The sequence below is a fragment of the Acidovorax sp. BL-A-41-H1 genome, from assembly GCF_051942715.1.
Genome location: NZ_JBPVJQ010000006.1, coordinates 1,347,186 through 1,461,052, shown reverse-complemented (window position 1 = coordinate 1,461,052; position 113,867 = coordinate 1,347,186). Strand labels below are relative to the sequence as shown.

102 protein-coding genes and 3 tRNA genes (1 of these 105 only partly in view) are annotated in these 113,867 nt (G+C 65.0%); 41 read left to right on the top strand and 64 right to left on the bottom strand.

The features are described from left to right. Positions 1-104: 104 nt before the first annotated feature. From lpdA to aceE, 3 genes are read right to left on the bottom strand one after another with little or no spacing between them, the layout of a single operon-like run. Positions 105-1,967, bottom strand: a complete 1,863-nt coding sequence (gene lpdA / locus ACTPOI_RS20005) for a dihydrolipoyl dehydrogenase (RefSeq protein ID WP_440111972.1) — start codon at positions 1,965-1,967, stop codon at positions 105-107. A 16-nt stretch (positions 1,968-1,983) separates the two neighbouring features. Then, positions 1,984-3,666: a dihydrolipoyllysine-residue acetyltransferase gene (gene aceF, locus ACTPOI_RS20000; RefSeq protein ID WP_440111970.1), complete on the bottom strand. Its 1,683-nt coding sequence runs from the start codon at positions 3,664-3,666 to the stop codon at positions 1,984-1,986. 18 nt (positions 3,667-3,684) lie between these two features. Continuing rightward, positions 3,685-6,393, bottom strand: coding sequence for a pyruvate dehydrogenase (acetyl-transferring), homodimeric type (gene aceE, locus ACTPOI_RS19995; RefSeq protein WP_440111968.1), 2,709 nt, complete (start codon positions 6,391-6,393; stop codon positions 3,685-3,687). A gap of 164 nt (positions 6,394-6,557) precedes the next feature. Between aceE and ACTPOI_RS19990 the strand changes: the two genes are divergently transcribed. The 5 genes from ACTPOI_RS19990 (at position 6,558) to ACTPOI_RS19970 (ending at position 13,538) form a co-directional block, all read left to right on the top strand. Further along, positions 6,558-9,119: a PAS domain S-box protein gene (locus ACTPOI_RS19990; RefSeq protein ID WP_440111966.1), complete on the top strand. Its 2,562-nt coding sequence runs from the start codon at positions 6,558-6,560 to the stop codon at positions 9,117-9,119. Beyond that, the gene (locus ACTPOI_RS19985) at positions 9,116-9,742 is read left to right on the top strand and encodes a response regulator transcription factor (protein ID WP_069105922.1); all 627 of its coding nucleotides are present in this window, start codon (positions 9,116-9,118) and stop codon (positions 9,740-9,742) included. Before ACTPOI_RS19990 ends, ACTPOI_RS19985 begins: the two co-directional genes overlap by 4 nt. A gap of 77 nt (positions 9,743-9,819) precedes the next feature. Next, complete coding sequence (gene folD, locus ACTPOI_RS19980) at positions 9,820-10,674, top strand: bifunctional methylenetetrahydrofolate dehydrogenase/methenyltetrahydrofolate cyclohydrolase FolD (protein ID WP_440111963.1); 855 nt, start codon at positions 9,820-9,822, stop codon at positions 10,672-10,674. Between the two features lie 85 nt (positions 10,675-10,759). Beyond that, positions 10,760-12,808 (top strand): M3 family metallopeptidase, encoded by a 2,049-nt coding sequence (locus ACTPOI_RS19975; protein WP_440111961.1) that lies wholly within the window; start codon positions 10,760-10,762, stop codon positions 12,806-12,808. Between the two features lie 61 nt (positions 12,809-12,869). Further along, on the top strand, positions 12,870-13,538 hold the full coding sequence (locus ACTPOI_RS19970) for a glutaredoxin family protein (RefSeq protein ID WP_440111959.1): 669 nt from the start codon (positions 12,870-12,872) through the stop codon (positions 13,536-13,538). A 178-nt stretch (positions 13,539-13,716) separates the two neighbouring features. Here ACTPOI_RS19970 and rpiA read toward each other — a convergent pair whose 3' ends face one another. Beyond that, entirely contained in the window at positions 13,717-14,406 is a 690-nt protein-coding gene (gene rpiA / locus ACTPOI_RS19965; RefSeq protein ID WP_440111957.1) for a ribose-5-phosphate isomerase RpiA, read from the bottom strand. 36 nt (positions 14,407-14,442) lie between these two features. Between rpiA and ACTPOI_RS19960 the strand changes: the two genes are divergently transcribed. Further along, entirely contained in the window at positions 14,443-15,492 is a 1,050-nt protein-coding gene (locus ACTPOI_RS19960; protein WP_440111955.1) for a quinone-dependent dihydroorotate dehydrogenase, read from the top strand. 475 nt (positions 15,493-15,967) lie between these two features. Here the strand turns inward: ACTPOI_RS19960 and ACTPOI_RS19955 are convergent, their stop codons facing one another. The 15 genes from ACTPOI_RS19955 to uvrB all read right to left on the bottom strand — a co-directional run bounded on the left by ACTPOI_RS19955 (position 15,968) and on the right by uvrB (position 28,200). Beyond that, on the bottom strand, positions 15,968-16,363 hold the full coding sequence (locus ACTPOI_RS19955) for a phage holin family protein (RefSeq protein ID WP_440111952.1): 396 nt from the start codon (positions 16,361-16,363) through the stop codon (positions 15,968-15,970). 38 nt (positions 16,364-16,401) lie between these two features. Continuing rightward, positions 16,402-16,707, bottom strand: a complete 306-nt coding sequence (locus ACTPOI_RS19950) for a DUF883 family protein (protein WP_069105929.1) — start codon at positions 16,705-16,707, stop codon at positions 16,402-16,404. A gap of 199 nt (positions 16,708-16,906) precedes the next feature. Beyond that, positions 16,907-18,001 (bottom strand): NAD(P)/FAD-dependent oxidoreductase, encoded by a 1,095-nt coding sequence (locus ACTPOI_RS19945; protein WP_440112705.1) that lies wholly within the window; start codon positions 17,999-18,001, stop codon positions 16,907-16,909. Between the two features lie 61 nt (positions 18,002-18,062). After that, positions 18,063-19,100 carry a histone deacetylase family protein gene (locus ACTPOI_RS19940; protein ID WP_440111949.1) on the bottom strand — a complete coding sequence of 346 codons (1,038 nt, stop codon included), beginning with the start codon at positions 19,098-19,100 and terminating at the stop codon, positions 18,063-18,065. 141 nt (positions 19,101-19,241) lie between these two features. Beyond that, a tRNA-Val gene (locus ACTPOI_RS19935) sits at positions 19,242-19,316 on the bottom strand. A 43-nt stretch (positions 19,317-19,359) separates the two neighbouring features. Continuing rightward, positions 19,360-19,434 (bottom strand) — tRNA-Val (locus ACTPOI_RS19930). 37 nt (positions 19,435-19,471) lie between these two features. Further along, positions 19,472-20,185, bottom strand: coding sequence for a DNA polymerase III subunit epsilon (dnaQ, locus tag ACTPOI_RS19925; protein WP_440111947.1), 714 nt, complete (start codon positions 20,183-20,185; stop codon positions 19,472-19,474). An 85-nt stretch (positions 20,186-20,270) separates the two neighbouring features. Then, complete coding sequence (gene fdx, locus ACTPOI_RS19920; protein WP_440111945.1) at positions 20,271-20,609, bottom strand: ISC system 2Fe-2S type ferredoxin; 339 nt, start codon at positions 20,607-20,609, stop codon at positions 20,271-20,273. 65 nt (positions 20,610-20,674) lie between these two features. After that, complete coding sequence (gene hscA / locus ACTPOI_RS19915; RefSeq protein WP_440112703.1) at positions 20,675-22,576, bottom strand: Fe-S protein assembly chaperone HscA; 1,902 nt, start codon at positions 22,574-22,576, stop codon at positions 20,675-20,677. A gap of 66 nt (positions 22,577-22,642) precedes the next feature. Next, on the bottom strand, positions 22,643-23,161 hold the full coding sequence (gene hscB / locus ACTPOI_RS19910) for a Fe-S protein assembly co-chaperone HscB (protein WP_440111943.1): 519 nt from the start codon (positions 23,159-23,161) through the stop codon (positions 22,643-22,645). Between the two features lie 92 nt (positions 23,162-23,253). After that, a complete protein-coding gene (gene iscA, locus ACTPOI_RS19905; RefSeq protein WP_440111941.1) occupies positions 23,254-23,577 on the bottom strand; it encodes an iron-sulfur cluster assembly protein IscA in 324 nt (107 codons plus the stop codon). 5 nt (positions 23,578-23,582) lie between these two features. Continuing rightward, positions 23,583-23,978 (bottom strand): Fe-S cluster assembly scaffold IscU, encoded by a 396-nt coding sequence (gene iscU / locus ACTPOI_RS19900; RefSeq protein ID WP_440111939.1) that lies wholly within the window; start codon positions 23,976-23,978, stop codon positions 23,583-23,585. Between the two features lie 38 nt (positions 23,979-24,016). Next, positions 24,017-25,237 carry an IscS subfamily cysteine desulfurase gene (locus tag ACTPOI_RS19895; protein WP_440111937.1) on the bottom strand — a complete coding sequence of 407 codons (1,221 nt, stop codon included), beginning with the start codon at positions 25,235-25,237 and terminating at the stop codon, positions 24,017-24,019. 106 nt (positions 25,238-25,343) lie between these two features. Beyond that, positions 25,344-25,880 carry a Fe-S cluster assembly transcriptional regulator IscR gene (gene iscR, locus ACTPOI_RS19890; RefSeq protein ID WP_440111935.1) on the bottom strand — a complete coding sequence of 179 codons (537 nt, stop codon included), beginning with the start codon at positions 25,878-25,880 and terminating at the stop codon, positions 25,344-25,346. Between the two features lie 229 nt (positions 25,881-26,109). Further along, positions 26,110-28,200: an excinuclease ABC subunit UvrB gene (gene uvrB / locus ACTPOI_RS19885; RefSeq protein ID WP_440111933.1), complete on the bottom strand. Its 2,091-nt coding sequence runs from the start codon at positions 28,198-28,200 to the stop codon at positions 26,110-26,112. A 105-nt stretch (positions 28,201-28,305) separates the two neighbouring features. On the opposite strand from uvrB, the gene ACTPOI_RS19880 reads away from it, so the two are divergent. From ACTPOI_RS19880 to ACTPOI_RS19860, 5 genes are all read left to right on the top strand, one after another. Further along, a complete protein-coding gene (locus tag ACTPOI_RS19880; RefSeq protein WP_440111930.1) occupies positions 28,306-29,514 on the top strand; it encodes an amino acid aminotransferase in 1,209 nt (402 codons plus the stop codon). Position 29,515: 1 nt separating this feature from the next. Next, positions 29,516-30,118 (top strand): nucleotidyltransferase family protein, encoded by a 603-nt coding sequence (locus tag ACTPOI_RS19875; protein WP_440111928.1) that lies wholly within the window; start codon positions 29,516-29,518, stop codon positions 30,116-30,118. A gap of 330 nt (positions 30,119-30,448) precedes the next feature. Next, positions 30,449-31,339: a CoA transferase gene (locus tag ACTPOI_RS19870; RefSeq protein WP_440111926.1), complete on the top strand. Its 891-nt coding sequence runs from the start codon at positions 30,449-30,451 to the stop codon at positions 31,337-31,339. Positions 31,340-31,357: 18 nt separating this feature from the next. Continuing rightward, on the top strand, positions 31,358-32,128 hold the full coding sequence (locus tag ACTPOI_RS19865) for a DUF1294 domain-containing protein (protein WP_440111924.1): 771 nt from the start codon (positions 31,358-31,360) through the stop codon (positions 32,126-32,128). A 250-nt stretch (positions 32,129-32,378) separates the two neighbouring features. After that, the gene (locus tag ACTPOI_RS19860; protein WP_440111922.1) at positions 32,379-32,855 is read left to right on the top strand and encodes a hypothetical protein; all 477 of its coding nucleotides are present in this window, start codon (positions 32,379-32,381) and stop codon (positions 32,853-32,855) included. Between the two features lie 177 nt (positions 32,856-33,032). Here ACTPOI_RS19860 and ACTPOI_RS19855 read toward each other — a convergent pair whose 3' ends face one another. Together ACTPOI_RS19855 and ACTPOI_RS19850 are read right to left on the bottom strand one after the other, a co-directional pair. Continuing rightward, on the bottom strand, positions 33,033-34,025 hold the full coding sequence (locus ACTPOI_RS19855) for a Bug family tripartite tricarboxylate transporter substrate binding protein (RefSeq protein ID WP_440111920.1): 993 nt from the start codon (positions 34,023-34,025) through the stop codon (positions 33,033-33,035). Positions 34,026-34,098: 73 nt separating this feature from the next. Beyond that, complete coding sequence (locus ACTPOI_RS19850) at positions 34,099-35,400, bottom strand: sulfatase-like hydrolase/transferase (protein WP_440111918.1); 1,302 nt, start codon at positions 35,398-35,400, stop codon at positions 34,099-34,101. A gap of 129 nt (positions 35,401-35,529) precedes the next feature. On the opposite strand from ACTPOI_RS19850, the gene ACTPOI_RS19845 reads away from it, so the two are divergent. Together ACTPOI_RS19845 and ACTPOI_RS19840 are read left to right on the top strand one after the other, a co-directional pair. Then, complete coding sequence (locus ACTPOI_RS19845; RefSeq protein ID WP_440111916.1) at positions 35,530-36,441, top strand: LysR family transcriptional regulator; 912 nt, start codon at positions 35,530-35,532, stop codon at positions 36,439-36,441. A 141-nt stretch (positions 36,442-36,582) separates the two neighbouring features. Next, positions 36,583-37,065 (top strand): GreA/GreB family elongation factor, encoded by a 483-nt coding sequence (locus ACTPOI_RS19840; RefSeq protein ID WP_440111913.1) that lies wholly within the window; start codon positions 36,583-36,585, stop codon positions 37,063-37,065. Positions 37,066-37,247: 182 nt separating this feature from the next. On the opposite strand, the gene ACTPOI_RS19835 is transcribed toward ACTPOI_RS19840, so the two are convergent. Next, entirely contained in the window at positions 37,248-39,680 is a 2,433-nt protein-coding gene (locus tag ACTPOI_RS19835) for a YgiQ family radical SAM protein (protein ID WP_440111910.1), read from the bottom strand. A 259-nt stretch (positions 39,681-39,939) separates the two neighbouring features. On the opposite strand from ACTPOI_RS19835, the gene ACTPOI_RS19830 reads away from it, so the two are divergent. Beyond that, positions 39,940-40,476 carry a GNAT family N-acetyltransferase gene (locus tag ACTPOI_RS19830; RefSeq protein WP_440111908.1) on the top strand — a complete coding sequence of 179 codons (537 nt, stop codon included), beginning with the start codon at positions 39,940-39,942 and terminating at the stop codon, positions 40,474-40,476. 84 nt (positions 40,477-40,560) lie between these two features. On the opposite strand, the gene ACTPOI_RS19825 is transcribed toward ACTPOI_RS19830, so the two are convergent. After that, positions 40,561-40,770: a hypothetical protein gene (locus ACTPOI_RS19825; RefSeq protein ID WP_440111905.1), complete on the bottom strand. Its 210-nt coding sequence runs from the start codon at positions 40,768-40,770 to the stop codon at positions 40,561-40,563. A gap of 217 nt (positions 40,771-40,987) precedes the next feature. Between ACTPOI_RS19825 and ACTPOI_RS19820 the strand changes: the two genes are divergently transcribed. From ACTPOI_RS19820 to ACTPOI_RS19800, 5 genes are all read left to right on the top strand, one after another. Next, the gene (locus ACTPOI_RS19820; protein ID WP_440111903.1) at positions 40,988-41,575 is read left to right on the top strand and encodes an IMPACT family protein; all 588 of its coding nucleotides are present in this window, start codon (positions 40,988-40,990) and stop codon (positions 41,573-41,575) included. A gap of 278 nt (positions 41,576-41,853) precedes the next feature. Beyond that, complete coding sequence (locus tag ACTPOI_RS19815; RefSeq protein ID WP_440111901.1) at positions 41,854-43,272, top strand: dihydrolipoyl dehydrogenase; 1,419 nt, start codon at positions 41,854-41,856, stop codon at positions 43,270-43,272. A 78-nt stretch (positions 43,273-43,350) separates the two neighbouring features. After that, complete coding sequence (locus tag ACTPOI_RS19810) at positions 43,351-43,566, top strand: YjfB family protein (RefSeq protein WP_440111900.1); 216 nt, start codon at positions 43,351-43,353, stop codon at positions 43,564-43,566. A gap of 236 nt (positions 43,567-43,802) precedes the next feature. Next, a complete protein-coding gene (locus ACTPOI_RS19805) occupies positions 43,803-43,976 on the top strand; it encodes a hypothetical protein (protein ID WP_440111898.1) in 174 nt (57 codons plus the stop codon). Positions 43,977-44,236: 260 nt separating this feature from the next. Beyond that, positions 44,237-45,121 (top strand): NERD domain-containing protein, encoded by an 885-nt coding sequence (locus ACTPOI_RS19800; RefSeq protein WP_440111896.1) that lies wholly within the window; start codon positions 44,237-44,239, stop codon positions 45,119-45,121. Positions 45,122-45,219: 98 nt separating this feature from the next. Here the strand turns inward: ACTPOI_RS19800 and ACTPOI_RS19795 are convergent, their stop codons facing one another. Then, complete coding sequence (locus tag ACTPOI_RS19795) at positions 45,220-46,656, bottom strand: cation:proton antiporter (RefSeq protein WP_440111894.1); 1,437 nt, start codon at positions 46,654-46,656, stop codon at positions 45,220-45,222. Positions 46,657-47,003: 347 nt separating this feature from the next. Between ACTPOI_RS19795 and ACTPOI_RS19790 the strand changes: the two genes are divergently transcribed. Further along, positions 47,004-47,630 (top strand): hypothetical protein, encoded by a 627-nt coding sequence (locus tag ACTPOI_RS19790; RefSeq protein WP_440111891.1) that lies wholly within the window; start codon positions 47,004-47,006, stop codon positions 47,628-47,630. A gap of 132 nt (positions 47,631-47,762) precedes the next feature. On the opposite strand, the gene ACTPOI_RS19785 is transcribed toward ACTPOI_RS19790, so the two are convergent. Continuing rightward, entirely contained in the window at positions 47,763-48,608 is an 846-nt protein-coding gene (locus ACTPOI_RS19785; protein WP_440111889.1) for a fumarylacetoacetate hydrolase family protein, read from the bottom strand. 84 nt (positions 48,609-48,692) lie between these two features. Next, complete coding sequence (locus ACTPOI_RS19780) at positions 48,693-49,721, bottom strand: sodium-dependent bicarbonate transport family permease (RefSeq protein WP_440111887.1); 1,029 nt, start codon at positions 49,719-49,721, stop codon at positions 48,693-48,695. 99 nt (positions 49,722-49,820) lie between these two features. Between ACTPOI_RS19780 and ACTPOI_RS19775 the strand changes: the two genes are divergently transcribed. The 3 genes from ACTPOI_RS19775 to ACTPOI_RS19765 all read left to right on the top strand — a co-directional run bounded on the left by ACTPOI_RS19775 (position 49,821) and on the right by ACTPOI_RS19765 (position 52,195). After that, entirely contained in the window at positions 49,821-50,735 is a 915-nt protein-coding gene (locus ACTPOI_RS19775; RefSeq protein ID WP_440111885.1) for a LysR family transcriptional regulator, read from the top strand. Between the two features lie 216 nt (positions 50,736-50,951). After that, positions 50,952-51,560, top strand: a complete 609-nt coding sequence (locus ACTPOI_RS19770; RefSeq protein ID WP_440111883.1) for a chromate transporter — start codon at positions 50,952-50,954, stop codon at positions 51,558-51,560. Next, a complete protein-coding gene (locus tag ACTPOI_RS19765) occupies positions 51,557-52,195 on the top strand; it encodes a chromate transporter (RefSeq protein ID WP_440111880.1) in 639 nt (212 codons plus the stop codon). Before ACTPOI_RS19770 ends, ACTPOI_RS19765 begins: the two co-directional genes overlap by 4 nt. A gap of 58 nt (positions 52,196-52,253) precedes the next feature. On the opposite strand, the gene ACTPOI_RS19760 is transcribed toward ACTPOI_RS19765, so the two are convergent. The 3 genes from ACTPOI_RS19760 to ACTPOI_RS19750 all read right to left on the bottom strand — a co-directional run bounded on the left by ACTPOI_RS19760 (position 52,254) and on the right by ACTPOI_RS19750 (position 55,310). Beyond that, positions 52,254-53,420 (bottom strand): ABC transporter substrate-binding protein, encoded by a 1,167-nt coding sequence (locus tag ACTPOI_RS19760; protein WP_440111878.1) that lies wholly within the window; start codon positions 53,418-53,420, stop codon positions 52,254-52,256. 271 nt (positions 53,421-53,691) lie between these two features. Next, entirely contained in the window at positions 53,692-54,438 is a 747-nt protein-coding gene (gene rlmB, locus ACTPOI_RS19755; RefSeq protein WP_440111876.1) for a 23S rRNA (guanosine(2251)-2'-O)-methyltransferase RlmB, read from the bottom strand. Positions 54,439-54,596: 158 nt separating this feature from the next. Further along, positions 54,597-55,310, bottom strand: coding sequence for an ABC transporter ATP-binding protein (locus ACTPOI_RS19750; protein ID WP_440111873.1), 714 nt, complete (start codon positions 55,308-55,310; stop codon positions 54,597-54,599). Between the two features lie 15 nt (positions 55,311-55,325). Between ACTPOI_RS19750 and ACTPOI_RS19745 the strand changes: the two genes are divergently transcribed. Continuing rightward, complete coding sequence (locus tag ACTPOI_RS19745; protein ID WP_440111871.1) at positions 55,326-56,009, top strand: arylesterase; 684 nt, start codon at positions 55,326-55,328, stop codon at positions 56,007-56,009. A gap of 97 nt (positions 56,010-56,106) precedes the next feature. Here ACTPOI_RS19745 and ACTPOI_RS19740 read toward each other — a convergent pair whose 3' ends face one another. The 3 genes from ACTPOI_RS19740 to ACTPOI_RS19730 all read right to left on the bottom strand — a co-directional run bounded on the left by ACTPOI_RS19740 (position 56,107) and on the right by ACTPOI_RS19730 (position 58,686). Beyond that, a complete protein-coding gene (locus ACTPOI_RS19740; protein ID WP_440111869.1) occupies positions 56,107-56,334 on the bottom strand; it encodes a hypothetical protein in 228 nt (75 codons plus the stop codon). A 49-nt stretch (positions 56,335-56,383) separates the two neighbouring features. Then, on the bottom strand, positions 56,384-57,319 hold the full coding sequence (locus ACTPOI_RS19735) for a DUF2189 domain-containing protein (RefSeq protein WP_440111867.1): 936 nt from the start codon (positions 57,317-57,319) through the stop codon (positions 56,384-56,386). Positions 57,320-57,441: 122 nt separating this feature from the next. Beyond that, complete coding sequence (locus ACTPOI_RS19730; RefSeq protein WP_440111864.1) at positions 57,442-58,686, bottom strand: PLP-dependent transferase; 1,245 nt, start codon at positions 58,684-58,686, stop codon at positions 57,442-57,444. Positions 58,687-58,777: 91 nt separating this feature from the next. Between ACTPOI_RS19730 and ACTPOI_RS19725 the strand changes: the two genes are divergently transcribed. The 4 genes from ACTPOI_RS19725 (at position 58,778) to ACTPOI_RS19710 (ending at position 63,104) form a co-directional block, all read left to right on the top strand. Further along, the gene (locus ACTPOI_RS19725; RefSeq protein ID WP_440111862.1) at positions 58,778-60,484 is read left to right on the top strand and encodes a SulP family inorganic anion transporter; all 1,707 of its coding nucleotides are present in this window, start codon (positions 58,778-58,780) and stop codon (positions 60,482-60,484) included. A gap of 62 nt (positions 60,485-60,546) precedes the next feature. Beyond that, the gene (locus ACTPOI_RS19720; RefSeq protein WP_440111860.1) at positions 60,547-61,317 is read left to right on the top strand and encodes a GGDEF domain-containing protein; all 771 of its coding nucleotides are present in this window, start codon (positions 60,547-60,549) and stop codon (positions 61,315-61,317) included. Positions 61,318-61,327: 10 nt separating this feature from the next. Then, a complete protein-coding gene (locus tag ACTPOI_RS19715) occupies positions 61,328-62,152 on the top strand; it encodes a MinD/ParA family protein (RefSeq protein WP_440111857.1) in 825 nt (274 codons plus the stop codon). A 208-nt stretch (positions 62,153-62,360) separates the two neighbouring features. Then, positions 62,361-63,104: a sulfurtransferase gene (locus ACTPOI_RS19710; RefSeq protein WP_440112701.1), complete on the top strand. Its 744-nt coding sequence runs from the start codon at positions 62,361-62,363 to the stop codon at positions 63,102-63,104. Positions 63,105-63,161: 57 nt separating this feature from the next. Here the strand turns inward: ACTPOI_RS19710 and ACTPOI_RS19705 are convergent, their stop codons facing one another. Beyond that, the gene (locus ACTPOI_RS19705) at positions 63,162-63,950 is read right to left on the bottom strand and encodes a substrate-binding periplasmic protein (protein ID WP_440111855.1); all 789 of its coding nucleotides are present in this window, start codon (positions 63,948-63,950) and stop codon (positions 63,162-63,164) included. 282 nt (positions 63,951-64,232) lie between these two features. Between ACTPOI_RS19705 and ACTPOI_RS19700 the strand changes: the two genes are divergently transcribed. After that, a complete protein-coding gene (locus ACTPOI_RS19700) occupies positions 64,233-66,530 on the top strand; it encodes a putative bifunctional diguanylate cyclase/phosphodiesterase (protein WP_440111853.1) in 2,298 nt (765 codons plus the stop codon). Positions 66,531-66,731: 201 nt separating this feature from the next. Here the strand turns inward: ACTPOI_RS19700 and ACTPOI_RS19695 are convergent, their stop codons facing one another. Further along, complete coding sequence (locus tag ACTPOI_RS19695; protein ID WP_440111851.1) at positions 66,732-67,286, bottom strand: flavodoxin family protein; 555 nt, start codon at positions 67,284-67,286, stop codon at positions 66,732-66,734. A 187-nt stretch (positions 67,287-67,473) separates the two neighbouring features. After that, positions 67,474-68,175, bottom strand: coding sequence for a pirin family protein (locus ACTPOI_RS19690; RefSeq protein ID WP_440111849.1), 702 nt, complete (start codon positions 68,173-68,175; stop codon positions 67,474-67,476). 104 nt (positions 68,176-68,279) lie between these two features. Between ACTPOI_RS19690 and ACTPOI_RS19685 the strand changes: the two genes are divergently transcribed. The 5 genes from ACTPOI_RS19685 (at position 68,280) to ACTPOI_RS19665 (ending at position 73,388) form a co-directional block, all read left to right on the top strand. After that, positions 68,280-69,218, top strand: a complete 939-nt coding sequence (locus ACTPOI_RS19685) for a LysR family transcriptional regulator (RefSeq protein WP_440111846.1) — start codon at positions 68,280-68,282, stop codon at positions 69,216-69,218. A 98-nt stretch (positions 69,219-69,316) separates the two neighbouring features. Continuing rightward, on the top strand, positions 69,317-70,471 hold the full coding sequence (locus tag ACTPOI_RS19680; protein ID WP_440111844.1) for an NAD(P)/FAD-dependent oxidoreductase: 1,155 nt from the start codon (positions 69,317-69,319) through the stop codon (positions 70,469-70,471). Then, the gene (gene gluQRS / locus ACTPOI_RS19675; RefSeq protein WP_440111842.1) at positions 70,468-71,544 is read left to right on the top strand and encodes a tRNA glutamyl-Q(34) synthetase GluQRS; all 1,077 of its coding nucleotides are present in this window, start codon (positions 70,468-70,470) and stop codon (positions 71,542-71,544) included. The genes ACTPOI_RS19680 and gluQRS overlap by 4 nt, the downstream gene beginning before the upstream one ends. Continuing rightward, positions 71,541-72,299, top strand: coding sequence for a tRNA (guanosine(46)-N7)-methyltransferase TrmB (gene trmB, locus ACTPOI_RS19670; RefSeq protein ID WP_440111840.1), 759 nt, complete (start codon positions 71,541-71,543; stop codon positions 72,297-72,299). The genes gluQRS and trmB overlap by 4 nt, the downstream gene beginning before the upstream one ends. Before the next feature lie 36 nt (positions 72,300-72,335). Beyond that, positions 72,336-73,388, top strand: coding sequence for a GGDEF domain-containing protein (locus ACTPOI_RS19665; protein ID WP_440111838.1), 1,053 nt, complete (start codon positions 72,336-72,338; stop codon positions 73,386-73,388). Between the two features lie 163 nt (positions 73,389-73,551). Here the strand turns inward: ACTPOI_RS19665 and alaS are convergent, their stop codons facing one another. Continuing rightward, positions 73,552-76,176, bottom strand: a complete 2,625-nt coding sequence (gene alaS / locus ACTPOI_RS19660) for an alanine--tRNA ligase (RefSeq protein WP_440111836.1) — start codon at positions 76,174-76,176, stop codon at positions 73,552-73,554. 223 nt (positions 76,177-76,399) lie between these two features. Between alaS and ACTPOI_RS19655 the strand changes: the two genes are divergently transcribed. Further along, complete coding sequence (locus ACTPOI_RS19655; protein WP_440111834.1) at positions 76,400-77,884, top strand: NAD-dependent succinate-semialdehyde dehydrogenase; 1,485 nt, start codon at positions 76,400-76,402, stop codon at positions 77,882-77,884. A 166-nt stretch (positions 77,885-78,050) separates the two neighbouring features. On the opposite strand, the gene ACTPOI_RS19650 is transcribed toward ACTPOI_RS19655, so the two are convergent. Next, a tRNA-Gly gene (locus ACTPOI_RS19650) sits at positions 78,051-78,124 on the bottom strand. A gap of 171 nt (positions 78,125-78,295) precedes the next feature. Between ACTPOI_RS19650 and ACTPOI_RS19645 the strand changes: the two genes are divergently transcribed. Continuing rightward, positions 78,296-79,582, top strand: a complete 1,287-nt coding sequence (locus tag ACTPOI_RS19645; protein ID WP_440111832.1) for a tyrosine-type recombinase/integrase — start codon at positions 78,296-78,298, stop codon at positions 79,580-79,582. 45 nt (positions 79,583-79,627) lie between these two features. Here ACTPOI_RS19645 and ACTPOI_RS19640 read toward each other — a convergent pair whose 3' ends face one another. The 24 genes from ACTPOI_RS19640 to ACTPOI_RS19525 all read right to left on the bottom strand — a co-directional run bounded on the left by ACTPOI_RS19640 (position 79,628) and on the right by ACTPOI_RS19525 (position 108,087). After that, complete coding sequence (locus ACTPOI_RS19640; protein WP_440111830.1) at positions 79,628-79,909, bottom strand: hypothetical protein; 282 nt, start codon at positions 79,907-79,909, stop codon at positions 79,628-79,630. 58 nt (positions 79,910-79,967) lie between these two features. Beyond that, positions 79,968-80,177 carry a hypothetical protein gene (locus ACTPOI_RS19635; RefSeq protein WP_440111828.1) on the bottom strand — a complete coding sequence of 70 codons (210 nt, stop codon included), beginning with the start codon at positions 80,175-80,177 and terminating at the stop codon, positions 79,968-79,970. Further along, the gene (locus tag ACTPOI_RS19630; protein WP_440111826.1) at positions 80,174-80,668 is read right to left on the bottom strand and encodes a Gp49 family protein; all 495 of its coding nucleotides are present in this window, start codon (positions 80,666-80,668) and stop codon (positions 80,174-80,176) included. The genes ACTPOI_RS19635 and ACTPOI_RS19630 overlap by 4 nt, the downstream gene beginning before the upstream one ends. Before the next feature lie 22 nt (positions 80,669-80,690). Next, complete coding sequence (locus ACTPOI_RS19625; RefSeq protein ID WP_440111824.1) at positions 80,691-81,128, bottom strand: crAss001_48 related protein; 438 nt, start codon at positions 81,126-81,128, stop codon at positions 80,691-80,693. 168 nt (positions 81,129-81,296) lie between these two features. Beyond that, positions 81,297-81,779, bottom strand: coding sequence for a hypothetical protein (locus ACTPOI_RS19620; protein WP_440111822.1), 483 nt, complete (start codon positions 81,777-81,779; stop codon positions 81,297-81,299). Continuing rightward, on the bottom strand, positions 81,776-82,351 hold the full coding sequence (locus ACTPOI_RS19615) for a lysozyme (RefSeq protein ID WP_440111820.1): 576 nt from the start codon (positions 82,349-82,351) through the stop codon (positions 81,776-81,778). Before ACTPOI_RS19615 ends, ACTPOI_RS19620 begins: the two co-directional genes overlap by 4 nt. Then, positions 82,348-82,629, bottom strand: a complete 282-nt coding sequence (locus ACTPOI_RS19610; RefSeq protein WP_440111818.1) for a holin — start codon at positions 82,627-82,629, stop codon at positions 82,348-82,350. The genes ACTPOI_RS19615 and ACTPOI_RS19610 overlap by 4 nt, the downstream gene beginning before the upstream one ends. 53 nt (positions 82,630-82,682) lie before the next feature. Next, complete coding sequence (locus tag ACTPOI_RS19605) at positions 82,683-83,918, bottom strand: beta strand repeat-containing protein (protein ID WP_440111816.1); 1,236 nt, start codon at positions 83,916-83,918, stop codon at positions 82,683-82,685. 6 nt (positions 83,919-83,924) lie between these two features. Next, a complete protein-coding gene (locus ACTPOI_RS19600) occupies positions 83,925-85,424 on the bottom strand; it encodes a hypothetical protein (protein ID WP_440111813.1) in 1,500 nt (499 codons plus the stop codon). A 12-nt stretch (positions 85,425-85,436) separates the two neighbouring features. Beyond that, on the bottom strand, positions 85,437-86,411 hold the full coding sequence (locus ACTPOI_RS19595; protein ID WP_440111811.1) for a LamG domain-containing protein: 975 nt from the start codon (positions 86,409-86,411) through the stop codon (positions 85,437-85,439). Between the two features lie 9 nt (positions 86,412-86,420). Beyond that, complete coding sequence (locus ACTPOI_RS19590) at positions 86,421-86,825, bottom strand: hypothetical protein (protein WP_440111809.1); 405 nt, start codon at positions 86,823-86,825, stop codon at positions 86,421-86,423. Between the two features lie 11 nt (positions 86,826-86,836). Further along, positions 86,837-87,475 (bottom strand): hypothetical protein, encoded by a 639-nt coding sequence (locus tag ACTPOI_RS19585; RefSeq protein ID WP_440111806.1) that lies wholly within the window; start codon positions 87,473-87,475, stop codon positions 86,837-86,839. A 36-nt stretch (positions 87,476-87,511) separates the two neighbouring features. After that, positions 87,512-88,948, bottom strand: coding sequence for a hypothetical protein (locus ACTPOI_RS19580; RefSeq protein ID WP_440111803.1), 1,437 nt, complete (start codon positions 88,946-88,948; stop codon positions 87,512-87,514). 2 nt (positions 88,949-88,950) lie between these two features. Then, positions 88,951-90,993, bottom strand: coding sequence for a hypothetical protein (locus tag ACTPOI_RS19575; RefSeq protein WP_440111801.1), 2,043 nt, complete (start codon positions 90,991-90,993; stop codon positions 88,951-88,953). Beyond that, positions 90,990-92,813, bottom strand: a complete 1,824-nt coding sequence (locus ACTPOI_RS19570) for a hypothetical protein (protein WP_440111799.1) — start codon at positions 92,811-92,813, stop codon at positions 90,990-90,992. Before ACTPOI_RS19570 ends, ACTPOI_RS19575 begins: the two co-directional genes overlap by 4 nt. 3 nt (positions 92,814-92,816) lie before the next feature. Further along, positions 92,817-93,248 carry a hypothetical protein gene (locus ACTPOI_RS19565; protein ID WP_440111797.1) on the bottom strand — a complete coding sequence of 144 codons (432 nt, stop codon included), beginning with the start codon at positions 93,246-93,248 and terminating at the stop codon, positions 92,817-92,819. A gap of 14 nt (positions 93,249-93,262) precedes the next feature. After that, on the bottom strand, positions 93,263-93,766 hold the full coding sequence (locus tag ACTPOI_RS19560) for a hypothetical protein (protein ID WP_440111795.1): 504 nt from the start codon (positions 93,764-93,766) through the stop codon (positions 93,263-93,265). Beyond that, positions 93,763-95,010, bottom strand: coding sequence for a hypothetical protein (locus tag ACTPOI_RS19555; RefSeq protein WP_440111793.1), 1,248 nt, complete (start codon positions 95,008-95,010; stop codon positions 93,763-93,765). Before ACTPOI_RS19555 ends, ACTPOI_RS19560 begins: the two co-directional genes overlap by 4 nt. Next, positions 95,007-95,474 carry a hypothetical protein gene (locus tag ACTPOI_RS19550; RefSeq protein ID WP_440111791.1) on the bottom strand — a complete coding sequence of 156 codons (468 nt, stop codon included), beginning with the start codon at positions 95,472-95,474 and terminating at the stop codon, positions 95,007-95,009. The genes ACTPOI_RS19555 and ACTPOI_RS19550 overlap by 4 nt, the downstream gene beginning before the upstream one ends. Then, a complete protein-coding gene (locus ACTPOI_RS19545; protein ID WP_440111789.1) occupies positions 95,471-96,070 on the bottom strand; it encodes a hypothetical protein in 600 nt (199 codons plus the stop codon). Before ACTPOI_RS19545 ends, ACTPOI_RS19550 begins: the two co-directional genes overlap by 4 nt. 50 nt (positions 96,071-96,120) lie before the next feature. Continuing rightward, positions 96,121-106,557 (bottom strand): PLxRFG domain-containing protein, encoded by a 10,437-nt coding sequence (locus ACTPOI_RS19540; protein WP_440111786.1) that lies wholly within the window; start codon positions 106,555-106,557, stop codon positions 96,121-96,123. Between the two features lie 204 nt (positions 106,558-106,761). Continuing rightward, positions 106,762-107,148: a hypothetical protein gene (locus ACTPOI_RS19535; protein ID WP_440111784.1), complete on the bottom strand. Its 387-nt coding sequence runs from the start codon at positions 107,146-107,148 to the stop codon at positions 106,762-106,764. Between the two features lie 16 nt (positions 107,149-107,164). Continuing rightward, positions 107,165-107,449, bottom strand: a complete 285-nt coding sequence (locus ACTPOI_RS19530) for an ADP-ribosyl-(dinitrogen reductase) hydrolase (protein WP_440111782.1) — start codon at positions 107,447-107,449, stop codon at positions 107,165-107,167. A 122-nt stretch (positions 107,450-107,571) separates the two neighbouring features. Further along, complete coding sequence (locus ACTPOI_RS19525) at positions 107,572-108,087, bottom strand: Arc family DNA-binding protein (RefSeq protein WP_440111781.1); 516 nt, start codon at positions 108,085-108,087, stop codon at positions 107,572-107,574. Positions 108,088-108,195: 108 nt separating this feature from the next. On the opposite strand from ACTPOI_RS19525, the gene ACTPOI_RS19520 reads away from it, so the two are divergent. The 5 genes from ACTPOI_RS19520 to ACTPOI_RS19500 all read left to right on the top strand — a co-directional run bounded on the left by ACTPOI_RS19520 (position 108,196) and on the right by ACTPOI_RS19500 (position 110,757). Next, entirely contained in the window at positions 108,196-108,372 is a 177-nt protein-coding gene (locus ACTPOI_RS19520; protein WP_440111779.1) for an Arc family DNA-binding protein, read from the top strand. Further along, positions 108,369-109,196, top strand: coding sequence for an ORF6N domain-containing protein (locus tag ACTPOI_RS19515; protein WP_440111777.1), 828 nt, complete (start codon positions 108,369-108,371; stop codon positions 109,194-109,196). Before ACTPOI_RS19520 ends, ACTPOI_RS19515 begins: the two co-directional genes overlap by 4 nt. A 120-nt stretch (positions 109,197-109,316) precedes the next feature. Then, entirely contained in the window at positions 109,317-109,730 is a 414-nt protein-coding gene (locus ACTPOI_RS19510; protein WP_440111775.1) for a hypothetical protein, read from the top strand. 107 nt (positions 109,731-109,837) lie between these two features. Next, on the top strand, positions 109,838-110,068 hold the full coding sequence (locus ACTPOI_RS19505; RefSeq protein WP_440111773.1) for a hypothetical protein: 231 nt from the start codon (positions 109,838-109,840) through the stop codon (positions 110,066-110,068). Between the two features lie 86 nt (positions 110,069-110,154). Further along, positions 110,155-110,757 (top strand): hypothetical protein, encoded by a 603-nt coding sequence (locus ACTPOI_RS19500; RefSeq protein WP_440111771.1) that lies wholly within the window; start codon positions 110,155-110,157, stop codon positions 110,755-110,757. Between the two features lie 3 nt (positions 110,758-110,760). Here the strand turns inward: ACTPOI_RS19500 and ACTPOI_RS19495 are convergent, their stop codons facing one another. The 3 genes in view from ACTPOI_RS19495 to ACTPOI_RS19485 are tightly spaced (at most 23 nt apart) and all read right to left on the bottom strand, a layout consistent with a single transcriptional unit that may run on beyond the window. After that, a complete protein-coding gene (locus ACTPOI_RS19495; RefSeq protein ID WP_440111769.1) occupies positions 110,761-113,001 on the bottom strand; it encodes a hypothetical protein in 2,241 nt (746 codons plus the stop codon). 23 nt (positions 113,002-113,024) lie between these two features. Further along, on the bottom strand, positions 113,025-113,693 hold the full coding sequence (locus ACTPOI_RS19490) for a phage adaptor protein (RefSeq protein ID WP_440111767.1): 669 nt from the start codon (positions 113,691-113,693) through the stop codon (positions 113,025-113,027). 1 nt (position 113,694) lies between these two features. After that, a protein-coding gene (locus tag ACTPOI_RS19485) for a hypothetical protein (protein WP_440111765.1) crosses the window boundary here: on the bottom strand, positions 113,695-113,867 show its 3' portion. Its footprint extends 256 nt past the window's final position; 173 of the gene's 429 nt are visible here — the last part of the coding sequence; the start codon falls outside the window, past its right edge — the gene reads right to left on this strand; it ends in the stop codon at positions 113,695-113,697.

Here is a 113,867-nt window from a genome sequence, read left to right as displayed (position 1 = left end):
TGAGGCCTCATCGAATGTGCAGCACTCGAAAAAAAAGCCGCGCAGCCCTCTCGGGGCATGCGCGGCATGCTGATGAACCAATAGCGTTTCAGCAGCTCGTTGGCTTACTTCTTCTGCGGCGGTACGTCCGTGCAACTGCCGTGCGCAATCTCCGCCGCCATGCCGATGCTTTCGCCCAGCGTCGGGTGCGGGTGGATGGTCTTTCCGATGTCCACGGCGTCAGCGCCCATTTCAATGGCCAGGGCGATCTCGCCGATCATGTCGCCCGCATGCGTGCCGACCATGCCACCGCCCAGGATCTTGCCGTGGCCATGGGCCTCGGGGGAATCGTCGAACAGCAGCTTGGTCACGCCCTCGTCGCGGCCGTTGGCAATGGCGCGGCCAGAGGCGGTCCAGGGGAACAGGCCCTTCTTGACCTTGATGCCTTGCGCCTTGGCCTGGTCTTCGGTCAGGCCCACCCATGCCACTTCGGGGTCGGTGTAGGCTACCGACGGGATCACGCGGGCATTGAAGGCGGCTGCTGCCAGCTCCTTGTTACCCTGCAATTCACCGGCGATGACTTCTGCCGCCACATGCGCCTCATGCACAGCCTTGTGCGCCAGCATGGGCTGGCCCACGATGTCGCCGATGGCGAAGATGTGCGGCACGTTGGTGCGCATCTGGATGTCGACGTTGATGAAGCCACGGTCAGTCACGGCCACGCCGGCCTTGTCGGCGGCGATCTTCTTGCCGTTGGGCGTGCGGCCCACAGCCTGCAGCACCAGGTCGTACACCTGCGGCTCGGGGGCGGTGCCGCCCTCTTCCGCTGGCGCAAACGTGACCTTGATGCCTTCGGGCGTGGCTTCTGCGCCCACCGTCTTCGTCTTCAACATGATGTTGTCGAAGCGCTTGGCGTTCATCTTTTGCCAGATCTTGACGAGGTCGCGGTCAGCGCCCTGCATCAGGCCGTCCATCATCTCGACCACATCCAGGCGCGCGCCCAGCGTGCTGTACACGGTGCCCATTTCCAGGCCGATGATGCCGCCGCCCAGGATGAGCATGCGCTTGGGCACTTCCTTGAGCGCCAGGGCGCCGGTGGAGTCGACCACGCGCGGGTCGTTGGGCATGAAGGGCAGGCGCACGGCCTGGCTGCCGGCGGCGATGATGGCCTTCTTGAAGGCGATGACCTTTTTGCTCCCCGTCTTTTCCTGGCCGGTGCCGGTGGTTTCTTCCACTTCAAGGTGGTTGGCGCCGACGAACGCACCGTAGCCGCGCACGGTGGTCACCTTGCGCATCTTGGCCATGGCAGCCAAGCCGCCGGTGAGCTTGCCGATGACCTTTTCTTTATGGCCGCGCAGCTTGTCGATGTTGACCACAGGGGCGCCAAAATCCACGCCCAGGTCGGCCATGTGGCTGACTTCGTCCATGACGGCTGCCACGTGCAGCAGCGCCTTGGAGGGGATGCAGCCCACGTTCAGGCACACGCCGCCCAGGGCTGCGTAGCGCTCAACGATGACGACCTTGAGCCCGAGATCTGCCGCACGGAAGGCGGCGCTGTAGCCACCAGGGCCACCGCCCAGCACCAGCACGTCGCAGTCGAGGTCTGCGGTGCCAGCATATGCAGATGCTACTGAATTAATAGCAACAGGTGCAATGGATGCTTGCGCCACAGCCGCTTTTTGCTCAGAAACCGCCGAAACAGCTGCCGCAGCGGGGGCCGGGGCCGCTGCTGGCGCGGCGGCGCCGGCGCCCTCCACTTCCAGCGTCAGCACCACAGCGCCTTCGGCGATCTTGTCGCCCAGCTTTACCTTGAGTTCCTTGACCACGCCAGCGTGGCTGGACGGGATTTCCATCGAGGCCTTGTCGGACTCCACGGTGATCAGGCTTTGCTCGGCCTTGATGGTGTCGCCGGGTTTGACCAGCACTTCGATGATCGCCACTTCGGCGAAGTCGCCGATGTCGGGCACCTTGATGTCGATGATTGCCATGTGCAATGCCCTTTCGTTACATCACGATGCGGCGGAAGTCCGCCAGCAGCGAGGCAAAGTACACGTTGAAGCGTGCAGCGGCGGCACCGTCGATCACGCGGTGGTCCCAGCTGAGCGACAGCGGCAGCACCAGGCGCGGCGCGAACTGTTTGCCATCCCATTTTGGTTCGATGCTGCTCTTGCACACGCCCATGATGGCGACTTCGGGCGCGTTGATGATGGGCGTGAAGTAACGGCCACCAATACCACCCAGCGAGCTGATGGAGAAGCAGCCACCGGTCATGTCGGCCGGGCCGAGCTTGCCGTCGCGCGCCTTTTTGGCCAGGTCGCCCATTTCTTGCGAGATCTGCACGATGCCCTTCTTGTCGGCATCGCGGATGACGGGCACGACCAGGCCGTTCGGCGTGTCGGCGGCAAAGCCGATGTGGAAGTAGTTCTTGAGCACCAGTTGGTCGCCGTCGAGCGAGCTGTTGAACTCGGGGAACTTCTTCAATGCGGCCACGGCCGCCTTGATCATGAAGGCGAGCATGGTGACCTTGACGCCACTCTTCTCGTTTTCCTTGTTGAACTGCACACGGAAGGCTTCCAGGTCGGTGATGTCCGCGTCGTCGTGGTTGGTGACGTGCGGGATGACGACCCAGTTGCGGTGCAGGTTGGCGCCGCTGATCTTCTTGATGCGCGAGAGGTCCTTGCGTTCGACGGGGCCAAACTTGGCAAAGTCGACCTTGGGCCAAGGCAGCAGGTCCAGGCCAATGCCGGAGCCGCCCGCAGTGGCCGCAGGCGCCTTGGCGGCGATGGCGCGGGTTTGCGCGGCGCCGCTCATCACCTGCTTGGTAAAGGCCTGGATGTCGTCCTGCGTGATGCGGCCCTTGGGGCCGGAGCCCTTGACCTCGTCCAGCGGCACGCCCAGCTCGCGGGCGAACTTGCGCACCGACGGGCTGGCGTGGGGCAGGCCCAGGGTGGGCGAACCGGGCTGGTGGGCGGGTGCTGCCGGCACGGCAGCCACAGCGGCTGCAGCGGCAACCGGTGCTGCCGTGGCCGCAGCGGCGGCAGGCGCAGCCGCGACCGGAGCGGTCACGGGTGCTGCGGCTGCCGGTGCAGGTGCGGCAGCGCCCACAGCGCCTTCCAGCATCGCCACCAGGTCACCGATATTCACGGTGTCACCGATCTTGACCTTGAGCTCCTTGAGCACCCCAGCGGCAGGCGAAGGGATCTCCATCGATGCCTTGTCGGATTCGACCGTGAAGAGCGATTGCTCCAGCTTGATGGTGTCGCCCACCTTGACCAGCATTTCAATGACGGCCACGTCCTTGAAATCGCCAATGTCGGGCACACGCACTTCCACCGGGCCTCCAGCGGCTGCGGCTACAGGCGCAGCAGGTGCTGGCGCAGCCGCCGGGGCGGGTGCTGGAGCCAAGACGGGTGCCGGTGCTGCAGTCGCAGGGGCGGCAGCTGCCACACCAGCGGCTTCGACGACCGCAATCACCGAGCCCTGCTTGACTTTGTCGCCCAAGGCGACCTTGATTTCCTTGACGACGCCTGCGTGGCTCGATGGAATTTCCATCGACGCCTTGTCCGACTCGACCGTGATGAGCGATTGCTCGGCCTTTACGGTGTCGCCTACCTTGACGAGCAGCTCGATCACACCCACTTCGTCGAAATCCCCGATGTCCGGGACCTGAATGTCTACCAATGCCATTGTTGTCTCCGGTTGCGCTTATGCGTACAGCGGGTTGATCTTGTCGGCATTGATGCCGTATTTGGCAATCGCCTCGGCCACCTTGGCCACCGGCAGCACGCCGTCGTCGGCCAGCGACTTGAGGGCTGCGACCACGATGTAGTGGCGGTTCACCTCGAAGTGCTCACGCAGCTTGCTGCGGAAGTCGCTGCGGCCAAAGCCGTCGGTACCCAGCACGCGGTAGGTGCGGCCCTTGGGGATGAAGGGGCGGATCTGCTCCGCGTAGGCCTTCATGTAGTCGGTCGATGCCACCACAGGGCCGCTGCGGGTAGACAGCTGCTGCGTGACGAACGGGACGCGTGGCGACTCCAGCGGGTGCAGCAGGTTCCAGCGGTCGGCGTCCTGGCCTTCGCGGGTCAGCTCGTTGAAGCTTGGGCAGCTCCACACGTCGGCCTGCACACCCCAGTCGGCGGCCAGCAGCGTCTGCGCTTCCAGCGATTCGCGCAGGATGGTGCCGGAGCCCAGCAGCTGCACGCGGCGGTCGCCGTCAGCGCCCGGCTTGCACAGGTACATGCCCTTGATGATCTGCTCTTCCGTGCCAGCCTGCAGGCCGGGCATGGGGTAGTTTTCGTTGAGCAGCGTGATGTAGTAGAAGACGTTTTCCTGGCGCTCGACCATGCGCTTCATGCCGTCGTGCATGATCACGCCGACTTCGTGCGCGAAGGTCGGGTCGTAGCTCACGCAGTTGGGGATAGTGCCCGCCAGGATGTGGCTGTGGCCATCTTCGTGCTGAAGGCCTTCGCCGTTGAGCGTGGTGCGGCCCGAGGTGCCGCCCAAGAGGAAGCCGCGAGCCTGCATGTCACCCGCGGCCCAGGCCAGGTCGCCAATGCGCTGGAAGCCGAACATCGAGTAGTACACGTAGAACGGGATCATGATCCGGTTGTTCGTGCTGTAGCTGGTGGCCGCCGCAATCCAGCTGGCCATGCCGCCAGCTTCATTGATGCCTTCCTGCAGGATCTGGCCGGCCTTGTCTTCCTTGTAGTACATCACCTGGTCACGGTCGACCGGGGTGTACAGCTGCCCCTTGGGGTTGTAGATGCCGATCTGGCGGAACAGGCCTTCCATGCCGAAGGTACGGGCTTCGTCCACCAGGATGGGCACCACGCGCGGGCCCAGGGCCTGGTCGCGCAGCAGCTGCGTGAGAAAGCGCACATAGGCCTGCGTGGTGCTGATCTCGCGGCCTTCGGCAGTGGGCTCCAGTACGGCCTTGAAGGTGTCGAGCGAGGGCACGGTGAAGTGCTCTTCGGCCTTGGGCAGGCGCTTGGGCAGGTAGCCGCCCAGGGCCTTGCGGCGCTCTTGCAGGTAACGCATTTCCGGCGTGTCGTCGGCCGGCTTGTAGTACGGGATGTCGGCCAGCTGGCTGTCCGGGATCGGGATGTTGAAGCGGTCGCGGATGTACTTGATGTCCTCGTCCGACAGCTTCTTGGTCTGGTGCACGGTGTTCTTGCCTTCACCGGCCTTGCCCATGCCATAGCCCTTGACGGTCTTGACGAGCAGCACGGTCGGCTGGTTCTTGTGCGAATTGGCAGCGTGGAACGCGGCGTATACCTTGGCGGGCTCATGGCCGCCACGGCGCAGCTCGAACACCTCTTCGTCGGTCATGTGCTCGACGAGCTTCAGGGTCTCGGGGTACTTGCCAAAGAAGTTCTTGCGGACAAACGCGCCGTCGTTGGCCTTCATGGCCTGGTAGTCGCCGTCCAGCGTTTCCATCATCAGCTGTTTGAGCTTGCCGGTCTTGTCACGGGCCAGCAGGGTGTCCCAGCCATTGCCCCACAGCAGCTTGATCACGTTCCAGCCGCTGCCGCGGAATTCGCTTTCCAGCTCCTGCACGATCTTGCCGTTGCCCCGCACCGGGCCGTCCAGGCGCTGCAGGTTGCAGTTGACCACGAACACCAGGTTGTCGAGGTTTTCGCGCGCGGCCAGGCCGATGGCGCCCAGCGATTCGGGTTCGTCCATCTCGCCGTCACCGCAGAACACCCAGACCTTGCGGTTTTCGGTGTTGGCAATGCCGCGGGCATGCAGGTACTTGAGGAAACGGGCCTGGTAGATAGCCATCAAAGGGCCCAGGCCCATCGACACCGTGGGGAACTGCCAGAACTCGGGCATCAGCTTGGGATGCGGGTAGCTGGACAGGCCCTTGCCGTCCACTTCCTGGCGGAAGCTGTCGAGCTGCTCTTCGGTCAGGCGGCCTTCCAGGTAGGCGCGGGCGTAGATACCGGGCGAGCTGTGGCCCTGGATGTACAGCAGGTCGCCACCGTGGTCTTCGCTGGCCGCGTGCCAGAAGTGGTTGAAACCGGCACCGAACATGCTGGCCACCGAGGCAAATGAGCCGATGTGGCCGCCCAGGTCGCCGCCGTCCGCCGGGTTCAGGCGGTTGGCGCGTACCACCATCGCCATCGCGTTCCAGCGCATGTAGGCGCGCAGGCGCTTTTCAATCTGGATGTTGCCGGGGCAGTGGGCCTCTTGCGAAGGCTCGATGGTGTTCACGTAGCCCGTGTTGGCCGAGAACGGCATGTCGATGCTGCTTTGGCGCGCGTGTTCCAGCAGCTGCTCCAGAAGCGAGTGGGCGCGCTCAGGGCCCTCTTTATCGATAACGGCGGACAGGGCATCCAGCCATTCGCGGGTTTCCTGTTGATCTGCGTCGGTACCGATACCGAGGCCGGCCTGTGGGTCGGGCTGAGCTGACATGCTTTGTCTCCTGTAGGTGTGGCAGCAATTTAGAAAGCTGGCTCTAGTTTCTCACAAAATATCCATTTTTCAAATGGTGCCCATTCGTTTCATATTGCGATAATTTGCTGCGCGTGCACAAGATGGTCGTCGCTGGTCGATACGCCCTCCCCTACACTTGGGACATGACATCCCGCCTGCACCAACCCACTGCCGCTACCCTGACGGTTGCGGCACCGGTACGCTGGTGGCGCAAGTGGTGGCGCGGGCTTTCGCCCACCCGGCAAGACCGTTTTGCGGCGCTGGCGCCGCTTGCAGCGGTGCTGATGTTCATGGCGGCCATCGTGGCGGCCTTCTGGTATCTGCGCACGGAAGAGGCCGAACGCGAACAGGAAGCCCTGCGCCGAGATGTGGAATACGCACAGCAGCGGGTGCGCCTACGGCTGCTGGAGCGGCAAGAACAGCTGATGCGCATCGCACGCGACCTGTCCAACCAGGATCTGGAGCGCGCAGGGTTTGCCAACCGTGCAGAAACGCTGATCAGCCAGTACCCCGAACTGCAGGCCATCACCTGGATTGACGACCGCCGGCGCATCCGCGCCAGCCACGCAGCGCCCACCCTGGCCAGCAGCGAACTGCGCATTGCAGGCGAAGTGCTCAAGCCCGGCGACACTGCCGACACTTTTGGCCTGGCCCGCGACCTCCAGCAGCCTGTGTACGCCCAGCCCGCCGCCACATCAGGCGATACAGCTCCGCTGCTGCAGCTGCAGGTGCCGCTGAACAACCAGGGCAAGTTTGGCGGCGTGGTGCTGGGGGAATACTCCATCGACAGCCTGCTGCGCTACGGTACCCCCACCGAGGTGCTCGCGCGCTACGCCGTGACGCTGCTCGACGGCAAGAACCAGGTGCTGGCTGGCACGCCACTGGCGCCGCGCAACACTGCCACGCAGCTGCTTCCGTGGACACAGCACGCCAATGAATACGAGGTGCCCGTATCGCCGGTGGGTAACGGTCTGGTGCTCAAGGCCCAGGCGTATCGCACATCGCTCGGCGTGGTGGGCAGCGGTCTCTTCTGGCTGGTGGGCACCCTGAGCGCCATGACGGCCTGGATGCTGATCGCCACATGGCGACACACCCGCCGGCGCATGCAGGCGCAGCAAGCGCTGGTGGCCGAGACGAATTTCCGCCGGGCGATGGAAAACTCCATCCTCACCGGCATGCGCGCGCTGGATATGGAAGGCCGCATCACCTATGTGAATGCGGCGTTCTGCCAGATGACAGGCTGGACCGAAGCGGAGCTGGTGGGCCTGCGCGCGCCGTTCCCCTACTGGCCCGAGGCGGACCACGAGGCCCTGCACGCCAAGCTGCGCGACGAACTCAGCGGCAAATCGATGGTGGGCGGGTTCCAGGTGCGCGTGCGGCGCAAGAGCGGCACGCTGTTTGACGCGCGCCTGTATGTGTCGCCGCTGATTGACGCGCACGGCCAGCAGACCGGCTGGATGACGTCGATGACCGACATCACCGAGCCCAACCGCATCCGTGAGCAGCTGTCGGCCTCGCACGAGCGCTTCACCATCGTGCTCGAATCGCTCGACGCATCGGTGTCAGTGGCGCCTCTGGGCAGCGAGGAACTGCTGTTCGCCAACAAGCTGTACCGCCAGTGGTTTGGCTCGCAGACCGCCGGGCACCTCCAACTGGTGGCGCAGGCTGGCGTGGTGCCGGTGGCAGGCAGCAGCCCCACGGGCATGGACGACGAAGACGGCCTGATGGGCCTGCCTACCGACCCGCTGACCAGCGCCCGCACGGAAAACGCCGAAATCTTCCTGCCCGACCTGGGCAAGTGGCTGGAGGTGCGCTCGCGTTACCTCAATTGGGTCGACGGCCGCCTGGCCCAGATGGTGATTGCCACCGACATCACGCCCCGACGCCAGGCCGAAGAGCAGGCAGCCCGCCAGGCCGAGCGTGCCCAGTCGGTAAGCCGCCTCATCACCATGGGCGAAATGGCCTCCAGCGTCGCGCACGAGCTGAACCAGCCACTCACCGCCATCAGTAACTACTGCAGCGGCATGGTCTCGCGCATCCAGAGCGGCCAACTCACCGAAGACGCCCTGCTTACCGCACTTCAAAAGACGCAGCACCAGGCGCAGCGAGCCGGCCAGATCATCCAGCGCATCCGTGCGTTCGTGAAAAAAAGCGAGCCCAACCGCACCTTGTCCGACGTCCACTCGATGGTGAATGAGGCCGTGGAGCTGGCCGACATCGAACTGCGCCGCCACAACGTGCGCCTGACGCACTATGTGGCCGCGCGCCTGCCGCCTGTGATGGCCGACACCATCCTGATCGAGCAGGTGCTGGTCAACCTGATGAAGAACGGCGCTGAAGCCATCGAGCACGCCGGCCGCCCGCCTTCAGGCCGCAGCGTGGAGCTGCGCGTGGTTCCCAAGGTCATCGAAGACCGCCATGTGGTGGAGTTCTCGGTGCAGGACACCGGCAAGGGCCTCGCTCCTGAAGTGCTGGAGCGGCTGTTTGAAGCCTTCTTCTCCACCAAGCAGGAAGGCATGGGCATGGGCCTGAACCTGTGCCGCAGCATCGTCGAGTCGCACCAGGGAAGGATGCAGGCGGAGAACATCTACAATGGTTCGGAGGTCACCGGGTGCCGCTTCTTCTTCTGGCTGCCGCTCGCCAAACCTGTCGATAGCACTACAAATACTGTAGCAAACGAACAAACTCCAAGGACAATTGCATGAGCTTGATTCCGAAAAAAGGCACTGTTTACGTCGTAGATGACGACGAAGCAGTTCGCGATTCCCTGCAGTGGTTGCTGGAAGGCAAGGACTACCGGGTGCGTTGCTTTGATTCGGCCGAGACGTTCCTGTCGCGCTACGACCCGCGCGAAGTCGCCTGCCTGATCGTGGACATTCGCATGGGCGGGATGACCGGGCTGGAGCTGCAGGATCGCCTGATCGAGCGCAAGTCGCCGCTGCCCATCGTGTTCATCACCGGCCACGGCGATGTGCCCATGGCTGTGAATACCATGAAGAAGGGCGCCCTGGATTTCATCCAGAAGCCTTTCAACGAAGAAGAGCTGGTGGGCCTGGTCGAACGCATGCTGGACCACGCCCGCGAGGCCTTTGCCGGATTCCAGCAAGCCGCCAGCCGCGACGCCCTGCTCTCCAAGCTCACCAGCCGCGAGGCCCAGGTGCTCGAGCGCATCGTCGCAGGCCGCCTGAACAAGCAGATCGCGGATGATCTCGGCATCAGCATCAAGACGGTGGAGGCGCACCGCGCCAACATCATGGAAAAGCTCAACGCCAACACGGTGGCCGATCTGCTCAAGATCGCCCTGGGCCAGAACGCCCCCAAGGGCTGAAACGAATCGCTACTGATTTGATAGCGCGCAGTGCAAATGAATCAAGCGCTAGCGGCCTTTTTGACCATATTTTCGACATGACAGCACAGCTCATCGACGGCAACGCCCTTTCTCGCCAACTCCGCGCCGAAGTCGCCCAACGCGCCGCAGCGCTTACCGCCCGTGGCCACCAGCCGGGCCTGGCCGTCATCCTGGTGGGCGAAGACCCCGCATCGGCCGTATATGTGCGCAACAAGATCAAGGCCTGCGAAGACAGCGGCGTACGCTCCATCTTCGAGAAGTACGAAGCCACGCTGAGCGAAGCCGCCCTGCTCGAGCGCATCGCCGCGCTGAATGCCGATCCTGCAGTGCACGGCATCCTGGTGCAGATGCCCTTGCCCAAGCACATCGATCCGCACAAGGTGATCGAGGCCATCTCCACATCGAAAGACGTGGACGGCTATTCCGTGCTGTCGGCCGGGGAGCTGATGGCAGGGCTGGAAGGCTTTCGCCCCTGCACACCTTACGGCAGCATGAAGCTGATCGAATCAACGGGCCAGTCGATCAAGGGCAAGCATGCCGTGGTCATCGGCCGCAGCAATACCGTCGGCAAGCCCATGGCCCTTTTGCTGCTGCAGGCCAATGCCACCGTCACCGTCACGCACAGCGGCACGCCCGATCTGGGTTACCACACCCGTCAGGCCGACATCGTGGTGGCAGCGGTGGGGCGCGCCAACACGCTCACGGCCGACATGGTCAAGCCGGGCGCCATCGTGATCGACGTGGGCATCAACCGCAAGGCCGATGGCAAGCTGTGTGGCGATGTGGACTTTGAAAGCGTCAAGGAAGTGGCCGGCTGGATCACCCCCGTCCCCGGCGGGGTCGGCCCCATGACCATTACCATGCTGCTGGTGAACACCATCGAAGCAGCCGAGCGTACGGCCAAGGCCTGACCCAGGCCCCACCGGAACCCGAGCCGGCAGAGAAGCCGACTGCTTTGCAACTTGAACCTGCGCCGCATGGCGCCATCTGAAACGCATGAGCAATCCCCTCCTCGAATACTCCGGCCTTCCACCGTTTGACCGCATTCACCCGCAGGACGTCGCTCCAGCCGTGGATCTTTTGCTGGAGCGCGCCAGCGCTGCGCTGGAAACCGTCACCGCGCCGGACTTCCCTGCGCGCTGGGACGCGATCGCCAAGGTGCTGGACGTGGCCACCGAGAAGCTGGGCATGGCTTGGGGTGCCATCAGCCACCTGAACAGCGTGGCAGACACGCCTGAACTGCGCGCTGCGTACAACGCAGCCTTGCCGAAGGTCACCGAGTTCTGGACGCGCCTCGGTGCCGACGAGCGCCTGTACGCCAAATACAAGGGCATCGACGCTTCCACGCTGACACCCGAGCAACGCCAGGCGCATCGTAATGCTGTGCGAAATTTTGTTCTCAGTGGCGCTGAATTGACAGGCACGGCCAAGGAGCGGTTTGCACAGATCCAGGAACGCCAGGCCGAGTTGAGCCAGAAGTTCAGCGAAAACGCCCTGGACGCCACTGACGCATTTGCCTACTACGCCACCGCCGACGAACTGGCCGGTGTGCCATCGGACGTGCAGCAGGCCGCGCTGGAGGCCGCCCAGGCCGAAGGCAAGCCCGGCTACAAGCTCACGCTCAAGATGCCATGCTACCTGCCGGTCATGCAATTTGCAGAGCGCAGCGAACTGCGCGAAAAGCTCTACCGCGCCTATGTCACGCGCGCATCCGACCAGGCCGAGGGGGATGCACGCAAGTTCGACAACTCCGCGCTCATCGGCGAGATCCTGGCACTGCGCAAGGAAGAGGCACAGCTTCTGGGTTACGCCAATTTTGGTGAAGTCTCGGTGGTACCCAAGATGGCCCAGTCACCCGACGAGGTGGTGGGCTTTCTGCGCGATCTGGCACAACGCGCCCGGCCCTACGCTGAAAAGGACGTGGCCGACCTGCGCCAGTTTGCAGCCGAGCATCTGGCCCTGACCAGCCCCCAGGCCTGGGACTGGCCCTTCATCTCCGAAAAGCTCAAGGAAGCGCGCTACGCATTCAGCGAGCAGGAGGTCAAGGAATACTTCACGGCGCCCAAGGTGCTGGGCGGGCTGTTCAAGATCATCGAGACACTGTTTGAAGTGTCGATCCGTCGCGACGAGGCCCCGGTGTGGCACCCCGCGGTCGAGTTCTATCGCATCGAACGTGCGGGCCAGCTGGTCGGCCAGTTCTACCTGGATCAGCCGGCCCGCACCGGCAAGCGCGGCGGGGCGTGGATGGACGATGTACGTACCCGCTGGCTGCGGCCTGATACCGGGGCTTTGCAGACGCCGGTCGCGCACCTGGTGTGCAACTTTGCCAGTGGCGTGGACGGCAAGCCGCCACTGCTCACGCACGACGACGTCATCACGCTGTTCCATGAGTTCGGCCACGGCCTGCACCACATGCTGACGCAGGTGAACGAACGCGATGTGTCGGGCATTGGCGGCGTCGAGTGGGACGCCGTCGAGCTGCCGAGCCAGTTCATGGAGAACTTCTGCTGGGAGTGGGACGTGCTCAAGCACATGACAGCCCATGTTGACACCGGCGAACCGCTGCCCCGTGAACTGTTCGACAAGATGATCGCCGCGAAGAACTTCCAGAGCGGGATGCAGACCCTGCGCCAGATCGAGTTCGCACTGTTCGACATGCTGCTGCACACCGAGCACAACCCGGCAGAAGACTTCATGCCGCTGCTCAACGAGGTCCGCAGCGAGGTGTCGGTCCTGCAGCCACCCTCGTTCAGCCGCACGGCGCACACTTTCAGCCACATCTTTGCCGGTGGCTACGCTGCTGGCTACTACAGCTACAAGTGGGCTGAAGTATTGAGCGCGGATGCGTACGCTGCCTTCGAGGAAACAGCCGGTGCAGATGGCCTGCCGAGTATCGAAACCGGCCGCCGCTACCGCACAGCCATACTGGAGGCAGGCGGTAGCCGCCCTGCCATGGAGTCATTCAAGGCGTTCCGCGGCCGCGAACCGAGCCTGGACGCACTGTTGCGCCATCAGGGAATGGCGCAGGAGACGGCGGCGGCCTGACATGCCGGTTCCGGGTGGTTCGGCCACGCATTCCAACGCAGCCCACTAGCGAGGAGAAAAAATGATCACCAAGCCCTCATCCAGAACCCTGTGGACGCTCCTGCTGCTGACGGCAGTTTCGGCAAGCGCGCTGGCACAAAACGTCTACCGGATCGTCGGGCCGGATGGCAAAGTCAGCTTTTCGGACCGCCCCCCCGCGGAAGCCAATTCAGCAGCACAGCCTGCGCGCGCAGGCGCCATGGCTGCACCTGCCGGTAACAGCCTGGCCAGCCTGCCCTTCGAACTGCGCCAGGTCGTCACGCGCTATCCGGTCACGCTCTACACCGGTGCCGATTGCGCGCCATGTGCCAGTGCCCGCAGCCTGCTGACTTCCCGCGGCGTGCCGTTTACGGAGCGCACTGTGTCTACCAATGAAGACCTTGCAGCGTTGCAACGACTCAGTGGCAGCAGCAGCCTGCCATTTGGCACGATAGGCGGCCAGCAGCTGGTGGGATTCTCGGACATGGAGTGGACGCAGTACCTGAATGCGGCCGGCTATCCCCAGCAGTCTCAGCTGCCCGCCAACTACAGGGCGCCTGCACCGACACCACTGGTCGCCGTGGCACCTGCTGCTCCAGCAGCAGCCCGACCGGCTCCTGCACAAGCCAATGACGCAGCGCGGCGCGAGGCTCCACCGGCCCCGGTGAACAGTGGCCCGACCCCCAGCAATCCAGCGGGTATCAGGTTCTGACGGAGTAGCGCTGCGCCGACGGATTTACCGGCAGGCTTTTGCTGAAACACGAAAAAGGGGCTTCAAGCCCCTTTTTCATCACCTCTCCACTCCGATCGCTCGTCTCGAAGCACGAGGGTTGATTGACCACCGTTGCGCGATACCGGCAGATACCGCTCCCGAAAAGCCAGCGAGGCTTTCAGTAGGTAATCGTCTTCACGCCAGTAGCCGTGCCCAGCAGGCACACCGACGCTTTCTGGTGGGCAAATACACCCACAGTCACCACGCCCGGCCACTGATTGAGCGTGGACTCGAAAGCCAGTGGGTCGGTCACCTGGAGTCCGCGCACGTCCAGGATGTGTTGACCGTTATCCGTGACCAGCGGCTGGCCGTCTTTCAGACGGAGCGTCGCCTCGCCACCCATCGCCTTGAACCGGCGCGCAATGTGGCGCGCTGCCATAGGGATCACTTCTACCGGCAAAGGAAAAGCACCAAGGGCGGACACCAGCTTGGACTCATCCGCGATGCAGACAAAGCGCTGCGCCAGCGCCGCCACGATCTTTTCGCGCGTCAGCGCCGCGCCGCCGCCCTTGACCATGTAGCCGCTTGCGTCAATCTCGTCCGCACCGTCGATATAGACCGAGAGAGACTCCACTTCGTTGGCATCGAACACCGGAATGCCCAGCGCCTTCAGGCGCTCGGTGCTGGCCACCGAGCTGGAGACTGCGCCCTTGATCTCGGTTTTCATGCCAGCCAGCGCATCGATGAACTTGTTGACCGTGGAGCCGGTACCCACCCCCACGATTTCGCCGGGGACCACGTACTGGAGGGCGGCCTGACCCACCAGGGTCTTGAGTTCGTCTTGCGTGAGAGGTGTAGATGCTGTCATGGGAGAAAATCAGGGTAATCCTTCAATTATCTCTCCATGTCACTGATCCCCTACGCCCTCACCCGCCCGTTTCTTTTTGGCATGGACGCCGAAGCGGCCCACGACTTCACCATGGACATGCTGGCGCGCGGCCAGCGGACGCCGCTGCAATGGGCATGGTGCAACGAAACTGTGGATGACCCCGTACAACTGGCTGGCCTGACCTTTCCCAACCGGGTCGGCATGGCTGCGGGCCTCGACAAGAACGCCCGCTGCATTGATGCACTGGGCGCCATGGGTTTCGGCTTCGTGGAGGTGGGGACCGTCACGCCCAAGGCACAGCCCGGCAACCCCAAGCCCCGAATGTTCCGCCTGCCACAGGCCCGCGCGCTGATCAACCGCCTTGGCTTCAACAACGACGGGCTCGACGCATTCCTGCACAACGTGCAGCAGGCCCGTTGCCGCAAGGAGGGGCAGCGCAGCCGCATGCTGCTCGGCCTGAACATTGGCAAGAATGCCGCCACGCCCATTGAAAATGCGACCAGCGACTACCTGACCTGCCTGGACGGCGTATACAGCCACGCGGACTACGTCACAGTGAACATCAGTTCGCCCAACACCCAGAACCTGCGCGCCTTGCAAAGCGATGCGGCACTGGATGGTTTGCTTGGTGCGATCGCAGAGCGCCGCGAAACGCTGGCCACCCGCTACACCCGGCGCGTGCCCGTGTTCGTGAAAATCGCTCCCGATCTGGACGAAGCCCAGGTCGGGGTGATCGCCGCCACGCTGACCCGCCACGGCATGGACGGCGTGATTGCCACCAACACCACGATCAGCCGGACCGCCGTGCAAGGAATGCAGCACGCACAAGAGACAGGCGGGCTCAGCGGGGCGCCTGTGCTGGAGGCCAGCAACCAGGTCATCCGGCAACTGCGTGCTGCCTTGGGCAGCCGCTATCCCATCATTGGTGTGGGTGGAGTGATGAGCGCCGAAGACGCTGTCAGCAAGATCCGCGCGGGCGCCGATGCAGTGCAGATCTACACCGGTCTCATTTATGAAGGTCCCGAACTGGTGGTCAAGGCAGCACGCGCCATCAAGGCATCTTGAGCAGACCACGAAGAACGCCCGTCAAGAAAACGGGCGTGCATGAGGTGACCCCTACTCCGCACACGGCATTTGGGAGTCTCGCCCCATGCGGACAACCGGCGACTGTCGTGTCGTCCGGAATAGAAAGCTGACTACCGGGATGTGTACCGCATCACGATCGGCAGCAGCACTGTTGCCCATTTGATGAGACGCCCGGGGCCCGCCATCAACGCGATACCGGCTGCGGCAGCCACGGCCACAGGATGCTCGCGCGCAAACACCATGGCCCGCGCAGCAAACGAATCACTGCTTTCCGCGCCTCCTTGGGCTTGCGCGGCCGCAGCCGCCTGGGCCCGAGCTGCACGCCGAGCGCTGAGGCGCTCGCGCTGCACGGCAATGCGATCAAGAATATGCTGCTTGTCAGGACCCGGAACGCGGTGCCCATCCGTCGTGGATCGGGCGCTTCCTGCGCCAGGGTTGCGGTCGTTGCTCGCCATCACAGTCGCTCCTTGATATCGCGCCAGTCGCGCGCCAGTTCACGGCGCGTCAAGGCAAAGCCAGAGCCCGCCTGGCGGGCCAGGGCCAACAGCGACACGAGGGTGCCGCCCCAGCCGAGCATCCACACGCCTGCGATCAGCCATGCCACCAGAGTGCGTTGGGGAGAGTCCCAGAAATGCACCAGCAGGGCCAGTGACAGCATGATCAATGCCACCACGGTCAGCCCTGCCAGTGCCACGACGAGCAGCAGCATCTGCTGCAGGCGCTTTTTCTGGTCCGCCCACTCCAGGCTTGCCAGATCCAGGCGGTCCTCTGCAGCAATCGCTGCTTCGATCAGGTTGGCGCGCCAGCGCGCGACAAACGCCTCAAGCCCGAAAATGGAAAGCCAGTTCATGTGCCGTCTCCCGATTTGCACTCAGATGGCAGCGCCAATCAACGACGGGCCAGTAGAAACCCCACCAGGGCACCCACTGCCAGGGCTGCGCCAGCTACACGCCATGGTTCATCGTGTGCATACCGGTCGGCGGCAAGAGCGGCCTCCTTGGCCTGCCGTGCGGCGTCCTGCGCGGCACGCACGGCGGAGTCGCGGGCCGTCTGCATGCCGTCATCCAGGCGCTGTCGCAAAAGCTTGATTTCAGGGACTGCGTCCAGATTCTTGTTGGCAAGCAGACCCTTGAGGTCGGTCACCAGCTTTTCGAGTTCGCCCTGCGAAGTGGTGGTGGTGTCGGAGCCGTTCATACAAGCCTTTCAATGAGCAAAAAACACGGCCGTCATGCGGCCAGCAAGCCCGGCACGCACATTACGTTGACGTGTCGGATAACCGGGCTGAGAAACATCTTAGCGGGCCCGCAGATATCCATTTCGTAGGACGGGGACTCAACAGGTTACCGATTGCGATCGCCTTAACCCAGCACAACAAAACCCGCGTTGGTGTGGGTCAAACGAGCCGCGCAACATGCGCTCCGATGGCCAGACAACTGGTCAGCCCCGGCGATTCGATTCCGAACAGATTCACAAGGCCGCGTACGCCATGGTCCTCTGGGCCCTGGATCATGAAGTCGGGCTGCGGCGTGTCCGGCCCGTGGATTTTCGGCCTGATGCCTGCATAGCCCGGCACCAGCGCGCCATCGCGCAAACCTGGCCAGTACTTGCGCACCTCGGCGTAGAACGCGTCACCGCGGGACGCATTCACCAGCAGATCGTCGGGCCCGTTGACCCATTCGACATCCGGGCCGAACCGCGCCTGACCGCCCAGGTCCAGCGTGAGGTGCACGCCCAGGCCCGCGGCTTCAGGCGCGGGGTAGATCAACCGGCTGAACGGTGCCTTGCCCGCCAGCGTGAAATAGTTGCCCTTGGCGTAGTACGCCTGCGGCACATGCATGGCCGCAAGCCCGGCAAAAAGGGACGCCACCGCCGGGGCGTTCAGCCCTGCCGCATTGACGACCACATCGGCACGCAGCCGCGTACCCGCAGCGTCCACAACAACCCCGTCGGCACCTGAGAAGTCCGCCCGCGTCACTGGCGAATTCAGGGCGACCAGTCCGCCCGCGTTTTCCAGATCGCCCTGCAAAGCCAGCATCAGCCCATGGCTGTCGATGATCCCCGTGCTGGGGGAGTGCAGTGCTGCCTGGCACCGCAGTTCTGGCTCCATCGCCCGCGCCTCATCGGCGGACAGCCAAACGAGGTCATCCACGCCGTTGGCCAATGCCCTCGCCCGGATGGCTTCCAGCGCAGGGAACTGGTCGGGCGACGTTGCCACCAGCAGCTTGCCGCAGCGCCTGTGCGGCACCCCGCGCTCTGCACAGTAGGCATACAGCATCTGTTTGCCCTGCACGCACAACCCGGCCTTGAGGGAGCCGGTGGGGTAGTAAAGCCCTGCATGGATGACCTCGCTATTGCGGGAACTGGTGCCGGTGCCGATGGCGTCTGCGGCTTCGAGCACCATGACCTCCCGCCCCTCCAGCGCCAGCGCGCGCGCCACGGCCAGCCCCACCACGCCCGCACCAATCACCACACACTCGACCTTATCCATCGTCGCCCTGCTTTCGTCCATGTCTGCCTCCGCGCTCCACCGTGGATCGCGGCCCCGTTCTTCAGTGCTGCTCAAAGCCCTCAAGCACATTGACGGCATTGGTGCCGAGTTCTGCGGCCGCGTAGCCGCCTTCCAGCACGAATACGGTCGGCACTGCCAGGGCGCCCAGACGCTCGCCAAGACGCGAGAAGTCGTCAGAGGTCAGCGCGAACGTGGAAATCGGATCGCCTTCAAACGAATCCAGCCCCAGGGAGACCACCAAGGCATCTGCTCCGAATTGCGCAATGCGCTGGCAGGCCACGTCGAGCGCAGCGAACCATGCGGCAACGCCGGAGCCCGCCGCGAGGGGCAGATTGAGGTTGAAGCCTGCTCCGGGGCCTTCACCCGTTTCATCCGCATGGCCGAGGTAGAACGGGTACTCGGTGCGCGGATCGCCGTGGATGCTGACAAACAGCACGTCCGCGCGGTCATAGAAGATGCTCTGCGTGCCGTTGCCGTGGTGGTAGTCCACATCCAGCACCGCCACGCGCCTCGCCCCCTGGTTGCGGAGGGTCTGGGCTGCCACCGCGGCGTTGTTCAGAAAGCAGTAGCCGCCCATGAAATCGGCACCCGCGTGGTGTCCGGGCGGGCGGGTGCAGCAAAAGGCTGCACGGCTACCCGCGCCCACACTGTGGGCAGCGCTGGCTGCGGCATCGGCACCTGCTTTCGCGGCCGCCCAGGTGCCGGCAGCGAGCGGGCTGCCGTTGTCCATGGAGTACAGGCCCAGTCTGGCAATGAAGTTTTGAGGCTCCACATCGCTGCGCAAGGTGCGCACTGGCCATACGGAAGGAAACGGCTGGTGCTGCGCGTTCTCGGGTGAAACCGCCAGCCACTGCGCCCACGCCGTCTGCAGAAAGGCGAGGTAGCGAGGCGTGTGCACCTGGGCGAGAACGGCGCTGGAATCGGTATCGGGCACAGCCCACGCGTGCCCTCGTTCGCGCAGCGCCTGCTCTACATAGACCACGCGTTCGGGCTTTTCAAAACAGGGCACCCGTTCGCCGCGGAAGAACTCGTGGACAGGTGCGTGTCGGGCATGAAGCGGGTTGTGAAAGGTCAGCATCGCAGTGGTTTGAAGTGTCTGTGGTGGCGTAGGACTCACGGAGCATCTACTGAATGACACTGTAGCGGCACTGCCAGGCCCGGGTCATGCGGTCGGGCCAAGAAAAAACCCCTGCAGACAGATGTCTGCAGGGGTTTGAATTGGTGGGTGATACATGGATCGAACATGTGACCCCTGCCGTGTGAAGGCAGTGCTCTACCGCTGAGCTAATCACCCGTCGCCGCAGACGCGAAGGCCTGTTGACTTGGTGTCGCAACGCTGGTGGGTGATACATGGATCGAACATGTGACCCCTGCCGTGTGAAGGCAGTGCTCTACCGCTGAGCTAATCACCCGTGTCGTTGTGACAGCCTTCGATTATGGCACAGCTTTTTACGCTGCCTGCGCAGAACGCCAAATTGTCTTGCCACCGCTGGCCTTGTCGATCTGCGCCAGCACGTCGGCATGCGCAGTCAGTTCAGCCTCGCTGGCGCGCAGCACGGGCAGGTTCAGCAGGCGCAGATCCATGGCGGCCACCACCGGCCCGCCATTGCTCTGGGCGGAGTCATCGGCGATCAGCAGCGCATCCTGCCCGCGCGTGAGGTTGATGTAGACATCGGCCAGAAGCTCAGCGTCCAGCAGCGCGCCGTGCAGGGTGCGGCTGGAGTTGTCGACCCCCAGGCGGTCGCACAGTGCATCGAGCGAATTGCGCTTGCCCGGGTACATCTCCTTGGCCATCGCCAGGGTGTCCGTGACGCTGGCCACGTAGGTGCGAAACGCTGATCGCCCCGTCAGTTCGAGCTCCTTGTTCAGGAAGCTCACGTCAAACGCCGCGTTGTGGATGATGACTTCGGCGCCCTGCACGTAGTCCAGGATTTCGTCCACCACGTCGCGGAACTTGGGCTTGTCCTTGAGGAACTCGTTGCTGATGCCGTGGACCTTGAGCGCGTCCTCGTGGCTGTCGCGGCCCGGGTTGAAGTACATGTGCAGGTTGTTGCCGGTGAGCTTGCGGTTGAGCAGCTCGACGCAACCCAGCTCGATGATGCGGTCGCCACTGTCGGCCGACAGGCCGGTGGTTTCCGTGTCCAGAACAATCTGACGGGTCATATGCGCCACCACGCTTGGTGGGTAATGTCCTCGCTCCCCCGCAAGGGGACGCGAGCTGGCTGGGTGCGGCCCGGCGTTGCGCTCATCAGTGGTTTTCCTTGGCGTGGTTGATGGTGTAGCGGGGAATCTCGACCACCAGGTCCTGCTGCGCCAGGATGGCCTGGCAAGACAGGCGCGACTGCGGCTCCAGGCCCCAGGCACGGTCCAGCAGGTCTTCTTCCTCTTCCTCGGCTGCATTGAGCGACGCCAGTCCCTCGCGCACGATCACATGGCAGGTGGTGCAGGCGCAGCTCATGTCGCAGGCGTGCTCGATGTTGATGTGGTTGTCCAGCAAGGCCTCGCAGACTGAAGTGCCTGCGGGGGCGGTGATCTCGGTGCCGGTGGGGCAGTACTCGGGGTGGGGAAGGATCTTGATGACGGGCATGGTCTTGTTCGGGAGGACTGCAAAGTGTCGGGGTGCGGGGTCAGGTGTTGCTGCCTGCGTTGGCGTCAGAGCGACTGCACGTTCTTGCCGGCAAGGGCCTGCTGGATGCCACGGTTCATGCGCTGGGCAGCAAAGGCTTCGGTGCCCTTGGCCAGCGCCTCGGTGGCATCTTCGATCGCTGCCGCATCGGGAGCGTCGGGCGCATCCGGTGCATTGCCGGCCTCGATCAGTGACCGCAAGGCCTGCATGAGGACGCCGATGTCGCGCCGTTCGTCATCCGACAGCACATCGCCATCGGCATCCAGCGCGCTTTGTGTGGCAATCAGCATGCGGTCCGCGTCCACCCTTGCCTCCACCACCGCGCGCGTGCGCATGTCCTGCGCTGCCGTGGCAAAGCCATCCTGCAGCATGCGCGCAATCTGGTCGTCCGATAGCCCGTACGATGGTTTCACGTCGATGCGTGCCTCAACGCCGCTGCCCTGCTCCTTCGCGTTCACGCTCAGCAGGCCATCGGCATCGACCGTGAAGGTCACCCGGATGCGCGCCGCACCGGCCGCCATGGGCGGAATACCGCGCAATTCAAAGCGCGCGAGGCTGCGGCAGTCGGCCACCAGGTCGCGCTCGCCCTGCACCACGTGGATGGCCAGCGCGGTCTGACCGTCCTTGTAGGTGGTGAAGTCCTGTGCCTTGGCGGTGGGAATGGTCTCGTTGCGCGCAACGATGCGCTCCACAAGACCGCCCATGGTCTCGATGCCCAGTGACAGGGGGATCACGTCCAGCAGCAGCATGTCGCCTGCCGTGCTGTTGCCGGCCAGCTGGTTGGCCTGGATGGCGGCGCCCAGGGCTACGACTTCATCGGGGTTCAGGTTGGTCAGCGGTTCGGTGCCGAAGAATTCCCCCACAGCGCGCTGGATCTGGGGCATGCGCGTGGAGCCGCCCACCATCACGACGCCGCGGATATCCTCTCGCGTGAGCTGCGCATCGCGCAGGGCGCGGCGCACCGCCGCCATCGACCGAGCCGTCAGCGCAGCCGTGATGGCCTCGAAATCTTCCCTTTTCACAGGAAAATCGACAATAGCGCTTGAAACATCTGCCCTGAATGCTATGGAATCAGTAGCGGTCAAGGCTTCCTTGCAAGCGCGGGCCGCCACGCGCATGGCCGATTTGTCCGATGCGGTTAGCAGCTCCAGGTTGCATTGCTGCACCACCCAGTCGGCCAGCGCGGCGTCATAGTCGTCGCCGCCCAGGGCCGAGTCACCACCGGTGGAAATGACCTCGAACACGCCCTGCGTAAGGCGCAGGATGGAGATGTCGAACGTGCCCCCGCCCAGGTCATACACGGCGTACACACCCTCGCTGGCGTTGTCGAGGCCGTAGGCAATGGCCGCTGCGGTGGGTTCGTTGATGAGGCGCAGCAGGTTGATGCCCGCCAGTCGCGCGGCGTCCTTGGTGGCCTGGCGCTGGGCGTCGTCAAAGTATGCGGGCACGGTGATCACCGCGCCATACAGATCGTCGTTGAAGGTGTCCTCAGCCCGAAAACGCAGCGTGGCCAGGATCTCTGCGCTGAGTTCCACCGGTGACTTCTCGCCGCCCGCAGTGGCAATGCGCACCATGCCGCCTTCGGCGGCGTCTGCGGCAGCGGCCACAAAGTCGTAGGGCAGCTTGCCCGCCTCGGCAATGTCGGCCAGCCCGCGGCCCATGAAGCGCTTGAACGATGCGATCGTGTTGCGTGCATCCTGCGACTGGGCCGCAATGGCTTCGTGGCCGATCTGTCGGCCGCCGTTGTCCAGATAGCGCACTACCGATGGCAGCAGGACGCGGCCCTGGTCGTCGGGGAGGCACTCGGCCACGCCGTTGCGCACAGCTGCAACCAGCGAATGCGTGGTCCCGAGGTCGATGCCAACAGCAATGCGCCGCTGGTGCGGATCGGGGGACTGACCGGGCTCGGAAATCTGCAGTAGCGCCATGAAATCTTGGGTCTCAACTTGGTGGAGCACGCGCAATGCACGCGCACGGCTCCGGTGCAAAAGCCGCTATTGTCCCTGCTGGTCACGGCGCCGCTCAATGTCGTCGGCAAATCGCGCAATGAACATGAGGGCTCTGACCTGCCGGGAAGCGCCGGCATAGTCCTGCTGCTCGTCGATGAGCAACTGGCACTGCCGCAGCGAGGCGCTCCGGGCACTCGCAACCTCATCGTCCAGGGCGTCCAGCGCAGCCGCAGACGAGGCCTCTTCCAGCGCCTCGCGCCACTCCATCTGCTGCATGAGGAACTGCGCGGGCATGGCGGTGTTGTCTTCGGCGCGGATGGGCGCTCCGTGCAGTTCGCACAGATAGGCAGCACGGCGCAGCGGTTCCTTCAGGCGCTGGTACGCCTCGTTGATGCGCACAGACCACTGCATGGCCACGCGCTGCGCAGCCGCACCCTGGGCAGCAAAACGGTCGGGATGGGCCTCGCGCTGCAGCTCCTTCCAGCGCGCATCGATGGCGCTGCGCTCCTGCGCAAACTGCCGAGGCAGGCCAAACAGTTCAAAGTCGTCGGATTGCAGATTCATGGAGCGCACCGTGGGCAGACCGGATCAATCAATAAAAAACCGCCAGCGCGCAAGCGTTGGCGGTCCGTGGCGGACGCTGGATGACCCAGGCGTCAGACGCGAAAGCTCTCACCGCAACCGCAGCGATCACGCTCGTTGGGGTTGTTGAACTTGAAGCCCTCGTTCAGGCCCTCGCGCACGAAGTCCAGCTCGGTGCCGTCGATATACGCCAGGCTCTTGGGGTCGATCAAAACCTTGACGCCGTGGTTTTCAAACACGATGTCTTCCGGCTCCGAGGTGTCCACGTACTCCAGCTTGTAGGCCAGGCCCGAGCAGCCGGTGGTCTTGACACCCAGGCGCACGCCCAATCCCTTGCCGCGCCGCGAAAGGTAGCGGCTCACATGCCGGGCGGCGGACTCTGTCAAAGTAATGGCCATGATCCTCAGGCCGCAGCAGCAGCGTGCTTCGTCTTGTAGTCAAGGACTGCGGCCTTGATCGCGTCTTCCGCCAGGATCGAGCAGTGGATCTTGACGGGAGGCAGCGCCAGTTCCTGGGCAATTTCGCTGTTCTTGAGCGCCGCTGCTTCGTCCAGCGTCTTGCCCTTGACCCATTCGGTCACCAGCGAAGACGACGCAATCGCCGAGCCGCAACCGTAGGTCTTGAAGCGCGCGTCTTCGATCACACCCGTCTGCGGGTTCACCTTGATCTGCAGCTTCATCACGTCGCCGCAGGCGGGGGCGCCGACCATGCCGGTGCCCACCGAGTCATCGCCCTTGTCGAACGAGCCGACATTGCGGGGGTTTTCATAGTGGTCAACCACTTTTTCAGAGTAAGCCATGGTGTTACCTCTTCAATGCTTCAGATTCAATCGGATGATCAGTGCGCAGCCCACTGGATGGTGCTGATGTCGATGCCGTCCTTGTACATCTCCCACAAGGGGCTCAGCTCGCGCAGGCGGGCCACGTTCTCGCGGATGGTGGAGATCGCGTAGTCGATCTCTTCCTCTGTAGTGAAACGGCCGATGGTCATGCGCAGGCTGCTGTGGGCCAGCTCGTCACTGCGGCCCAGGGCACGCAGCACGTAGCTGGGCTCCAGGCTGGCCGATGTGCAAGCCGAACCCGACGACACGGCCAGGCCCTTGATACCCATGATGAGCGATTCGCCTTCAACATAGTTGAAGCTCATGTTCAGGTTCTGGGGCACGCGGCGCTCCATGCTGCCGTTGATGAACACCTGCTCGATGTCCTTGAGCCCATCCAGCAGCCGCTGCTGCAACGCGCGGGCCTTGGCATTGCTGCTGGCCATTTCTTCCTTGGCAATGCGGAACGCCTCACCCATCCCCACGATCTGGTGCGTGGGCAGCGAGCCCGAGCGCATGCCCCGTTCGTGGCCACCACCATGCATTTGCGCTTCCAAGCGCACGCGCGGCTTGCGGCGCACGTACAGGGCGCCGACGCCCTTGGGGCCATAGGTCTTATGTGCGGTCATGCTCATCAGATCGATGGGCAGCACGTTCATGTCGATCTCGACCCGGCCGGTGGCTTGCGCCGCATCCACGTGCAGCAAGATGCCCTTTTCGCGGCACAGCGCGCCGATGGAGGGAATGTCCTGGATCACGCCGATTTCGTTGTTCACGAACAGGATGCTGATGATCACCGTGTCGGGGCGAATGGCTGCCTTGAGCGCATCCATGTTCACCAGGCCGTCCTCCTGCACATCGAGGTAGGTGGCTTCAAAGCCCTGACGCTCCAGTTCGCGCATGGTGTCCAGCACGGCCTTGTGCTCGGTCTTGAGCGTAATCAGGTGCTTGCCCTTGCCCTTGTAGAAGTGGGCAGCGCCTTTCAGGGCGAGGTTGATGGACTCGGTGGCGCCGCTGGTCCACACGATCTCGCGCGGATCGGCACCAATGAGGTCCGCTACCTGCACACGCGCTTTTTCGACCGCCTCTTCGGCCTCCCAGCCCCACGCATGGCTGCGGGATGCGGGGTTGCCAAAGTGCTCGCGAAGCCAAGGGATCATGGCGTCCACAACGCGCGGGTCCACCGGGGTGGTCGCGCCGTAGTCGAGATAAATCGGGAAGTGCGGTGTCATGTCCATGGCTGGCTCAGTGAATGCGTCTGGCTGGCAGAAAACGATAAGAACAGATAGCTTCGAAAGCGTTCAGGGCGTTGCCGGCCCTGAGGCCGACCACAAACCCGAAACGTCATAATTTGGCGAAGGCGTTTCCGAGGGCGAAAACCGAATTGGGCGCATTGACGCGGATCGGCTTGACCACCGGTGCAGTGGAGATGGCGCGCCGGACCACTGGCTTGTCCTCGATCTGGACGCCCTTGGCGAGCTGCTCGTCCACCAGCTTTTGCAGCGTGACGGAATCCAGGAACTCGACCATGCGCTGGTTCAGAGACGCCCACAGCTCGTGCGTCATGCAACGGCCTGCTTCACCCAGGCAGTTTTCCTTGCCGCCGCACTGGGTCGCGTCGATGGGTTCGTCCACCGAAACAATGATGTCGGCCACCGTGATGTCGCCTGCCTTGCGGGCCAGCGTGTAGCCGCCGCCGGGGCCGCGTGTGGACTCCACCAGTTCGTGGCGGCGCAGTTTGCCAAACAGTTGCTCAAGGTACGACAGCGAGATTTGCTGGCGCTGGCTGATCGCCGCCAGGGTGACGGGACCGTTGTTCTGGCGCAAGGCCAGGTCAATCATGGCGGTGACCGCAAAACGGCCTTTGGTTGTGAGACGCATCGCAAGCTCCTGGTATTAAGGCTTGACCGTTGTAGAAACTGCCTGCGCTGCCTGCTGGGCAACGATGGCACCGTCTCCGCCCCTTACTCCAGCCAGTTGCCTGGCAAGGAGCCCTTCATCGTCGGGCTTTTTTCTTGAGTGTTTTATGCGAGTATAGCACAAAGCCCAAGCGAAACCGTCGGGTTATAAAACCGGCTGGTCGCGTGGCGACCAATCAGATTTAGCAACCTTACAGTCCTACTGCGTCCTTGCCTGATGCGCCAAAGGCCTGGTCCTTGAGGCGCGTCAACTGATCACGCACACGCGCCGCCTGTTCGAACTCCAGGTTGCGTGCGTGCTCGAGCATCTGCTTCTCCAGCCGCTTGATCTCTCTCGCCACATCCTTTTCGGACATGTCTTCCACCTGCGCCCGCTGGATGGCTTCCTGCTCCATCCGCTCGGCGTCCTTGCCCGCCTTTTCGCTGTACACGCCGTCGATCAGGTCGCGCACGCGCTTGACGATGGTGCGCGGCGTGATGCCGTGCGCTTCGTTGTGAGCGATCTGCTTGAGGCGACGGCGCTCGGTCTCGCCAATGGCCTTCTTCATCGAATCGGTGATGCGGTCGGCATACAGGATGGCGCGGCCGTTGATATTGCGCGCTGCACGCCCGATGGTCTGGATCAGGCTGCGCTCGGCACGCAGAAAGCCTTCTTTGTCAGCATCCAGAATGGCCACCAGTGACACCTCGGGGATGTCCAGCCCCTCGCGCAGCAAGTTGATACCCACGAGCACATCAAACGCACCCAGGCGCAGGTCGCGGATGATTTCGACGCGCTCCACCGTGTCCACGTCGCTGTGCAGGTAGCGCACTTTCACGCCGTTGTCGGTGAGGTAGTCGGTCAGCTGCTCGGCCATGCGCTTGGTCAGCGTGGTGATGAGCACGCGCTCGTGCTTCTCCACGCGGATGCGGATCTCCTGCAGCACGTCGTCGACCTGGTGGGTGGCCGGACGCACCTCCACCACCGGGTCGACCAGGCCCGTGGGGCGCACCACCTGGTCCACCACCTGGCCAGAATACGTTTTTTCGTAGTCGGCGGGTGTGGCCGACACAAAGACCACCTGCCGCATGCGCTGCTCGAACTCTTCAAACTTGAGCGGCCGGTTGTCGAGCGCCGAAGGCAGCCTGAAGCCATATTCGACCAGCGTGGTCTTGCGCGAGCGGTCGCCGCTGTACATGGCATTGAGCTGGCCGACCATCTGGTGGCTCTCGTCCAGGAACATCAGCGAGTCCTTGGGCATGTAGTCGGTGAGCGTGCTGGGCGGGCTGCCGGGTGCCGCGCCTGACAGGTGGCGCGTGTAGTTCTCGATGCCCTTGCAGTGCCCTACTTCGCTGAGCATCTCCAGGTCAAACCGGGTGCGCTGCTCCAGCCGCTGGGCTTCCACCAGCTTGCCGTCACCCACCAACTGCTGCAGGCGCTCGGCCAGCTCCAGCTTGATGGTTTCCACGGCAGTCAGCACCTTGTCGCGCGGCGTGACGTAGTGGCTGCTGGGGTACACAGTAAACCGCGGAATCTTCTGCTTGACGCGACCGGTGAGCGGGTCAAAGAGCTGCAGGCTCTCCAGCTCGTCGTCAAACAGCTCGATGCGGATCGCCAGTTCGGAGTGTTCTGCTGGAAACACGTCGATGGTGTCGCCCCGCACCCGGAACTTGCCGCGCGAAAAATCGGCCTCGTTGCGCTGGTACTGCATGCGGATCAGCTGCGCAATCACATCGCGCTGGCCCAGCTTGTCACCCACGCGCAGCGTCATCACCATGCGGTGGTAGCTCTCGGGCTCGCCAATGCCGTAGATGGCCGACACGGTGGCCACGATCACCACGTCGCGCCGCTCCATCAGGCTCTTGGTGCAGCTCAGCCGCATCTGCTCGATGTGCTCGTTGATCGCGCTGTCCTTTTCAATGAACAGGTCGCGCTGCGGCACATAGGCCTCGGGCTGGTAATAGTCGTAATAGCTGACGAAATACTCCACGGCGTTCTTGGGGAAGAACTCGCGGAACTCGCTGTACAGCTGCGCTGCCAGCGTCTTGTTGGGCGCGAACACGATGGCCGGACGGCCCATGCGGGCGATCACGTTGGCCATGGTGAATGTCTTGCCCGAGCCGGTGACGCCCAGCAGGGTCTGGAACGCCTCGCCGTCGCGCAGCCCTTCCACCAGCTTGTCGATGGCCTCGGGCTGGTCCCCGGCCGGGGGGTACGGCTGGAACAGTTCAAACGGCGAATCCGGATAGCGGACGAACTCGCCCTCTTGAGTTTCGGTTATGACTTCAGTGATATCCGGCATGGGGGAGGTCAACGGGTGTTGTGAGCCGGCCGTTAAAATTGGCCGAACCCGGCACAGTACACCACGCCCGGAATCTTCGCTACTGACAACCTTTCAAGGATTTTCATGTCTCTGTTCACCGCCGTCGAAATGGCCCCCCGCGACCCCATCCTGGGCCTCAACGAGCAATTCAACGCCGACACCAACCCCCACAAGGTCAACCTCGGCGTCGGCGTTTATTTCGACGACAACGGCAAGCTGCCCCTGCTGCAATGCGTGCAGGCCGCTGAAAAGACCATGATGGAAAAGCCCACCGCGCGTGGCTACCTGCCCATCGACGGCATCGCCGCCTACGACGCAGCAGTCAAGGGTCTGGTGTTCGGTGCAGAGTCTGAAGTTGTCAAAAGCGGCCGCGTGGCCACGGTGCAGGCCATTGGCGGCACCGGCGGCCTGAAGATCGGTGCCGACTTCCTGAAAAAGATTAGCCCCAACGCCACCGTGCTGATCTCGGACCCCAGCTGGGAAAACCACCGCGCGCTGTTCACCAACGCCGGTTTCCCGGTCGATACCTACCCCTACTTCGACCAGAGCGCCAACGGCGGCCTGGGCGGCATCAACTTCGAAGGCATGCTGGCCAAGCTCAAGGCAGCCGCTGCCGGCACCATCGTGCTGCTGCACGCCTGCTGCCACAACCCCACCGGCTACGACATCACCGCCGCCCAATGGGAGCAAGTGATTGCGGTGGTGAAGGAACGCAACCTCACCGCCTTCCTGGACATGGCCTACCAGGGCTTTGGCTACGGCATTGCCGAAGACGGCGCCGTGATTGCCAAGTTTGTGGCCGCTGGCCTGAACATCTTTGTGTCTACCAGCTTCTCCAAGAGCTTCAGCCTCTACGGCGAGCGCGTGGGTGCACTGAGCGTGGTCGGCAGCAGCAAGGAAGAAACCGACCGCGTGCTGAGCCAGCTCAAGATCGCCATCCGCACCAACTACTCCAACCCGCCTACCCACGGTGGAGCCATCGTTGCAGCCGTGCTGAACAACCCCGAGCTGCGGGCCCAATGGGAAACCGAACTGGGCGAGATGCGCGTGCGCATCAAGGCCATGCGCCAGAAGCTGGTCGATGGCCTGAAGGCCGCGGGCGTGAATAAGGACATGTCGTTCATCACCACGCAGATCGGCATGTTCAGCTATTCGGGCCTGTCCAAGGACCAGATGGTGCGCCTGCGCAGCGAATTCGGCGTGTACGGCACCGACACCGGCCGCATGTGCGTGGCTGCGCTGAACAGCAAGAACATCGACTACGTCTGCCAGGCCATCGCGAAGGTGGTCTGAGTTGACCGGTGAAGCGGCGCTCTCGCGCCGCTTTGTGAGAGAAGCGCTCCAGAACCCGCACAACGCGGCACTTCTGGAGCGTTTGCCGCTTCTGGGCCTGCCCGATGTATGGCTGGTGGCGGGTTGCCTGTTCCAGACGGTGTGGAACCTGCAGACCGGCATGGCGCCTACATCCAGCATCAAGGATTACGACATCTTCTACTTCGATGCGTCGGACCTTTCCGAGCATGCGGAGCAGGCCGTGCAGGCCAGCGTCACCGCATTGTTCAGCGATCTGCCAATTACCGTGGAAGCCAAGAACCAGGCCCGCGTACACCTTTGGTACGAAAGCTGGTTCGGCTACCCCTATGCGCCGCTGCAATCCGCGCGCAACGGCATCGAGCGGTTTCTGGTGCCCTGCACCTGTGTCGGGCTGCAGCCTGCCCCAGACTGCGGCGGCAAACTGCCCACGTTGTATGCGCCATACGGGCTCGAAGAGCTGTATGCCGGGCTGCTGCGGCCCAACCCCACCTGCCCGCACCTGCCGCTATTCCAGGCCAAGGCGGCAAGCTACCGTGAACGCTGGACGTGGCTGACCATTGAGTCGGGTGAATTGCCCGTCTGACAGCTCCCACACGAGATTTCGAGCTTTTTTGGCCCCAAGCGCTGGATCCATAAGCACTGACTGCTATCAAAATAGAAGCGCAATCCGAGTTAGCCAACTTGCCCCCCAGAGCACCGACCGCATTGAGATCGGCGTCGACTCGCAACCCGTGTTGAGGAACCGGCCAAGCCCGCAGGGACGGCCAAAAAGCGTTCCGCGCTGCGTGGATCCGAGTGCGCCGCGTAACAAGTTATGTATAACGCGGTGCGTGAGCCGTGAGCGACCTTCGCAATGCCAGCGCCGCGCCGTCCCGCGCGAAAAGCGCCGTACAGCACAGAGACCCCCAACACCATGACGACTGCCCTGCCCCAGCCCCTGCGCAACACCCGCGTTTTAAGCCTTGCACTCAACCTGCCCGGCCCCGCAGCCCTGATGCGCTGCGCGCGCATGGGGGCCGAATGCACCAAGCTCGAACCCCTGCCCGCCCCCGGCTACCCCAGCGCCGACCCCATGGGCATCTACAGCCCTGCGGCCTATGCCACGCTGCACACCGGCGTGCGCGTGGTGCATGCCCACCTGAAGACGGCCGAGGGCCAGGCCACGCTGCACGAAGAGCTGGCGCGCACCGATGTGCTGATCACGTCCTTTCGGCCGTCGGCCCTGAACAAGCTGGGCCTGGGCTGGGAAGCACTGCAATCGAAATACCCGCGCCTGTCGCTGGTACGCATCGTCGGAGCAGCGGCCGAGCGCGCTGAGGAGCCCGGCCATGACCTCACCTACCTGGCCGACGCCGGGCTGGTGACTGGCACCGAAATGCCGCCCACGCTCTACGCCGACATGGGCGGCGCCCTGATGGCCAGCGAGGCCGTGCTGCAGGCCCTGCTGGACCGGGCCCACACCGGTGCAGGCGCGTGCATTGAAGTAGCACTGGCCGACGCCGCCGCCTGGCTGGCCCAGCCGCGCGACTGGGGCCTGACCACGCCCGACGGCGATGTGGGCGGCAACCACGCGGGCTACCGCATCTACCCCTGCGCCGACGGCCGCGTGGCCGTGGCTGCGCTGGAGTCCCACTTTGCCGCCAGCCTGTGTGCCGCCGCCGGCCTGCCGCCCACGGGCGATGCCGATGTGCTGCGTGCGCCCGCCACGCACGAAGCCATTGCGCGATTTCTGCGCAGCCAGACGCGGGCGCAGCTCGATGCGCTGGCCACGGCACACGACATTCCCCTGCACACGCTGGCCTGAGCGGGGCCCCGATCACCGATGCAAAAGCAGGGCACCGTCACCCGGTGGGACACCGCACGCGGGTTTGGTTTCATTCGCAGCCCCGATACCGCGGCGGATGTGTTCTTTCATGTGCGCGACTTCCGAGGCGCCGAGCCACCGCGCGAAGGGCTGCGCGTTGTGTTTGAAGAAATCCATGTGGGCGGAAAGGGTCCGCGCGCCATGGCCGTGCGGGCTGCGGGCGGGGCCATTGCCACCGGCAACGCCGCACAGCGCACCGGCCCCGCCGCCAACCCGGCACCCAACGCGGGCGGCGCACGCAATCCCGGGCCAGGCTCTCGGCGATCCGGCAACGCACCGCGGCAGGATGCACCCGGTGCACGCAGCCAACAACGGGCATCTCGCACCACGGCAACTGCGCGCCGCGGCCGCCCGTCCGCTGGCGGCTCCGCCTCTGCCGGGGTGGTACTGCTGCTCACCACCCTCTGGCTCGGCCTGATCGCCTGGGGCATCTGGGCTGGCCGGCTGCCGCTGGGCTGGACGCTGGGCGCGGCACTGGGCCTGAACCTGCTCACCTTCGCCGCCTACGCCATCGACAAGAACGCCGCCATGCAGAGGCAGTGGCGCATTCCTGAGAAGCATCTGCATTTGATGAGCCTGGCGGGCGGGTGGCCGGGCGCGTGGCTGGCGCAGCAATCGTTGCGGCACAAGTCGCAAAAAGCCGAGTTCCGCCTGGCCTACTGGGGCACGGTGGTGCTGCACAACGCAGCCCTGGCCGCGTGGGTGGCAGGCTTCATCCACCTGCCCTAAGGGGCGAAAGCGCGGCCCTAGCCTTGCAGAGCGTTGGGCCGCACAGCGCCATCGCGCCAGTCAATTGCTATTTAATTGATAGCTACAGGGCATTATGGAACAAGCGCCACAGCCACTTTTGACTTAAAAAAGGCAAAAACACGGCCCGAAAACGCCTGCCGACGCACGAATTGTCCGGTGGCCTACACGGCTGACGAGCGCGTCGCATTTCAATCATTGGGTCTGCCACCGCTCACCACCGGGACACCCCATGAAACCACTCGTTCTCGACTCCACCATGACCAACATGGGCGGCGTCTTCTACCCCACCGGCCATGTGTTTGCGCTCTTTCCCGACGAGGACTGCGTGCGCCAGGCCGCCAGCGCCCTGCAGGCTGCGGGCCACAAGGGCAGCACCGCCTACGCCAGCCCCGAAGTAATCATGGAAGAGATCGTGCGCACTCTCGGCACGGCCGATGCGCCCATGCCCTCCGTGGGCGCCGAGGGCGACATGGTCCGCCGCATTGCCGACCTGGCAGGCACCGGTTACCACGGCATGCTGGTGGAGATGGCCGGCAAAGACAAGGCCGACGCCGTCGTGGAAGCCATTGCACCCGCAGGCGCTGCCGCGGCGTTTTACTACCGCACGTTCATCATTGAAGACCTGATTTCGCAACAGCCACCGCAAGGGACGCAGTCCGTGGTGGCGGGGACGCACGCGGCACAGGGCGGCGAGACGCCCCCGTAATCCCGGGTTGGGAGCGCGATGCCACCGTGCTATTTCGGCTTACCCCAGGCGCAGCCTTGCTGTGAAGCGATTTAGCGCTGCAAACGACGCGTATTGACGTACAGGCCTACCGCCCGCTTGCGAAATGCACCGCCCAAGCCCACCCGGCAGGCCGGATGCGCCCAGGCGTTCGCCCACTCAATCAGCGCTGATGTTGGCTGCCTTGATCACGCCCGCCCAGCGCACCGTTTCGGACTCGATCAGGGTGCCCAGTTCCTCGGGGGTGGAGCTCACGGCCTGCATTCCCATCTCCACAAACCGGGCCTTGACCTCGGGTTTGTCCAGGATGCGGACTATCTCGGTGTTGAGCCGGTCGACGATGGCCCGGGGCGTCCCGGCCTTCACCACGATGCCGTCCCAGCTGCTGGTGTCGATCTTGCCCATGCCCTGCTCTGCCAGCGTGGCCACGTTCGGCAGGATCGGCAGGCGGTTCGGCCCGACAATGCCCAGCGCCCGGACCTTGCCGGAGTTCACCAGCGGCACCGCGACACTGCTTGTCATGAACATGAATTGCACGCGGTTGCTCAGCAGGTCGGGCACCGACTGCGAGAACGACGCATAGGGGACGTGCGCAGCTTGCACCTTCTCCTGGCTCTTGAACAACTCGCCCGCCAGATGGGCCGGTGTTCCGTTGCCGGTGGATGCAAAGTTCAGCTGGTTGGGCTTGGCACGCAACAGCGCGACAAACGACTTCATGTCGGTGGCGGGCAGATCGTTGTTGACCACCAGCACAGTGGCGATGCGGTTCATCTGCGAGACCGGCTGCAGTTCCTTGCCCAGGTCGATTTTCTGGGCCGGGAGCAGCGTCGATGCGGTGGTGACCGGCGTGAGGATGCAAAACAGCGTATGTCCGTCAGCCGGTTGCCGCAAAAGCTCCTGCATGGCCACCACGCCGATGGCGCCCGGCCGGTTTTCCACCACCACGGGCTGCTGCAGGGATGCCGCCAAGTGTGTGGCCAGCACCCGTGATGACATGTCTGGCGGCGACCCGGCGGTGTAGGGCACCAGCAGCCTGATGGGTTTGGCAGGCCAGGCCTGGGCAAAGCTTGGGCTGGCAATGCCAGCCCCCAGCGCAAGGAGCGTGAGGCCCCGCAGCACATGGCGACGCGGTGTCGAGAAAGAACGGGTCATGGTGTGTCTCCTTGTTGTCGTGGATGGTGTGGCAAAGACGCGCGCAGTGCTGTCATGCCGGGTGTGCCAGGGTTCAGGGCATGTCTTTTTCTGTGTAGACCAGGGTGACCGAGACGTCTTCCGGGATGGGTGGCAGCCCTGCCTCCCACTGCTCAAAGCGGCTTCGCAGGTCTGCCAGCCTGTCCGGGTCGCGGTACATCTGGTTGGCACGCTCGCGCGCATCGGCCTCCAGGTTGAACAGGTATTCGTTGCCGTCCACGCGCAGGTATTTCCAGCGGCCGCAGCGCAGCGCGCGCTGCTGGCGGTGGCTCATGCGCCAGCACAACTGCCGCTCCTGCACCAGCGATGCGTCACGCAGATGGGGCAGGATGGACACGCCGTCCAACGGGTGCACCAGTTGCGGCCGGGCCTGGGCGGCTTCCAGCAGGGTGGGCACCCAGTCCATCGTGATGATCAGCTGCTCGCTCACGCCACCAGCCGCAATCACGGCGGGCCAGCGCACGATGTAAGGCACGCGGATTCCACCTTCGGTCAGGTCCATCTTGCCGCCCACCAGCGGCCAGCTGTCGCTGAACCGCTCACCCCCGTTATCGCTGGTGAAGACCACCAGCGTGTTCTCGTCCTGGCCCAGGCGCTTGAGTTCGGCCATGATCTTGCCGATGCCTTCGTCCATGTGGTGGATCATGCGGTGGTAGGTTTCCACAGACCCGCCGTCCAGGTGGAATGTCTTGCCCACCAGGGTCTTGGCGAGTTCGTGGTCCTCCCGCGTCTCCCAGGGCCAGTGCGGGGCCGTGTAGTGCAGCGACAGGAAAAACGGCAGCCCCTGGCCCACGCTGCGCTGGATGAAGTCCACGCTGCGGTCCGACAGCAGGTCCGTCAGGTAGGTGTCGTCGTCCACCGGCGTACCGTTGTGCCACAAATCCTTCTTGCCGTTTGGGGCGGTGTGGGTGAAGTAGTCAATCCCGCCCGACATCAACCCGAAGTGCTCGTCATACCCGCTCTTGAGTGGCCCGAAATGCGGCTCATGCCCGAGGTGCCACTTGCCGATCAGGCCGGTGCGGTAGCCCGCTTCGCGCAGCAGCGAGGGCAGCGTCTGGTGCGACGGCGGGAGGCCGTGCGTGCTGCGCGTGGCGTTGGGGCCATGCAGGGGTTCGTCTGCCGCCCCCCGAAAGTGGTACTGGTAGCGGCCAGTCATCAGAGCGAAACGCGTGGGCGAACACACCGGCGAATTGGAATAGCCCTGGGTGAACCGCAGGCCCTCGCTGGCCATCTGGTCCAGATGGGGTGACACCGGCGCGCGTCCGCCGTAGCAGCCAAGGTCGGCAAACCCGAGGTCGTCGGCCAGGATGAAGATGATGTTGGGCTGTGCGCTCACTGGGGTCCTCGCAATGCTTGCATTCAGGCCGATGGGTCACGGCCCGGATTGAAGGCATTCTGCGTGGAAGGGCCATGCCAGAATAGACGCGAAAACGTGTTGCCCATAATCAATGAACATGGGAAAACCATGCAGTCCTACCAATTGCGCGCGCTCGTCGCCGTGGCAGATGCCGGCAGCATCACAGCGGCTGCCCGCAGTCTCGGCATATCGCAGCCGGCTGTCACCCGGGCCCTCAAGCAACTTGAAATCGACGTCAGGGCCACCCTGCTCTACCGCAACAACGCCGGGGTGGCCCTCACCGAGTACGGCGCTGCGCTGGTCTCGCATGCACGCCTGATCCTGAAGGCCACGGACAAGGCGGAGCAGCACATCGCGCAGATGGTCGACGCGCGTGGGGGCACCCTGTCGGTGGCCTCGTCCGCAACGCCTTTCATGCTGGTACTGCCCAGCGCGCTGGAGCTGGTCCGCCGCCAGTTCACCGGGCTTGATGTGCGGCTGCAAGAGGCGGTCTACCCCACTATCCTCGGCCTGTTTCGCGACGGGTCGATCGACTTCGCTATCGGCCCCGTCCCTGCCGAGGGGCTGGGTGCCGAGTTCACCTGCGACCCGCTGTTCGAGGTCGAACTGGCCGTGGTGCTCAGGCGGGGCCACAGGCTGGCCCACCTGAATTCGCTACAGGACCTGAGCACCCTGGACTGGATCCTCACAGGCCCGAGGAACGGGCCGGGCGCCATCCATGAACAGGCCTTCCGCGGCGCCGGCCTGGAGCCACCCGTATGCCTGACGCATTGCGAGTCCGTCGCTGCCACCGTCCACTTTGTGGCCCACAGCGATGCCGCCAGTTTCGTGCCGCGCCCCATTGCCGAGGCCTTTGAGCGTAGCCACCTGGTCACCGTGGTCAACATCACGGAGCCCACGCCTCCGATGCGCATCTCGCTGGTCCGGCCGAACCAGGCCATCCTCACGCCGGCGGGGCAGGCGCTGTTTTCGGCCATCCGGTCGGTCAGCCGGTTACTGAAAGGGGCGAAGCCGCTTTGAACCGGTATGAACCGATATCGACAGCAGCACACTGCCAAGAGCCGAACTTCAGTTCTCGCCTGCCAATGCGTCATAGGCTTGTGACGCCCCTCGCAATCCATCTCCAACCCGCGGTTCGAGCCGCACCCTTGCATCATCACCATGGACAAATTCTTGCTGCAACAGCAGGTGCTGGAGCGGCTTGCCGAAGACCTGCTGCAAGTCGAAAACGCCCTGCGGGCGGCGCATGAAACAGCGACCCACGAAGAAAACATCGCCGAAAACAAATACGACACCCTGGGGCTCGAAGCAGCCTATCTGGCCACCGGCCAGGCTCGGCGCGCCGAAGCCATCCGACAGGCGATGGCCCAGTGGCGCCAATTCAGCCCGCGCCCCTACGAAGCCAGCAAAGGCATACAGCTCGGCGCCGTGGTCTGCCTTGCCGATGCCGACGAAAGGCAGCAACAGCTCTTCATCGGGCCGGATGGGGGCAGCATGAGGCTGGGCAGCGGCGCCCCTTTCGTGCAGGTCATCAGCAGCGCGTCCCCTTTGGGCAGGGCCATGCTAGGCAAGTGCGAGGGCGATGAGATATCGGTGCAGGTCGCGTCAACCCGGCAGCAGTTCGAAGTGCTATGGATTCGCTGAACCGCCGGGAGCAACCGCCGCGCTGTGAAGGCGATTGAAGGCCATGCACTGGTGGTTACCGGTAGACCCATCATGCGCATCGCTACAAGTCACCTGAGTGGCAGACCGGCCACTCACCCTCGCTCAGCTGGTATCTTGCAGATGGCCGTTCGCAATGAACGAACGCCCATCGCCTGCCTCTGTCAGCGCGCCTTGCGCGCCGACGGCTTGGCGCTGCCCGTGACCCGTGGCGGCAGCCCTGTGTGCTGCGTCAGGATGCGGCCCTTTTGCGGTTGGCCGGGCTTGCTGACCGTAGCCTTGTTACCCGTACCGGCGGTGGCCTGAGGTGACTGTACGCGCTGCCCCACCGGCGTGGAGTTCTTGCGCCGTGCGCTCTGGTACCCGCCATCGGTCAGCGGCTGGAAGGTCGGGATCAGGTGGTGCTTGCCATTGCCGATCAGGTCGGCCCGGCCCATGGCCTTGAGCGCCTCGCGCAGCAGGGGCCAGTTGTTAGGGTCGTGGTAGCGCAAAAACGCCTTGTGCAGGCGGCGGCGCTTCTCGCCGCGCACGATGTCCACCGACTCTTCGGCCGTGTCGCGCATTTCGCGGCGCACCCGGGTGAGCGGGTTGCGGCCCGAGTGGTACATGGCCGTGGCGGTGGCCATGGGGCTGGGGTAGAAGGTCTGCACCTGGTCGGCACGGAAACCGTTCTTCTTGAGCCAGATGGCGAGGTTCATCATGTCCTCGTCGCTGGTGCCCGGGTGCGCGGCGATGAAGTACGGGATCAGGAACTGCTTCTTGCCCGCCTCTTCGCTGAACTTCTCGAACATCTGCTTGAACTTGTCATAGCTGCCGATGCCCGGCTTCATCATCTTGGTCAGCGGCCCCTGCTCGGTGTGCTCGGGCGCGATCTTGAGGTAGCCGCCCACGTGGTGCTGCACCAGTTCCTTCACGTATTCGGGGCTCTTCACGGCCAGGTCGTAGCGCAGGCCGGAGCCGATGAGGATCTTCTTGATGCCCTTCAAAGCCCGGCCACGGCGGTAGATCTTGATCAGCGGGTCGTGGTTGGTGCCCAGGTTGGAGCAGATGCCCGGGTACACGCAGCTCGGTTTGCGGCAGGCGGCCTCGATCTCGGGGCTCTTGCAGCCCAGGCGGTACATGTTGGCGGTGGGGCCGCCCAGGTCGCTGATGGTGCCGGTGAAGCCCTTGACCTTGTCGCGGATGTCCTCGATCTCCTGGATGATCGAATCCTCGGACCGGCTCTGGATGATGCGGCCCTCGTGCTCGGTAATGGAGCAAAAGGTGCAGCCGCCAAAGCAGCCGCGCATGATGTTGACCGAAAACCGGATCATCTCCCATGCGGGAATCTTGGTGGCGCCGTCGTGGCTGCCGTTCTCGTCGGCGTAGCTCGGGTGCGGGCTGCGGGCGTAGTGCAGGTCAAACACGTAGTCCATCTCGGCCGTGGTCAGCGGGATGGGGGGCGGGTTGATCCATACGTCGCGCGCCGTCACACCCTCGCCGTGCGCCTGCACCAGCGACCGGGCGTTGCCCGGGTTGGTTTCCAGGTGCAGCACGCGGTTGGCGTGGGCGTACAGCACCGGGTCGCTTTTGACCTGTTCGTAGCTGGGCAGGCGGATCACGCTCTTGTCGCGCGGGGGCACCTTGAGCTTGGCCTTGAGCGCCGGGTTGGCTACAAACAGCATGGGTTGGATAGCGGGGTTCGGATCGGCCAGTTTAGGGTCTTTTTGGCCGGTAGCGCCCGTTTTATCTGCCTCACCAGCTACAGAATCAGGAGCATCATCTTTGCTGCAGGTGCTGCCCTGTGCGGCGGCCTGCTCGCTGGTCGTCATGTAGGGGTTGATGTGCGCCTCGACGCGCCCGGGCTCGTCCACCGTGGTGGAATCGATCTCGAACCAGCCCTTGCCGCTCTCATCGTCGGGCCGGCGCACAAAGGCGGTGCCGCGCACGTCGGTGATGTTTTGGACCGGCTCGCGGGCCGCGATGCGGTGGGCCACCTCGACCAGCGCGCGCTCGGCGTTGCCGTACAACAGTAGGTCGCACTTGGCGTCCACCACGATGGAACGGCGCACCTTGTCGCTCCAGTAATCGTAGTGGGCAATGCGGCGCAGGCTGCCTTCGATACCGCCCAGGATGATGGGCACGTCTTTGTAGGCCTCGCGGCAGCGCTGGCTGTAGACGATGGCTGCGCGGTCGGGGCGCTTGCCGCCGATGTCGCCGGGGGTGTAGGCATCGTCGCTGCGGATCTTGCGGTCAGCCGTGTACCGGTTGATCATCGAATCCATGTTGCCTGCCGTCACGCCCCAGAACAGGTTGGGCTTGCCCAGCACCTTGAAGGGCTCGGCGCTCTGCCAGTCGGGCTGGGCGATGATGCCCACGCGAAAGCCCTGCGCTTCGAGCGTGCGGCCAATCACGGCCATGCCGAAGCTGGGGTGGTCCACATACGCGTCGCCGGTGACCAGGATGATGTCGCAGCTGTCCCAGCCGAGTTTGTCCATCTCGGCGCGGCTCATCGGCAAAAACGGAGCCGTGCCAAAGCGCTTGGCCCAGTACGGGCGGTAGCTGGTCAAGGGCTTTGCGGCGCGCGCAAAAAAGGAGACGTCGACGGGGGCGTTCATGCGGCTGGGGTACGGCAAACCGCGCGGCAGGGTGGCGTCGCGGATGGCATCGTTGGTGGATAACCCTTGATTTTACGGGCGCAAGCCTGTTTTGTCGCTGCGCGAGGCACTTGCCCCTGCCCGGACACGGCTTGTTCGCATAGGTAGCACTGCCTGCCCCTTGGGCTGGGGGCTGGGGGCTGGGTATCGCCACACCTCAGCGTGCACACAAGGTGTTACAGGTTTAGCATGCACTACGCCTTCCATCCCGGTCGCCGCCATGCCACACCTACCTTCACTGCTGATCCGCCAGGTCAACGCCGCCGATGATCTCCAGCGGCTGACGGACCTGATCCACAGTGCCTATGCACCGCACGCGCAGCAGGGGCTGCGTTACTGGGGCACGCACCAGACGGTCGAAGACACGGCCAAGCGGTTTGCATCGGGCACCGGAATCGTGATGCTGGAGGGCGACCGATATGTGGGCACCCTCACGCTGCGCCCGCCCCAGCCTGAATCTGCCGTGGCCTTGTACCGGGACCTGCGCGTGTGGACGCTGTCCCAGTTTTGCATTGCGCCCGCCGCCAAAGGCTTGGGCTACGGACGTCGGCTGCACGACCATGCCATTGCCATTGCCCGTCGCGCAGGGGCTACCACCATCGCGCTGGACACGGCCCAACCCGCCACAGCGCTGATTGCAATGTATGAGGCGTGGGGCTACCGGCTGGTGGGCGAATGCGACTGGCGACCGCTGACCAACTACACCAGCGTGGTCATGTCCCGCCCGCTGGGGGGCGATGAGGGTGCCGACAGCTGACGGACCCTGCACCGCTGCCGTAACCTGACCGACGCAAGATCCGTCCCGAGGACAGGCGGGGCCATGCCCCAGCGGACGCCCGGCCTACCACTCGCCCACTTCGCGCACGCGCTGCGCCAGGTCGGGCCACTCGTCGCCTGCGGCCGCTGCGGCCGCTTGCACCGGCGCACCGCCCGCCAGCGGCATGTCGACCGGGCCGGGCGCGGCGAAGGCTGGCGAACCCGCTCCTGCCTCGCCCAGCGCGCGCCCGGCCAGCGTCTGTTGCAAAGCGGTAGCAAAACGGATGGCAAACATGGCAACTCCTGGGTGTCGGGGCGAAGGGGCCCTCGGGCGGCTCAATGGACGTAAGGTGAGACTAAAGCCCGGGGATGAAAGCATTTGTAGGAACAGAGGCACATTGCTGCCCCATGGCGGACAAACAACACTGGTGTGCGTCCCGGGTCAGGCCACATCTGCGCGCACCGGGTGCCGCCGCGCTGCCTGCGTCCCGGCGCCGTAAACTCACGCCCCCATGCCCCAGACCCTGGCTGCCCCGGCGCACAGCGAACTCGTCATCAAGAAAAGCCGCTTCATCGGCTGCGTGCAGCCCATGGCCGACCGGGCCAGCGCCCAGGCCGCGGTGGACGCGCTGTGGAAGCAGCACCCCGGCGCAGCGCACATCTGCTGGGCCCTGCTGGCGGGCGGGCAGTCTGCCGCCGTGGACGATGGCGAGCCCGGCGGCACCGCCGGCCGGCCCATGCTGGACGTGCTGCGCCACCAGGACCTGGAAGGCGTGCTGGCGACCGTGGTGCGCTACTTTGGTGGTGTGATGCTGGGTGCCGGCGGGCTGGTTCGGGCCTACACCGATACCGTGGCGCAGGCCCTGCTGACTGCTCCCAAGGTCACACTGCAGCGCATGGCGGTGCTGCACTGCCAGGTGCCCTACGCGCTGGAAGGCCTGTTGCGCCGCGAGATCGAAGCTGCAGGTGCCGAGCTGCTGAAGGTGCAGCACCACAGCATGGTCACGCTGGAACTGCGCCTGCCTGAAATGCAGGCGACCGCGTTTGTGGAGCGCATCAACAACTGCGGCCAGGGCCGCGTGGGCTGGCCGCGCCCCTGACCGGCCCGCCCTCGCCCGTTCGCTGTACCGTCGGGCACGCCAAAGCCGTGCGGCGCATCAGCTCCAGCACCGCCACCGTCGCAGCTGCACGGCGCCAAACAAAGCCTCCTGAATGCGCCGCAGGCTCGCGACCGTTGCCCCTACCCCGATCAGGCAATGCGCCTACAAGGCCCGCGCTACCGTTGAGCCAAACTCATCCGGCACCCCGCCCGGGCACAACTGCAGCACCCACGCCGCAGCGCTGACCCCTGGCATCCAAGGCACCCCGAGAGGAGTTCATGAGCCCACCGCTCGACACCATCATCATCGGCGCAGGCACTGCGGGCCTCGCTGCACTGCGTGAAGTCCGCAAGCGCACCGAACGCTTTCTCATCGTCAACGAAGGCCCGTGGGGCACCACCTGTGCCCGCGTGGGCTGCATGCCGTCCAAGGCACTCATCGAGGTGGCCGATGCCTTCCACCGGCGCCATGCGCTCGCCACCTTTGGCGTGCAGGGCACCGAGGCGCTGCGCGCCGACATCCCCGCCGTGCTGCGCCATGTACGCGCACTGCGCGACCACTTTGCCGCCAGCGCGCTGCAGGCCACCGCGCAGCTGGGCCGCAGCAAGCGCGCCGGCCGGGCCACCGTGCTGGGCCCGCAGCGCGTGGACATTGATGGCCGGGCTTACGACACGCGCAGCATCATCATCGCCACGGGCTCGCGCCCGCACCTGCCCGACGAATGGTTGGCCTTTGGCGAGCGCATGCTCACCACCGACAACCTGTTCGAGCAGCCCGACCTGGGCCCGCGCGTGGCCGTCATCGGCATGGGGCCGATTGGTGTCGAGGTTGCGCAGGCGCTGGCGCGGCTGGGCCTGACGGTGTGGGCGTTTTCCACATCGGCGCAATTTGCCGGGCTGAGCGACCCGGCCATCAACGCCGAACTGACGGCGGCCCTCAAGGCGGACATGCACCTGCATGTGGGCCCCGCGGCGGAGCTGCGCGAGGTGTCCGGCGGTATCGAGGTGCGCAGTGGCAACCACACAGCCATCGTGGACCATGTGGTGGCAGCCATTGGCCGCGTGCCCAACATCGAGCACCTGGGTCTTGAAAGCCTGGGCGTGCCGCTCAGCGACAAGGGCCTGCCGCCCGTGGATGCGCACACGATGCAGGTGGGCGAGCTGCCCGTGTTCATGGCGGGTGACGCCAACACGCAGGTGCCACTGCTGCACGAGGCCGCCGACGAAGGCCACATTGCCGGCATGAACGCCATGCAGCCCGCACGACCCCAGCGATTTGACCGCCGCGTGCCGCTGTCCATCGTGTTCAGCGCACCGCAAACAGCTGTGGTGGGCCAGGGCCTCGCGCAGCTTGACGCCGCCAGCATCGTCACCGGGCAGGTCAGCTTTGAAGACCAGGGCCGCGCACGCGCCGCGGGCCGCAACCGCGGCGGCCTGCACCTGTATGCAGACCGCGCTACAGGCCGGCTGCGCGGGGCCGAACTGTGCGCGCCCGGGGGCGAGCACCTGGCCCACCTGCTGGCGCTGGCCGTGGCGCAGAAAATGACCGTGCATGACATGTTGGGCATGCCGTTCTACCACCCCACACTCGAAGAAGGCCTGCGCACCGCGCTGCGCGACGCTGCAAGCCAGCTGGCACAGGAGCGGCCCTCGGACCTGTCCACCTGCCCCGCGATTGGCGTGCCCGCACTGGAGTAGCGCGGCGCATGCAGGCACCGGTGGCGGCTCAAGTTACCGCCCGGGTTGCCGATATCTCGAGGGCAACCCGGAGTCTCCATGGACGTCGCCCTCACCAACAGCATTGTCAACACCGCCACCGCCATGGCCAGCGCACAAAGCGCCGATGCCGTGAACATCGCGGTGCTGAAAAAAGCGCTCGACATCCAGGCCGCATCGGCTACCACCATGCTGGACGCCGTCGCTCAGACCATGCCCCAGCCTGCGCTGGCCACCAGCGGCACGCTGGGTACCAACGTCAACACTTTCGCCTGAAATCGTCGACCGCACGCTGATTACACGAACACGCATACCCTGCGCGATCGAAGGCAACGTACCTGCACACGCCTTGCCCGCCCTTCCGTGCGAGCACGCCAGCGCCGCGCCTGACCGCTCACATCTGTTATAGGAGTCCGCCACCCGCTGGCCATGACTCCCCGCATGGGAGACAACAATACCGCCGCAGACGCCAACGCGCCTGCTAACTACCTCTGCCCGAGCATGTGCGCGCCGTGGCCGCTGCGCTGGCCAGCAGCCCCATCCCGCTCACGCTGCCTGCCATCGAAACCCGCTTCAAGGGCCGCGGCCCGTGGAAGAAAGGCCTGCCCACGCTGCTGCAAACCCTGGAAGCCCTGGGCCGCGCGCAGGCTGTGCCTACCGATGCGGGGATGGCCTGGCGCGGTTGACATGCGTGAAGCCGGGCCTGCCGCAAAGCGCTGCGCAGGGCTTCGACAGGCTCAGCCCGAACGGATAGTGAACGCTGCGCAAGGCTTTAAGACCCTCAGCCCGAACGGGTGGTGGATGGGAGCCGCTCCGTGCGCTTGAGACCAGGCAGCACTTGGTAGTCTCCCTCACTGCCCCACACACCACAGCACACTGCAGCCAAGCCACAGCCGCGCTACAACCTGGCCATAGTCACGCTCACGACAATCTGTCCTGCCCTTCCATGAAAAACGCACTGGACCCCGGCTTCAACGCCCTGTTTTCCACCCTGATCTGGCTGGTGCCACTGATGCTGGCGATTGCGATCGCCCAGAGCCCGTGGGCCAAGGGGCATTTTGGCGAATGGATGGTGCGGCTGCTGCTGCACTGGGGCCTGGACAAGACCACCTACACAACAGTGCACAACGTGACGCTGGCCACGCCAGACGGCAGCACGCAGATCGACCATGTGGTGGTGTCGCGCCACGGCGTGTTTGCCATCGAGACCAAAAACATGCAGGGTTGGATTTTTGGTGGCGAGCGGCAGGCCGAGTGGACGCAAAAGCTGTTCAAACGCACCTTCAGGTTCCAAAACCCCTTGCGCCAAAACTACCGGCACACCCAGGCGCTGGCAGCCTTGCTGGAGGTGCCGCATGACACCATCCACTCAGTGGTGGTGTTTGTGGGCGGCAGCACGTTCAAGACGCCGATGCCCGCGAATGTGACGTTTGGAAATGGTTGTGTGCGCTACATACAGTCGCTGCAGCAGGCGGTGTTTACCCCCCAGCAAGCGGAAGACCTGGCCCTGCGCCTGCAATCAGGCCGGCTGGCACCTACTCGGGCTACGCATGCCGCGCATGTGCAGCAGTTGCGTCAGCGGCATGCGGAAAATGGTGCGGCACCAGCAGCAGGATCAGCGCCGCAACGACCGAAACCAGCTTCGCCAGAACCCGCCGCGGTATCGGCGGCCCACCCATCGCCCCCGTGCCCCACCTGTGGCAGCGCCATGGTGCTGCGTACATCACAGCGTGGCTCTTTGCCGGGTCAGCAGTTCTGGGGGTGCAGCACCTTCCCCAGGTGCCGGGGGCTGCGCAAGCTGCACGATTCGCCCGATGGCGCCGGGCATTGACCCTGCGGACACGGGTGTGCCTGCACGACGGCTGGCTGGCCATGCAGATGCGCCCTGCACCACGTTTTTGGTAGCTGCCAAGCCATACAAAGTGCTCGCTACACCCCGTCTCGATCCGTTATCGCAGCAAAACCGTTGGCCCTGTCCTTGCGCTTTTCATACCGCCGCATCAGCGGCGTAACGCTGACCCCATGCAACAGCACCGAGGCGACGATCACTGACAAGGTGATGGCCACCAGTTGCTCTGCATGCGCCACGGCAAGGCCGTGCGTGATGGCGTACGAAAGGTAGTACATCGACCCGATGCCGCGGATGCCGAACCAAGCGATCAGGCGGCGCTCGGGCGAAGCCACCGGGGCGCCTGCCAGGCCCAGGTACACAGCGGCCGGGCGGATGACCAGCAACAGCAGCGGCACAAACCACAGCAGCTCCAGGCCAAAGCGCACCTCGGTCAGCAGCACACCCACCACCAGCACCACCGCCACTTCGGCCACGCGCTCCAGCTGGGCGTTGAAGCGCGCCACGGCTTCCATCATCTGGCCGGGCACTTCTTCAGCGACTTTGCTTTCGTCGGACGGGAGTGCGGGGCGGGCACCCGGGTGTGGTGCCAGTGGCTGCGACGTCCCCCGGGCCTGCGTGTCGGCAGCGTCGGCGCTCGCGGCGGCCTGCGGGCCCCGTTCCCGATTTGCACTGGGTTTGCCGTGCCAAGCCGGTTGCGTCCGCGCCACCCGCCGTAGCGCCAGGCCCGCTGCAAACACCGCCAGAAAGCCGTAGGTGTGTGCGATGAGCGCCACGCCGTAGGCCAGCGCAATCAGCCCCAGCACCATGAATTCATCCAGGCCCAGCGCTTCGCGGTGGTGGGTGCGCAGGTACAGGATGGCAGTGCCCACCGCCATGCCCAGCAGGTAGCCCAGCCCCAAGCCACCGGCCACGGCCCACGCCACGTCCACCGCCCACCAGCGCCAGCCCCAGTCGCCCAGGTCGTGCAGGGACAGCAGGCCCAGGCCCAGCATCACAAAGGGGAAGGCGGTGCCGTCATTCAGGCCGCCCTCGCCGGTCAGGCCAAAGCGCAGGCGGTCGCGGTCGTGCGGGTCGGACATCTGCACGTCCGACGCGAGCACCGGATCGGTGGGCGCCAGGATCGCCCCCAGCAGCACGGCAGCGCCCAGGGGCAGGTCCAGCAGCCACACGCCCGCGGCCGTGACCGCCGCTACGGTGAGCACCATCGACACCGACGCCAGCCGCAGCGGAATTCGCCAGCGCCGGTCGCGTAGGGGCAGTTCGAGCTTGAGGCCCACGGTGAACAGCGAGATGAGCACCGCCACTTCGGTCAGCCGCTCCAGCAGGTGCGAGTCGTCCAGCGGGTCCAGCGTGAGCAGCCCCAGCCCGGCGGGGCCCACGCCCACCCCCACGGCCAGATACAGGATGGCGGAGCTGAGAGGCACCCGCGCAATGAACGAGCTGCTGAGCGTCATGACGATGAGCAGCAGGCCCACCAGCGCGTAGCCAACGTTGAACGACAGGTCTGCGTTCATGCGTTGCACCCGCGTGCCGCGCTGTGAACAGGGGCATAGGCGCCGCGCTTGCTAAGAACGCACGCCAACGTACCGCCGCGTGGGTAGGCGGGGGAGCAATGTTCGGGGTACAGGTGTGGTGGCATGCGCCGACTGTGAAGGCCCCGCGCCCGTGCCAGAGCGAGCGCGCAGGCCCTGCGGATGTCAGCCAGCGCCGCCAGTGTTGCGGGCGCAGCGTGCCCGGTGCAACGTCGCACTACGGCGCCAGTACACACCGATGTTGGACCCGGCATTCCCGTCGCAAAGGCGAGCTCGTGGCCGCTGCACGGACTGTGTGCACAATTCGTTACCCTTCGCCCCATGCCGCAATGAATCTCATCACCCTCATCAAGATCGCGATCGTTCTCGGGGTGGCCTTCTTCGGTATCGAGGCCCTGCGGGTGCGGAATGCCGACCAGAAGCTGCAAAGCTACGCGGGCGCCAGCGCGGTGTTCCCGGCCGGCGATGGCCCCTTGCAAGGGTCGGCCAGCGGCAAGGCTTTTGAGTTCAGGGGCTACCAGGTGCAGCCTTTGGCGAGCTTTGCGGTACGCGCCCGGGTGCTGGCGCGCGAAGATTACCGTCTCGGGCGCGAAGCCGATCTGTCGCCCGTGGATCTGGCACTGGGCTGGAAGCGCATGGCCGACCCCAAGGTGTACGAGCCGCTGAACATCACACAGGGGGGCCGGTGGTACCGATACTCGTGGCGCGAACAGCCGCCCATCCCGGTGCAGGAGATCGTCGAGTCATCGGCCAACATGCACATGATTCCGGCCACTGCAGCGGTGGAGCGCACGCTCAGGCATGTCAAGGCCGGGCGCTACGTCCGCATCACCGGGCAGCTGGTGCAGGTATCGCACGCCAGCGGCTGGACCTGGACCAGTTCGCTCACCCGCTCGGACTCGGGTGCGAACTCGTGCGAGCTGGTGTTTGTGGAGACGGTCGAACTGGAGAACTGACGACCCGGTTGTCAGTACGGCGCCATCCACGCGCGCCGCCGGTCCCGCAGGCACTATCTTTTGCATAGCATTCAGGGCAAACAAATCGGGGGCCTGAGGCACTTTTGACCCACATTTTTGCCCTGCAGCTCCCTACCCGCCGGTACAGCGCTGCACCTGCTCCCCCAGCTCGGTTGCACCCAGCCGCATCACATCACCGGCCTTGAGGTACCACGGCGCAGGCTTTTGGCCCAGGCCCACGCCCGCCGGGGTGCCGGTCAGGATCAGGTCGCCGGGCATCAGCGTCATGAACTGGCTGATGTACGAGACCACGGTGGGCACACCGAAGATGAAGTTGGCGGTGCTGCCTTGCTGCACACGCTGGCCATTCACTTCCAGCCACAGGTCGATGGCGTGCGGGTCGGGCAGCTCGTCGGTGGTGACCAGCCAGGGGCCGATGGGTGCAAAGGTGTCGTAGCTTTTGCCTTTGTCCCACTGGCCGCCACGCTCCATCTGCCAGGCGCGTTCCGACACATCGTTGGCCAGCACGTAGCCAGCCACATGGGCCGGGGCGTCGGCCTCGGTCACATGGCTGGCGGTGGTGCCGATGATGATGCCCAGCTCGACTTCCCAGTCGGTCTTGATCGCGCCGGGGGGTATGCGCACGTCGTCATGGGGGCCGCTGAGCGCGCTCACGGCTTTCATGAACAGCACGGGTTCGGCGGGCGGCTGCAGGCCGGCTTCTCGGGCGTGATCGGCGTAGTTCAGGCCCACGCATACGATCTTGCCCACACCGCCCACAGGGCTGCCCAGGCGCGGGGTGCCGGGCACGGCAGGCAGGCGGCTCGTGTCGATGGCGGCCAGGGCCGCGAGGGTGCGGGGGTTGAGCTGGGCGGGGCCGATGTCGGGCAGCAGCATCGACAGGTCGCGCAGTGTGCCCTGGGCGTCAAGGAGGCCGGGGCGCTCGGCCCCGGCTTCGCCGTAGCGGATGAGTTTCATGGATCAGGCTCCTGTGAGAGCCATCAGTGTAAGTAGCGCGGCAGCGCAACGCGGCCAGCGCCTGACACCCGTGCGACCGCCCTGTCAGCCCAGTACGCGCACCGCGAGACCGGTGTACAGCGGTATGCCGATCAGCATGTTGATGGGGAAGGTCACGCCCAGCGACAGCCCGAAATACAGCGAGGGGTTGGCCTCGGGCACGGCGTAGCGCAGCACGGCCGGCACCACGATGTACGACGCGCTGGCCGACAGCACCATCAGCAAAGCGGCATCCGGCGCCGACATGCCCAGCAGGGCCGCCAGGCCCAGTGCGATGGAGGCGTGCACAAACGGCGCCACGGCGGCGTACGCCACCAGCACCGGCGACTTGCCCCGCACCGACGAAAAATTGCGCGCCACCATCAGGCCCATGTCCAGCAGGAAGAACGCCAGCATGCCCTTGAACAGGTCGCCCGAAAACGGCTGCATCACGGCCTTGCCCGCATCGCCCGTGGCGTAGCCGATGACCATGGCGCCCAGCAGCAGCATCTGCGCGCCGTCGGTAAACGACTCGTGCAGCACCTTGCGCAGAGACAGGGGCGACGCAGCACCCGTGGCTCCGGGCCCGCCCGCCAGGGCGGCACCGCCACCGCTCACGACCACGCCAGCAGGCGCAGCCGCTGCGGCCTCCTGGCGCAGGCGGTTGGCCAGCAGCACGGCAATCAGAATGGCGGGGGATTCCATGATCACCATGGCCGCCGCCATGTGCCCGCCATAGGCGAGCTGGTTGGTTTCGAGGAACTGCATGGCCGTGACAAACGTCACCGCGCTCACCGAGCCGTAGGACGCCGCCACCGCAGCCGCGTCAAAGCGCGACACGTGGCGCTTGAGGAAGGCGTACCCCATCAGCGGCACCACAAACGCCATGGTCAGGGCCGCGCCCAGGCCTACCCCCACCTGCGCGCCAAAGCCCGACTGCGACAGCGCAAACCCGCCCTTGAGGCCCAGCGCCATGAGCAGGTACAGCGACAGAAACTTGGCGATGGCGGGCGGGATTTCGAGGTTGGACCGCACGGCGCCGGCAAACACGCCAAAAACAAAGAAAAGGATCGCGGGATCAAGCAGGTTTTGCATGGAGTTGTTATTGGTTTTTCGGGACTGTTCACGAATGTTACGAAGGCTGACCCGTTATGTAAAATCGATTCATCCACCTCTATACATATCGCTTTATCTATGAATGTGAGCTTTCGACAACTGCGGCTTTTTCTGGCGCTGGCCGACACGGGCAGCGTGACGGCCGCCGCGCGGGCCATGCATGTGACGCAGCCCACCGCCTCCATGCAGCTGCGCGAGGTGGCCGAGGCGGTCGGCCTGCCGCTGTACGAAGTGATCTCGCGCAAGGTGCACCTGACGCAGGCCGGGCGCGAGCTGGCGACTACCGCGCGCGCCATGGTGGCCGAGTGGGACACCTTCGGCCAGACCGTGAACGCCATGAAGGGCCTGCGCCGCGGGCGGCTGAAGGTGGCGGTAGTCAGCACGGCCGAATACTTCATCCCCCGACTGCTGGGCCGCTTTTGCGACGAACACCCGGAGGTGGACGTGGCCTTGCAGATCCTGAACCGCGACGGCGTGGTGGCGCGCCTGCGCGACAACCTGGACGATCTGTACGTGATGTCAATGCCCCCGGCCGACATGGACCTGGAAGACCAGGTGCTCATGCCCAACCCGCTGGCGCTCGTGGCGCCCGCCGCCCACCCGCTGGCCCGTCGCAAAGGTCTGGCACTGGCCGACCTGCAGGACGAACGCTTCATCCTGCGCGAAAGGGGCTCGGGTACGCGCATGGCGGTCGATGCGCATTGCCGGACGGTTGGCTTTGTACCCCGCGTGCGGCTGGAGCTGGGCAGCAACGAGGCCATCAAGGAAGCCGTGGCGGCCAACCTGGGGCTGTCGGTACTGTCGGTGCATTCACTGCACGACACGCACGCCGCGCACGGGCTCGCGGTGCTGCACGTGGCGGGATTTCCCATCGGCTCGCAGTGGCACATCGTGCGGCCGCGCGGTAAGCGCCACACGCCCATCGCCGAAGTGTTTGAAGCCCACCTGCTGGCGCAGGGCAACCACCCGGCGCCGATGACCGGGCAGTCGTAGCCGCCCCCCAGCGAGTCGACCGCACACGCAAGACTCGTAGCGCCGCGGCACAATGGCATGCCCTGCACGGGGCGGCCCACGGCCGGCGAAAACGGCATGCTGCAAGCTCGGGCCCGACCACCGGATGGCGACCCCGTGGCGCAACCCGGGCTCCCCGCGCACGCTGCCTTTCAGACCCTGCCTTTTTCTGCCCTCGCCCAGCCTTAGCTCCCGCCAATGCCCGTGCACCCTTCATCCTCCGATCCCTCGCAGCCGCTGCCCGAAACAGCCCCACGCCCCTGCCCGCGCAATCCGGCCGACCTGTTCTGGTCGTTCACCTGGCTGGCCCTGCAAGGCTTTGGCGGCGTGCTGGCAGTAGTGCAGCGCGAGCTGGTGGAGAAAAAGCGCTGGATGACCAACGAGGAGTTTCTGGAGGACTGGGCGGTGGCGCAGATCATGCCGGGCCCCAACGTGGTCAACCTGAGCATCATGATCGGTGACCGCTACTTCGGGCTGCGGGGCGCTTTTGCCGCCCTGGCAGGCATGCTGACCTTTCCGCTGATGCTGGTGCTGGCGCTGGCTGTGGTGTATGCCCAGTTCTCCAGCCACCCGGCCGTGGCTGGCGCGCTGCGCGGCATGGGCGCCGTGGCTGCGGGGCTGATTGCCGGTGTGGGTATCAAGCTCTTTGCATCCATCCGCAACCACCCGCTGGGACGGGCCCTGTGCGCGGTGCTGGCAGGCCTCACCATTGTGGCCATGGCGGTGCTGCAGTGGCCGCTGTACTGGATATTGCCGGTGATCGGCGGGGCCGCATGCGTGCTGACGTGGCGGAGGATTGCGCCATGAGTGCCGTCGACATCAATGCAGCCACCACGGTTACCACCGCCACTGCGCCGCTGCTGAACCTGGGGCCCACGGACTGGCTCCACCTGTTCCTGTACTACCTGTCGCTGTCGCTGCTGGCCGTGGGCGGCGCCATTGCCACGGCACCCGACATGCACCGCTACCTGGTCGAGCGCAACGCGTGGCTGACCGACCCGCAGTTCAGCGCATCCATTGCGATTGCCCAGGCCGCCCCCGGGCCCAACGTGCTGTTTGTGGCGCTGCTCGGGTGGAACGTGGGCATCAACGCAGGCGGAAGCGGCGCTGCCGGCTGGCTGCTGGGTGCGCTCGGCATGGCCCTGTGCATGTTGGGTGTGATGCTGCCCAGCAGCCTGCTGACCTGGCTGGCCACGCGGTGGGGCCACCGCAACCGCGAGCGGCGCGCGGTACGGGCCTTCAAGCAGGGCATGGCACCGGTGGTGATTGGCCTGTTGCTGGCGACGTCATGGGTGCTGGCCCGGGCGCACGGGGTGCCCGCGCTGGACTGGCCCTTGTGGCTGCTGACGGCGGTAACCATGCTCCTGGTCTGGCGCACCAAGCTGCACCTGCTGTGGATGCTGGGGGCAGGGGCGCTACTGGGTGCGCTGGGGCTGGTGTAAGCCCTGTCACCACCCATGTCTCTCAAAGGCCGCTGCAGGCCCCGCCCCGGCCTCCCCGTCAGCTCACGCGGCGGCCGTTGTCGGCATAGATGGCCAGGTAGATGGCATCCGAGCCGATGTAGGGCGCCTTGTTGCCAAAACCGATGTTGAAGTCGCCGAACGACAGCGCGCGGATGCCTGCCAGCCCCGCGCGCAGGCGTTCACGCGTGGGCTCCTTGCCCGCGTTTTTCAGGCCTTCGATCATGATCTGGGCATTGAGCCAGCCCTCGAGCGCGCTGCCGCTCGTCAGGTACGCGGGCAACGCGCCCGTGGCCTTCATCGAGCTCTGGAACTTGCGCACCAACACCGATTTTTGCGACGTGGCATCCGGAAACACCTGCACCAGCGCCAGCCCGCGCGTGTTGGCGGCCAGCTTGGGCAGCTCGGACGAGACCACCGTGACCGACAGGCCCGCCAGTGGCACGCCCGGCGCCTTGGGGCGGAAGGCCTGCACAAAGGCCGTATTGGCTGTACCGGTGGTGGCCAGCAGTACGGCGCCCGGGCGCTCGGCGGCTACCTTGTCGGCCAGTTCGGTACCGTTCTTGCCGTCCACGGCCAGCGCATATTCACCAGCGCGTTCGACCTTGATCTCATCGAGCGCGCGGGACATGTCCTTGAGCACTTCCTTGCCGAAGGGGTTGTCCAGGTACACCACCGCAATGCGCTTGAGGCCCATGTCCACCACCTGCTTGACCAGGCGCTGCGTTTCCTCGCGGTAGGTGGGCCGCAGGAAGAACACGTGCCGGGCTTCCTGACTGCGCAGCGATGTGGCGCCCGTGACAGGACCCACGGTGGGGATGCCCTTGGACTCGATGATCGGCAGGATGGCTGCCGTGTTGGCCGTGCCCAGCGGCGAGATCAATGCAAACACCGACTGCGCGTCGAGCATCTCGGTCACATTTTGCAGCGTGCGGGCCGCCACGTAGGCGTCGTCCTTGACCTCCAGGCGAACCTCGCGGCCGTTCACGCCGCCGGCCTGGTTCAGTTCGGCAAACGCAGCCTTCATGCCGGCCACCTGCTCGATACCCGCCTGCCCCAGCGGCCCGGTCAGCGCAATGGAACACCCCAGCGTGACAGAGCGCGCGGTCAGGGCCTCCTCGGCGGCCGTGGCGGTGTGGGCCCAGACGGGCAACCCGGTGGCGGCAACGGCCTGTGTGGCGCGAAGGAGAAATTGGCGGCGGCTCATGGAGTGGCAAGACCTGATAGTTGAAAGGTGGCGCAGGCTACGGGATAACGCGGCGCAACGATGTCAGCTGAGAGACAGGTTCAGGCCTGCGGGCGGCGGGCCGGGCCGCCATCGGGTCAAGCCGCAGGGGATTTCGGGCCTTGGGGGCAAACGGCGCAGCCGCACTGCCCCGGGCCAGAACGCGCGGGCACTGGCACACCGCCCTCATGGAAATGGAGTGCCGCGCGTCAGGGTCGAATCAGGGCCGGTTCAACACCAGCCCATGGCGGGGTCAGCTGCGCTGGCGCAGAGCCTCGTACAAGCACACGCCGCTGGCCACCGATACGTTCAGGCTTTCCACCGCGCCCTTCATCGGGATGCTCACGAGCTCATCGCAGGTCTTGCGCGTGAGCTGGCGCATGCCATCGCCTTCGGCGCCCAGCACCAGGGCCACAGGTCCCTTGAGGTCCACCTGGTAGATGGTTCGCGGTGCGTCGTCACTGGTGCCGATGCACCAGATGTTGCGTTCCTTGAGCTCGTTCAGCGTGCGCGACAGGTTGGTCACCATGAAGTACGGCATGGTCTCGGCAGCGCCGCTGGCCACCTTGGCCACGGTGGCGTTGATGCCCACGGCGTGGTCCTTGGGGGCAATGACCGCATGCGCACCCGCACCGTCGGCCACGCGCAGGCAGGCGCCCAGGTTGTGGGGGTCGGTCACGCCGTCGAGCACCAGCAGCAGGGGCTGCTCGATGCCGGCGGCTTCGAGGTTTTCCAGCAGCTCGTCGAGCGAGGTGACCTGGGCCACAGGCTCCACCCGTGCAGCCACGCCCTGGTGGCCGTGGCTGCCGGCGAGCTTGGCAATGCGCACGCTGTCGGCTTCGATCAGGCGGGCGCCAGCTTCGCGGGCACGGTCAAGAAACTGGCGCATGCGCGCATCGCGGCGCGTGGCTTCGTAGTAAATCTCGATGATGGATTTCGGCGCGGTCTTCAGACGCACGCCCACGGCGTGAAAGCCGAAGAGAACTTTGGGGCTGGACATGGCCGCGATTATCCGCTGGCGCCGCAGGCTTGCCGGAAGATGCTATTTAATTGATAGCTATACAGGCAATTAGAACCAGCGCTAGAGGCCTAAAAGACCCAAAAACCGGCTGAAAGAACCCTCAGCGGCCTGCAGCAGGGCGCAAACCAACCCTGCGGTCAGACCACGCGGCCTGCCTCGATGGTGATGCGGCGATCGCACTGCGCGGCAATGGCGCGATCGTGCGTCACCAGCACCAGCGTGGTGCCCAGCTCGCGGTTGAGGTCAAACATCAGTCGCATGATGGTTTCGCCGGTGGCAAAGTCCAGGCTACCCGTGGGCTCGTCGGCCAGCAGCACGGCCGGCTGCACCACAAAGGCACGCGCAAGCGCCACGCGCTGCTGCTCGCCACCCGACAGCACCTTGGGGTAGTGCGACAGCCGCTCGCCCAGGCCGACGCGCGCCAGCATGTCCGCCGCGGCCTTACGGGCGCCCTTTTGCACGTCGCGCCGGTCCGAAAGCTCCAGCGGTAGCATCACGTTCTCGAGTGCGGTGAGGTTGCCCATGAGCTGAAAGCTCTGGAACACAAAGCCCACCTTGGCGGCGCGGAGCGCGGCACGGGCGTCTTCGTCGATGGCGAACAGGTCGTGGCCATCGAGCCGCACGGTGCCGCGCGTAGGGGTATCGAGCCCCGCAATGATCGACAGCAGCGTGCTCTTGCCGGAGCCCGACGCACCCACGATGGCCGCGGTCTCCCTCGGCGCGAGGCGGAAATCGATATCCCGCAGAATGTCGAGTGTCCCTGTGGAATCCGTCACCGACTTGAATACGTGCTCTACCGCAATGATGGGCGTGGAAGCTGCCGTGTGGGAAGGCGTGGTGGGCTCGGACATGAAAGGTTCTTTGCTTTGATTCGACATCTGTATCGCCGCCACTTTATCCTGAGCGCTTTTACAGCCGTGGCCGCGGGGCTTTGCGCCGCACCGGCCGCCTGGGCGCAACCGGCTGCAGCCAAGGGCGCCGCGGCTGCCCGCACGCCGCTGATCCTGGTACTGGGAGACTCGCTGAGCGCCGAATACGGCATCGCCCGCGGCACCGGCTGGGTGGCCCTGCTGGAGCAGCAGCTGGCCCGGGAAAAGCTCAGTGCGCGGGTGGTCAACGCCAGCGTGAGCGGCGAGACCACCTCGGGCGGCCGCTCGCGCCTGCCGGCCCTGCTGGCCGAGCACAAGCCCAGCCATGTGGTGATCGAGCTGGGGGGCAACGATGCCCTGCGTGGCCTGCCGCTGAAAAGCGTGGAAGACAACCTGACCGCCATGACCGAGGCCGCGCAAAAGGCGGGGGCGAAGGTGCTGCTGGTAGGCATGCAGGTGCCCCCGAATTACGGTACTGACTACGCCCGGCGCTTTGCAGGGCTGTTTACGCAGGTGGCGGAGGCGCGCAAGGCGGCCGTGGTGCCGTTTTTTCTGAAGGATGTGGCCGATGGGCCGGACCCGACGCGAATGTTCCAGGCCGACCGGATCCACCCGCGGGCCGAGGCGCATCCGCAGATGCTGGCCAACGTGTGGCCTGAGCTGAAAAAGCTGCTGCGCTGACAGCGCGGGTGAAGGCAGGGCTGGCGGCGAAACGGAGACGCGGGCGAACCTGACACGGGCCCGCAGGGGGCCGCTTCAGGCTGTCCCGACAGGGGTTTCAGCCAGCCGAGCCGGCAGCCGGGCCGGGGGCGGCACTGGCGCCATCGCGCGAGTCGGCGCTGCCGTCCTGAATTTGACCATCCGCAGGCTGACCATCCGGCCCATCCTGGGTATCTTGGGTATCGCCGGGCGCGCGATGGGATTTGGCCCGCAGCTTCTCTTCTTTTTTCTTCTTTTTGGCGAGTTCGCGCTGGCGCTTCTCATAGCCGTAGTTGGGTGTTGCCAAGGTAATTGCTTCCTGAAAGTTGAGGCCCACTGTAACAGCACGGGCCCTGTCAGGCCGCTTGCACGGCTGCTGCGCCGGTTGCTCCTGCAGGCCTGACGGACGCGCGGTAGGCATGCCAGCTGGCATGCCCCAGCACCGGCCCCGCCACCAGCAGCCCGATGCCCCAGAACCACAACGACGCAGCCACGATCAGCGTGAGCAGCGCGCCCCATTGCAGCATGACCAGCGTGTTCTCCACCACCACGCGAATGCTGGTGATGCCCGCGGTCAGCGCGTCGGTATCGCGGTCAAGGATCATGGGGATGGACACCACCGAGGTGGAGAACACCAGCGCGGCAAACACCCCGCCTACGGCCGCATACACCGCCACAAAGGTCCAGTTGCTGGGGCTGAACACGGCGTCCAGGACGCCGGTCGTCGATGGCATGCCGGTATTGAAGAACACCGCAAACACCACCAGCGATGCACGGCCCCACAGCAGCTCCAGCACCACCAGCACCAGCACCAGCATGCCCATGCTGCCCATGTGCGTGTCCCAGCAGGTGAGCGACTCGCTCAGCGAGGGCTTGAGCCCCGCCTCGCGGCGGCGGCTGGTGTCGTACAGGCCCATCGCCAGAAAAGGGCCTACCAGCAGGCAACCGCTCGCAATGGACATCGTGTACTCGGGCCGCGTGCGAAACACCCAGCCCAGCACTAGCGCCATGATCCAGAAACACGACCCGTAGAACGCGGCGACACCCGGTGCCGCCCGCGCATCGCGCACGCCGAGCGCCAGCCAGCGCCAGGGGTCGGCAAGCCGCAGGCGTTCGATCACCACAGCCGGCGCTGCGCGGCGCCCGTCGGCCGCCACAGCGCGGGCGACGATTTCGGCAGCGGTGGGTGGCTGCGCTGGCGCGGGGCTGCTGCCGGCAGGTGGATGTGCCGCCGTAGCGGCGGTGTCAGGAACGGTGCTGGCAGGTGCGTTGTCGGATGAAAGGGCAGTCATGCGCAGAGTCAGCAGGTGGGCAGCCGGAGGCCACAGGTACCTGCAACACTAAGCCACCGCCCTGCCCTGCGCCACTGCGGAAACTACCACCCCCATCTACCCTGCCCAAGCCTGCGCGGTAGTCAGGCCCCCGTCGCAAAAGCGCGCGCCATGGCCTGGGCCAGGTCCGCCTGCAGATCTTCAAACGTCTCAAGGCCAATGGAGAAGCGCACCAGCGTGCCTGGCTTCAGGTGCGGCGACGTCCGGCTGCGCATGCTTGCAAGATCGTAGGGAACCACCAGGCTCATGGGCCCGCCCCAGCTGTAGCCCAGCTTGAACAGGCGCAGGCTGTCGCAAAACGCATCCACCTGCTGCTGCGAATGCCGCTGGTCGATCATCACACTGAACAGGCCTGCCGCCGCTCCCACGCCGTCCTGGTCGGCGCCGCACAGCGCCTTCCACTGCGCATGGCCGGGCGATGACGGCAAGGCCGGGTGCAGCACCTGGGCAATGTCGGGCTGGTCCTGCAGCCACACTACCAGGCGGCGGGCCACGTCGTCGTGGGCGCGGTAGCGCAGACCGATGCTGGGCAGCGACCGCAGCACGGCTTCGGCGTCGTTGGCCCCCACGCCCATGCCCAGCCGCATGTGCGACAGCTTGAGCTTCATGTGCAGGCCGGCATCGCGCGTCATCACGCTGCCCATCAGCACATCGCCGCCGCCGCTGGGGTACTTGGTAAGGGCGTGGATGGAGATGTCCACACCCAGGCTGCCGTCGCCCAGCAGGTCGAACGGCGCAAAGGCCAGCCCGGCGCCCCAGGTGTTATCCAGTGCACTGATGACGCCCCGCTCGCGGCAGATGCGCGCCTGCGCGCACAGGTCGGGGAACTCCATGGTGACGGAGCCGGGTGCTTCCAGCCACACCAGCCGGGTAGCTGGCGTGATGCGTGCCGCCAGGTCCTGCGGGTCGAGCGGGTCGAAATAGACATGCGTGACACCGAAGCGGGCGAGTTCGCCCCGCGCCAGCTCCTTGCCCGGGCCATAGGCGTTGTCGGGGATCAGGACTTCATCGCCCGGCTGCAGCAGCGCCAGCGAGACACTGCCAATGGCGGCCAGACCGCTGGGCACCAGCAGACACTGCAAACCGCCTTCGAGCGCGCACAGACGCTCTTCCAGCATGAAGGTGGTGGGCGTGCCATGAAGACCGTAGGTGTAGCCGCTCTTGTCCTTCCAGTCACGCGCGCGCATGGCCGCCACGTTCGGAAAGATCACGGTGGAAGCCTTGTGCACCGCGGGCTGCGGTGCCACAAAGCCTTCGGGCGGCAGGTAGCTGTGGTGGATCAGCGCGGTGGCCGGAGCCAGGGGATGGTCGGGGGCAGGATGGGTCATCTACAAATGGTAGCGCCCAGCGGCGTCGGGCAAGGCGCAGGCCCAGAACATGTCGCCTGTCAGGCCGGCGCCGGGGGGCGACAATCACCCAATGCTGCCGATTGCTTCCTTCACGCGCTGGTTTCCCTTTCTCTCATGGCCCCGGCCCGACGCGCGCCTGCTGCGCGGCGAGTTCACGGCAGGCATGACCGTGGGACTGATGCTGGTGCCCCAGGGTGTGGCCTATGCCGCGCTGGCGGGCATGCCGCTGGTCACCGGCATCTATGCATCGCTGATCCCGGCGCTGGTGGCCGTGCTGTTCAGTTCTTCCACACGCCTGGGTGTCGGGCCTACCGCGCTTACCAGCCTGCTCATCGGCGCGTCGCTCACCGGCCTGGCTGAACCCGGCAGCGCAGACTGGGTGGCCCTGGCCGCGTGGATGGCCATCATGTCGGGGCTGCTGCAACTGGTGATGGGGTTGGCGCGCTTTGGCTGGCTGCTGAACCTTGTGACGTCGCCCGTACTCAGCGGCTTCACGCAGGCCGCTGCGCTGCTCATCCTGGGATCGCAGCTGGCCTCGCTGCTGGGGCTGCGCGCCAACTGGGGGGCGCTCCTCACTACCCCGTCTCCCGGCCTTTTCGACCTGACAGCGGCGGCGTTCGGCCTGGGTAGCCTGGCGCTGCTGGTGCTGGCGCGCCGGTGGCGCCCCGGGTTTCCGGCAGCCATCGTGATCGTGGGTGCAGCCGGGGCGCTGAGCTGGGCCCTGGGCTATGCCGATGCCGGAGGCGCCGTGGTAGGCACGCTGCCATCAGGCCTGCCGGCACCCTATTGGCCCGGCAGCCTGCCCTGGGACAGCTTTGCGGCGCTGATCATGCCGGTGCTGGTGGTCACGCTGGTGAGCTTTCTGGAGACGGCATCGAGCGCCAAAGTGGAAAGCCAGCGCTCGGGCGAGCGCTGGAACGAAAACCAGGACCTGATCGGCCAGGGACTTGCCAAGATCAGCAGCGGGCTGTGCGGCAGCTTTGCCACCAGCGCCTCGTTTTCGCGCTCGGCCATCAACCTGTATGCGGGCGCCAAAAGTGGCTGGGCCACCGTGTTTGCCATCGCGCTGGTGCTGGTGGTGCTGCTGTGGCTCACCCCTGCGCTGTACCACGTGCCGCAGTCGGTGCTGGCCGCGGTGGTGGTGACAGCGGTGACCAGCCTCATCAAGCCACGGGCGCTGCTGGGGCTGTGGCGCATATCGCGGGTGGAGGCCATCATCGCCGGCGTAACCTTCGCGCTCACGCTGGCCACCGCGCCACGCATGTACTGGGGCGTGCTGGTGGGCCTGCTGATGAACCTGAGCCACTTCCTGTATCAGCGGCTGCACCCGCGCATCATCGAGGTGGGCCTGCACCCCGACGGCAGCCTGCGCGACCGCCACCTGTGGGCGCTGCCGCCGCTGGCCCCGCACCTGCTGGCGCTGCGCATGGATGCCGAGCTGGATTTCGCCTCGGCCAGCGCGCTGGAGCGCAGGGTGGCCGACCACCTTGCCGCGCACCCGGACGTGCTGCACCTTTGTCTCATGGCGCAGCCCATCAACCGCATCGACGTGACGGGGGTGGAGACCTTTGCCCACCTGCAGGGGCTCATGCAGGCCCGCGGTGGCACGCTGCACCTGAGCGGCCTGAAGCTACCCGCCGAGCAGGTGCTGCGCCAGGCAGGGCTGTTGACACCCGCCAGCGGCCTGGCGCTGTACCGCACCGATGCCGAGGCCCTGGTGGCCCTGCAGCAACTGGCCCCGCCCGAGCCGCCGCGCGATCAGGGTTTTGCCTCCTGACGGCAGGGGGTTTGACATGGAGAGGCGCTGGTACACTTCCGACACACTTTTTTGCTCTGTCTGTGTCTGACTCTGCGGCTTCCCATCTTGTAGATCTGCGCGACCTCCGGCTGGACACGGCACAGGCGTTGATTACGCAGTCCGGTGCAGGCCTTGTGCCCTCGCTGCAGCGCGAAGAACCCGTGCGCTACCTGCAGGGCCTGATCGATGGCCTGTGCGAGCTTTCCCTTAAAGACCCCCTCACCGGCCTCGCCAACCGCCGCCACTTTCGTGCCGTGCTTGAGCGCGAGATCGACCGCGTGACCCGCTCGGGCGAAGCAGCACTGCTGCTGATGCTGGACATCGACCACTTCAAGAAGGTCAACGACACCTACGGCCACCTAGCCGGTGACGTGGTGCTGCAATCGGTGGCGCGTACGCTGAGTGCCTGCGTGCGGCCCATGGATACGCTGGCCCGCTACGGCGGCGAAGAATTTGCGGTGGTGCTGCCCGCTTGCCAGGCCGGATTTGGCCGGATGGTGGCAGAACGCATCCGCCGCGCGGTGGCCAACACGCCGGTGCAGGTATCACCTTCAATAGAGCTTAACGTGACGGTCAGCATTGGCGGTGCCTTTGCCATGCAGTGGATCCGCTCCACCACCCTGCTGTGGACCGACCGCGCCGACCAGCAGCTCTACGAGGCCAAGGACGCAGGCCGCAACCGCATCAGTATTGAGGAACAGCCCGACAGCACTGTCACCGCCGAAGAGAAAAGCCTGTTGTTCGGCCCGCTTTACAACCCCTCGGGCTGGGGTGATCTGCCGCCGGTTGACCCTGCAGGCAGCGCCTACTGAAAGTTAGAAGATGAGCGACGCGCTGTCCCCCACCAACACCCCCACCCCTGGCAGCCCGCCGGGCGCCCGCATCATTGCCGTCACCAGCGGCAAGGGCGGCGTGGGCAAAACCTTTGTCTCGGCCAACCTTGCGGCGGCCCTGACCCGTCGTGGCCACCGCGTGCTGGTGCTCGACGCCGACCTGGGCCTGGCCAATCTCGACGTGGTGCTGAACCTGCATCCCAAGATCACGTTGCACGACGTGTTCACCGGCAAGGCCACGCTCGAGAGCGCCGTGATCCTGGCGCCTGGCGGCTTCCATGTGCTGCTGGCCGGTTCGGGCATGGTCGAGTATTCGCGCCTCACGCCTGAGGTTCGCAGCCAGTTCCTGAGCGTGATCCAGGCGCTGACGCCCAAGTACGACGTGGTGTTGCTGGACACCGGCGCGGGCATTTCGGATGTGGTGCTGTTTTCGGTGTCTCTGGCCTCCGAAGTGCTTATCGTGGCCACGCCCGAGCCTACCTCGCTGACCGACGCCTACGCTGCCATCAAGGTGCTGTCGATGCAGCAAAAGCGCCAGCATGTGCGCATGGTCATCAACCAGGCAGCCCGCCCGGGCGACGGCCGGGCCATCACCAGCCAGCTGCAGCAGGTGCTCGACCGCTTTGTGACCACCGAGTCGGGCCGTCCGGTGCGGCTGATCCACATGGGCGACATTCCCGCCGACCCTTCGGTGCGCGACGCCGTGATGCGCCGGCAGCTGCTGCTGCTGCAAACCCCGGGCTGCCCTGCAGCCCTGGCCATCGCACAGCTGGCCAACAAGATCGAAACCACGCTGCTCACGCCGGTGCCCTGACTGGGGCAGCTCCTGCGATGCGGCCGCGCATCTGGCCTGGGCTGCTGCCTTCGCACACGGCGCGGCGCTGTCGCAGCGTGCGCGGCCCGGGTTGCAGCACTGTCCCATCGCCCCCCGCGAACCGGGCGGGCGGTCGTATAGTTTCTAGCCGCACATCCCTTCGGCTCCTGCCCCCATCCATGCCTGATTCACCGTGACCTCTGCCGACCTGCCCATTCTCAACATCTCCTGCTACAAGTTCGTGCCGCTGCCCGATGCCGCCGAACTGCGCGACGTGTTGCGCGCACGCGCCGCCGCGGCAGACCTCAAGGGCACCATCCTGATCGCGGGCGAGGGCATCAACTTCTTTCTGGCCGGCACGGCGCAGGCGGTGCGCAGCTTTGTCGCGGCGCTGAAGCAGGACGAGCGCTTTGCCGACCTGGACCCCAAGGAAAGCTGGTCGGCCACCGTGCCGTTTCGCAAGATGCTGGTCAAGGTCAAGCGCGAGATCATCCGCATGGACCACCCCGCCATCCAGCCGGCGCAGGGCCGTGCGCCATCGGTCGACCCGGTGACGCTGCGGCGCTGGCTTCAGGCCGGCCGTGATGACGAAGGCCGCGAGGTCGTCACGCTCGACACGCGCAACGCTTTTGAGGTGGACGCTGGCACTTTCGAGGGCGCGATCGACTGGCGCATTGGCAAGTTCACCGAGTTTCCAACCGCGCTGCGCACCCACAAGGCCGCGCTGCAGGACAAGACGGTGGTGAGCTTTTGCACGGGTGGTATCCGCTGCGAGAAGGCGGCCATCCTGATGCGCGAGGAAGGGTTGCCGCATGTCTACCAGCTGGAGGGTGGCATCCTCAAGTATTTCGAGCTGACCGACGGCGCGCACTACCAGGGCGGCTGCTTCGTGTTTGACGACCGCGCGATCCTGACCACCGACCTGCATGCGGCAGACGACGAAAAGATATGAATTCGATAGCAGCCGAGGCTTGTCTATCAAGCGGTAGAGGTATGTTTTACCTCTATATCAGCCACCCTTGAGAGCCTGCGCCAGATCGGCGGCACAGGGCTGCTGTTGCAGAATCTTGCTGTACTCTCCCGACTGGCGCAGCGCTTTCAACCCCTGGTTGAACAGCTCCATGCGCTTGGCGCTGGCAGGCAGCTTCTCACTCATCATGAGGTGTGTCGTGAAGTCGGGTACGAACAGCTTGGGATGCGCCTTGACCCTGCGCGCCTGCTCACCTGTGAATTTGGCGCCCAGCAGGTCGCAGGCCACATTGCGGTCCAGCGGCACCACATCCACACGGCCCGCGAGCAATTTGTTCAGGTTGCTCACATCATCGGGTGCCACGTCCGCGCGCAAGGTGCCGTCCCGGACCATCTGCCAGAACGCGGGTGTGTAGGTGTAATCCGCCACCACACCTATGCGCATGCCCGCCAGGTCCTGCAAACTGCTCCAGTTGAAGTTTCGGTCATTGCGGTAAAGGATTTGCCACTGTTCGGTCAAAACGTTGTCGCTGATCAGCAACCCCTTGTCGCGCTCAGCGTTGCGACCCCACGCCGCCGTGGCGTCCCACCTGCCGTCGCGCGTTTCGACCAGTGCGCGCGTCCAAGGCAGGAACACATACTCGACCTGGACCCCGACCTTGGCAAACGCCTGACGCACAATGTGCAAGGAGATCCCCTGGTCGGGCCGCGCAGAGCTGGCATACGGCGGCAACTCGCCAGTTGCAATGCGCAGCGTTTCGGCCTGTGCGTTGCCGGTCCATGCAAAGACGGCCAGCACCCACCACAGAAGGCAAAGACGACCTCGCATTGCGTACTCCGTGTCTGGTAATGGAAGAAATTAACGTAGCGACCTGTGAGCATTGTGTCAATTTTCGTGCGCCCACATAATGGCTTTACCTCGCTGGCAAGGTAATTGCTGGCCTTCCGACTGCCCCGCCGTGCATGCATGGCGCAGGTATCCACACCACGCCCCATGCGTTCCTTCAAGCCCTCCTCGCTCACGGCCAAAACCCTGGTATGGGTGGTTGTGGCCAGCTCGCTGGCATTCGCGGCTATCACCTGGGTCACCGTATCGCAAGAAAGAGCCTTAATGCTCCAACGGGCCCATGAGCAGGCCAAGAGCAGCGTGCAGCAAAACCTGCCGGCACTCAGCGAAAGCCTCTGGAACTTCAACAACGCCAGCCTGCATGCACTGCTCACGGGCATGGTCGGCGAAGGCGCCATCGTGCGCGCCGACGTTCTGGACGGCGAACGCACGGTGATCTCGGTGTCGCGTCCCGGCGAAATTCCCCCTGTCGATACCACCTGGAGCGCCCCCATTGCCGACCCCGCGAGCAAGACGCCGGGACGCTCGCAGCTGGGCGAGATCCGCGTGTACGAGTCCTACGCTGCCCTGCGCGCCCAACAGGCCGAAACAGCTTGGCGCATTGCCATTGCCCAGCTTCTGCAGATCGCCAGCATCGCCGCCATCCTGGTCGTCATCGTACGCTCGCTCATCATGCGCCACCTGTCGGCACTGGCTCGGGCCGTCGGCGGCCTGAACCCGCTGGACAAAAACGACCGGATCAGGCTTCAGCGCCGGGCCAGCAGTGCACAGCCCGACGAACTGGACGCGCTGGTGGATGCATTCAACCGATTCCATACCGAACGCGCCACCGAAGCCCAACTGCGCCTTCGGGCCGAGCAAACGCTGCTGGCGCGCGTCAAGGAAATCGAGGCCACGTTGGGTGCTCTCAGCGATGGCGTGCTGGCTCTCAACGAAGCGGGTGAGGTGGTGTACGCCAATGGAGCAGCGGCGCGACTGCTGGGTATCGCTGAGCAGGACCTGCAGAGGCAGCCTTGGCAAACCCTGTTCCGGCTCCTGGACGAAGCCAGCGGCGAACTGCGCGGCGAATGGCTGGCTAAAGCCCTCCAGTCCGGTATGCCCCAGCGTGCTCGCGGTGAGCTGCGCATCGACCCGGCGCACGCACGAGCCTTTGTGGCGGAACTCAACGCCGTGCCCTTGCACAACCCGGGAGACGTCGTACTGTTGCTGGTACTGCGCGACATCTCCGAAGAAATCGACAAAGAACGGCAGATCGTCTTCCAGGCCTTCCACGATCCACTCACCGGCTTGGGCAACCGGTCCAAACTGGCACGCGACCTGCCCCCGGATCTGGCGCGCGCTCGGGATGCCCAAGGCCGACTGGCTCTCCTGTTCATCGATCTGGACAATTTCAAGGACATCAATGACACCCTGGGCCACCAGGTGGGAGACCTGCTGCTGCGCCAGCTGGCGTTGCGGCTTCAGTCCACCGTAATGCCGCCCGCCTGGGTCACACGCCACGGTGGCGATGAATTTTTGGTGGTGCTACCTCAGCTGGGCAGCGATGAGCAGGCCATCGCGCTGGCGCAGGAACTGATGAACCAGATACGTCGGCCGTTTGCGCTGGAAGGCTATCAGCTGCACGTCACGCCCTCGGTAGGCATCAGCCTCTTTCCCGATCACGGCAGCACTCCGGCCGAACTGGTGAGCCGCGCAGACATGGGCATGTATGCCGCCAAGAAGCTGGGGCGCAACACTTACTGTGTCTTTGACGACCGGCAGCTCCAGGAATCGTCGCGGCGGCTGAGTATGGAGAACGGCTTGCGCACCGCGCTGGCCCAGGGCGAGTTCTGGCTGGCCTTCCAGCCCAAGGTGGAGCTGGCGACGGGCCGCATCGCCGGAGCAGAAGCCCTGTTGCGCTGGGAAAGCCAGCAACTGGGCCGCATCCCGCCCGCCAGTTTCATCCCTATTGCCGAGGAGAGCGGGCTCATCATCGATATCGGCGACTGGGTGCTGCGCGAGGCCATCGCCGCTGCCCGCCGCTGGCGCGACATCATTGGGACCGAGATACCCGTTGCGGTGAACGTGGCCGCGGCGCAATTCCGCAGCCCTCGACTCCTGCAGACGCTGCGCGCCATCGCCGCCGAGGACCGCGACATTCCGCGGCTGGTCCAGCTCGAAGTGACCGAAAGCGCACTCATCAGCGGCCTGGAGGATGTGACAGGCAAATTCATCGCCATCAAGGAGCTGGGCTACAGCATCGCCATCGACGATTTCGGCACCGGATACTCCTCACTCTCGTACCTGAAAAACTTGCCGGTGGACACACTCAAGATCGATCAGGCATTTATCCGAGACCTGCACCGCAGCGCTCAGGACGTGACCATTGTGTCGGCAGTGGTGCGCATGGGCCAGAGCCTCGGGTTTGCCATCGTGGCCGAAGGCGTGGAGGAAGCACGCCATGTGCAAATCCTCCAGGACCTGGGCTGCGACCAAGGGCAGGGTTACCACTTCAGCCGCCCTGTGCCCGAGGCAGAGCTGGTGCCCTTGCTCAAGAATGGGTGCGGCGCGGTGAAGGCCTGAGGATCGGAAACACGGCGCGCCACCCAAAGCCGCTTACCGTGACGCCATTTTGGCAGCAACCAGTGCTTCCTGGTTCACTGCAAGTGGATATTGGAGAGCGCGGGCCTATGGACGTGCAGGCCCTGGCGCAATGCAACCGTCACGGAGATGGCCACCCGCCCGCGCGCATCATCGCGCATCCCATCTGGCCACGCAGCAGGCTCAACGGTCCAAACGGCGGGCCACATCGGCCACGCGCTGGCCGAACAGGCGGCCGGTTTCCAGATCGCCAGGGAACATCTCGGCGGCCGACGCGTCGGAGGGCGATTGCGCCATGGCGCCGCTGAAGGCACCGATCCAGTTCACGTCGTTGCGCGTGGCAGCCTTGGAGTTGGCGGGCATCATGCCCGACCCCACCCACAGCCCGCCGTGCTGCATGGCCAGGTGAAAAAGGTAGTCCAGCGTGACCTGCTTGTCGCCATTGGTGCTGGCGCTGTTGGTGAAGCCGGCAAACAGCTTGTCCTTCCAGGCCTGGCTGAACCAGGGCTTGCTCGACGCATCGGCAAACTTCTTGAACTGCCAGCTGGGCCCGGCCATGTAGGTGGGTGTGCCAAAGATGATGGCGCTGGCAGCGGCCAGGGTCTCCCACCCGCCTTCGGGCAGGTTGCCGTCGGCGTCGATGGCCACCAGTTCGGCATTGGCGCCTTCGGCGACAGCCTGCGCCAGGCGCCGGGTGTGGCCGTAGCCAGAATGAAATACGACTGCAATTTTTGCCATGGAAATCTCCTGATCAAAGAACATCAACGATCACATCGACAACACCAGGACCCGGCCGCCCCGCGTAGAAAGCAGCGTGCCTGACCCCACCACGGATGAAGCTTTTGTCGCTTCATCTCACAAAAATGACACCAGACCGCGGGCCACTAGGGAGCTGCGCGCAGCCCCGCGAATCCTGCGCAGAAACTCAACCTGCCAGGTCAAACACCAGCACTTCGGCGTCGTTGCCATCCGCCAGCGACAGCGCCGCCTCATCCTCGATCAGCGCGGCATCCCCGCCCGACAAGGCCTGGCCATTGACCGCCAACGCGCCTCGCACCATATGCACGTACGTCTTGCGGCCGGGTTGCAGGGGCACAGACACCGCATCGGCGCCCTGGAACAGGCCGGAGTAGAGCCGCGCATCGGCATGGATCTTCACCGAGCCGCTGGCACCGTCTGGCGACGCCACCAGCCGCAGCACGCCGCGTTTTTCGGCATCGGCAAAGGTTTTTTGCTCATAGCCGGGAGCGATGCCGCGGACGTTGGGTTCGATCCAGATCTGCAGGAAGTGCGTGGTTTGCCCCTCCGCGTGGTTGAACTCGCTGTGCATCACCCCGGTACCAGCGCTCATGCGCTGCACATCGCCCGGCGGTATAGCCTTGACGTTGCCCATGCTGTCCTTGTGGGCCAGTTCACCGGACAGCACGTAGCTGATGATCTCCATGTCACGGTGCCCGTGCGTGCCGAAACCGGTACCCGGGGCAATGCGGTCTTCGTTGATGACGCGCAGGTTGCCAAAGCCCATGTGCGCCGGGTCGTGGTAGCCGGCAAATGAAAAGCTGTGGAACGACTGCAGCCAGCCGTGGTCGGCATAGCCCCGGTCTTGTGATTTGCGAATGGTCAGCATGGCAGGGTCCTTTTCAAGCCTCCAATGTACGCACCGGCGGAGGGATCAGCACGCAGGCAAATCGTCGTAACGATTCAAATTTACTGAAATAAACTTGCACCACCATGCAAAACGCACGCGATGTCCTCACGCCAGATGCCTTGGCCATGCTGCAGGTGATTGCCAAGGAAGGCAGTTTCGCTGCCGCCGCGCGCGAACTCGGCCTCGTGCCCAGCGCCCTCACCTACCGGGTGCGCCAGATCGAGGATGCCCTGGATGTACTGCTGTTCGACCGCAGCGCCCGCCAGGCACGGCCTACCGAGGCCGGCAGCGAACTGCTGCGCGAGGGTGCGCGGCTGCTGCACGACATCGACGCCGTGGCCCATCGCGTGCGCCGGGTGGCCACGGGGTGGGAGCCGCAGCTCACGCTGTCGGTGGACGGCATCATCTCGCCACAGACCATGCTGGAGCTGGTGGATGCCTTTTATGCGATGGCGCCGCCCACGCGTCTGAAGCTGCGCGACGGCATCATGGCCGGCACGCTGGAGGCCCTCACATCCGGGCGGGCCGATCTGGCGATTGGCGTGTCGATCGCAGGCTCGGAGGTGGCGGGGCTGCAGCAGGCGCTGCTGGGCGAGGTGCTATTCATCTACGCCGTGGCGCCGCACCACCCGCTGGCGGCCGTGCCAGAGCCCATCACCGATGCCACGCTGCGCCAGCACCGCGCGGTGGCGGTGGCCGATTCGGCCACCCGCGGCGGGGCCACCATGGGGCTGCTGGGCGGGCAGGATGTGCTGACGGTAGACACCATGCAGGCCAAGCTGCAGGTGCAGCTGCGCGGACTGGGCGGGGGCTTTCTGCCCGAACCCATGCTGCGGCCCTATCTGGAGGCCGGCCGCCTCGTGGCGCGCCGTGTGGCGCGGCCCGAGCGCAACGTGCGCGTGCATTACGCCTGGGGCGGCCCTGGCTTCGCCGCGCCGGGCCGGGCCCTGCAATGGTGGCTGACCCAGCTGCAAAGCCCCGCCACACGCCGCGCTCTGCTGGAAAACCACCATCATTTCTGACCCTTTGTGCGCCGCAGCGGGTGCCGTGCGCGTGTAGAGTGGTTGCTGTTGCACGTCCTTCGCAGTTTCTTAGCCGTCCGTCACACAAAGGCCACTCCATGAGCACACCTGACACCCGCCCCGCCGAACGCCGCCGACGCAACGCCCAAGCATCCCAGCCTTCCAGCGCAGCGCAATCCGCTGCCGCTTCCGCGCCCGCCACCTGGTCGGGCAAGCCACGCAAGCACTTTGCCGTCATCGGCGCCGGCATGGCGGGCATTGCCTGCGCGCGCACGCTGGTGCAGGCTGGCCACCAGGTGACGGTGTTTGAAAAGGCCGACGAAGTGGGCGGGCGCACCGCCACGGTCGACAGCCCGTTTGGGGCCTTCGATTCGGGCGCGCAGTACTTCACCGTGCGCGACCCGCGTTTCGCGCGCGCCATCGACACCGTACCGGGCGTGTGCAAGCGCTGGAGCGCCAACTCGGTTCGCGTGCTGGACGCCACCGGACGCGTGGCTGCCGAAGGCCTGGCACGGGGCGAGGCGCACTGGGTGGCAAGCCCGGGCATGCAGTCGCTGGTGGCTACCTGGGCAGAACCGCTGAACCGCTCGGGCGATCTCGTCGTGCAGACGCGCGTGGCGCGCATCGAGCCAGATGCCGTCAACGCCGGTGGATGGCAGCTGCGCACGGCTGGCGCCGATGGGGCCCAGCGCGTCTACGCTGGTTACGATGCAGTGCTGCTGGCCATGCCATCGGTGCCTGCGCAGGCCCTGCTGGCCAGTTCGGGCCTTGAAAGCCGGCTGGCCGATGCCCTGGCGACCGTGGCGATTGCCCCCTGCTGGACGCTGATGCTGGCCTACCCCCAGGCCGTGCGGCCAGGCCTGACCACCCTCGGGCCGCAGTGGAACGCAGCGCGCAGCACCCACCACCGCATCGCCTGGCTGGCGCGCGAATCGTCCAAGCCCGGCCGCAACCTCGTCGAACGCTGGACGGTGCAGGCCAGCCCGGCCTGGTCTGCCGAACACCTGGAAGACGACGAAGCCCGCGTGCAGGCCAAGCTGCTCAAGGCCTTTGCAGAGGTCACCGGCATCCGTGCCGAGCCGTCGTATGTGGAGACACGCCGCTGGCGCTACGCGCAGACCACGCATCCGCTGGGCCGCAGCCATCTGTGGGACGGGGGCGCCGGCATTGGTGCCTGCGGTGACTGGTGCATTGGCCACCGCGTGGAAGACGCCTTCGTGTCCGGGCTCGAACTCGCACTTGCCGTGGCATGACAGCCCCGGGCGCGCACGAGCGCGCTGCCCCGGCGCTGACGGCCGAAGCCGTCCCCACGCAGGCCCGCGGTAGCGGGCACTATGTGGGGCGCTTTGCCCCGTCGCCCACCGGCCCGCTGCATGCGGGCTCCCTGGTGGCCGCGCTGGCAAGCTGGCTGGACGCAAGGGCTTTCAACGAGGGGCGGGGCGGCCAGTGGCTGATCCGGATCGAAGACGTAGACATCCCCCGCTGCAGCCTGAGCGCTGCGGAGTCCATCCTTTCGCAGCTGGCCGCCTGTGGCCTGCGGCCAGATGGCCCGCCGCTGTGGCAGTCGGCTCGCGGCCACCGATACCAGACGGTCCTGGACGCGCTGGTAGCCGCAGGCAGGGCTTACCCGTGCGGATGTTCGCGCAAGGACATCGAAGAAGCGCATGAGGCCATGGGCCATGCCCGTGAGCGGCATGCAGCCCTGCCCTACCCCGGCACCTGCCGCCATGGGCTGTCTGGCAAGGCTGCCCGTTCGTGGCGTTTTGCAGTACCCGCTAAAAACCCGCCAGAAGGCGGCGCGAGCACCACCACGCCCGCCAGCGAAGCCATCAGCAGTAGTACCACTGGCACCCCCTTCGTGATGCGTGTCGCGGGCCATGATGTCTGGTGGCATGACCGTCGTCTGGGCCTGCAACACCAGAATGTGGCCGAGGCTGTGGGCGATTTTGTGTTGCGCCGCGCGGATGACCTATGGGCCTACCAGTTGGCTGTGGTCGTGGACGACGGTGACCAAGGCATCACCCACGTCGTGCGCGGCGAGGACTTAGCCGACAACACTGCGCGCCAGATCCTGCTGCAGAAGGCACTGGGCATGCCCACGCCGCGCTACCTCCATGCGCCGCTGGTCTGTGGTGACAACGGCGAGAAATTGTCCAAGCAGAACGGTGCCCGGGCCTTGGACCTGCATGCGCCTGTTGCTGCGCTGGCACAGGCGGCCCGGGTGCTCGGGCTTCCTCCACTGGAAGCCAGGCGGGAAAATTCTGTACCCGACGCGCTTGCCCATTGGGTCAAAGCGTGGGGACGAATCTACAATCAGAGACCGTGACCGAACCCACCCTTGCCCCTGCGCCCGAGAGCGCCCTGCCAGATGCCCCGCCGCGCGCGCCGGGCAGCGCCCCCGCCGGCGTGACCCATCCCAAGACCATCAAGAGCTTTGTGCGCCGTGCCGGCCGCACCACCACGGGCCAGGCCAAGGCTTTTGAAGACCTCGGCCCCCGCTATGTGCTGCCCTACCAGCCCACGCCCATCGATGCCGTCGCAGCCTTTGGCCGCGACGCAGCGCTGATCCTGGAGATTGGCTTTGGCATGGGCGAAGCCACGGCACATATTGCCAACGTGCGTCCGGGCGACAATTTTCTGTGCTGCGAGGTGCATGAACCCGGCGTGGGCGCCCTGCTCAAGCGCATTGGCGAACAAGGCCTGACGAACATCCGTATCCTGCAGCATGACGCTGTCGAAGTTCTGGACCACATGCTGCCGCAGGCAAGCCTGGACGGGGTCCACATCTTCTTCCCCGACCCCTGGCACAAGACCAAGCACAACAAGCGCCGCCTGATCCAGTCGCCCCTGGTGGCCAAGCTGGCGGCACGGCTCAAGCCTGGTGGCTACCTGCATTGCGCCACCGACTGGGAGCCCTACGCGCAGCAGATGCTGCAGGTGCTGGGCAACGAGCCTGCGCTGCACAACACCGCCGAAGGGTTTGCACCGCAACCCGACTATCGTCCCCTGACCAAGTTTGAAAACCGGGGACTCCGCCTCGGGCACGGGGTGTGGGACCTGGTCTTTGTGCGTTCCGCCTGATACCGATTTGCACGCGCTGCCCGCCGTCCTATTCTCATGACGCCCATCCTTCAAAATCTGGTCGAAATGACCGGCCACCGTGACCACCTCCGACTGGAGGTTTCGGTGCTGTCGACGCTGCAAAAGCTCACCAGCATCATCGAGGTCCGAGCGCTGGAGCTCTTCACAGACTCTGGGCAGGCACACGTGCGGCCGCGGACCTGGGTGGAAAACGGCCAGCTGACCTCGACCGATTCAGAGGCCGCGACCGACCCGCGGCGCGAGGCGCTCGAGCACTACCCCGCACTGCGCGAATGCATTGAAACCCACGGCGACAGCGCCCTGGCCTCACCGCGCAAGGGTCGCCATGTGCTCTGGCTGCCGGTATGGATGCACGAGAAGGTGCACACCTGCCTGGAGATCACTCAGTCACGTCCGTTTTCGGCGCACAAGCTTGATGTGCTCAAGGGCGTGTTTGCGGTCTACCAGAACTACCAGAGCCTGCTGGACTACAGCGAACGCGATGCGCTCACCGGGCTCTTCAACCGCAAGACGTTTGACGAGCAGTTCTCGCGCCACACCATGCAGGGCCTGCCCAGCAGGGCCGGCGCGGTGGTGGAAACTCTGGCCGCCGAAGAATCAGCGTCCAGCAGCGAACCCATCCAGCAGTGGCTGGCCGTAGTGGACATCGATCACTTCAAGCAGGTCAACGACCGCTTCGGCCACCTCTATGGCGACGAAGTGCTGATCCTCGTCGCGAACATCCTGCGCAACAGCTTTCGCAGCCACGACCGCATCTTCCGGTTTGGGGGCGAGGAATTTGTGGTGCTGCTGCGCTCCACAACCCTGAGCACGGCACACAAGGTATTCAACCGGTTTCGTACCGCCGTGCAGGAATATGCGTTTCCCCAGGTCGGTCAGGTCACGGTCAGCCTTGGCTTCGTCAGCACGACCAAGGGTGCGCCGGTGGAAATATTGGGTCAAGCAGACCAGGCTCTCTACTACGCCAAGGAGCACGGGCGCAACCAGGTCTGCTATTACGACGAGTTGGTGGCGGGCGGCGAATTGGCGGCGAAGGTCGTCGGCAACGACGACGTCGAACTGTTCTGAGTCTCGCGGATTACGACTTCAGGATACGCTGAAGCCGTCCGCGATCACCGCTCAACGCGCCAGTCAGGTGGGTGCGCGAAGTTCGCGGTTTCACGTCTCCTGCACCACCAACAAGCAACGGCCAGAGCACCTCAAAGGGTGCCCTTAGCCACCCTCCCCATTCCTACAGCTGCGCCGTCACCCAGGGCAGCACCGAGGCCAGCGCCTTCGGCAGCTGCGTGGCATCGGTGCCACCAGCCATGGCCATGTCGGGCTTGCCGCCGCCCTTTCCGCCTACCTGCTGGGCCACAAAGTTCACCAGTTCGCCCGCCTTGATACGGCCCACGCTGTCGGCGGTCACGCCCGCGGCAAGTTGCACCTTGCCGCCATCCACGGCGGCCAGCACGATCACGGCGGTTTTGAGCTTGTCCTTGAGCTTGTCCATGGTGTCGCGCAGCGTCTTGGCATCTGCACCCGGCAGTGCAGCGGCCAGCACCTGGATGCCGCCCACTTCCACCGCCTGCGTCAGCAACTCGTCGCCCTGGTTCGACGCCAGCTTGCCCTTGAGCGCTACCACTTCCTTTTCGAGCGCGCGTGCGCTTTCCAGGGCCTGCACGATGCGGCCGTTGAGTTCGGTTACCGGGGCCTTGAGCGTGCTGGCAGCCTGGTTCACGGTGTCTTCCAGCTGCTGCAGGTAAGCCAGCGCATTGGCGCCCGTCACGGCCTCAATGCGACGCACGCCCGCGGCCACACCGCCTTCGCTCACCACCTTGAACAGGCCGATATCGCCTGTGCGCTGCACGTGCGTGCCGCCGCACAGTTCGCGGCTAGTGCCAATGTCCAGCACGCGCACGGTGTCGCCATACTTTTCGCCAAAGAGCATCACGGCACCGGTCTTCTGGGCCGACTCGATGTCCATCACGCGGGCCTGCGTGGAGTGGTTTTCCAGAATCTCGGCATTCACGCGGCGCTCGATCTCGCGGACCTCGACCGCCGTCACGGCTGCGTTGTGCGTGAAGTCGAAACGGGTGCGGTCTGCGTTGACCAGGCTGCCCTTTTGCTGCACGTGGCTGCCCAGCACTTCGCGCAGCGCCTTGTGCATGATGTGCGTGACCGAGTGGTTGCGCATGGTGGCAGCGCGCACGGCCATGTTCACCTGGGCCTGCACGGTGTCGCCCACATTGAGCGTGCCTTCCTGCAGCGTGCCATGGTGACCGAATACGTCGGCCTTGATCTTCAGGGTGTCATCCACCGCAAAGCGGGCCGAGCCGCTGGTGATCACGCCCTCGTCGCCCACCTGGCCGCCGCTTTCGGCGTAGAACGGGGTACTGTCCAGCACCACCACGCCATTTTGACCACTTTTGAGGACCGCGGCGCTAGTACCGTCTACATAGATTGCTACGATTTTTGCGTCGTGTGCAAGCTGTTCGTAGCCCGTGAACTGATTGGAGGCGCCGGTGTATTCCAGCGCCTTGTCCATCTTGAACTTGCCGGCTGCGCGGGCCTGGGCCTTCTGCTTTTCCATCGCAGTCTTGAAACCTGCCTCGTCCACTTCCACGTCGCGCTCACGGCACACATCGTTGGTCAGGTCGAGCGGGAAGCCGTAGGTGTCGTGGAGCTTGAAAGCCACATCGCCGGGCAGCACCTTCGCGCCGCCGTCCAGGGCCGCGTCCAGGATTTCCATGCCGTTGGCCAGCGTCTCAAAGAAGCGCTCTTCCTCGGCCTTGAGCACATCCGTGATGCGCTTTTCCTGGTCGCGGATCGATGGGTACGCATCGCCCATCAGTCGCACCAGGTCGGCCACGAGCTTGTGGAAGAACGGCGTCTTCTTGCCCAGCTTGTAGCCGTGGCGGATCGCGCGGCGCACGATGCGGCGCTGCACATAACCGCGGCCTTCGTTGCTGGGGATCACGCCGTCACTCACCAGGAACGCGGTGGCGCGGATGTGGTCGGCAATCACCCGCAGGCTCTTGTGGTTCAGGTCGCTCACCCCCGTCTCGCGGCCAGCGGCCTTGATGAGCTGATCGAAGATGTCGATTTCGTAGTTGCTGTGCACGTGCTGCAGGATGGCCGCCAGGCGCTCCAGGCCCATGCCGGTGTCCACGCAGGGCGCGGGCAGTGGCGTCACGGCACCGGTTTCGTCCATGTTGAACTGCATGAACACGTTGTTCCAGATCTCGATGAAGCGATCGCCGTCTTCATCGGGGCTGCCGGGGGGACCGCCGGCAATGTGCGGGCCGTGGTCGTAGAAGATTTCGCTGCAGGGGCCGCAGGGGCCGGTGTCGGCCATCATCCAGAAGTTGTCGGACTTGTAGCGGCCGCCCTTGTTGTCGCCGATGCGGATCACGCGCTCGGGCGGCAGGCCAATTTCCTTGGTCCAGATGTCGTAGGCCTCGTCGTCTTCCTGGTACACGGTGGCCAGCAAACGCTCGGGCGGCAGCTTGTAAACCGTGGTCAGCAGTTCCCACGCCCAGTGCAGGGACTCGCGCTTGAAATAGTCGCCAAACGACCAGTTGCCCAGCATTTCAAAGAACGTGTGGTGGCGTGCGGTGTAGCCCACGTTTTCCAGGTCGTTGTGCTTGCCACCGGCACGCAGGCAGGCCTGCACCGACACGGCGCGGTTGTACGAGCGTTTGTCCGTGCCCAGGAACACGTCCTTGAACTGCACCATGCCTGAGTTGGTGAACATCAGGGTCGGGTCGTTGCCGGGCACCAGCGGGCTCGATGCCACCACGGTGTGGCCCTTGGAGACGAAGAAGTCCAGGAATGACTTGCGGATGTCGGCGACGGAAAAAGTGGGGTTGCTCATGGTGTGTACGTTGGTTGTGCACGGGGCGATGCCGCACAGGGTCGGCACGCGTGGGCCAACCGGCAATTATAGGTTTGCGGGCCTGTCGCTACCGGCACAGTGGGCGACCGCGCCAAGGCGCTATTCTTTTGACCACCAAGGCTGTTGCAGCACTCTGCATGTGCCTTTCTTCCCCAGGATCCGTCCCGGTCTCCCCCCCGTCAAACAGCTGAAACCTACGGCCATGCATTCCTCGCCCCTTGCCCTGCTCAACGACCCCACCCTGCTCAAGACCGATGCGCTGGTCAATGGCGTATGGCTGCCCGGCAGCAGCCGCTTTGACGTGAACGACCCTGCCACCGGGTACAAGCTGGCCGATGTGGCCAATCTGGGCCCTGCGGACGCGGAGGCCGCCATTGCCGCAGCGAATGCCGCCTGGGGCCCCTGGAAGACCCGCACGGCCAAGGAGCGCAGCGCCATCCTGCGCAAGTGGTATGACCTGTTCATGGCCCACCAGGACGATCTGGCCCGCATCATGACGGCCGAGCAAGGCAAGCCCTTTGCCGAAGCCAAGGGCGAAGTGGCCTATGGCGCAAGCTTTGTGGAGTGGTTTGCCGAAGAGGCCAAGCGGGTGAACGGCGAGACGCTGCCGCAGTTCGACAACAACCGGCGCCTGCTGGTGATGAAACAGCCCATAGGCGTATGCGCGGCCATCACGCCATGGAACTTTCCGCTCGCCATGATCACCCGCAAGGTCGCGCCCGCGCTGGCGGCGGGCTGCCCCGTGGTTATCAAGCCGGCCGAGTTGACGCCGCTGACGGCCCTGGCCGCAGCCGAGCTGGCCATTCGCGCCGGCATACCGGCGGGCGTGCTCAACATCCTCAGCGCCGACAGCGGCAACTCCATTGCCATCGGCAAGGTGCTGTGCGCGAGCGACGTGGTGCGCCACATCAGCTTTACCGGCAGCACCGAGGTGGGCCGCATCCTGATGGCGCAGTCGGCTCCCACGGTCAAGAAGATGTCACTGGAGCTGGGCGGCAACGCCCCGTTCATCGTGTTTGACGACGCCGACGTGGACAGCGCCGTGGAAGGCGCGTTTGCCAGCAAGTACCGCAATGCCGGCCAGACCTGCGTGTGCACCAACCGGTTTTACGTGCAGGAAGGCGTGTACGACGAGTTCGTGGCCAAGTTCGCCGCCAAGGTGAAGACCGCCAAGGTCGGCAATGGCTTCGAGGACGGCGTGAACCAGGGCCCGCTGATCGAAGAAGCAGCGCTTGAGAAAGTGCAGCGCCATGTCGACGATGCCTTGGCCAAAGGCGGCCGCGTGGTGGCGGGTGGCCAGCGGCTGAAGAGCCTCGGATCAGGCCAGTTCTTCGAGCCAACGGTGGTGGCGAACGCAACCGCAGACATGCTTTGCGCCCGTGAGGAGACCTTCGGACCCTTCGCCCCCGTATTCCGGTTCAAGACCGAGCAGGAAGCCATTGACGCGGCCAACAACACCGAGTTCGGACTGGCCAGCTACTTCTACAGCCGCGATGTGGGACGCATCTTCCGCGTGGGCGAAGCGCTGGAGTACGGCATGGTTGGCATCAACGTAGGCATCCTGGCCACCGAGCATGTGCCATTCGGCGGCGTCAAGCAGTCGGGCCTGGGCCGGGAGGGCTCGCACTACGGCATGGACGACTACGTCGAGATCAAATACCTGTGCCTGGGTGACATCCTGAAATAGCCGATATTGCTATTATTTTGATAGCAATAGAGGCATATAAATCATGGACTACAAGGCATTTTGGCTTGTACTTGGTCGCTGGAAGGCCCTTGCGGCCCTCCGGAGCAGGATGCACAGAAGCAAAAAGGCCAGCCCTGTTTTCACAAGACCGGCCTTTTTGGGAATCTGGAGCGGGTGAAGGGAATCGAACCCTCGTATGAAGCTTGGGAAGCTGCCGTTCTACCATTGAACTACACCCGCAATCTGCAACCCGTTGATTTCAAACGGTTTTCGCTGCTAAGTCGTTGATTTAGCGTGGCATTTTGCCGGTGCGCTATTTCAAAAACTGTCCATATTGTATCTATGCTTTGTGCCGGCAGATACGGCGCTGGCGTAGGTTTAGTTCAGGTTTTTTGGCGTAGTATCCGCGCCATGTTCTTCGACCCCCGCGCCGCCAAGCTGCTACAGCCCGGCCAGCACATCGTAATCGAAGGCTGCCAGGGCCTGCGGCTGGTGGCCACGGCATCCCGCAAGACATGGACGTACCGCTACAAAGACGATAGCGGGAAGATGAAGCAGGTAGCCATTGGGCAATGGCCTGCCATCCCCGTGCAGGCTGCCGCGGCACAGTGGCAGGAGCTGCGCACCCAGCGCAGCGCGGGCGTAGATCCACGCGCCCAGCGCAAGCGCATCAAGGTGGCCGCCAAGCAGGTGACGCCCGAGGCCTACACCGTGCGCCAGCTGGTGCAGGACTACGTGGACGGCCCCCTGAAAGACGGCCGCAAGCCCACCGGGCACGAGGCCGCGCGCCGCGCGCTGCATGCCGTGCTGGACGAAAACCCCACGTTTGCAGAGTCGGCCGCCCACGAGGTGACGCGCGGCGTAGCTTTTGGCATTTTGGACGCCAAAAAAGCTACGCCTATGGCGGCCGTGAAACTGCGCTCCATGTTCGGCGCAGCCTGGGAGCATGCCCACGACAGCGGCCGGCTGGATGGCGCTGTGCCCAACTGGTGGCGCCAGGTCATGCGCGGCAAGCTCAAGAGCAAGGGCAAGATCATCGGTGGCGAGCATGTTGGCCAGGGGCGCCGCGTGCTCACTGGCGACGAGGTGGGCGCCCTGCTCCGCTGGCTGGACAACATGCACCCGCATGGCCGCGACGCGGTGGTGATGTACCTGTGGACGTGCACCCGGGGCGCGGAGATTTTCAGCCTGCGGCCGGAGCATGTCACCAAGGAGCGCGGGCTGTGGTGGTGGACGGTGCCGAAGTCGCTGACCAAAAACGCGGGCGAAGCCCTTGCCGTGGATCTGCGCGTTCCACTCTACGGCCGCGCGCTGGAGGTGGTGCAACGGCGCATCAAGGCCGCGGGCCCGGACGGCTGGCTGTTCACCGGGGCCAAGGGTGGCCCGTACACCCAGCACGATTTCTCTACCTACATCTACGGCCTGCAGCCATACTCCGAGAAAGTGGCGCGCCGGTCATCGCCCGGCCTGGTGCTGCCCGTCACGAACTGGACCCCGCACAACCTGCGGCGCACGGCCCGCACCATGCTCGCGCAGCTGGGGTGCATCAACGAGGTGGCAGAGGCCATCGTGGGGCACATGCCAAAGGACATCGTGGCCACGTACAACGCGCACACCTACGATGCGGAGCGCCGGGAGTGGCTGGCCAAGCTGGACCAGTACCTGGAAGGGCTGGCCGCGCGCCACCCCGAGACGTGAAAAAGCCCGCATTGAGCGGGCTTTTCTCATGGGCGAAAACGTGTGTCAGGTCGAGCTACACATGCGCCAGGACGTGGGCTGCACCGTGGGCCGGCGCCTCATGAGCCGGTGCGCGAAGGCCTTGGCCGCCACCAGGGCGACGCGGGGCGAAAGCTGGCTGGGCACAACCGCCTGCACGGCCTTGGGCACCTCGGCAAACGCGGCCACTACGAAGTCGCGGACGTAGCCGAAACCTGCACGCACGGTGCTGGTGACAGCCTCGAAGGCAGATGCCGCGGCCAGAACGGCGACGGCAAGCAGGGAGAACAGGGAGCGGGAACGGGTCATGTGAATCTCCGGTTGGAATGCCGTGGCTGACGGCGGGTATCCCTTGCCATGGCGGGAATCACTTGGCAGGCGCGGCAGGCTGCTCCACCTGAAAATTGAAAAGGCTTCCTTTTTTCTCTGACAGCTCATGGGCAGAAGTGCAGGACGCAAGGATGGCAATGATTGCCACGGTCATCAGCTCCCTACTGGGCTGCTTGCCCAGCGAGACGGCGACAACGTAGCCGATGATTGCCACGGCAGCGATAAGTGCAAGTGCGGTGGGGATCACTGGGCAGACCCTTCCTGTCCTGATGCTGCATGGGCCAGCTTGCTGCGCAGCTCGTAGCCCATGAGGGGCCAGATTTTTTGCACCGCGTTCTGGCGCGCGATCTTGCGGCCCACTTCGGCGTCGAAGTTCTCAGGGCTGGCACAAGCGCTCTCGCCCGTGACCGTGAAGCCGTTGCGCAGGACCAGCACGCAGAAGGTCAGCAGGCCAAGAGGCGTTTGGTGAACCGTTGATTGCTTCACCAGTGGCAGGGGCACATACCCCTTCGCACGGGAGAGGTGGCCGACATATGTGTGTTCGCTGTAGTCAACGATGGCGTGCCCTGTGTCCGGGTTGTAGAACTCATAGGCCACGGGGCGCGCTGCGCCATCAACCCCCTCAGCGGCGGTGAAGTAGTGCTCACCGACGATGTTTGCCTCGATGTCTGCTGGCGTGACGCGCGGCGCTGTCAGGCCCTTGGCCTGAATTTCTTGCTCAATGGCTTGGTCGGTCATGGGGTTCCTTGGAGTTGCAGGGTCAGAAAGCGGCGATGCGCTCGCCCAGGATCACGGACAGCTCGCGCATCACATCCAGCTGGCGGCGCAGGCGGGCCTGTTCGTCGGCTGGCAGCGTGGCGAAGATAGGGCTGTCAGCGATGAAAGCGGCCAGGCGCTGGATCTCGCCATCGCGGGCGGCCTTTTCGTCGATGACGCGCTGCTGGTGGGGCGGCGCCGTGTTGGCGGCCGGTACTGGCACCAGCGTGTACGCGCGCTCGAAAACATCCCTCGGGGACCAGCTGATGTAGCCGGCGTGGCGCGAGTCGTTGGCCTTCCCGCCGTCCACGTACTCCACAAGGTAGCCCTCGTCGGCCGGGTTTTCGTCGGCCGGCATCTGCCAGCCGCGGTATTCGTTGTAGTCGCCGCGATTCATGGGCGTGGCGTGCACGCGCTTGGTGCCTTCGTACAGCAGGGTCATGGTTTCTTGCGTTGTTGACCCGGCAGCCGGCCGGGGCGGATAATCGAACCGCTGCGGCGTTGAAGGAAACGCAGGTGAAACAAAGGCGATGGCACCAGCCAGAGCAGCCAATCAGTAACCCAGACCCAAAGGCCACGGGAGCCGGAATCAAGCCCGGCCAGCACCATTTCAATTGCTCACCGCTGCATCAACGACACGAACCGGAATCACCGGCCAAGCGGCGGTGAGGGTTCGGACATCAAGCGCGTGGCCATCTGCTTTGCCCGCCAGTTCTTGATAGCTTCGGCTGCACTCAGCGAATAGCTGGTTGATGGCAGTGGCGTACTCAAGGACGGCGGCGGGGGGAGCTGCAGCGAGGCGGCGGGCGGCGTCGGCGGCTTGGTCGCGCAGCCCATCAGACTCAGCGCGAGCAGCATCACGATCACGGCGCACGGAAATTTCACGGGTTCGGGCTTCATTCAGGGCCTCCTGGTATGTCTTGGCGACAGCGCGCTCGTCGGCGCGTGCCCGGGTGACAGCGCCAATGCGCTCGTTCGATTGCTCCAGCCGCACCTCGGCCACGGCCGCGTCCATGCGGGCGTCCTGGAACACCCAGACAGCGCCAGCGGTCACGATGGCAAGGGCCAGATGGGTGATGAGGGAGAGGTTCATGTCAGGTCGCGCCCGCATTTCACGGTTTCGTCAGCCCGGCGATTGGCCAGGCCCTGCACCAGCGTGTAAACCTTCTTGCCCGTCTTGGGGTCGATGGTGCTGGTGAAGCTCCACACCAGCGTGCCGTCATCACCGCGGCTGATGCGCTGGCAGCCGCGCACCCACTCGCCCCGGTTCCATGCGGCCATGGCGCCGCTGCCGCAGGTGCTGGGCGCGCCCAGGTTCCATGCGTGGCTGGTGGCCATGTCGAAAACAGATGGGGGCGGCAGGATCTTGAAGCAGGGGATCAGGTCGCGCTGCACGCGCTCGATGGCGTTTGCTTCTTCCACCACGCACTTTTCTTCGCTCCAGCGCTCGCCCACAATGATCGGGGTGCGGGTAACGTGCCGGGTCAGGCCGTTGCACACAGTCGGGATGTTGTTGGCCAGCTTGTCGGGGTACACCACCAGCACGCGGGCCTTGCCGCTTTCCCACTTCTGCAGGTGCTCCACCAGCGACGGCGCCAGCAGGGTAATGAAGCCGCCCAGTGCGGCCACCCATATCACCTTGGGCTGGATCTTGGGTGCGGTCATTCGTCCACGCCCAGTTCGCCCAGGTCTGTGTCGGGTTTCTGGCCACGGCGCAGCATTTCAATGCGCAGGTCGTGCTCGCGCGTGTGGCGCTTGTCGGCCTTGTGCTTGTAGTACCAGGTGATGATGAGCCCGGCCAATCCGATCAGGATGCCGGCCAGGCCAAAGAATTCATTGGAGAGGAACCAGCCCAAGCCGGAGACACCAACGCCCGTGTATGTGGCCTTGGTACCCACGGCCGCCATGGTCACGTCGATAGCATCTACGGTTTCAGATTTCATGGGTGCCCATGATTGCGACGCATGGCCACACCGTCGAACCCTACTGGGGGGCGCTATGCCGTCACGGACAGCTGGGCGCGCTTTGTGGACACGTTCACGCCATCGGTGCGGCTGGTCGCCACCACCCCGCGCTGGCTGGATCGCGCGCTGATTTCGCGCAGGATCGTGGTGACGCTCACATCGTTGTCAAAGCGCCGCGTGCCCACACGCCCGGTGCCAGCGCTGGTCACACCCACGATGGCGGCGCCCGTACCTGTCACCCCTGCAACCCCTGCGGCTTGGGACGAAACCCCCACCACTGCGCCTGCTTCGCCCGACACGATGACCGCGCCGGCGGCGGCCGAACTGACCGACACAACGGCAGTGCCCACGCCCAGCGCAGGCGCGCTGCCCGCAGCGGTCGAGGCCACGCCCACCGTTGCGGCGCCCGTGCCGCGCACGGCGACGGTGCCGGCGCCAGTGCTCGCCACACCCACGACCGCCTGGCCGGTGATGACAGCGGCCGATGTCACCGTGCCTGCAGCGCTGGAGCCCACGGAAACGACCGCAGCGCCCTGCCCGCGCACAGCTACTGTGCCGGTGGCGCTCGATGCCACGCCGACCGTAGCGCTGGCCGTGCCATTGATGCCGGTGAAAGCCACCGTGCCAGTGCCTGCCGTGGTCACGCCTACCGTAGCCGCGCCCTGGCCCCGCACGGTAGCTGCGCCCGTTGCTGCGCTGGTCACAGCCACCGTAGCGGATGCCACCCCAGCGACGCGCACGGTGCCGGTGGCTGCGGAAGCAACCCCCACGGTCGCAGCGCCAGTGCCCGAGATCGGGGCTGTGCCCACGAATCCGGTTGCGGAGGATGTGACAGAGACGGTAGCCGCGGCAGAGCCGGTGATGGCCACACCACCCGACGATGCGGATGCAACGCCCACGGTGGCGCTCGCTGCGCCCTGCACAGCCACGGTACCGGTGGCTGATGTGCTGACGCCGACCGTCGCGGCGGCTGAACCCTGAACGGCCACAGCGCCGGTAGCGGTAGACGACACGCCGACCGTGGCCGCGGCCGTCCCGGTGATCTCGCCACCGCCAACGGCCGGCGCCCATGCGAAATTGACCGCGTTACCCGCGGGCGGTGTGTAGGTGGCAGGCACGCCCACCCACGAGAAGTTCACCGCGTTGCCAGCGGGCGGCGTGTAGGGCGCGGAGCCCGCTACCGTGCCCGTCCCGGACGCGCTGACCCCCACCGTGGCAGCTGCTGTGCCGGTGATGATGGGTAGCTGCGTGCCAAGGATGGCGAGCATGGGCCCTTACGCGAAATAGATGTCGCCCACCACGGCGCCCAGCGTGGTTGCCGTTGCGTCAGTGTCGGCCGAACCCGTCACGATGGTGCGGGCGATACCTGTAGCGAAGCCGATGCCCCCAAAGCTCGGCGGCGAGTTGTTCACGCCGTTGGGCGGGATGGCGATGGTCATGGCCACACTGGCACCTGCGGTCGGGGTGCCCGCCGTGTTGTGCAACTTGACGTACTGGTAGCTGGCCGTGGTGTTCACCAGGCCCCACCCGACAACGCGGCCCGCGCTCGCCTTGACGTTCAGAGGGTTGGTGGTGGCTGCGCTGACAATGTGATGGATGGATGCCGCGCCGGTGGCATTGGCTCGGTACTGCCCGCCCACGTCACCGATGGCGTTGGTTCCGGCTGGCAGCGCCACCATCGTGCCCTGGTTGACGGTCAGGGTGTTCATGACCTGCACCGGCGCGGGGTGCGAGCCCACCGGGTCGGCCGTGGTGATGCGAACCTTGTCGCGGCCCTGGTCCTCAACCTGCACAAAACCCACCGTCAGCGTGGTGGTGCTGGCGGGCGCAGTGCTGCCGTTCTGCACCACGACAAAGAAGTAGAGGGAAACATCCTCATCGGGGATGTTTTCAATGCGGCTGGCACGGCTTGCCCACTGGTAGCCGGTCGTGCTGGCCACCAGGGCATCGCCCAGGCTCGCGGAAAGCACGTCGAATGCAATCTGCGCCACATGGCCGGGTGACGCGGTGGTGTTGATGGTGGCCCCGGTCGCGCCGCTGTTCCAGCCGCGCCGCTGGCAGTCAAAGCTGCTGTTGGTGGCCGTGGTGCCCGTGTATTCGTTCGCCAGCCAGTTGTGGCCATACAGTGTTAGCAAGCCGGAACCCGACGCGGGCCAGGCAGAGACGGTGAACGTGACAGTCAGGCCCGACACGGATGCGATGGGGTAACGCCCTGGAATGCCCGCGGCGCCGGTGATGACTGACAGGCGCAGCGACTGGCCCACGTTCGCGGCGGTGAACGGGTTGGTCGTCGGAAACGTCACCGTCACGCTGGTTGCGCTGTTGATCGTGTACGACAGCCCGGAGCCGATCAGGTCGGCCAGCTCGAAGCGGAATGTCTGGTTGATGATCCGCTGGGACAGGATGGCTTTGTACCGGGCCAGCATGGACCCCTTGAACGTCAGGTTGGAGCGCAGCACCGTTTCGCTGTTGGCCGTGGTGCCGGTCGTGATGACCAAGTTGCCACCCGACTGGCTGACGGCCATGCCCGCGCCCGTCTGCAGCAGCGTCATTTCAGCGGCGGCCAAGCCCTGCAGCCCGGCGCCCACCTCGGCAAAGCCTACGCGCCAGAACAGCGGCGAGCTGTTGCGCACCGGCAGGGGCGCTGTCTCGCTCACGGGCGTTGCCTCGGTGGTGCCGCCCGTGGCCAGCTTCAGGACTTGGTAGTGCTCTCCGGCGGACACATGAGTTGCAAGCGTTTCGCCGCCGCCGGATTGGTTGAGTTCGAGGGACATGTGGTGCCTTGCTTAAATCGGGATCACGCCGCGGTGAACGAGCGCGGGCAGAGTCGCCTCGCCAGTGACGGGGTAGGCAACGACGGTGTGCTCGCCGGCGTAGCTGGTGGTGATGGCGAATGCGCCGGTGGCGGCGTCGCTGATTGCGCCCCCAACATAGACGCCTGTGTCCTCACGCTGCGCCCGCACGACACGAGCAACAGGCGTGCCTGCGGAGCCTGTCACCAATCCAGACAGCAGGTAGGTAGTTGACGCAGAGTCAGGGAACGCCTCGGTCGGAGGCGTAAAGTTCGCTGTATAGCGGGCGACGCCCTTGGTAATTCGCAGATCGTCTATAAAGCCGATGAGACGCGCGGGGTAGGTTGTATTCCTAGTGCCACCAATGGAAAGCGGGCGCCCGAAAGTCTCAAATGATGTGTAGCCAGGGGGAGATTGCGAGGACGCACCCGAAAGCATTACGCCATTCAGGAATAGACGGCGGGTGCCACCTTGCACGGTGGCGGCAATGTGATGCCACGTATTTTGTGCAATAGCCGCGGACGCACGGAAAAATGTGGCAGCCGGAGCCTCTGCCGTTCCCCATGAGTCGAGCTGCAGACCTGTGCCCGTAGTCGAGGAGTCGCCCTGAATTGCAAGGATGTAGCCACTGATCGCGGACGTGTCCCATGTGGAGAGAATAGCCGCAGAGCGATTCCCATCCACATCCCCCGCGCTGTTCCCGGCGATGTAAACCCAAGCCTCAATCGTAAAGTCGCCCGTTGCAAAGGTGAATGCCGTGGGGTCTGAGACAGAGAGGTAATCGCCGCCACCAAAAAAAGCGACCGATGCGCCCCCAAACTTGCTCTGCGCCGTGCTCACCTGGGCACTGCCAAGCCGCGTCACCGCCTTCGGTGCGGGGCTGGAGTCTGTGAACGTGGTGGCGCCGTTGCTGCCGTCACCATGCAGCAGCAAGCTGACATCCGCAAAGTTTGAATCTCCGACCGGCATGCCCGCCCCTTACGCCCCGGCGGCCGTCAGCGTCTTGGCCGTGATCGTCACGGTCTGGCCGTTGGCGATGCTGGTGTTGTCCAGCTGCAGGTCGCCGCCACCACCTGTGGCAGTGATGTTGCCCTGCTCGTGGCAGGTACTGCCCGCGTTGTTGACGATGCGGTAGTGCGCCGCCGTTCCGGCAGCGATGGCCGCGACAGTCCACGAGCCCAGCAGCGTCTTGGCGCCGGCCGAAGCAGCGTTCATGAAGTCGGCCGGGCAGGTTATTTCAGCCAGCAGCGTGCCCGACGCAGCCGTGGCGCAGTCCGCAGGCTGCGCGCCCGTGCGGATCTGCAGCTTGGGCGATGCGCCGATGGTGGTTTCGATACTGTCCAGCAGGGCGTTACGGACAGCGACAGAGAATTGAACGGGCATGGTGATTTCCTTCAGGTGATGGGGGTGGTGACTTCGGTGCCTACCGTCACGGCGCCTTCCAGCAATGCCGTGACCACGCCACCAGGGGAAACAAGCTCCAGGTCATAGACGCCGCTGGATTTGCCCAGCGCCTCGGCCTGGGCCGCGGTGATCGTGATTTCAATGACCTTGCCGGCGTCGTCCAGCAAGATGCCGCCACCCAGGTCGGAGGTCAGCGCCAGCAACACCGTGCCGCCCACGCGGTCCTTGATCTGCATGCGCGCCGTGTAGCCGGCCATCGCCTTGGGGGTCAGCCAGGCCAAGTAGCCGGTGTTTGCGGTGTGACGCCCGAACCCCGCCGCGCTGATGTCGTTGAACTCAATGCGGGTAGAACTGACCACCGTGGCCCGGCGCATGTCCGAAGCCTTGGGTGGGTTGTTCTTGGCGTTGAGCTGCGTGAGGCCCTTGGCATCCACCACAGCCACATTCCATCCGTCAGGGATGGTGTGCGCCGCCGTGGTGATGGCAACGGGCGCCGTGAGCGCAATGGCGCTGATGGCCGCGTACAGCCAGGGCTCCGTCTCCCACCGGATGGGCAGGACGAAGGTAGCCCCTCGGCGGATGTCGATGTCGTGCTGTAGTGCGGCTGGCATGCCCTGCAGTGTTCCCACCGCAGGACTCCAGGTCGAACCCTACTGGGGGGCGCGTCAGTTCTGGCGGAAGGTCGTCGTGGTGCTGTTGCCCACGCTGGTGCCCACGTTCAGGTTGTTGAGCGCAGCCGCTGCCTGGGTGGCCAGCTGCTGCGATGCCGCCAGCATGGCGCGCACCTGGGCGTCCATGCCGGTCAGCTTGCTCTTGAGGTTCGCGTCGGCCACGCCGAAGTCCAGCCCGGCTTTCTTGAACACCGCGTCCAGCGGAACCTGCCCGGCCTGCACATCGGTCGAGTACATGCGGGTCAGGGCATCCACCAGCGTGCGGTAGGCATCCGCCTCGCTGGTCGTGACCGCCTTGTAAACATCGGCCTCGGCCGTCACCCCAGCGCGCCAGCCGTCCACCTGGGCGCGGTACATATCAGCCGTGGCCCCGGTTTCTGCCTTGTAGAAGTCCGATTGCGCGCCGCTGATCGTGCGGTATGCGTCTGTCTTGGCCCCGGTCACGGCCTTGAAAATGTCCGACTCGGCACCCGCCTCGGCCGAATACAGCTGCGTCTGCGCCGACAGCAGCTTGGCCTGGGTGTCGGCAATGGTGTTGGCCAGCGTCATCGCCAGCTGCGGGCCGGAAACCAGCGCCTGCATGTAGTTGATCGCCGCGCTGATCGCCGCCGTGCGCACGCCGATGGCCTGCTGCACCGCGAATTTCGCGTTGTCGATCTCGTCCTGGTGCGCCTTGATGGCAATGTCGCGGGACTGCTGGCTCAGGGCATTGGTCAGGCCCTGCCGAATGGTCTGAATGCCGTGCACCAGCGCGCCGGGTGGCAGCGCATAGCCGCGCGATGCCCAGGCGGTCATGGCCTCATCTTCGGCCGCTGCGGCTTCGCGCGTCAGCCTGGCGCGGTCACGCTCCCACAGGTGCGCCTCCACATCGGCATCCACCGCGCTGCCACCGGCCAGCACGCGCTCCAGCCAGGCGGTCGCCTGCGTGAAGTAGGTGCCGGGCGGCATCCACTGGGCCATGAACTCGGTGAAGGCCTGCTTGAGCATGGCCACCACCTCGTCCCGGTTGCTCCACACGATGTTTTGCAGCTCGTTGGCGTCCAGGATCTCCAGCACGGGCAGGTCGGGCAGCGTCGGCGCATCGGGCAGGATGGGCACGGCGGCCAGGGTCGGGGCCGTGGTCAGGGCTGGCGCAGATATCCGCGCGGGCACCACCGGGGCCTGCCGCACAGGCGGCGCCGCAGGCATGCTCGGCCGCGAGATCGACTCCTTGAACTCAGTGATGGCCTCGCGTGTGGCGCCATCCAGGCCGGCGCCGTCAATGCTGAACTGCTGGCCGGCCACCGCCAGCGCATCGTCCAGCCGGTCCTCCACCGATGCCGTCTTTTCCACCACAATGCCCCACAGGGCATTGATGAGGCTGGCCGCAAAGGCGATGGAATAGATTTCGCTGTCCTCACCCGTCACCAGGTCTTGGGGTTGTGTCGCCATGGTCAGATCCTCCGCTTCAATTCATTCACCACGAACTCGGCCGCTTCCAGGCTGAAATCCGCACCGTTTTCGTTCATCAGTTCCAGGCCCAGGTATTGGGCGCGCAGCCCGCGGCCGAAGTCGGCGCGCTGCACCGTCATGAACTCGTCTGCGCGCCGGGCCTGGTAGGTGTAGCTCTGCCCCTCGGGCGTGGTCACGCGCACCTGCATCTGCCCTGCGCTGGAAACCGTCAGGTAGGCATTGCTGATGCCTTTGAGGTTGCCGCTCCCAAAGTTGCGCTTGCCCAGGTTCACCAGCGCGCCGATCGGCTCGTCGTTGTCCGTATCTCCGTCGAGCTCAAACACACCGCCCTCGGCCGCGCCGTAGTAGCGCCCGGCGATGCGCGCGAAGCTGTTGAACGGGTATTGCTCGTAGGCCGTGCTGCCGCCCGTGGCCTGGTTCACGGACCACACCGCCAGGTTGGAGCCCGGGATGTGCACCACAGCGCCAGCACGCGACAGCGCACGCAGGGCCTCGTGCAGCACCTGCTGGGGCAGCATGCCCCCATCGACCGACAGACTGCCGGGCAGCTCGGCGCTGATGAAGTTCGCGCCGCTCAGGTCGCCCGATACCGAAGCCGCCCCGGGCAGGGTGGCGGAAATCACCAGCACGCCCGTCAGCTGCGCGTCCACGCCGTAGGTGCTCACCAGCGCCACGTCCAGCACGCGCTCTGCGCCCATGCCGCCGGTGACGCCGGCCTTTTCCAGCATCTGCAGCGCGTACACCCACGATGCCTTGAAGTCGCCGCGGGCGTCCATGACGTTGCGCACCAGCTCGTTGCGCCGCACGGTCGCAGAAAACGCGCCACTGGCTGCCGCCCGTGCATAGAACCCGCGGTGCGGATAGGTGGCCAGCGAATCCAGGAACTGGCCGCCAGACACAGAGCGCCCGAACAGGTTGGTCTGGGGGCTACCACCTTCGCCCGTGGCGAAGATGACGATTGCAAAGCCGCCCGTGGCGTACTTGTAGCTTGCGCCGCGCGCCAGCACGGGGCCGATCGTGAGGTGCCCGGAGCCGGTGCCCACGTAGTTTGCATACCCCTCGGCCTGCACGCGGAACCGGGCGCGGCCTTCTTGCTGCCACGCACTGCCGCGGGAGTAGATGCGCAGCCGCACACCGTTGTTGCGCGCAATGCCTGTTGCCCCGATGCGCAGCTGCACGCCACCATCGGCATAGGGATAGCTGGCGCCGCGGGCCGCCAGGCGCAGGGTCGCCCCGCCCTGCCCTTCCGTGATGTTCTGCAGCGTGGGATTGAGCACCGTGTCGCGGGCGTCATAGAGCACGGCCGCCAGGCGCACAGGCTCTGTGCCCAGGTAGGAAGGCTGCTCGGCCAGCAGGACGTTGTTTGCATACATCCGCACCATGCCGCCCGTGACGGTGATGCGCAGCGTCTGGCCGTCCTGCACATCCACAAACGGCACGAACACCTGCCCGGTACCGCCCGAAGGCTGCACGCCATCCGGGGGCGATGTGTGGGTGTAGGCAATGCCCCCCTCCACCCGGATGCCGTGGATGATGCTCTGCTGCTCCTGTCCGGGCGTGGGCTCAATGAACGTGAGCCCCACCAGGGCGCCGCCGCCCTGCCCGCCTGCCGTGAAGGCTCCCACCTCCCAGGTCGCCTCCAGCGGTGCGCGCAGGGATTGAATCGACCATGCCGTGGCATCCCAGGCGGGCGCCACGGGCTTGACCGCTGGCTGCTGCGACACGATGGGCGCCGAAGGCTGTACCACAGTCGTCGTCACAGACTCGTAGCCGATCAGCACCCGGCGGATGGCGTACCTTCTGACGATCTGGCCATTGACGACCCCGCGATCAGCGCTGCCGATGTACGCGCGTTCCTCCACGATGCGGTCGCCAGGCCCGGCCTCCGCTACGGGGATGCGGTATTCCCGGTACAGCGGAACCTGCGTGGTCACGCGGTACACGCGGTCTGGCACGGGGGCTGGTGCCAATGCCGGGTCAGGCTCCACCAGTGTCAGCAGTGCGAGTTTGGAAAGAGTGCTCATGTCCGGTCCTCAAATTCTGGGTAGCCCAGCCGCACAGCCTCTGGATAGTCCAGGCTGTCGGGGTCGCCGGTGTAGATCGGCAGGGGTATCCCGGTGACGGTGCCAGGCTTGGGCGTCCACAGCCCGCCGCGCTCCAGGGTCACACCGCGCTCGATGCTGCCGAAGGTCTGCGCGCCGCTGGTGATGGCCAGCTGCAAGGGGCCGGTCATTTCGCCGGTGACAAACGCCACATCGCCCCCAAGGCCTGCCGCATTGCTCGGGCTGGTCACGCACACGCCGATGTAGCCAGACAGCCACGAATCGGAAACCTGCGTGCCGTCCCCTGAAATGATCGGCTCCCCGATGGACTCCCAGCCGGCTTTGTTCTCGTAGAAAGTGCTGGCAAAAGGCAGGGCCGCGGCGGGTATCTGCTCTGCCGCCCAGGTCGCACCGTAGTCGCGCGTGACGTACACCAGCACCGGCATGGCCGATGGGTAGGGGCCGTACACAAACCCGGGGTTCGTGCGCGTCACCTGCTCGGCCAGGGCGAAGAAGGTGCCGGGGCCCAGCGTGCCCAGTGCGTTCGGGTTCGTGGCGCCGAAGCCGAACAGCGGGGAAACAATGGTGCTGGTTCCCGCTGTCGGGGCGCCCAGCGCGACAGGGAATGCGTTTCGCCCGCCGTCCAGCGGCCACGCCCGGCGGACAAAGTTGGTCCCGGAAGGGTCCGACACATGAAACGCCAGGGTCTGCCGCCGCACGCTCAGATACCACTGGGTAGGGTCGAACTCCATCAGGCCGCTTGTGGTCGGCGCGCCCGCCGCCATGGCGATGCGCCCGCCGCCAATCGGGCAGGCGTAGAAGTTGGACATCCAGGGGCAGTACCGCACCGCTACCGGGTACGTGGCACCGCCCGGGGTGCTCACATCCGCCAGCGCATCGTAGGTTCCAGCCACCGCCAGATAGGGCGCATCCTCCAGCTCCCATGTCTGGCCGAAATCGCGCGAGCGCAGCAGCTGGGGGGCGGCCGATGGCGGAAGAATCCCCACCCGCGGGGCGAACTGCGGTACACCTCCCGCTGATCCCACCTCAATGTCCTCGATGGGCAACAGCAGCGCCAGCAGGTGGCCACGCCCCACGGCGTAGCACTTTCCGTACCCGGCATCCACGGACGCGCTCAGTTGGCCCTGCATCGTTGCAGGCGTCCACCAGTCGGCCGGCTCGCCCGGCATGGGCACGGTCATCCAGTCCAGCGGCTTGCGCGTGCAGCCCGACAGGCACACATACTTGGCAATCGACGTGTCGAAGTAGTACGCGGCGAAGCCATACCCGTGCTCGGCATCGCGCCAGCCCGTGGCGCACAGCGAAATGCCCTGCACATAGCCCAGACTGGGCAATATCTGGCCGATGGTGACGCCCAGGTCCACCGCGCCGGAAAGCTCCACATCATCCAGATTGCGCAGCCGCAGATGCAGTGTGCCCGGGGATCGCTTTCGATATGACTCCAGCAGAAAACCGTCGCCCACATAGATCAACCCGAACGGGTCGATGTTGGAAGGCGATGGCCCGGACTGGTCCACCCGGTCCTCATCATCCAGCCCGAAGCGGTGCAGCAGCTCGTCGAAGGGGCGCGTCAGCGCCATGTCGTAGGAGTAGCGCGCCAGCAGCCACGGCGGCACCGTATCGGCAGGCGCGTCGCGCGTCACCAGCAAGTCGCCATTGCGCTTGTGGATGACGTTCGCGCCGTGGCGCGTGCGACTGAATGGCGGCGTGTCCTCGGTGTCAAACAGGTTTGCACGTACCAGACTGCCGCCAGCGCCGCCGGGGCGGTCGGGCATTTTCATGGATCAGGACGCCAGGACCGTGACCACGTAGTTGTCGATGGCCTGCGGGGCACCCGACACCAGCGCCGTGCTGGCCAGGTTCAGGTCGGCGCCGATGACGCCCACAGTGCCCTGCATCCGCACCGCGCTGGTGGATGCGGCGCCCGTGTCGGCAGCCTTCACCAGCCGGTACCAGGTGGCCGTGCCGCTGGCGGCATTCGTGCCCTGCCAGGTTTCCGCCGCCGGCTTGGTCAGCACGCCCGGGGTGGCGGTGCTGAATGTGATGCCCGAAGCGCCATTTTTGATCGTGGTTAGCAGCGTCGCGCTGCCGATGCTGTCATTGGCGCTTTCAGGCTCGATGCCGGTGTAGATGCGGATCTCGCTGTCATCGAGGGTTTCCTTGATGCCGCCCGTGGTCAGCAGGGCATTGAGCAGCCCCGTAGAAATTTTGTTCATGGTGTGGGTGCTCCTTACGCCGATTCAAATTCCAGGCTGGCGGTGATGCGCAGCACGTCATCCACCAGCACGGCCTTGGGGCTGCCAAAGCGCGCGGCAGAAATCAGGATGCCGGTGACAGCACCCTTGGCCTGGGCCGATGCCATGAACGCACCGTAGATGGTTTTGTTGGCGGTCATGGTGAACTCGGCCCGGTTGGCGGTGTTGTCCACCACGCCCGCCGTCACCACACCCTCGTTGAACTCCACCCGCGTGCTGGGCGCGTAGGTGGTGCATTCCGTGGCAGCTGCCGGGAAACCGGCAGCCGTGATGGCGGGCACGGGGGTATAGTTGCCTTCAAACAGGCCGATGTACCAGGTCGGCACCTGTGCGGCGCCCTTGGTCACAACGCCTGCGATGTGGTTCAGGCCCTCGGTGGGAACCAGGTTGTGGTGCGTGTCGCGCGACAGCACCTTGCCGTTGCGGATGTGCTCGACCGTGTAGAGGGTGCCGGGCTGGATGGTTGCTTTGGTGGTCATATGGCCACTCCTTTCCTGATGATTTCTGCTTGGAAGTAGCCGCCGGATGCGGCCCGTGATTGCATGGGGTCGCGCACCGCCGTGACGATGTGCGTCTGCCCCTCCTGCTCGCGCAGCAGGGTTGCCCCGGCCTGGCCACCGGCAAGCGCCAGCTGGTCCTCCTGCACGTTCCTGGCTTCGCCCGCGCCGTTGGCAATCACCAGGCCGCGGTCGGAGATCCAGAAACAGGTGTTTGCCCGCACCACATCGCGCCCGCCCGAATGGGGCACGGCGCCATAGGGCAGCACCTCGACGGGCGCTGCCTGGGTGATCTCGCCGGCAAACCAGTACGTTGCATCCGCCACCACATAGAGGCCCTTGTCGCAGGGCTCCATCACGGTGATGGGCGCAGAGAAAGGGATGAAGTTCTTGCTGGGGCGGAACAGCCCGGGCATGAATGGCTCGCTGTAGATCAGCAGGTTGCCCACGGCCACGAAAAGGCGCCCGTTGGAGAACCGCACGATGGAGCCGGCTGGCATGGGCTGCAGCAGCAGGGTCTGGCAGCGCGCACCCAGCGCGGCAGGCGCCACGATGCGCGCCACGCCGGATTCGATGGGCACATCCACACGCGCCAGCACCTCGCCATCGGCGGGGGTCATGTAGATCCGCACCTGGCAGCCGGACGCTGGCGGCGCAATCGGGCTCACTTGGATGCCGCCACCGGCGGGAAGGTCCAGCACCTGGGGCATGGTCGCTGCCGACTCGCCTGCGGGCCCCACCTGCGTGATGGCCACCTGATACCGGCCCTTGGGCAGCGCGCCCGCGATGGCCGACACGGCAGGCACCAGGCCGGGCTCGGGTGTGAAGTCCAGGCGCGCACCATCGCGCACCATGCCCAGCACCTCGCCGTTGGTGTAGTAGTAGGTGCCGCCCGCCTCGCAGAACGATGCTTCACACCCGGGCGTCAGGTCATCGCGCACCAGCGCATCCTGCAAACCATCGCCCATGGGGGCCAGCTGGTGCAGTTCGGTGCCGTCCACATAGAAACCGCGCTTGTCGTCACCCCACAGGGAATGCGGGGCGGTAGCGGACAGGGCGGGTGCGTAGCCCTTGCGCCGGCGCAGCTTGCCACCGGCATCCACGTCCACATTGATAGCCTGGCGCAGCAGGTCGGTCTTGCTGCGCTCTACCCGCACCTCCAGTTCATGATCCTGGCGGCGGTTGTTTACACCCTGCGGGAAGGGGCCGATACGGGGGTTGCTCATGTCGGCAGCTCCTGCGTGCCCACATAGCGGGTCCAGAATTCAGAAAACGGCGGGGCAGCACCCTCGGAATACCAGCTCAGGTTTCCGTAGGTTGACCCGCCCATGCCGATGGCCACGGCCAGCACCAGCGTGTTTTCGGCGGGGACGCCATCGAGCACAAAAGCCAGCTCGTACACGCCCGGGCTCACCTCCGGCGGCCAGCCTTCGTAGAAAGACACCGTGCCCTGCCCGCCCGCGGCCACCAGGTTGAAGGTCTGCACCGCTCCGGCGCTGGCGGGGGTGTAGGTGACAGTGACATTGGCGCTGGCAGGTGCGGTGCCGAATGTCAGGTCTGGGCCGAAGCTCAACGCCTCGCCATACACGCCGGTCGCGGTCGCCTCGTTGGTTTCCAGGAACGGGAAGGTTCCGGGCACGCCGCCCTCGTAGTACGGGGTTCCCCACCCCATGCGGGTCGTGGTGCTCATGGCGTCTCCCTCGCGCGCATGGCCTGCTCAATCCACCGGCGCGTCATCAGCTGCGCCGTCACAAGACGGGGGTTGCGGCTGAACCCGTGGGCGCCGCGCTGCCACACATACCCCACGCGGGGCACATAGGCTGCACCGTCCTCGGCCATGGCCCAGTACAGCATGTGCTCGGTCCAGAAGTTGCCGCGCGGCAGGTCGCGGGCAACGGTCTTGGCCTTGCCGGTGTTCATCAGCACCAGATGGTGCAGGCCCAGCGGTGCCGTGCGGTGGCGGTCGCGGTCGTACTCGTACCAGCTGCGGCGCACGTCCGCGCGGCCGGGTTCCCGGCAGATTTCATCGGTGTAGGCCAGCGCCGCGCCCCGGTGCAGCATGGCGCGCTCGCACTCGGCAAGCACCTCCAGGTAGTCGTCTGGCAAAAGGTCGTCGTCGTCCAGAAAGAAGCAGTACGGCGTCTGCACGGCGTCGATGGCCGCCAGGCGCTCCCGGTGCAGGTCAGCGGGACCGTTCAGCACACCCACGCGCGCAAGCACCACCACCCCGGGCAATTCCAGGGTGACGGGCTGCGCCGACAGGACGATGGCGGTGAAACGCTCCATGGCCGGTAGTGTTCCGGCGCATGGGGATTCCACCGAACCCAAGTGGGGGCCTACCCCTGCTGGTCCTTCGCCGCCTGGCGCATCTGCTCGCGCAGGGCCTTGGGTGCAGTGTCGGCAATCCGCTCGGTGCGGTCCTTGCCCATTTCACGCACCCGCTTCCACACGTCAGGCATGTTCACGTTGATGCGCTGGTCCGGGTTGTTCCGGTTCCAGGCGTCCAGCCGATCGCGCACATCCTGCAGCGCTGCCTCGTCTTTGCTGAACAGGGCAGCGGCCCATTGCGCCTTGATTTCGCTGCTGGTCTGCACGTAGAAGCTCTTGCTGCGCTGCATGAACGAGTTGGCCTGCTGCACATCGGCCACACTGCGCGGCTGGAACCCGATGAACTTGGATGCAGCCTCGGGCAGCGTCGTGTCGATGACCTTGTAGCCCTTCGTGTCCTTGTAGATACCGCTGGTGGCCATGTCGATGCCCTTGGCCGCGTTGCGCACGGCCGAAGGCGACACCTCCAGCGCCGCGCCGCCCACGTCGCCGGTCAGCAGCTTGCGCGCACCGGTGAACCCGCGGGACACCAGGTCGCCGGCCGGGCCCACCACTTCCAGCAGGTCGCGGTCGCGGTTTTGCTTGGTCAGCAGCAGGCCGGTGCCGGGGATCAGATTGCCCATGCCCAGGCGGCCCGACACGTCGATGGGTGCACCGGGCAGCCCCGACACGCCACTTTCCACGAACCCGGCCAGCTCCTTGCCCAGCACGCCGCGCATGGCTTCCTTGCGCCACTGCTTGGCGCTCACGTTGTAGCCCATCAGCTGGCCGATCCCGTCGATCAAGTCCTCCAGATCCTCGGCAAACGGCAGGCCGCCCGCGCCACCCATCAGCATCAGCATGGCCATGGACCACGCCACCGCACGGCGGCCGGCTGCGCGCTCGGGGCTGCCGGGTGTGCCCGCATTCCAGGTGCGCTGCAGCAGCTCCAGGTAGGACACGCTGTAGGTCTTGAACGTCATCAGCGTGCCGCCCACGGCGCCGCGCGCCCACCGGGCCTTGTTCGCCTTGGAGTACAGGAACTGAGTTTCCAGCACGGCCTTGCGGGCGAACTCGGCCGGGTTCTGGTTGCCCTGCGCCTTGGCAATGCGGAACGCGGCAATGAACGTGCTGCGGCGATTGAACTGCTCGGCCAGGGCGAATGGCTGGCCCCATGCCACCTTCACGCGCTCCCAGGTGTTGGACGCGGCCGCACGGGCATCGCCCACACGGGTGCCGTCACCGGTGCGCAGGCCACCAGCGCCGCGGGCCTGCGCCATCAGCTGGTGGATTTCCTGCGGCGCCACCGTGCCATCTTCCACGGCCTGGTGCAGCGCGCGGGCCAGGTCCGGCTCGCCCTTGAAGTCCTTGTTGCCCACGTCCTTCACGGCGCGCGCCATCTGCGCGCTGGCCTTGCGCATCCCGCCGAACTGGCTCAGGTAGGGCATGGTCACGGCAAAAGGCTGCGTCATGTTGACGAAGGCCGAAGCCACCGAACCGCCCAGGTACTGCGCAAACAGCATGCCCCGGATGGCCTGGCCTTCTTCCTGCGGATCGCGGATGTAGCCCTGCAGGCCCAGCGCCACGTCCTTGAGCTCACCCTGCTCCTTGGGGATGTTGTTGATGGCGGTTTCCATCGTGCCCGCATTGAGCCCGCCGGCCGCCTGGCGCGCGTTGGAATACACGAAGCTGGCCAGCACGCGGCCCACGTCCTCGGAGTACCCGGCAATGCCCTTGCGGTGAATCAGGCGCTTCAAGGCGCTGTGATTGTTCTTGGCCAGCTTGAGGTATTCCTGGAAAGCCTTGTCCCGGGCGTCGTCGCCCTCGGCGTCCAGGCCCAGCATGTTGCCGAACAGCTCCAGCGATTCGGGCGTGATGCCAGCGAACAGCTTGTAGGCCTCCTGGCTCATGGTGCCCTGCGTCACCGCCGCGTCCTTGTACTGGTCGCGCATCTTGAGCGCCATCACATTGGCCTCGCGGGCAGTCTCGAACATGCCGAAATACTGGCGCTCGCCGGCGGCGTCCACCACGTCCACGGTGTAGCGGCCAAAGCGCGACAGCGGGGCGTAACCCTCGGCCATCAGCTCCCGGGCCTTGTCGTGGCGCGTGCGCAGCTGGTGCATCTGGCCCGCCAGGCGGTCGCGCTGGTCGGGGTCGGCCTTGGCCTCCTGCTCCAGCGTCTCCACCAGCAGGTTCAGGGCGTCGGTCATCGAGGGGGTTTCCATCACCGCATCGCGCATGGGGGCGTACTCGGCACCCAGCACGCGCAGCATGTCGGCCCGCGCGGTCACGTCGATGGAGCGGTCAATGGCCGCCCGCGCCTCTTGGTACAGGCTGATTTGCTGAGGGGTGGCGTTGAACAGGGATTTCAGCTCCTGCTCGGACCACACCACGCCCGGCTTGAGGATGGTGCTCTGGAACCGGGTGTTGATGGCCGATTCGTACTGGTCCAGCGGCAGGCCGCGCCACATCTTGAGCACGCCCGCATCCAGCCGGCCGGCGCGCAGCATCATCTGCGCCTTGTCGTCGGCGGGCATGTTGGCGTACTTTTGCTCCAGGTCATCCACCAGCACCGGCTTGCCGTTGCCGTCGCGGCCCCACAGCAGCGTGCCCTCGAACAGCGGCCGGGCAATCGCCTTGTTGTCCTCGGCGCTGATCGGCTTCTTCTTGAGGTCGGCCAGGGTTTCCACGCGGGGCAGCAGGCGCGGTGCAGCGTCCGCCACCTCGTTGGCCAGGGTGGACACGTCATCAATGAAGCGCTGCGCCGCGTCGAACACCGGCTTGAAGGCCGGGGCGCGCTCGCCCAGGTGGCGCATGGTGCCCACGGTTTTGTCCCACATCGACACCTTGCCCGGGTGGGTCAGCGTCTTGTGAATCTGGTCCATGGCGCTGGCCTTGAGGCTGCTCATGCTGGCGCGGCTGAAATTGATTCGGCCGTCCTCGGGGTCAAAGTTGCCGTTGTTGCCGATGGCAGATTTGGCCTGCTCAGGCTTGAATGCAACGATGGTCTGGCCCTGCCCAGCGCTTGCATCTTCCGCGTACTCTGCAGCAGTCCAGCGCACCCCGTCAAAACCGCGCTTTTTCAGCTCCGCAATCACGCGCGGTTCGTACAGCCCGATTTCCGGGTCGCCATCCACGCCGGTCGCATCCGCTGCGCTGTAGTAGTCGCGCAGTGAAGCAGGGTTTTTGATCGACAGGTGCACGGGGTACACGGTTGGGTTGCCGCGCCCCTGCACCCAGTTCGCGTAGCCAGACGCTTCGGCTGCGTCGCTGGTGAACCAGATGGCGCCAGCGGTTTTCTGCCCAGCAAAGCCCTGGCTTGCCCCGAATGCCTCAATTCCTTCCGGTGCATTTTGGGTGCCGTGGTACACGGTCAGCGGCTTGCCTTCTGCGTCCAGGATCTTGGAGCCAGCAAACCAGCGAGAAAATGCAGAAGCATCCTTCTCGCTGGCGCGGTCAAAGTTGATGCGGTTATCTGCAGGGTTGAAATCCCCGTTGTTCGACACCGCGCTTTTTACTTGGGACGGCTCAAAAGCAACTGCCAGCAACTCTCCCGCATCATCCACCAACACGCCATCGTGCCCCAGCCGGATAAGCTCTGCACGAATGTCATCCGCGTTGTCCTCGCCCACTTGCTCGATTACCTCATCCACTACGGACTGAGTGGCAGGGTTTTTCAGCGACAGATACACCTCCATCACCGGGCCGCCTGCGGCGTAATCCCTGGCAAGGCTGAATTCATCCGTGAAGTAAAAGCCGGAACCATACATGCCGGATGACGCAAATTTGAGGTCGAAAGCGTCGAAAGTCTGTGTGGTTCCGTGAAACATCACTATCGGCTTGCCATTGGCATCCACAACTTTGGAGCCAGCAAACCAGCTGTTGAATGCAGTCAGTTCCGTTGCTGACTTGGCTCCCGAAATGTTTTGATTCCGGGCCGTGGCTTTGATGGTTTCAAAAATAGTCTTGCCCGGCTGGGGCGTTACCGAAAATAGCGGAACATTCCCCGGGGCAAGGCGCGCGCCTGCGCCTGGCTGGTACTTCAAAGCGCCCGTGACAAACACGTAGGCCCGCTTTTCTGTCAGCCCCTTGGCAAACGTGCGCGATCCGTTCGTATCCATGGCGCCCAAGTTGTCAACCATGCCGCGATCCAGTCCGCCAGACATAATTCTGGCCTCTGCTGCTTCTGCATTGGCGCCAAAGTCTTGATGCACGCTCAAATAGTGCTTGATCGCATCAAAATCGTCCTTTGACCAAGTGCGCGGATCGGCTTCTGCGATGCTTACAAGTCTGGAAATTTCGCCAGTTGTACCAGTTGCAGGCAACCCAAGTTGCTTTGCGCGGGCTTGTATGGACTTGCGATTCATGCCTGAAAGTAGCGCTGTGTTTTGTGCAGATTCTCCGACATCACGGCTGAACGCCATCATGGCCCGCTGCAGCGACTGCTCGCGCGTCTCCTTGCTGCGGGTCACGTAGCCCCGGGCCGGCAGGATGTAGCTGCGGATGATTTCGGCGTCCGTCAGCGCCAGGTCTTTGAGCCCGGGCACGTTCGCGCGCAGCCAGGTGCGAACGGCAGCCACCGCGCGCTGCACAAAACCGATAGTCGGCTGGCTCTGCGCCATTTCGGCCAGCACTTCCTCTGCCGCTGAAAGCCGGTCGCGCTCGCTCATGGCCGCCCAGGTGGCCACATCATTCATGCCCTTGCTCACCATGCCGTACTCGCGCGCCTTGTCCAGCACGTCCTTGCGGCGCATCGTGCCCATCTGCTGCAGGATGGGTTTCAGGCCATCCCCGAACACACCGCGCAGCCCGTAGTGGCCCAGCGCCTCGTGAAACAGCACCTCGGCAATCTGCTCGGGGCCCTTGAGCACGTCCGACAGCAGGTACACCTTGCCCTGGTAGATGAAACCGCGGGCCTCGCCGTCGCTGCCCTGGCTCTTGAGCTGTTCGTCGTAGTCGCGCACGCGCTGCGGGATCTTGCCGTCCTGCATGTTGCGGGCCACGATGATCTCGGGCGCGCGGGTCCACTTGGCGGTCAGGCCGTCCACCAGCATCTGCGTGGCCACCAGGCCCTCGTCGCTCTGGCGGCGCTGCGTGTCGCGTTGGTCAGCGGTGGCGTCTGCGTTCTCGGCAGACAGTGCGGCCACCGCCTGCTCGGGAGACAGTCCAGCTTGGCTCGCCCGGGCAAACTCCGAAGAATTGGCGCGACGGTAGCCAGCAAGCTGCTTCTCCGTTAAAATCTTTGCTGTTCCCCGCGATGCTTGCTCGACCCTGGATAATTGCAGTCCAGACGGAGTGAGGATTTCGGGGAATTTCTTTTTGTCGATGTAGCGCGTGAGGCCATCAGCCGCCCAGCGCGTCCAAGGCGTACGGCCAGCGGCATCAAACGCATTCACCAACAGGTGAACCTGCATTCCTCCGACTGCCGTGTTCGGCTCCAGAATCATTCGCACTGGCGCCCCGTTCACCATCTCGGGGGCGATGAGCACCAAGCGCCCGGGCACAGTGTCGCTATCGAAGGCCGCCGCAGGATTGTCCAACCATTCCGGGATCTTCTTCCATACCTCCGCCGTCATGCGCTGGTGGTTGTCCTGCCCCTGGCGCACCTTACCCTCGGCCAGAACCACAGGCTGATCGGGGTAGCCCAGCAGCCCAAGAACATCCGACCGGTCCAATACTTTTACACCCACGCGCGATGCGGGATCGCCGGCGAAAAGCGCGTCAATACGCGTCTCGTAGGCGCTCTTGGTGCTGGGCGAGCGGCTGAACATCGCCACGCCCTTGTCCGTTTCCTTGGTCTTGATCGTGCCCGCGAGCTTGTCGAATGCTGCATTGATCCGCGCACGCTCTTCGCCCGTTGGGTATGGGTTGCCCTTGTAGGCGCCACCCGCAAACCGATCCTCTTCCACTCCGTGCACCAGATAGTCCGACTTGGCGCCCATGGCGGTCACGCGGTCGAACACCCAGCTTTCAAATGCTCGAGCGAACATTTCCGTGGGGCGCACCCAGTAGCCATCCGTGGACTTGCCGGACAGCTTTTGCGCCTGGCTCGCGTACTCGCTGCGCCCGCGGCCGGCGTACATGGTGCCCTCGGGGTCGCCGCGCATCTCATTCAGGGCCTGCCGCTTGTTCTGCACCATGTTCTGGTACATGGCTTTGAGGTCGGCAACCTGCTCGTTGCGCGCCAGCGCCTCGGTCCGCTCCAGGTCAAGCTCATGGCTGCGCACCATTTCCGCCTTGGTGACTTGCTTGCTGAACAGGGCGCGCATCACCCCGTCAAACGCTGCAGCCATCTCGGGCCGCAGGTTGTCCAGGCGCATCTTTTCGACGTTCTTCCACTCATTGCCCACGCGCTCCATGCGCTTGCGCGGCACGCCCAGGTATTGGTCCTCGGAATACCAGCCCGACGCGCCGCGGGCCTGCGTGGTGTACGCATCCGGCTTGTCCAGTTCGCCAAAGTAGTGATCCATGGCGTGTGCCCATTCGTGGGCCATCGAGCCACCGCCCCGGATCTTGGTCATGTTGATGACCAGCTTGCCCGGCTCGTAGTGCGCAGCGAAACGTCCGCCGCCGCGTGCACCGAAGGCCATGCCCAGCGTGCCATTCAGGCTCATCGCCTTGGGGGGAACGCCCATGATCTCGGCCAGGTCCATCAGGCCGTCATAGGCCATGTTCAAGATGCGCTGGCGCTCGTCCTGCGCGGACCAGTTGCCAAACTCGATGCCGCGGAAACCCAGGTCTTTTACAAAGTCGTCGGCTGACACATCGCGGTCGATGCGCCGCGGCAGGTTCTCGCGCTTGAGCTCGTCCAGGTTCGGGCGCACGGGCTCGGGTTTGCCGTCCTTCTTGCCCTTCATGTCCCGTTCGTACACAGTGGCCGCTGCAGCCTCGGCATCGGCCTTGCTGGCCGCGAAGGCAACCGCCTTGTTGTCCTTGGTGACTACCCGGTAGAAACCGTCCAGGATCTGCTCGCGCGTCAGTGGCGTCCCGACTTCCGCCGAACGAGCCATGTAGATCTCGACTCCGCGCTTGGTCGTTCCAGGCCCGCCCTCTTCGCGGCCCACCACCAGACGAGCTTTCCAGGGTGCAGCCTTTGCAGGGAAGCCATCGGCCACCAGCTTCTTCGCCCGCTGCAATTCGTTGAACCCGAACACAAACGGATCGCTGCGGCCTTTGTAAACGGAGAACAGCAATTCGCGGCCAGCTGCCTTCGCCACGGGGTCCATGGTGTTCAGCCCGGCACGCTTTCGGATCTCCTGAAAAGCGTTCTTCACAGCCTCGGGGCCCTTGGCCTCGATCAGCACGTCGCGCACGATGCGCATCATCTGCACATACTGGCGGCGCCCCTCAGGCGTGTTCTTCTTGGGTTTGGCCGCCAGCTGGTCGTAGATGATCTTGACCATCGCCGCGGTCACAGGCTCGGATGCCTCTGACATCGCTTCGTAGTCTGGCTTCCAGACATTCGCCTTGGTGGCCAGCTCCGCACCCTCGGATTCCGTCATGGCATCCAGGTCGTCCAGATTCAGGCCACGCTCTTTCCAGCGGTCCTTGCGGGCGCCGCCGATCTTCTCGCCTGCGTCCTGGATGGGAGCTGATGTGGACGCTGGTGCTGGCTGCGCACTCGGTGAGTTCTTCACAGCCTCCAGTGCCTGCTCCACTGGCACATCCAACACAATGGCCTTGACCTGCTCACCTTCCTCGGCCGCGGCCAGTGCCTGGTGGTGGCCGTCGATGATGTGCCCATCGTTGGACACGATCACGGCGCGGTCGCCAGTGGACTGCTTGGCTGCCTCTACCTTGGCAGGCGAGTATTCCGCCTGTGTGGGTTTCAGATCGGCCGCCTCCACCATCGTTGTTTCGTGCTCGATGCCCTGCGCGTTGAGGTGCTTGACCAGCCCGCCATGCGACTGCGCCGGAATCTGCGGCATCTCCGCGCGGGGGATTCCAAGCGTGCCAGTGTCTGCGGCGAACGGCTGCATGTCCTCCGGCTGCCTTGCTTCCTCTTTCCGCCGGATCACAAACCCTCGCCCGCCGGCTTGCACAGCATCAGCCCGCACCACCTCATGCGTGGCGCCCATGGCCCTGCGATTCAGTTCCCGCTCTGCAGCCGACTGGATCGCAAAAGGCTTTCCGCTCTTGGTCGTGATGACGTTGAACAGCGGGTTTGCCGCATCCTCCGTCGCCACTGCGGCGCGCTTCTCTCCTGCAGGGTCCAGGTTGTCGCGGTGAATGGCTGGCACCGCTTTGGCCTTACCAGCCTTGGTGTACTGGCGCAGCTTCGCCTTGTCGCTGTTCAGCTCTGCAGTGCGGACGGTGACGGAACCGCCGTCAACGGTTTTGACCGTAGTGAATTCCGGCGCTGCAGGCGCCGCTTCCGGCGCGCTTGGCGCTGGCGCTGCTTGCGCTCCAGTGTCCTGAGCCTGGGCGCCATTGCTCAGTGCCCGAACTTCTGGTGTGCCAGCAGGGGCTTGCTGGGTGCTGCCTTCGATTGCGGGGCTTGCGGCTGGCGCTGCTCCTGCTTGCGCTGGTTGCGGGCTTGCTTCGATGGCTTGAGGGGCTTGAGGCTCACTGGTGGCTCCTGGGGGTTTGGAAATCGTGCCGGCGCGGCGCTGCACTTCCTTTTGCAGCTTGGGCGTGCGCTTGTGGTCCGGGCCGTAGTGGGCAATCGCCACCTGCAGCTCGTCGTCCGTCATGTCGGGGATCAGCTTGGCGGTGATGGCCTTGATGTTGGGCGCAGCTACCCCAGCGGCTTCCACGGCGGGGGCGGCAGCGGGTCCGGGTGCAGGGGTGGCAGCGGGTGCTGGCGCTTCGGTAGCCTGGGCATTGGTGGCCTCCTGCTGCTTCTTCGCGCGGATCTGTGCCAGCGCATCCTTGAGGCCAAAGCCTGGACCGGGGCGCGCGGTCTGGCCCGCCGTGCCCATGGTGGCGCCCGGTGTGCCCGTGAAGTTGCCGGGCTGGGGCAGGCCTGCAGCTACTTGGCTGGCTTGGCCGGCTTCATTTCCTGCAGCACCTTGGCTCGGGCTTGCGGGCTCATTCGCTTGAGTGCCAGCATTGACTGCAGCACCGCCTTGCGAGACTGTGGATTGGCGGGAAGTGGCAATGGCATCTTGAATGTCCTCATCGGTGGCGCCCAGTGAGCGCAAAAATTCCTCGTCGCTTACATTGCTGGCAGCGTCGAAGTCGGGGATGTCGTCGTCGTTCTCGTAGTACCGGGCCACCACGGGGTCGGCGTCGTAGCTCTCCCAGTGCTGGTCGTAGGCGGCCTGGTCGCGGGCGTCCGCTTCCTCCAAGCTGATCGGCGCTGGCTCGGCTTGCTCCACCATGGGCGGCTGCATGGCATCGGTCAGGCCGGTGTCCATGGCAGTCAGCGCGGCGGCAGACAGTGCGCCTCCCTGCGCGGCGGCGGTGGCCACCTGCTCGCGCACGGGGTCGATGGCCTTGGCCTCCACATCGGTCACATCACCCACATAGCCCGGGGCTTGGTAGGCTGGTGTGCGTGCGGTGCCATCGGCACCCACGGCAATCACGCCCTGGTCTGGTCCGGGCAGCGCCAGTGTGGGGCCAGCCTGCGGCTGTTGGCCAGCTGGCGCAGTGGCGGCGGGCGCAGCGGTCGCGCCAGGCTCTACCCGGGGCTGCGTGAAGCTCTTGTACCCGGCGGCAGCGCCACCCATGGCACCACCCGACAGCGCGCCCATGACGGCGGCAGCGTCCACACCCTCGGACCACTCCTTGCCCAATGCAAGGTTCTGGATCCCCTGCTCGGACACGGATTGCGGGAGTTCTTCCAGCAAGCCCTCGGAAATCGCGCCCTCGATGACGCTGCGCGGGATGCTCTTGGCCGCGGCTTGTGGGGCTGCAGCTGCGGCACCCTTGGCGCCCTGCGCAATCATGGTGTCCGCGTCGCCAATGCCCAGGCGGTTGGCCGCCTTGCCACCCAGCGCACCAAAGGCGGCCGTGGTCAAGCCGGTGGCAACGCCTGCGGCCGATTGCATCGGGGTCAGCAGGCCATCGGGGGTTTCCTGGCGGATCTGCTCGGCGGCAGAGCCTGCGCCCATGATTCCCTCACCAGCAGCACCAGCCAGCGCGGCACCCTTGGCGCCCATCTGCCCCAGGCGCGTAGCACCCAGCAGCCCGCGTGCAGCCACACCGCCGGCACCCATGGCGGGCAGCGATTCGGCCACTGCGCCCACGATGTTCGACGGGTTCTGGATGGCAGCTTGGAACTTGCCGCCGATGCCCTCGGCCTGTTCAAACTTCTGCTGCGCCTGCTTGGTCGCGTCGGAGTGCCAGTCGTTGACGATCTCCTTGGCCTGCTTGGGACGGAACCCAAAGGCGCCACCCTCGTTCTCCAGTGCCTTGCCTACTGCGCCGCCCGTGGGAATGTCTGCCAGGCCGACAATGGCCTCGGGCACGCCAATGGCGCCCTTGACGGCCCACGCTGCGGCGTCCTTTGCGTAGTCGCCCACGGATCGGGAAGCCTGTGGCACCAGCTGCGCAGATCCGGGATCGAACTCATCCTTGGGGGAGGGTGAGACAGGTCGCGCAGTCGTTGGGTCGAAAGTGTCTTTTGCCATCCCCCCATGGTTCCCACGAACGGGGCGGGGGCCAAACCCCAGTGGGGGGGCAAATGCAAAAGCCCGCCGAAGCGGGCCTTTCAGGTCAGATGGGGGTCAGGCCACCTTGCGCTCGGGCTCGTCAAGTTGCGAGCCGTGCGACTTTCTAGAACTGCGAGGTCGAACCTCCACATCGGCAGCGAGCGCCTTGTCTGCTGCAACCTTGCTTGCGTACTCGCGCATCATCCGCTTGGACTCGCTTTCAGCATAACGAACCAGCGCCTCACGCATCAACGGCTGGTACCCGATGCCTTCGATCTGCGCGATCACCTTGAAATCCTCGATCACCGATTTGGGCAGTCGGATCGAGATGAGCTGCAGGCCCAGCGCGTCATTGACAGCGCGCTCCATCTCGGCAGAGGCTGGCTTTGCGCTCTCAAGGTTTTCTCCAAGCTCGCCGCTTTCCCATGCAGTGTCGGTTCCCGGCTTCTTGGCTTTTGCCATCTTCATTCTCCAGTGGTTAACTCAATTGTGTATATATACGTTGTGACTTGGCGTTGGCGTTGTAGGCCGTCTTCAGGTAGACGTTTCCGTCTTTGGCTACAAAGACCACTTTGAGAGGTCGGCCCCTATTGGTCTCGGCCACAAACCAAAGCGTGGCAGGGTCAGTTCGGTGGTCCTCTTCATCATCCTCAAGGTAAGGCCCCATCCGATTGAAAAAACACTCCTCAACTTCGCCGACCTTCACGCCGTGTTTGTTGAGGAGCTTTTCTCTGATTGCAGGGGATACGATCAAGTTCAGCATCATTGAATTGTATATACACACAGCCGCACTTTTACGGCGGTTCGTGTAATACACAACACCACTGTGGGTGCATTCAACAGTTGCGCACCCGCGGCCACGCAGGCGGCTAAGTCAGGGGTGACTTACGGCTTGGGCCGGGCTTTCTCCGAGGACTCGATTTCTCGGATGTACGCGCGGAGCGTGGCGACCTTCACGTCGATGGCTTTCATTTTCGCCACAAGCGCGTTTGCATGGACCAACGGCGCATCCCAGTCAGGGGCGTCGGTCCGTTTCAACTCTTGCGCCTGAAGTTTGAGTTGCATGGCCTTGTACTCCAGGTCGAGTGCCTGCGATTCGAGTGTCATCACTTGGGTGCGCAGGGCTTCCAGGTTCGCGCGGGCCATGAGGTTGGCCGTACGGCGCATCTCTATCTCTGGATCACGTACATCAGCGGGCACACCCCCGTTGCCATGGGCCTGAACACGGAAGACGGCCAAGCCCTGATTCCCATCTCCAAACGAAGACTCAAGGCGCGCGATCAGTTCCGAGTTGTACGAACGACCGGACGCAGCTGCGGCCTCATGAATTCGCTCGTGCAAATCCTTCGGTATGCGCACGCCTTGTTTTTGGTAATCGGTCTGAGGCTTGTTTGTTGCCATGCGTGCATCATAGCCGCATTGCTTGGTCGGGTATTGCGTGTACGGTGCACGCACTATATGATGCGTGCACCGTACACGCATTGTGGACGGAAAGCATAGGAGTACGACATGACCGTAAGCAGAGGATCACCAATTGCCCAGGTGCGATTGCCGGAGGAGTTGAAAGCCTGGCTCCAGCATGAAGCAATCGACAACCGTCGCAGCCTGAACAGCGAGATCGTTGTGCGTCTGGAGCAATCCCGCTCCGCACAGCAGGCAAATCAACCCCAAGGAGCACAAGCATGAGCGGCATCGTAACGATCAATGACACCGAGTTGCAGGTGATTGAGCATCGAGGGCAGCGCGTGGCGACACTCGCACAGGTTGACGCTGTGCACGGTCGTCCCGATGGCACAGCACGTCGCACCTTCAATGACCACAAGCATCGACTTGTAGAAGGCGAAGATTACTTCGTACGCAACGCATACGAAGCCCGCGAAATGGGTTTCACCGCGCCAAACGGGCTCATCCTTGTTACAGAACAGGGGTACACCATGCTAGTCAAGCCATTCACAGACGATCTTGCATGGCAAGTCCAGCGGCAAGTAGTGACGGGTTATTACCGAGGAAAGGAAGCTGCACTTGTACGGCAGGCAGAGGCAGCAAAAGCACCCCGAGTTTCCGAGCGCTACCGCGAGGCGGCAGCCATCGCACAGGCCAGCATCAAACTCTGCAAGCTGATGGGCGTGGAAACGAATATGGCGCGGGTCATCACCGCCGACTTGGTCAACAAGGAATCCGGTGTCGATTGCACCCCAATGTTGAGCGGGAACATAGCAGTTCAGGAAGTGCCCGTAACCCCGTCAAAGCTGGGCGCATCCCTGAACCCTGCGCTTGGTGGAAAAAAGGTCAACGCCCTGTTGGTCGAGGCCGGACTGCAGGTCCGCAATGAAGATGGCAGCTACGTACTAACTGAGGCCGGCAAGGAATTCGGCGTCATGGAGCCCTTCAAGAGCCAGCACAGTCAACACGTAGGCCACCGCCCCATGTGGTATCTGCGGGCCTCGGAGCCGATTCGCTTGCAGATGGCGAAGCAATCAAACGTAGTTTCATTGCAGAGCGCGGCGTGAATCCAACCCAATCGGTCAAAACCCGCAGGATTGGATTGGTCGGCAACGCTCCGAGCCGAGCGAAACTGACCCCCACAAAGGCGAAAGCCCTGTGCAGTTCGTACCTGCCAGGGCTTTCAAGTGAAACCACTCAACCAGAGAAATTTCAACATGAAGGCTAGCACACCAAAAGCGCAGGCACAAGCCCTGCCGATTTTCAGCCAGGCCGTGGCACTCGCGCTGGCGAAGGCGCAAGCGGACCTTGAGTGCATGATCAAGATTCGCTGTGCCGACGAACACTGGGACGACTGCGACAACGATATCGACTTTGCCGTCGAGCTGACCGCGTCTCACATTGCGCGCATGAAGACCATGGACTTTGCGGACAGCAGCGCCTTCGAGGCGGAATGGTTCAAGGCCGCAGGCGCCCTCAACCTCGGTCGCAAAACCTTCTCGCGCTCCAGCTGCGCATTTGGGATGATGCTGGCCCACATGTGCGCGCTCTTTGAGCAGATGGCGGCGATGGTGGAGTTCGTGGAGCGACAGAACGGGTAGGCAGCGCTGGCACCGGATCAGCGCTGGGTGACTGCCGGGGCGTCACGCCCCAAAAACCCCTCGGGCTACGATGGAGTTCTCACACAACCATCACCCGAGGGGATTCCATGACAGACAAAGACAAGATTGCGCACGTCAGCGGCGAGCTGATGGCGATGCAGGCCTTTACCGCCGCCATCTTGCGAACACTGACGCCAAACCAAAGAGCGCAGTTTTCAACCGCGTTCCAAGCGCAGGCCGAGTTTGCTCGGGTGCATTTAATGTCGGAATCCGTGCCGGAGGCTGTGCTGCAGGGCTTTGAAAGTCGCTGCCATAGTATTGGGCAAGAATGTTATTGATCAGTACCTCATAGGCTCGGGCTTCTGCCGGCGTCACTTTGTTCGGTTCCATATCTGCTCCTTTTGCTGTTTGGTACATTGCGCCCATGCGCATCACCCCTGCCCTGCTGCTCTTGGCTGCCGCCCCGGCCTTCGCTGCGAACTACGCCACCTGCATCCTGGACAAGATGCCAGGCACCCAGAATGCGACGGCATATCAGGCCGGCGTGCAGCTGTGCGCCCAGCAGCATCCCGATCGCTTCTTCACCATTGTCAAAGGCGGCGGGCGCGGCTTGCTTGCTCCCAAGTCACCAGATGCTTGCACAGTCGTACACGCGAAATCGACTGTTTGGCAGCCAGCAGCGCAGGCGATCCGGCGGGCCTGCGACTGCCTGTACGGCGTGCCTTCGGGCCCATCCGATATGTGCGAGCGCTACCCGCTCCCGCAGGAATTGCGCAACCAGCATCCAAACATCTCCACATTGGACGGACACATCCGGTTGGAGCATCACTACCGAAGGATCTACGCAGCACACCCAGACGCGGACGAGGTGTTTTTCAGCCGCGACTTCGTTCAGTGGGTCACGCAAGACAAAGCACGGGAGTCTCACCTTGTGGCCGGACAAACGAAAGACGTGATCCGCCTGCTGACGGAATTCAAAGCCCGCAACGGCAGCTTTGATCCGTCAACGGCCGTGCCGGTGCGCTAGCTTCTACACCTTGTCCCAGCTGGCGCCATTCCATTTGCGCTTGTTCCCCGCAGCGTCCTGATACACCTCTCCGGCTTTGAATTGCTGCGTTTTTGTGCCCTGCCCCACATCCACCCGCTCCGCTTGCCCCGTGGCCTTGTTGTAGCGGATCACACTGCCCTCGGTCGTGCTGCCATCGGCGTTCTTGGTGCTTGGCGTGACCTGCACAGCCCACTCGGCCGGGTCGGTCTTGCCCTGCAGCCCGCGGATCTGTCGCGCGATCTCTGCCTGCTTGCCCGGGTCTTTCTCGTTCGTGTAGGCGGTCTGCAGGTTCTCCAGCTGCGCGGCTGCCCGGGTCTGGAACCCCTGCGCCTCGCGCTTCATGCCTAGCTCTTGCCCGGCAAGGTTCACGCGGGCAGCGTCGCGGCTATTCGCGCCGGCTTCCTGCATCCCAGCGCGCGTGGTGGCTCCGGCCTGCTGCACACCTTCGCGCTGCAGTCCTGCGTTTTCGCGCATCGCCGTGATGTCGGCGCCGGGTTGGGCCTGCTGCATCACCTGATCGGTGGCCAGCGCAGCCTTGTACGCAGCCTGGGCAGGTGAATCGCCGGGGCCTGTGGTATCGAATGCGCCGCCGTTGGCCGTGATGGAGCTTGCCGCCGTGGCTGCATTCTCCAGGGCCTTGCGTGCTGCCCAGTCGTTGGTGCTGTTGCGCACTGTGGGCGCCGTCACGCCGGGAAACCCTGCCGCGGCTGGTGCTGCGCCTGCGCTGCGCTGGGCCAGGTTGTCGGCTGCGGCCATGTTCTGTGCGCTCGGCTTGCCAGTGAACCCGGCAGGCATGCCAATGCCGCCCGCGTTGTCGCTGTACTGGCCGGGGGCGTTGCGGAACACGCCCGGGGCGATCTCTGTACCGCCAGACGGTGCAGCGGTAGGCGCCGTGCCGGACTGCGCAGTCTGTGCGCCAGTGGCCAGCCGCATGTCGGTGGGGTTGGTCGAGGTGGGTGCAGCGGGCGTGCTGGCAGTCGCTGGCATCGGCGCGGATGGTGCTGGCGCTGCGGTTGGCTGTGCCGCAGTCGCATCGCTGCCACCCATCAGGCCACGACCGAAGCCGGCCGCCAGATTGACGGCAGGGGTTGCCACCTTGTCCGCCAGCTCGATGCCATACATGCCCAGGCCCTGCACGGCGGTGCGCGCTGCGGTGCCCGCGGCCTGGGCGTAGTTCCCGGCGCCGACCTGCTCGCGCATCTCGTTGGTACGGTCCTGCATGTAAAGCCCCGAAGGGCTGGCCGGGCTTGGCGCAGGGGCTGGCGCCGCAGCCATTGGCTTGGAGATTGGATTGGCGGTTGGCTGATTGGCTACCGGCGCGGGTGGTCGGCTGGCTGCTGCAGCCTGCGCGCCTTGTACGTACATGGCGGTCTGGTTGCGCATGCGCTCCAGTTCCTCGGGAGACTTCACCCGGCCGCCTTCGGCAAAGAACTGCTGCGGCTCGCCCTTGGGCTTGAACCCGCGCGCCATGGGCTGCTCGCCTTCGGGCGCTTCGCCCTGACCTGTCGGGGTGTGGGTCGCGCCCTTGATGGCCTCCAGCACGGCCGCACCGATAGCCTGCACGCGCTCGGGCGGCAGCTGGTACTCGCCGTCGCTCACGCGCACGGGCACTTTCTCGCCCTCGCCCGCCTCGTCGTCCAGGCCTAGCGCCTGGGTGGAGTCGGCCGGCATGATGAACGTGCCGGGCTCCATTTCGTCGGGGATGGAATCACTGGTGCCAGTGCCGGGCCCGCGGATCAGCCCGCCATCGGCCGCGGCCTGTGGCTGCTGCTTGTAACCCATGGCCTCCATCTGCGGAATCATGGCCTTGAGCCCGGCTGCGCCACGGTCGCCGGCGGGCGCCTCGGCCTTGGCGGGGCCGAAGCCCATGGCCTGCATCTTGGCGGGCATTTCGCGCAGCTGGTTGAGCCCACGGGAGCCAAACGGCGCGGCACCTGCATCGGCGCTTTTCATCTTAGCCACCAGGCCACCATCGGCCAGGCCCTGCTCTTTCATCCGGCGCTCGGTGGCTGCCATGCCGGTGTACTGGGTGATGGCAGCCGCAGGGGCGGGAGCGGCGGGCGCCTTGGCGGCAGCCTTCTCGCGCGCAGCATTGGCCTTGTACTCGGCCAGGCGCGCGGCCTCGGCCGGGTCATCGGGCTTCATGCCAATCATGCGCTTGGCGGTGGCCACAAACCCGCCATCGGCCAGGCGTTGGGCGGCGCGGGGTTTGAATCCGTACATGGCGCGGTCTTTCTTGAATCGGTTTACAGGATGTAGGCCACATTGGCCTGCGTCTCGTCGTGTCGGGTCGAGCGCCGCAGGTCGGCATCGGGGCGCCGTCCGAAATAGGCATCGAAGTCGTCCCGGCCCTGCTGGCTGCGCCCTGCGTCGAACGTGTCAGCGTCCGGGCGGCCGAATGCGCGGTGCATCACCCACTTGCACAGGTGGATGTGGTGCGCCTCGTGGATCTCGGGCTTGTCGCCATCGTTGACCAGCGGCTTGAGCGGCAGGCGGTACGCCTCCAGGCGCAGCAATCCATCCTGCACAGGCACGGGCGCCAGGCGCAGCCGGGTATCGGTCTGGATGGCCCACACCGGATCGGCGGGGGGCATGCTGCGCCACTCCGGGCGGTCGCGGTCCAGCTTCTCGCGCGTGGTCAGGTAGGGCTCGGTGGCCCGGCCTGCCGCGGGGATGAAATCCAGCCGGGCAATCTCGTACAGCTTGGGGTGCAGCGGGTAGCTGTCCACGCCGGCCGACACGGCAATCTCCGTGACGGCAGGGCTGTAGTCGTCCAGCAGCAGGCGGGCGCGCACGGCGGCCTCGTCCTGCGCTTCGGTGAACCACGCAGCCAGCCATTCGTCGCTCCAAAGGAACGGGGCAATGCGGTCATCCGCATCATTGCGAAAGCGCTCGATCAGCTGCTGCAGGGTCATTTCAGCGTGCTCCGAACTGTTCGACCAGCGTGGATACTTCGGCGCGCAGCTTGTTCACGCCCAGGCGCTTGTCCAGCTCCACCTCGTACTTGCGGGCGTATTCTTCCAGCGCGCTCTTGTCCATGGCCTGCACGGTCAGCAGCATCTGCTCCAGGGCCAGGCGCTCCTGCTCCT

Bases quoted from the DNA above. Each gene is read 5' to 3' on its own strand.
- lpdA (WP_440111972.1), bottom strand. From the start codon at position 1,967: ATGGCAATCATCGACATCAAGGTGCCCGACATCGGCGACTTCGCCGAA.
- aceF (WP_440111970.1), bottom strand. From the start codon at position 3,666: ATGGCATTGGTAGACATTCAGGTCCCGGACATCGGGGATTTCGACGAA.
- aceE (WP_440111968.1), bottom strand. From the start codon at position 6,393: ATGTCAGCTCAGCCCGACCCACAGGCCGGCCTCGGTATCGGTACCGAC.
- ACTPOI_RS19990 (WP_440111966.1), top strand. From the start codon at position 6,558: ATGACATCCCGCCTGCACCAACCCACTGCCGCTACCCTGACGGTTGCG.
- ACTPOI_RS19985 (WP_069105922.1), top strand. From the start codon at position 9,116: ATGAGCTTGATTCCGAAAAAAGGCACTGTTTACGTCGTAGATGACGAC.
- folD (WP_440111963.1), top strand. From the start codon at position 9,820: ATGACAGCACAGCTCATCGACGGCAACGCCCTTTCTCGCCAACTCCGC.
- ACTPOI_RS19975 (WP_440111961.1), top strand. From the start codon at position 10,760: ATGAGCAATCCCCTCCTCGAATACTCCGGCCTTCCACCGTTTGACCGC.
- ACTPOI_RS19970 (WP_440111959.1), top strand. From the start codon at position 12,870: ATGATCACCAAGCCCTCATCCAGAACCCTGTGGACGCTCCTGCTGCTG.
- rpiA (WP_440111957.1), bottom strand. From the start codon at position 14,406: ATGACAGCATCTACACCTCTCACGCAAGACGAACTCAAGACCCTGGTG.
- ACTPOI_RS19960 (WP_440111955.1), top strand. From the start codon at position 14,443: ATGTCACTGATCCCCTACGCCCTCACCCGCCCGTTTCTTTTTGGCATG.
- ACTPOI_RS19955 (WP_440111952.1), bottom strand. From the start codon at position 16,363: ATGAACTGGCTTTCCATTTTCGGGCTTGAGGCGTTTGTCGCGCGCTGG.
- ACTPOI_RS19950 (WP_069105929.1), bottom strand. From the start codon at position 16,707: ATGAACGGCTCCGACACCACCACCACTTCGCAGGGCGAACTCGAAAAG.
- ACTPOI_RS19945 (WP_440112705.1), bottom strand. From the start codon at position 18,001: ATGGATAAGGTCGAGTGTGTGGTGATTGGTGCGGGCGTGGTGGGGCTG.
- ACTPOI_RS19940 (WP_440111949.1), bottom strand. From the start codon at position 19,100: ATGCTGACCTTTCACAACCCGCTTCATGCCCGACACGCACCTGTCCAC.
- dnaQ (WP_440111947.1), bottom strand. From the start codon at position 20,185: ATGACCCGTCAGATTGTTCTGGACACGGAAACCACCGGCCTGTCGGCC.
- fdx (WP_440111945.1), bottom strand. From the start codon at position 20,609: ATGCCCGTCATCAAGATCCTTCCCCACCCCGAGTACTGCCCCACCGGC.
- hscA (WP_440112703.1), bottom strand. From the start codon at position 22,576: ATGGCGCTACTGCAGATTTCCGAGCCCGGTCAGTCCCCCGATCCGCAC.
- hscB (WP_440111943.1), bottom strand. From the start codon at position 23,161: ATGAATCTGCAATCCGACGACTTTGAACTGTTTGGCCTGCCTCGGCAG.
- iscA (WP_440111941.1), bottom strand. From the start codon at position 23,577: ATGGCCATTACTTTGACAGAGTCCGCCGCCCGGCATGTGAGCCGCTAC.
- iscU (WP_440111939.1), bottom strand. From the start codon at position 23,978: ATGGCTTACTCTGAAAAAGTGGTTGACCACTATGAAAACCCCCGCAAT.
- ACTPOI_RS19895 (WP_440111937.1), bottom strand. From the start codon at position 25,237: ATGGACATGACACCGCACTTCCCGATTTATCTCGACTACGGCGCGACC.
- iscR (WP_440111935.1), bottom strand. From the start codon at position 25,880: ATGCGTCTCACAACCAAAGGCCGTTTTGCGGTCACCGCCATGATTGAC.
- uvrB (WP_440111933.1), bottom strand. From the start codon at position 28,200: ATGCCGGATATCACTGAAGTCATAACCGAAACTCAAGAGGGCGAGTTC.
- ACTPOI_RS19880 (WP_440111930.1), top strand. From the start codon at position 28,306: ATGTCTCTGTTCACCGCCGTCGAAATGGCCCCCCGCGACCCCATCCTG.
- ACTPOI_RS19870 (WP_440111926.1), top strand. From the start codon at position 30,449: ATGACGACTGCCCTGCCCCAGCCCCTGCGCAACACCCGCGTTTTAAGC.
- ACTPOI_RS19865 (WP_440111924.1), top strand. From the start codon at position 31,358: ATGCAAAAGCAGGGCACCGTCACCCGGTGGGACACCGCACGCGGGTTT.
- ACTPOI_RS19860 (WP_440111922.1), top strand. From the start codon at position 32,379: ATGAAACCACTCGTTCTCGACTCCACCATGACCAACATGGGCGGCGTC.
- ACTPOI_RS19855 (WP_440111920.1), bottom strand. From the start codon at position 34,025: ATGACCCGTTCTTTCTCGACACCGCGTCGCCATGTGCTGCGGGGCCTC.
- ACTPOI_RS19845 (WP_440111916.1), top strand. From the start codon at position 35,530: ATGCAGTCCTACCAATTGCGCGCGCTCGTCGCCGTGGCAGATGCCGGC.
- ACTPOI_RS19840 (WP_440111913.1), top strand. From the start codon at position 36,583: ATGGACAAATTCTTGCTGCAACAGCAGGTGCTGGAGCGGCTTGCCGAA.
- ACTPOI_RS19835 (WP_440111910.1), bottom strand. From the start codon at position 39,680: ATGAACGCCCCCGTCGACGTCTCCTTTTTTGCGCGCGCCGCAAAGCCC.
- ACTPOI_RS19830 (WP_440111908.1), top strand. From the start codon at position 39,940: ATGCCACACCTACCTTCACTGCTGATCCGCCAGGTCAACGCCGCCGAT.
- ACTPOI_RS19825 (WP_440111905.1), bottom strand. From the start codon at position 40,770: ATGTTTGCCATCCGTTTTGCTACCGCTTTGCAACAGACGCTGGCCGGG.
- ACTPOI_RS19820 (WP_440111903.1), top strand. From the start codon at position 40,988: ATGCCCCAGACCCTGGCTGCCCCGGCGCACAGCGAACTCGTCATCAAG.
- ACTPOI_RS19815 (WP_440111901.1), top strand. From the start codon at position 41,854: ATGAGCCCACCGCTCGACACCATCATCATCGGCGCAGGCACTGCGGGC.
- ACTPOI_RS19810 (WP_440111900.1), top strand. From the start codon at position 43,351: ATGGACGTCGCCCTCACCAACAGCATTGTCAACACCGCCACCGCCATG.
- ACTPOI_RS19800 (WP_440111896.1), top strand. From the start codon at position 44,237: ATGAAAAACGCACTGGACCCCGGCTTCAACGCCCTGTTTTCCACCCTG.
- ACTPOI_RS19795 (WP_440111894.1), bottom strand. From the start codon at position 46,656: ATGAACGCAGACCTGTCGTTCAACGTTGGCTACGCGCTGGTGGGCCTG.
- ACTPOI_RS19790 (WP_440111891.1), top strand. From the start codon at position 47,004: ATGAATCTCATCACCCTCATCAAGATCGCGATCGTTCTCGGGGTGGCC.
- ACTPOI_RS19785 (WP_440111889.1), bottom strand. From the start codon at position 48,608: ATGAAACTCATCCGCTACGGCGAAGCCGGGGCCGAGCGCCCCGGCCTC.
- ACTPOI_RS19780 (WP_440111887.1), bottom strand. From the start codon at position 49,721: ATGCAAAACCTGCTTGATCCCGCGATCCTTTTCTTTGTTTTTGGCGTG.
- ACTPOI_RS19775 (WP_440111885.1), top strand. From the start codon at position 49,821: ATGAATGTGAGCTTTCGACAACTGCGGCTTTTTCTGGCGCTGGCCGAC.
- ACTPOI_RS19770 (WP_440111883.1), top strand. From the start codon at position 50,952: ATGCCCGTGCACCCTTCATCCTCCGATCCCTCGCAGCCGCTGCCCGAA.
- ACTPOI_RS19765 (WP_440111880.1), top strand. From the start codon at position 51,557: ATGAGTGCCGTCGACATCAATGCAGCCACCACGGTTACCACCGCCACT.
- ACTPOI_RS19760 (WP_440111878.1), bottom strand. From the start codon at position 53,420: ATGAGCCGCCGCCAATTTCTCCTTCGCGCCACACAGGCCGTTGCCGCC.
- rlmB (WP_440111876.1), bottom strand. From the start codon at position 54,438: ATGTCCAGCCCCAAAGTTCTCTTCGGCTTTCACGCCGTGGGCGTGCGT.
- ACTPOI_RS19750 (WP_440111873.1), bottom strand. From the start codon at position 55,310: ATGTCCGAGCCCACCACGCCTTCCCACACGGCAGCTTCCACGCCCATC.
- ACTPOI_RS19735 (WP_440111867.1), bottom strand. From the start codon at position 57,319: ATGACTGCCCTTTCATCCGACAACGCACCTGCCAGCACCGTTCCTGAC.
- ACTPOI_RS19730 (WP_440111864.1), bottom strand. From the start codon at position 58,686: ATGACCCATCCTGCCCCCGACCATCCCCTGGCTCCGGCCACCGCGCTG.
- ACTPOI_RS19725 (WP_440111862.1), top strand. From the start codon at position 58,778: ATGCTGCCGATTGCTTCCTTCACGCGCTGGTTTCCCTTTCTCTCATGG.
- ACTPOI_RS19715 (WP_440111857.1), top strand. From the start codon at position 61,328: ATGAGCGACGCGCTGTCCCCCACCAACACCCCCACCCCTGGCAGCCCG.
- ACTPOI_RS19705 (WP_440111855.1), bottom strand. From the start codon at position 63,950: ATGCGAGGTCGTCTTTGCCTTCTGTGGTGGGTGCTGGCCGTCTTTGCA.
- ACTPOI_RS19700 (WP_440111853.1), top strand. From the start codon at position 64,233: ATGCTCCAACGGGCCCATGAGCAGGCCAAGAGCAGCGTGCAGCAAAAC.
- ACTPOI_RS19695 (WP_440111851.1), bottom strand. From the start codon at position 67,286: ATGGCAAAAATTGCAGTCGTATTTCATTCTGGCTACGGCCACACCCGG.
- ACTPOI_RS19690 (WP_440111849.1), bottom strand. From the start codon at position 68,175: ATGCTGACCATTCGCAAATCACAAGACCGGGGCTATGCCGACCACGGC.
- ACTPOI_RS19685 (WP_440111846.1), top strand. From the start codon at position 68,280: ATGCAAAACGCACGCGATGTCCTCACGCCAGATGCCTTGGCCATGCTG.
- ACTPOI_RS19680 (WP_440111844.1), top strand. From the start codon at position 69,317: ATGAGCACACCTGACACCCGCCCCGCCGAACGCCGCCGACGCAACGCC.
- gluQRS (WP_440111842.1), top strand. From the start codon at position 70,468: ATGACAGCCCCGGGCGCGCACGAGCGCGCTGCCCCGGCGCTGACGGCC.
- ACTPOI_RS19665 (WP_440111838.1), top strand. From the start codon at position 72,336: ATGACGCCCATCCTTCAAAATCTGGTCGAAATGACCGGCCACCGTGAC.
- alaS (WP_440111836.1), bottom strand. From the start codon at position 76,176: ATGAGCAACCCCACTTTTTCCGTCGCCGACATCCGCAAGTCATTCCTG.
- ACTPOI_RS19655 (WP_440111834.1), top strand. From the start codon at position 76,400: ATGCATTCCTCGCCCCTTGCCCTGCTCAACGACCCCACCCTGCTCAAG.
- ACTPOI_RS19645 (WP_440111832.1), top strand. From the start codon at position 78,296: ATGTTCTTCGACCCCCGCGCCGCCAAGCTGCTACAGCCCGGCCAGCAC.
- ACTPOI_RS19640 (WP_440111830.1), bottom strand. From the start codon at position 79,909: ATGACCCGTTCCCGCTCCCTGTTCTCCCTGCTTGCCGTCGCCGTTCTG.
- ACTPOI_RS19630 (WP_440111826.1), bottom strand. From the start codon at position 80,668: ATGACCGACCAAGCCATTGAGCAAGAAATTCAGGCCAAGGGCCTGACA.
- ACTPOI_RS19625 (WP_440111824.1), bottom strand. From the start codon at position 81,128: ATGACCCTGCTGTACGAAGGCACCAAGCGCGTGCACGCCACGCCCATG.
- ACTPOI_RS19620 (WP_440111822.1), bottom strand. From the start codon at position 81,779: ATGAACCTCTCCCTCATCACCCATCTGGCCCTTGCCATCGTGACCGCT.
- ACTPOI_RS19615 (WP_440111820.1), bottom strand. From the start codon at position 82,351: ATGACCGCACCCAAGATCCAGCCCAAGGTGATATGGGTGGCCGCACTG.
- ACTPOI_RS19610 (WP_440111818.1), bottom strand. From the start codon at position 82,629: ATGAAATCTGAAACCGTAGATGCTATCGACGTGACCATGGCGGCCGTG.
- ACTPOI_RS19605 (WP_440111816.1), bottom strand. From the start codon at position 83,918: ATGCTCGCCATCCTTGGCACGCAGCTACCCATCATCACCGGCACAGCA.
- ACTPOI_RS19600 (WP_440111813.1), bottom strand. From the start codon at position 85,424: ATGTCCCTCGAACTCAACCAATCCGGCGGCGGCGAAACGCTTGCAACT.
- ACTPOI_RS19595 (WP_440111811.1), bottom strand. From the start codon at position 86,411: ATGCCGGTCGGAGATTCAAACTTTGCGGATGTCAGCTTGCTGCTGCAT.
- ACTPOI_RS19590 (WP_440111809.1), bottom strand. From the start codon at position 86,825: ATGCCCGTTCAATTCTCTGTCGCTGTCCGTAACGCCCTGCTGGACAGT.
- ACTPOI_RS19580 (WP_440111803.1), bottom strand. From the start codon at position 88,948: ATGGCGACACAACCCCAAGACCTGGTGACGGGTGAGGACAGCGAAATC.
- ACTPOI_RS19575 (WP_440111801.1), bottom strand. From the start codon at position 90,993: ATGAGCACTCTTTCCAAACTCGCACTGCTGACACTGGTGGAGCCTGAC.
- ACTPOI_RS19570 (WP_440111799.1), bottom strand. From the start codon at position 92,813: ATGAAAATGCCCGACCGCCCCGGCGGCGCTGGCGGCAGTCTGGTACGT.
- ACTPOI_RS19565 (WP_440111797.1), bottom strand. From the start codon at position 93,248: ATGAACAAAATTTCTACGGGGCTGCTCAATGCCCTGCTGACCACGGGC.
- ACTPOI_RS19560 (WP_440111795.1), bottom strand. From the start codon at position 93,766: ATGACCACCAAAGCAACCATCCAGCCCGGCACCCTCTACACGGTCGAG.
- ACTPOI_RS19555 (WP_440111793.1), bottom strand. From the start codon at position 95,010: ATGAGCAACCCCCGTATCGGCCCCTTCCCGCAGGGTGTAAACAACCGC.
- ACTPOI_RS19550 (WP_440111791.1), bottom strand. From the start codon at position 95,474: ATGAGCACCACGACCCGCATGGGGTGGGGAACCCCGTACTACGAGGGC.
- ACTPOI_RS19545 (WP_440111789.1), bottom strand. From the start codon at position 96,070: ATGGAGCGTTTCACCGCCATCGTCCTGTCGGCGCAGCCCGTCACCCTG.
- ACTPOI_RS19535 (WP_440111784.1), bottom strand. From the start codon at position 107,148: ATGGCAAAAGCCAAGAAGCCGGGAACCGACACTGCATGGGAAAGCGGC.
- ACTPOI_RS19530 (WP_440111782.1), bottom strand. From the start codon at position 107,449: ATGCTGAACTTGATCGTATCCCCTGCAATCAGAGAAAAGCTCCTCAAC.
- ACTPOI_RS19525 (WP_440111781.1), bottom strand. From the start codon at position 108,087: ATGGCAACAAACAAGCCTCAGACCGATTACCAAAAACAAGGCGTGCGC.
- ACTPOI_RS19520 (WP_440111779.1), top strand. From the start codon at position 108,196: ATGACCGTAAGCAGAGGATCACCAATTGCCCAGGTGCGATTGCCGGAG.
- ACTPOI_RS19515 (WP_440111777.1), top strand. From the start codon at position 108,369: ATGAGCGGCATCGTAACGATCAATGACACCGAGTTGCAGGTGATTGAG.
- ACTPOI_RS19505 (WP_440111773.1), top strand. From the start codon at position 109,838: ATGACAGACAAAGACAAGATTGCGCACGTCAGCGGCGAGCTGATGGCG.
- ACTPOI_RS19500 (WP_440111771.1), top strand. From the start codon at position 110,155: ATGCGCATCACCCCTGCCCTGCTGCTCTTGGCTGCCGCCCCGGCCTTC.
- ACTPOI_RS19495 (WP_440111769.1), bottom strand. From the start codon at position 113,001: ATGTACGGATTCAAACCCCGCGCCGCCCAACGCCTGGCCGATGGCGGG.
- ACTPOI_RS19490 (WP_440111767.1), bottom strand. From the start codon at position 113,693: ATGACCCTGCAGCAGCTGATCGAGCGCTTTCGCAATGATGCGGATGAC.